Origin of the sequence: Paenibacillus gyeongsangnamensis, from assembly GCF_027533625.1 — a bacterium.
GTDB lineage: Bacteria > Bacillota > Bacilli > Paenibacillales > NBRC-103111 > Paenibacillus_G > Paenibacillus_G gyeongsangnamensis.
Genome location: NZ_JAQAGZ010000017.1, coordinates 57,672 through 173,014, shown reverse-complemented (window position 1 = coordinate 173,014; position 115,343 = coordinate 57,672). Strand labels below are relative to the sequence as shown.

The window sequence follows — 115,343 nt, the reverse complement described above, 5'->3', positions numbered from 1 at the left end:
TGAAACGTTTGAACATTGGGGTAGTCGGCTTGGGCGAGGTAGCGCAAATTATTCATTTGCCCATCCTGGAGATGCTCTCTGGGCAGTATAAAATAGCGGCCCTATGCGATATCTCTCCGCAGCTGCTGGAAGCCATCGGAGAGCGTTATGGCGTAAATCAGCGGTATACGGATGCGCACCAGCTTGCCGCCCAGCAGGATCTGGATGCCGTCTTTGTGCTCAACAGCGACGAATACCATGCAGAATGTGCCATAGCTGCGCTGAAAAACAAGAAGCATGTGCTTATTGAAAAGCCGATGGCGTTAAACCAAGCCGATGCGGACGCCATCATCGAAGCCAGGGATGAAGCCAAGGTTCAAGTCATGGTAGGCTATATGCGCCGCTTCGCCCCGGCTTATGTCCGGGCCGTAGAAGAGGTTAAGAACCTGGAGAAAATCCGGTATGCCCGCGTTCGCGATATTATCGGTCAGAATCGTCTCATTATCGAACAATCCAGCAACGTTCTCCGTTTCAACGATATTCCTGAAGAAGCGATCCGAGATCGGTTGAAGCGGGCAAAAAATATGGTGTCGGAAGCCATCGGAGAAGCGCCGCCCGAGCTTGTCTCCGCTTACCGCTTGTTGTGCGGTCTCAGCAGTCATGATATTTCCGCCATGCGTGAAATCATCGGGGTTCCGAACCGCATCAAAGCGGCTGCGGAGTGGAACGGCGGGCGTTATATCAGCGCTATTCTCGAGTACGATGATTTTTATACCACCTTCGAGACGGGCGTAGACAATCAAAGGCGGTTTGATGCTCATATCGAAGTCTATTCTCCCGCCAAATCCATCAAGGTTCAATACGATACGCCCTATATCCGCCACCTGCCGACCCATCTGATCGTATCCGAAACCAAAGGCGATGCTTACCTGGAATCCGTGATCCGGCCGACCTTCAAAGATCCTTATACCCATGAAATCGAATATTTTTATGATGTGGTGACGAACGGTCTTAAGCCCAAAACGACGCCGGAGGATTTCAAAGAGGATCTCTCCATCTTTCAAGAGATTATTGATGTATTGAGATAAGCCGTAAGAATGAGGCTAAAAGGGAGGTATGGACATGAGAAAACCGCTATCGCTTCTTGTCGCTTCGCTAATGCTGCTCACATTCTCGGGCTGCACATCTCCACCCGCTTCAAGCCCTTCCAAGGATTCTACTGCGGGTACGGAGGCATCCACTAAGAAAGCGGAAGTCGGAACAACCGAAATTACGATGATTACGCTGTCGGAGTGGGATAAACGAGGTCTGGCGGATGTCATAGCCGGCTTTGAAAAGCAAAATCCCGGCATTAAAGTAAAGCTGGAGATGTATCCCTTCCGGCAGCTGTTCGAAACCATTGAAGTCAAGCTCGGCTCCAAATCGAAAGAGTATGATATTGTTACCGTCGACGGGCCTCTCGTTTCCAATTATTCTGCCAAAGGCTATCTGGACGCTCTTGAGCCTTATCTTCAAGGAGAGGATTGGAAGAACAAATGGATCGAATCTTCCATCAAAGCCGGGACCTATAACGGGAAACAGCTGATGGCGGCACCGATGAATACCTCGTCGCAGGTGCTGTATTACAATAAAGATATTTTTGAGAAAAAGGGAATCACGCCTCCATCTTTCGATATCAACCAAAGATGGACATGGGAGCAGGTGGTCGATAAGGCCAAGCAGCTGACGTACGATAGCGACGGGCAGCATGTGTTCGGATTCAGCTTCGAGCAAATCGGCCGCGCTTATCAGGTCCTGGCCCTCGCGGAAAGCTTGGGGGCCAAATCGTTAAGCGACAACGGCATAACGGCAACGGGCTTTATTAATTCGGATAAATCCTTGCATGCGGCCAAGTTTTATTATGATTTGTACAATACCTGGAAGGTGAGCCCGAAAATTACCGCCGAAGAGTCGGGGGATTACTTCGCAAGCGGCAAGGTGGCCATGTTCGTCGGGGGAACCTGGAATACGGGGAAATTTAATGCGGCCAAGCTAAACTACGGCATCGCGCCTCATCCTTATTTCCAAGGACAGAAGGTAGCGACGCCGACGGGAAGCTGGCATGTCGGAATCAGCAAATTTTCCACGAAGAAAGAAGCGGCCGCTAAATTCATCCGTTACTTAACCCTCGGGGAGGGATCCAAAATCTGGTTTAACGGAAATCATGACCTTCCTGCCAACAACGATATTTTGAAAATGATTAGTGAAGACAAGAGCTACGACGCATTTCCAAACAACATTTACCGTATAGCCGCTTACGAGGCGCAAAACACGGCCGTTCCGAGACCGGTGACGCCCGGCTATCTGGAATTTGAAACCCTGTATAACAAAGCTTACGACGATATCAAGAACGGCACCGATCCGAAAAAAGCGCTGGATGACGTAGCGGCCCAGATGGATCGCCAGTTGAAAAAATACGAAAGATTAGTGAAGTAACGCCGAAAGGGGAGGGCTATCATTAGAGCCAGATATGTGCCCTATCTGTTCTTGTTCCCCGCTATCGCGCTATTGGTCATCTTTAAGGTTTATCCCATTTTGCTCGGACTTAAGAACAGCCTCTATGCACCGGGCTTTATTGCCGGCCTGGATTCCTTCGTGGGCCTCAGCAATTACGCCGCTTTATTCTCGGATAAGGTGTTTTGGAATTCCGTCTATGTCACCGTTTTCTTTAATCTTTTCATCAATCCGATTCAAATTATACTTGCGTTTATGCTTGCATTATTGCTGAACTCCAAGCTGAAAGGGATCCGCTCATTTCGCAGCATTTGCTTTATTCCGATTGCCGTTTCTTTACCTATTGCGTGTATCTTATGGAATATTATGATGAACCCGGAGCAGGGGGTTATCAATTCCATCTTAATCGCATTGGGATTTCCCCAGCAGCCCTTTCTTACAAGCAAGGATCAGGCGATCTGGGTTATTATCCTCATTGCCACCTGGAAAGGCGTAGGCTATTGGGCTGTTTTTTTGCTGGCCGGTTTACAGGAAGTGCCGGCATCCTTATACGAGGCGGCGAGTATCGACGGGGCCGGGAAATGGGACCGGTTTAAACACGTCACCTTCCCTATGATGAAACGCCCGCTCACTTTCGTTACGGTTGCGGACACCGTCGCCAATTTTTTACTGTTTGCGCCCATGTACATTTTAACCAAGGGGGGACCGGAGAACAGTACGAATGTATTGATGGAAGAAAGCTTTAACAACGCGTTTGTCTATTCGGATCCGGGGCGCGCTTCCGCGATCGTCATTTTACTGCTGATCCTTATCTTGATCATTATAGGGGTCCAGTTCCGATTGCTTCGATCCAAGGTATAGGGGGAATAAGAGGTATGGGAAGAGCATCGCGCCGGGTGAATGCGGCTGTTTATTTCTTACAGATCGTTGTGGCCTTTCTTATCTTGTTCCCTCTGTTATTTGCGATCGTTTCTTCGATCAGGCCGCTGAACGACATCTTTAAATACGTATCGCCGGTGACCTGGAGGACTTTTTTGCCAACAGGCGTTACAATGGAAGCATATGAGCACCTCTTTACTGAGCGTAATTTCGGTACCGTTCTGTTCAACACGTTTTATGTAGCCCTGATGACTGTTGTGTTCGGTGTGTGGATCGGCTCGATGGCCGCCTTTGCTTTTGCCAAGTTTCATTTCCCGGGAAAGCATGTGCTGTTCGGTCTGGTATTGATCACCTTCATGATTCCGTTCGAGGTGATTGCCATTCCTTTGTACGGGCTTGTGAATCAACTTGGATGGATCGATACTTATTATGGGATTGTGGTTCCTGCCGTAGCCAATGGGCTGGTCATTTTCCTGTTCAGGCAATTTTTTCTCGATCTGCCCGATGCTTTGATCGAATCGGCACGAATGGACGGAGCATCCTGGGTAAAAATTTATACGTCCATCATTATGCCGTTAAGCAAGCCCGTTACGGTAAGTGCCGCCCTCATGCTGTTCATCTCCCAATGGGAATCGTTCATGTGGCCGCTGATTGCGACCCGGTCGAAGCAGTACAAAGTCATTCAAGTCGCCATGAGCGATTTCTCGACTGAGCACGCCACGATATGGAATGAATTGTTTGCGGCTTCGGTCATTGCCTTTATCATTCCGATTCTTCTGCTGCTTCCGCTGCAGCGGTTCTTCATCCAAGGCGTTACGAATACAGGCGTTAAGGAATAACATTACATGAAAAGGGAGCGATCCGTATGCCATTTCCAAAATGTCCGCAGGAACAGCTGATCCGTCGTTTGAACCCGCCTGAAGGAAAAGTAAGAATTGTATTGGACACGGATACCTATAACGAAATTGACGACCAATTCGCCGTAGTCTATGCGCTTCAGTCCAAGGCGAAAATCCAGGTTGAGGGCTTCTATGCCGCCCCCTTCTTCAATTCGCTCTCGTCGAGTCCTAAGGATGGAATGGAGAAGAGCTACCTGGAGCTGGAAAAAATATTGTCCATTATGGGAAGAAACGACGATATTCCAATTTATAAAGGCTCGGAATCGTATTTGATTGATGCGCACACTCCAGTGGAAAGCGAAGCGGCGAGGAATCTGGTGGAGAGAGCGATGGCTTCCGGTGAAGACGACCCTTTGTATGTAGTGGCCATAGGCGCAATCACCAATGTGGCTTCGGCTCTTCTCATGGAGCCGCGCATCGTAGATAAGATCGTTGTGCTGTGGTTAGGAGGGCATGCGCTGCATTGGCCGAATACGAAGGAATTTAACCTTGCCCAGGATTTGCATGCTTCCCGAATCATACTTGATAGCGGAGTCCCGCTCATCTTGGTTCCCTGCATGGGCGTGTCCTCCCATTTGCAGACAACGTTGTCGGAGATTCGGGATTATGTGAAGGAAAAGGGGGGGATCGGCGAGTATTTGTACACGACCTTTAAGGATTGCCACAACGATCACTTCGGTTACTCCCGCGTGATCTGGGATATTTCGACGATCGCTTTTTTGAACAACGCCGCCTGGTTGCCCAGTTCTCTCGTTCACAGCCCCATCTTGTCCGAGGACTTCCGCTGGAGCTTTGACTCATCCCGGCATTTCATTCGATACGTCAACCATATTCATAGAGACGAGATATTTAAAGATTTATTCGGGAAGCTCTCCTAGCTCGGCAAAAAATAGACGGATTGTATGCTGAATCTTCTCGTGTCTAAAACGGACCGAGAAGATTTTTTTTATTTGGCAGAAAACAGCAAATGCCGGAGTTCACTTCAGCCATAATAGATTTGCATCTTGCCCAGAACAAAGACATCGATTATACGATAAGTAACTTTAACCTAGAGAAAAGGCTGTCACGCAAAATCTTATTCATTCCCCTGATCTCAAATTTGTTACCGGTACATGGGAATATTCGAAGTAATCAAAGGAGGTTCTGCAGCCGTTGCCCATGGGTGACTGTGCTGCTACTCCAACCTTGATTTCTGCTGGAGCTTCCATACGGAAATACCTCACCAGAGTCCACGATTTTCCATCTAATGAATAAAAGAAGGCGAAACAATTCCCGAATCTGGAAGCTCTCAGGTAAGGCTTCTTCTCGCTTACTTTCTCTGAATTGCAGTCATCCGAAGTACCCCTAGTCACTACACTTACCATAGTCGGAATTTTATTTGGAAATTCAAAGCATAGCTTTGCCCAGTTTTCTTCATCAACCAAGAACATGATACAAGCGGAATCGAAATCTTCGATCATGTCCGCTTCGACTCGAGTCGATACTGTAAAATCGCCGTTGAGCATGGTGTAAAGGTAAGGGGCCGAGTTTCTCGAACTTCCTCCCTTTGGATCGCAGAAGATATCCGCTAAAGGAGGAGCGATTATCGTTAGCTTGCCGTCATCGTCAAATCCCCAAGATTCAGGTTCATTATTCCAGTGAAAGTCTGGAGCTAATTGTTGACCCTGCCGGCATTTTTCAAAAAGATTCATATTAGACCTCCTCACTCCTGCTAAGATTCCGGATCGTCTCAACCGAATGCTTGAACGTGAGCGCTTTGTCTTGATCATGAAACAGCGGGGCACCTGCATACAGCTGAATCCCCCATGATGGTACATCCGATGCCGCAGTATCCGTCAGACTCTCTGAGTAATCCAATGCATCCAGAATCAGCTGAACCTTGCGATGGGCTGGAACAAATTCAGACGACTGTGCGAGCCACTCCCGTCCCCAGCCCGGGCTGCGTCCGCTTTTCGAACAATAAATAAGCGGGGTAAACACATCAATAGCTTCTGATAACCATTGATAATTCTGGGCGAATATTCGGGTCAACGCGCCATTGAATTCATCGGGTGTCCATGGACACATATAGGCGCCGACTATGCAATCAGGCAGGCGAGCTTTGATCAGTCTCGAATAATGAAGCGCTAAATCGGCAATTTTACGACACTTATAATTCTTCCATTCCTCCGAATAGCTTGCTAATATTTCTTCCGGAGCTGTGGCGTCAACAGCTGCAGTATTGCAGAAATCGGCGATACAGTCCCGGCAAAAGCAGCTTTCCTGCAGATCAGGCTGAGAAGTTTCGAACCAGCCTGCATAGGTCAAGTAATCGAGCCATATACCTCTTGGTTTAAATTGCTTCATACCAGCTAGCAGTTGCTCTTCAATTTCGGCCAAAAAGTCCTTTTGTGATAAACATACTCCCTGTACCAACCGGCCGTATCGAATCGGTTTACCGTATACCCCGATAGGAATGAGCTTGGGATACTTTTGGAAATCGGCGCGAAAAGTTTTGAATTCCACACAGGCTTCTAATTTCTGCTCCGCGCAGGCTGCGAAATTTGCTTCATTAAACCCGTGAAACCATCTGGCGTTGACGCCATAATCTTTAATGTTGGCGGGCAACTCTCCGCTTCCGTATGGACCGAACAATAAGGGTATCGACATCACCATTCTCCTCATTGTTAATATTCATCAGGGGGGGCTTGACTATCTAGTCTAAAATGGCAGCTCCACACCAAATTCAGCTGCCGCATCGGATAGGATAGCCATATGATTTTCGTCTACAGGAATACCTGAGATTCCCCAGTCCACCTCGCGCTCAAATTCCAGAACTCCGGGTAAACTCGCCTTCTCATACCCTGGCATAGGTTGCATTTCTCTTGTTAACTTCATGTAAGTATCCATTTCATTTTTCAAGTCACCAATGGCTATGAAGCGGCCGGGATCCAGCGCAATGATCAAAGAACCCTGATTCGCACCTTGATACCGGCGTTTGGCTCTCTCTTCGTTTACCGGAACACCCGCCAGAAAGCCACCTAATGCTTGACACATAAAACCGAGGCCCATGCTGCGAAAAACAAGACCAGGAGCCAATTTGAACAGCTCCAAAACATGTGGAGAGGATTCATACAAGTCATGCATAGCGCCAAAGTCAAGCACCATTGGAACCTTTTCTCCACCGGGTACGGCAAATGACATCGGAGAACCTCCTGCTGCCCGCATGATGGAATCCTCAGGACGAAGAGATAACTGATGTCCGGATGTAACATAACCAATGAGGCCATTCTCGGCCAATATACGAGAGTAGATACCCGCTGCGCCGATATGCCCGTGATTGCGGGTAACAGCGGCTGCTATACCGATGTTACGGCATCGGTCAATAATTTCCTCCGCTCCTCGGTAAGCGGCGAAATATCCGAGTCCCCCATCTCCGTCTATAACAATCGTCGCAGAGGATTCATTTGCCGTGCTCATTTGCGGATCCGGATTAATCAATCCGTTACGCATAATGCGGGCATACGCGGCTATCTGTATGGAGCCATGACTATATACACCCCGGAGGTCATTCTTGACTAAAAGCTCAGCTAGAAATTTCGCCTTTTCTTCAGGCATGCCGGCTTCTTGTGCAAGAGTGCTAACAAAGCTTTTCATCTTGCCCTTGTCGACTTTTACAAATTCCCTGCGATCTGTATTCATTGACTCCATTCCTCCATTAATCCAGAATTACTTTCTTAGCGGGGGTAAGTTTAATCCATCAATTGTCCGCCATTGACTTCAATAATTTCACCGGTTATATAATCTGCATACGGAGAGGCCAAAAATAATGCGGCACCTATGGTTTCTTCAGGTGTACCTTCACGGCCCATCGGGATGGAAGACAATGTTTTCGTCCTGATGTCGAGAGGCGTGAACCGATCATGAAAAGGAGTTGTAATGACGCCAGGCGCTATAGCATTAACTGTGATGTTGTACTCGATTAAGTCCTTAGCCAATCCGCGGGTCATTGTGCTGACTCCACCCTTTGAAGAAGCATATGCAATGGACCCAAAACCGCCGCCATTTCTTGCTGCAACGGAAGTTACATTAATAATCCGGCCTTTTTCTGCGCGTTTTAATAAAGGTAATGCGGCTTTCGTGACCAGATAAACGGATTTCAAGTTTACGTTCATTACACGATCCCACAATTCCTCGTCCAAGTCCTCTAACCGTGCTCTTTTAATCAATGCGCCTGCATTATTCATCAAGATATCCAATCTTCCGAAGGATTCCTCAATCTGACGCACCATGCTCTCCACTTGGAGACGGTCTGCTACGTCGCCTTTTAATAGCAAGCATTTTTTGTTACAGTCTTTAATTTCCTCTTCCAGCTTTTGGGCCTCGTCCACACTGGAATTGCAGTGAATGATGACATCGGCTCCATGATTGGCAAATGCCAGCGCAGCAGCCCTGCCAATTCCAGTGCTGCTGCCTGTCACCCAAACGACCTTGTTTTCAAAAGAATACAATTGAACAATCCCCTCTCTAGCAAAATAATGAGTTGGATGAATTACTTCTTTATTCTAGAATGGTTCTTTCTGCCCGGTTAATTTATAGTGGGCGATTTCCAGTTTATTGACAATCGGCAGATGGTATGGACACAGCTTCTCGAGTTCCTTACAATCATTAAAATGTTCAGGATTCACATTCAGCTCAGCATATCGCTCCATAGCTACGTTTTGCGTCCCAAACCAGTGCCGCAACCGGTCTCTTAAAGCAAATTCAGCCGCATCGCGAACCTTGCCGTCTCGCAGTTGACGGTCATACATGCCTTCCAACTGAAAAATCTTTTCGATCGGAAGATCATGAGGTGCCGGTTCACATTTGCTGCAAAGCCTGCATACGTAATTACCTAATTCAGGAGCCGTACGGAATAAATCTTCCTTCTCCTCTTCCGTCATCGGGGTAAAATCTTCAGCCAGCTTCAGATCCATTTCCAGCATTTCCATTGTATTGAATCCGGCCACGACCGTCGACACAGGTAAACTGAAAGCGTAGCGGAAAGCCTGCTCCGGCGAACGGTACAACAATCCGTCTGCTACCGGCTTCATGCCGATAATACCGATTCCTTTTTCCTGACAAAGCGGTATTAACTCTGATTCGCTGGTTGGAAAATTAAAACGGTCGAAATAATTAAACGTATGCATGACCGCATCCATCGGATAACGATGGATCGACTCGATGAGCGTATCGGCCCATCCGTGCATCGACATGCCGATATAACGGATTTTCCCCGCCTCTTTTGCCTCTTCGAAGGCCCGGACCGCTCCTTCCTCTGAAAAAATTTCGTTGACTTCCTCAAAAGATTTCACACCATGAAAAAGCATCAGGTCCACATGGTCGGTGTTCAAATTTCGAAGGGATTCGTCAATGAGTTCGGACGCCGTTTTACGATCTCTAGCCGGACATTTGCTGACAAGAAACATGGAGTTCCTGCGGTCCTTTACGACTTGTCCGATTTTCTTTTCCGATTCGCCTTTACCGTAGCTGTAAGCCGTCTCCACGTAATTGCCGCCCGCGTCGAGATACCGGTCTATAATAGCCTTCCCTTCAGATTTACTAATTTCCAATAAGTGAAAGCCGCCTAGACCAAGCATACTGATTTTTTCACCGGTTTTACCTAAAGTACGCATCTGCATCGATTCATTTCCTCCTCTGATTAATCTAACTTCATTATAGAAATAAAATGTAATTCACGTAAGAACTTACAATAATCTAACCTAGTATTGTTCAGGTAAGGAAGCCTTACTTCAACAAGATGATATCGATATTCGTCTATCGAAAAAGTATAAATTTTTTCAAACAGGTCACTTTCATGGCTTATGGAGGCTTGGCAGGTTCCTTATAATTAAAATAAAAAAGAAAGGAAAGGCTGAGCTCATGAAAAAAAACAATGTAATCGAAACTATAACGGGTTATATGTTTATTGCCCCATTAGCCATAGGATTATTAGTACTTACGCTGATTCCTATCATCTTATCGTTGATCATAAGTTTTACGAGCTGGAGCTTGGTTCAAGGGGTAAAAGGGATTAAATTTATCGGAATGAAAAATTTTGTCGTTCTTTTCCATGATCCCGTATTTCTTAAATCATTGAGCAATAACTTCATCTTTATTCTTGTTGTACCGACCACCATGGCTATAGCGTTACTTCTTGCCATTATTATTAACAAAAACGTATATTGGAAAGATTTGTTCAAGGTTGTTTATTTTATGCCTTATATCTCAAGCATCGTGGCAGTGGCTATCGTTTGCCAGGTGCTCTTTCATCCGGAATACGGTCCGATCAACGAGACGCTTAAGACACTCGGCATGGCCAATCCTCCGAAATGGCTTGCCGATCCCCAGTTTTCATTGCTTACTGTCATGGGAATTACGGTTTGGACAGGCTTGGGGTATAATCTGATCATTTATTTGGCAGGCTTGCAAAATATTCCGAAGGATTTGTATGAAGCTGCAGATATCGACGGAGCAGCGGCAATTACCAAATTCTTTAAAGTAACACTTCCTCTGTTATCGCCGACGACATTTTTTCTTCTGGTTACCGGTATTATAGGTTCGTTTAAGGTGTTTGATATCATTGTCGTGTTGACCAACGGAGGACCTTCCGATTCCTCTTCGATGATGGTGTTTTATTTGTACCAGCAGGCTTTTATCAATTTGAAGACAGGCTATGCTTCGGCGATATCGGTCATATTGCTCTTATGCGTATTGGTCATCACGTTGATTCAATTTTTCGCCCAGAAAAAATGGGTCAATTACTAGGAGGTTCGCCCAATGAATCTTAGCATACGAAAAGCAAGTGTCACAGCTCTCATGCTGATCGTGGGATTGCTGTTTCTGTTCCCGTTCTTCTGGATGATTTCCGCTTCTCTTAAACAGGAGATTGATGTATTCAATTTTCCGATCGAATGGATTCCCAAGCATTGGAATGCCATTCAAAACTATACCCAAGTATGGGAGAAAACTCCGTTTCCGCAGTATTATGCCAACTCGATCATTGTTGCAGTAATGACGACCCTTATGTCCGTTCTCTTTTCCTGCATGGCGGCTTACGGTTTTACCAAAGTTAAGTTTAAAGGAAGAGACGTTATATTTATTATTTTGCTGGTCGTGTATATGATCCCGCATCAAGCGATTCTTGTGCCGCAATTTATTATTTTTCGTTGGCTAGGCTTGTATGATACCCATCTCGGCTTAATATTTTTGAACTGCTTCAGCGTATTGGGCACCTTTCTGCTCCGGCAGTTTTTCTTAAGCGTCAACGATGAATTTATCGAGTCCGCCCGAATGGACGGAGCCGGCCATGCCCGTATTTTTTTATCAATCATCCTGCCTTTGGTAAAGCCGGCCGTTGCGACTTACGCGATATTAAGATTCATCTGGACCTGGAACGATTACCAAAACCCGCTGATTTTTATCAAAAGCCAAAAGTTATTTACTTTGCAGTTGGGCATACAATCGTTCGGCAATGAAAACGGACAGTTTTATTCTTTGGTTATGGCCGGAGCCGTATCGGCGATTTTTCCGCTGCTGATCGTCTTCGTGCTTGGACAAAAGCATGTCATTGAAGGTATTTCCGCAGGCGGTGTGAAAGGCTAAACCGCATTCAGGTAAAAATATTTGCTAACAGGTTAAAATTTTTACTTATGCCATTATAGTTAGTTCACTATAATGAAATACATCCGAGACATATTCAATACATTTAAAGGGGGATTTTTTTCCATGAAGAAGACAAGTGCTTTGCTGCTTTCAAGCGCAATGATGGTTTCTTTATTGGCCGGCTGCGGGGGCCAGCCCGCGGAAGAGCAAACGAATAAGGGCGCCGCTAACGCCGGTCAGGTCAACTTAAAGCTGTACACCTGGTTATCGGAAGATACGGCTCACTGGAGTAAAATTTTGCCGGAGTTCTACAAAGAATATCCGAACATTAAAGTCGATGTGAACATTCTTGCGACGAAAGACGACGCACACGAAGCAATGAAAAAGCTCGACTTGGCTGCCGCTTCGGGACAGGAAATGGACGTTGTCATGCTGAATAATTCAACTGGCTACTCGCAACGCGTCAACGCGGGAATGCTGGCTCCGCTCGACGATTACCTGAAAGCGGATGGAGTCACTTACGACAGCGAGTATAAAGCGACTACCCAAATTAACGGCAAATATTATGCGCTTCCAGGAAGATTATTGACCTGGTTCGTCTTACTGAATAAGCAGAAGCTGGATGAAGCGGGACTGCCGGTGCCAAAAGAATGGACTTGGGACGAGTTTATGGACTACTCCAAAAAGCTGACCAAGGGCGAAGGTCCGTCCAAACTGTACGGAACGTACTTCCACGCGCCTAACTGGATGCAGTACATCACCCTGGCTAACGTGAACAATCCGGAAAACAACCAGATCGTCTCTTCGGACGGTAAAGTTAACATCAACACCGACCGCATCCGAAAATCACTGCAAATCGCGAATCAAGTGGAAAACGTGGACAAATCGGCCCATTCCTATGCGGATGTCATTTCCCAGAAGCTTACGTACCGCAACGAATATTTCGGCGGCAAAGCGGCCATGATTCCAACCGGTAACTGGATGATTACGGAAACGGCTGGTACTGCAGCAATTCCAGCGAAATTTGTTACCGCATTTGCTCCGTATCCTAAATATTCGAAGGACGATCCGAACGGCCAAACGCTTGCAACCATTGACTATGTCGGTGTAGCTGCAAGTTCAAAACATCCGAAAGAAGCTTACCAGTTCACTCGCTGGTTTTCGACAAAAGGGATCCTGGCTGCGGAAAATATGATTTCATCCTGGAATAAAGCGGATTTGAACAAAATGATCGACGGTCTTTTAAAAACAGGCACGAATCCGGAAATGGTCGACAGAACGTCGTTGGAGTATGTAATGAACTCGGCCAAGGCGGTTAAAATCGTCGCTCCTCCAGCTTACATCGTCGATGCAGAAAGCCGTTATACATCGGAAGTCGAGAAATACTTGCTCGGAAAACAGGATTTGGAAACGACGATTACGAATGCAGAGAAAGCCGTAACCGACGTAGTTAAAACAAATAAATAATCTATAAATGTATAAATAGGTTATAATGGTTCTATCCAGCTCAAACAAACTGTGGAGAGCGGAATGCTCTCTACAGTTCCTACGTTAAAGGCGAAGAAGTGATAGAATTGAGACAAAAATTTAGAAAACTTGTTAATCTGTCTTTGCGGCGGAAGATTATGTTCTCCATTATTATTTGTCTGATCGCTCCGCCGGTCATAGCCATTCAAGTATCCAATTATTTCACAAGAGATGTCTTGCGCGAACAAGCGGCCAAAAATGCGCGTGAATCGTTGGATGTCGCGAATTTATTTGTCACGCATCTGTTTAATACCATGATCTACATGACCAATAATATTCAATTCGATAACGAAACCACCACAGTCATGAAGAAGCTGGGACAACAACCGTTAGATCCGGCGCAATTAGTGCTGGATGGCAAATATATGACGAATAAACTGGAGACGCTCGTTTTCTCGACGGATCATGTGTATATGTCTGTCCTGTTGCCCAACAACGCGTATTTTACCAACTATTCCGGTTCAGAATTCGATCCTTTGAAATTCCGTTCTGAGCCTTGGTTTCCAAAGCTGGACCGATTGACGGATTACGATATTCTTTGGGTCGGCTCGCACCCGAACTATATTCAATCCAGAAGTAAAGCAAGTCCGTATATGATAACGATAGCAAGAGTATTGAAATCGGGAAATTCCCAGCCTTATGCGTATCTTATTTTAAGTGTGGAAGCGCAGATGATCAACGATTTCTTCAACAAGTATGCCCCTACGCAAAAGATGGCGCTTACGGATTCCGCGGGAAAGATACTCGCAGGCACGGACAACGATCAGATCGGAACAACATTCGCTTATGCAGACACGATAACGGATCCGTTGAAACCGAAATTTTTGATGGTAGACCATCAAGAGTATATTTTATTAAATGAATCCATTCTTTTTTCCGGATGGCATCTGGTTAGTTTAATATCTTATGAAAATGCTATCGGAAAGATTCAAAATATTCGAACGAATGATTATTTGGCGCAGTTTGTCTTTTTACTTATTTTTATTGTTTTTCTATTTTGGATTATTAACAGAATTACGAAACCGCTGATCGTATTGGCTAAAGTGGCTTCCAATGTCAACTTGGGGACGTTGAGTGTCAGAGCGGATATACATGGTTCGGATGAAATAGGACGGTTGGGCCGGGTATTTAATCAAATGCTGGACCGAATCGAATCGATGATTGATCAAATTACGGAGGAACAGACACGTAAACGCAAGCTGGAGCTGGAGCTGCTGCAAGCGCAAATCAATCCGCATTTTTTCTTTAATCTTTTAAATTCCATTCGTATGAAGATCAGAATGAGGGGGGATATTGAAAGCGCAGATATCATTTCTTCTTTGTCTAAATTGCTTCGTATGACGATCAATCGAAATAACGAATTTGTACCGGTGCATTTGGAAGCGGATACGGTCAGACATTATGTCAAGCTAATGAATGTAAGGCACAATCAGAAAATACAGTTTGAGGAATCTATTGCTTCTAACGTCCTTTTGGAGGAGATTCCCCGGCTAACGATCCAGCCATTTATCGAAAATGCCTTTATCCACGGATTAAATCAAAAATACGGTCATATCGTCTTATCCATCTGGAAAGATGAAAACTATTTGTTCATCTCCGTGAAGGATGACGGGGTCGGCATCGGGGTTCAAAGAATGACCGATCTCCAAAAATCGTTAAAACGTGAGGAGAACAGCAGAATCAACGGCATCGGATTGAAAAATGTGTATGACCGGTTAACGATGGTTTACGGCACTTCCTTTAAAATGGATATTCATAGCGATGTACACAAGGGCACAGAGATTAGAATCAAACTTCCGCTTACAGGAAAAGGGGAGGTTTACCATGTATAAGGTAATGCTGGCAGACGACGACTATCCTGTGATTGAGTTTTTAAACCAAGAGCTGCCATGGGATGAGCTGAACCTGAAGCTGATCGGCTACGCGGAGGACGGTTTGTCTGCACTGGCTAAAGCGCAGCAGGACATGCCCGATATATTGATCACAGATATCGGCATGCCCGGTATGGACGGGATTGAGCTTGCGCAGCATTTGAAGCAGCTCCACCCGGGAATGCGTACGGTTATTTTGTCCTGCCATGATGAATTTCACTACACTCGCCAAGCTGTTCAGCTGCAGGTGCAGGATTATGTGCTGAAGGAATCTATGGAAATTGAAGAGATCGTCCAGATCTTGAAAAAGCTTGTGGTTCAACTGGACGAGGAGCGGATCGAGGCCAAGAAAAACCAAGGGTTTATGCAATCGGTTAAGCAGAATCAGGATGTTTTGAAAGAGAAGCTGATCAGCAAGCTGTTACATGCTCCTATCTTTAATGAGGAGGAGTGGTACGACAAGTTTGAAAAATTCGGTGTGAGCTTTTCAGGTAAGCCGTACCTCCCGGTCAATTGCTACATCAATCAGTATGACAAACAAATGAAGCGGTTCCAATCTGAAGAAGTGCTTGCTTATGCGGTAAGCAACGTCGTTGAGGAAATTCTGGATCAGTCTTGTGAGGCCGTTTATTTCCGTTTAGACACGAAAGAGCTGTTGCTGTTGTTTGCCGGCCCGGGAATCAAGCGGAACAGCGCTGCGGAATTCGATATGCAGCCTTTAAGAGAAATTCAATCCGCCATTCATAAATATGTTAGAATCAATGTTTCTTATGTGATAGGTGAACATTACAGCAGCAGCATCAAAAGCTTAAAAAAGGAAATTAATACCCTGCTGGAGCTGTCCGATCAACGTTTTTATTTGCCCGATGGTGTGATTACCCGTGTAAATCAGGTGTCGGTTCCATTTGCCCAAGAACATATTTTTCAATATTACGCTGAGGTCTCTGATGCTTTGGGAAAATTGCTAATGGATGAAACGACGGAGCAGATCGATGAAACGATATCAGGATGGTTTCGATTTTTTGTGGAGCGCAGGTTTCATCCGGAAGAGCTGAAAAGCTTCATTCTCAGATTAGTGATGGATCAGTATGTGAAATTCAGGTCATCGGCGCAATATTTTGAGTATACCTTATCTCAGGAGCGGCTGCATCAAGCTATTTTATCTGTTGAATCCGTTTTTGAGCTGGAGGTATGGCTGAACCAATTTTGGAAATCGCTTATTGAATCTATATCGATGATGTCCAAACGCTCGCGGCGTATGGAAATTATTAAGGCGCAAAAATATGTGCTTACCCATCTCGATCAGAAGATCACACTGGAAGATGTTTCGGACAAGCTGCATTTGAACCCGGCTTATTTCAGCCGATTATATAAAAAAGAAACGCAGGAAAGCTTTATCGGGTACGTGACCCGAATGAAGGTGGAGAAGGCAAAGGAATGGCTGGAAACGACGAACAAAACCGTGGAAGAAATTGCTTATCATCTGGGGTATGACAACAAGAGCTACTTTAATAAGTGTTTCAAGTCCATTTATAATATGTCGCCCTCCCAGCTGCAGAAGCATTTTGGTTCCAAATCATTTTTATAGGATGGAGGTGTTGAGTGTGAGGGGAGTTTACGGGTGAGATAAAGACCCCATTAAAGCGCTTACTTCTTATATATGTTTTATACTGCAATTGACAGGAATGTATTTATCATCATATGGAGAGGAGATTTATGAAATTGAATGCAAAGAAGAAAGTGAAAATCGGTCTTATCGGTTTGGGTGCGATTGGAGCGGGGACGTATGTGCCTATCTTAAAAAATAATGAACAAGTCGAGGTTGTAGGTGTTTGCGATACGGTTAAGGAGAAGGCGGACCAGTATGCAGCCGAATTAAAAACAAAAGCTTACTATAATTACTTGGATCTGTTCGATCGATCCGGACTGGAAGCCGTTATTATTGGCGTTCCTCACTATGATCATACGCCAATTTCAATTGAAGCGTTTAAGCGCGGGCTGCACGTGCTTTGTGAAAAGCCTATCGCGGTGCATGTGAATGATGCGAAGAAAATGATTGCTGCCTACGAGGAAGCCAAAACGAAGCAACCTGATTTAATATTCGGTCTCATGTTCCAGGAAAGAACCTTGCCGTTCCATAAGAAAATTAAAGATATTCTGGACGGAGGAGAGCTTGGCAAGCTCATCCGTACAACCTGGATCAATACCAAATGGTTCCGTTCCCAATTGTATTATGACAGCGGAGACTGGCGTGCAACGTGGGCCGGCGAAGGCGGCGGCATCTTGACCAACCAATGCCCGCACAATTTGGACTTGTATCAGTGGCTGTTCGGACTGCCAAGCTCGGTTCACGGGTTTGCGCATATCGGCAAATACCACCATATCGAGGTAGAAGACGAGGTAACGGCCTATTTTGAGCATGAAAACGGTATGGTTGGACACTTTATCGTGACAACAGCGGAAACGCCGGGAACGAACCGTTTCGAAATCGTAGGCGAATACGGCAAGCTCGTGTATGAGAACGAACAGCTTTTGTTCTATAGAAACCGCAGCTCGATGCTGAAGTTTATTCAAGAATCCGAGACGAAATTCGGTAAGCTGGAAAGCTGGTACACAGAAATTCCTGTACAGCTCAACATTCCGCATAATCATCCGTATGTTTTCGAGAAATTTATTAGCGCGATCCATTCCGGCGAGCAGGAGCTTGTTGCTAGAGGTCCGGAAGGCATTAACGGCGTGACACTGGCCAATGCAATTATGCTGTCCTCCTTTACTAAACAAACGGTAGAACTGCCTCTTGACGCCGACGCCTATGAGGTTAAACTAAATGAATTAATTCAAAGCTCGAAATATGTTAAAGCAAAATCCGACGTCCAGGTAACCGAAGATATGTCGTCTTCTTTTTCCAAAGCTTAAAACAGTCTTGCGCTATCATTTCATATACAAAAGGAGAAAAGGATATGAAACTTTCATTTACGACCCTTGGCTGCCCGGATTGGACATTGGATCAAATTATTGAGAGAGCGGTACAATACGGCTTTGACGCCATTGATTTCCGCGGACTAACCGGTGAAATGAACATTTACAAGCTTCCGGAGTTTTCGGAACACCTTGAGCAGACCCGCAAGCAAATTTCCGATGCAGGTTTGCAAGTGTCCTGCTTTTCAAGCTCGGTGCATGTATTCTCTCAAGAAAACTATGAGAAAAACTTGCAGGAAGTAACGGAATACTCGAAGCTTTGCGAATTTTTCGGCACCCGCTTTATCCGCGTGTTCGGCGGCCGCATCGGTGATACGAAGCGGGAGAACGCGATCCAAACCGTAGTCGATCATATCAGCGAGATGGCGAAGGTCGCTAAGGTTCACGGCGTCAAGCTTTTAATTGAAACGCATGACGACTGGACCGCTTGCAATGATGTTAAAGCCGTTATGGAACAGGTGGATCAGGAGGCAGTAGCGGTGCTGTGGGATGTGCATCATCCGTACAGAACGCTAGGGGAAAAGCCTGAGGACACTTGGGCTGCAATCGGTCAGTGGGTTGAATATACACATGTGAAAGATTCGCGGCTTAAGGGAGAAAGTGCGGATGACTTTCAATATTGCTTGACGGGAGAAGGAAATATACCGCTCCAAGCGATTTACGAGCTGCTGCTGAAAAACGGATACGAAGGGTTCTATACTCTGGAATGGGAGAAAAAATGGCATCCGGAGATTGAAGTTGCCGAAATCGCATTCCCTCAATATGTCCAGTATATGAGAAATTTGGGTTCTGGTGCAAACTATTAATCAATTCAATCGTGAAAGGACAGACGAATGATTGTATTAACATCTAACAGTTAATAAGATAAGTTCTGCTCGTAATGTTTCCATTTGAACAAATTCAATGCCGGTTCCCATGTCAGCGAAGAAGAGTGGGCTAGGATGCTGGAAGCCTTGGATATTGTCCGTACTGTTATGTTTTTGCTGACCAACGAGCCCTATGTGCAAATCGACAATATCAACGGTGACTCCGTGAGGCAGACAGCCGATGTCGCCGAAATCCTAATTAGCAACGAGGCATTAACGAATGGGGCGTCTAACTAATTCTTTTGCCACAACTTCATTTTAATCATGTTATCATGGATTTAAGATCTTTACACCAAAACCCGAAAAACTCTGTTGTATCAACAAGTCCAGTCTAATCTTTATTTTCATCAAACACCTCTTTGACTATGTCCGCTTACGTCGAGGTGAGTAACGTACCCTCTTTTCAGTTCTTTTGTAATCCCGGGGCTTGTATTATGATAAATGGGTATCCATTCTCGTAGCGCAAAAGGAGGAGCCAAGGTGGAGTATAAGCATTTAGGCAAGACCGGGTTAAGAGTCAGCGAGCTTTGTTTGGGGGCGATGACTTTCGGCCGGGAAACCGGCGAACGCGAGAGCCAATTGATTATGGACCAATTTATCGAGGCGGGCGGTAACTTTATCGATACGGCGGATGTTTATACGGGCGGGGCCTCCGAAGAAATTGTCGGCCGCTGGGTAAAGGAGAAAAACCGCGACGATGTTGTAATCGCAACCAAAGTTCGTTTTGCCATGGGAAGCGGTCCCAATGACGTAGGCCTCAGCCGCAAGCATATTCTTTCCGGCGTGGAAGCCAGTCTTCGCCGTTTGGGCACAGATTACATCGACTTGTTCCAAGTACATGCCTGGGACCCGAGAACGCCTCTCGAGGAAACGCTGAGCACACTTAACGAACTGGTGAAGCGGGGCTGGGTGCGTTATCTGGGCGCTAGCAACTTCCAAGGCTGGCAGCTGCAAAAGGCAGTCGATATGTCTAAGCATCAGGGCTGGGAGCCATTTGTCAGTATTCAACCGCAGTATAACTTGCTGTGCCGGGCCACCGAATACGAAGTGATTCCGGTCTGTTTACAAGAAGGCTTAGGCGTCATTCCGTGGAGCCCTTTAAGAGGTGGCTGGTTAAGCGGCAAGTTCTATAGAGGAATGTCGCAGCCTCCGACGGATTCTCGGATCGCGGCAGCGGAGGAAAAGGGCTGGAGCGAATCCTGGACGAATTATAATAACGAGCATACTTGGAATGTCATCGATACGTTAACGGAAGTAGCGGAGGAAGCGGGTAAAACGCCGGCGCAAACGGCCATCAACTGGCTCCTGCAGCGTCCTGGAGTCACTTCACCGATCATCGGGGTCCGAACGTCGGAGCAACTGGCTGCCAACCTGGGGGCGTCAGGCTGGTCCTTAACGGAGGATCAGGTTCAACGCTTGAACCGATCCAGTCTCATGCCCGTCAGCTATCCTTACGATGACCGGGCGGCGCAACAGCGGCGAGCGGGAAGGGATTATTGAATGGCTAAAGAAGCCTGCGAAAACTAATGCGTGATTGTTCCAACAAATTCCTTTACTTTTTTTGGGGTTTATTGGTTAGTACACTTGACAACGAATTTATTTCCGATAATTTCGGTTTTGGTGCAACTATTAAAATGGATCAAAGATAGTAGCCATATTGTTGTTTGACTATGCTGTTAAACCAAACATTTTATTGATTAATTGTACCGTAGAAAGGACAGGCGAATGGATGCATTCGACCTGGCCTTTCTTTATCATTTGCATGACTTGATTCCGGCAATTGTTTTCTCTGCATTATTAAAAGACTTGAATCCCATCATTGGTTTATATACGTTAAAAAAGATTAAATTGCAATCGAATTATATCGACTACATTCTTTAAAATTTGAATATCTCTTTGATTCTTCATTAATAAAATATCTCCTTTAACCATCGCTGCAATTGCTTCGGCACTTTTTCTTATATCGACATTTGAATTTAATTGGTTTTGTTCAATCATTTCTACAAGCGAGTCAATTACCCCACATTTAACATGCATCTCTTAGATGTTTGTATTCCTAGGATTAAAACTACATGTTTCTCTTTGAGTGCATATAGCCCATTTTACTAGAGATCCATAACATGTACCCACTAAATTTTCTACTGGGTGCATATTTTTTGTTGCATACAATTGAATGTGAATAGTGATAATCATAAAAATCAGGATTGTATCAGAGACGATAAAGATCGTTAACATCCTTATAAAATATGTTGGATATATGTTAAAATGGTTTATAAATGATAGGTGTAAGCACAATGAATGAAAGGTAGGGATATAGCGCTCGTTTTTTATTTGCTCAAAATGCTGAGAGGAAGTACAATATTAGTCGGATTGTTAAAGTAATCGATTACTGGCTACATTGACAGACGGGAAGCAGCTGCACAAAATTTTCACAATTTGACAATTGTTTGAGTCAATAAATTTAATTACTTTCGAGGGCTCCCTCAGTCCGTATGATCGATGTTCCTCAGGGGCATAAACCAATCGCCAATTCGGACGGGGAGCCGCTTCAAAATTTATCACGTGTTGGGATAGGAGTGGAGAAATGAGCCAATTGACAATCGCTCAGTCGGGGCAAACGGAAAAAAAGACGCAGCGACCCTTCGTTCTTGCCGCCATTATAGTTTCGATGTTTATGGCCGCCATTGAGATGACCATTATTTCGACCGCCATGCCCAGCGTGGTCGGGGACCTCGGCGGATTCTCGTTGTACAGTTGGGTTTTCTCGGCTTTTTCGTTGATGCAGGCTGTCACGACCCCGATTTATGGGAAATTGTCCGATTTATTCGGCCGCAAGCCTGTTTTCATTACCGGTATCATCATTTTTCTGCTTGGTTCGATCTTGTGCGGACTCGCGAAGTCCATGGTCGCGCTCGTGATTTTCCGATTGATTCAAGGATTAGGGGCCGGCGCCGTACAGCCTATCGGAATTACCATCGTGGGGGATTTGTACACTTTGCAGGAACGTGCCAAAATTCAAGGCTTTTTCTCCAGCGTATTTGGCATCTCTTCCGTCCTCGGCCCGTTGGTCGGCGGTTTGATCGTGCAATACACGCACTGGTCGTGGATATTCTGGATGAACATTCCGCTCGGGATTTTGTCCATTATCGGAGTGATCCTCTTTTTGCACGAAGGCATTGAAAAACAAAAACGTTCGATCGATTACGCGGGTTCCGGCCTGTTTTTCGTATCCATCACTTCTCTGATGATCGTATTGATTCAAGGCGGCGTCAAGTGGAGCTGGACATCGCTTCAAATTGGCTCGTTATTGCTGGTTTTTGCACTTGGGGCCATTTTGTTTTTCTTATGGGAACGGAAGGCTTCCGAACCGATGATGCCTTTGGATATTTGGAAAAACCGGTTTATCGCTACCGCCAATGCGGCGACATTTACGTCCGGTGCGCTGGTGATCGGCTTAACCAGCTTTCTACCGACTTATATTCAAGGTGTAATGGGTCACTCCGCAATCGTTGCGGGCTTCACCTTGACCGTAATGACGGTAGGTTGGCCGCTGGCGGCGCTGGCGGGGAGCCAGTTGATCATGAAAATCGGCGTGCGGCCAACAGCAGTCATGGGCGGAATCGCCGCTTTCACAGGCTCGCTGTTCTTCCTTACCTTGGACCCGGCTAAAGGAGCGATATGGGCCGGCACGGGCTCGTTTATTATTGGCATCGGAATGGGCTTGACCAGCATTACCTTCATGACGTCGATTCAAAACAGCGTAGACTGGCAAAAGCGAGGCGTTGCCACTGCATCCAATATGTTTATGCGTCTGCTTGGGAGCTCCGTAGGAGCCGCATTGCTCGGAGGAATACTTAATATGAGATTCAACGGTTTCCTTTCTAGTGAAAATAATTCGCTGGGGGGGGCCGTTTCCATGAATTCCATCGATCAATTGCTGAATTCCTCAGGGCTGCAGCAGATGCCGGAAAAGGAGATGCAAATCGTACAATCCGGCTTGACGATAGCGCTGCACAGCGTGTATTGGGGCGTGTTTGTACTGGCCGCTCTCACCATGATCGGAACGTTATTTCTTCCTAAAGCGGAAAAACAGGACATGCGCTAAACGTTAACATCCAATAAAAGGACGAACAGCAGGATATACGAATTTACAGACTGTTCCATTAGCCGCATCGTTGCTACAATCTCTATTGTAGGTTCCAAAGAAGGAAAAGACATTCACAGTATGAGCGAAATCATTGTATGGAGGGAAACGCATGCCACATGAAGATAAACTCGGACAAATAGTGATTCTGAACGGCAATCCGCGGGCCGGGAAGTCCAGCATTGCCACCGCGATCCAGAATACGTTTGAGGGTGTATGGATGAACGAGGGGGGCAGTCAGTTCAAGAAAATGACCCCCGAACGTGTCCCAATCTTGAGGAATTCAACCACCACGATGTATTGCACACCGTTCCAGTCGATCTGACTGGATATAAAAAGGCCGCCATATGAAACACGTTCTTACGCAAAAACCTGACTTTCGTCGACTTTTTATAGGGAACTCCGTCTTGCTTCTTGGATCGAACCTCAATGCAGCCCATAGGTGCACTACTCGGCAGACTCCTCGGATCAGCAATTAACCTGCGGGCCACCTTGCTCATCAGCAGCGGCGTGATGTTCCTTGGCATCACGATCGCGATTCTTTCGCCGTTACGCTCACAAGGGCCATCGCCCAATTTGCAGCTAACGAGAACGTTAGTTGAAATCGCTGAAAATACGAAAGAAGGCGAAAGCACTGGGAACCTTAGTACTTATAAAATTAGTTTTATCAGTTCTTATCATAGTTGGATTAGCAGAGATTTCGAAGAGAATAAGTCCACAAATCGGTGGTATTATTTCTGGATTACCACTCGGCACAGGATTATCTATTTATTTCATCTCCTTTGAACAGGGGGTAGATTTTACTATTAAAGGAGTTCCATGGGGTATTGCTGGATTATCAGCTTCTATCTTATTTTGTGTAATTTATTTACTTGTATCAAGAATGAAAGAATCAACTAATCGAATTTTATTAATTGCAAAATCGTCATTTATTAGTATAGCTTCATTTTTTATTTTTGGATATTTTATATTTTTAATGAAGTTTAATCTTTTCCAAGCGATATTAATATTTACAACAGTATTCTTCATTAATCTATTCATAATAAACAAGTTGATTAGAACTCCTGAAAAAACGAATAAACCTACAAGTACATTGCTTCAAATTCTTAGCAGAGGAGTTACTGTAGGAATAATTCTATTAATAATTACTGGAGTTGCTTCAATAGTAGGGAGTAAGTGGGCAGGGATATTAAGTTCTTTCCCCTCGACGCTTTTTCCATTAATTTTGGTTCTACATTATGAGGAAGGTAGTAAGCTATTTCCATACGTTATTTTCGGATTTTCCTATAGTATAAGTACTTTACTTGTGTTTTACTTGTGTTACATATATTTCGTTCCGTTGTACGGTCTTAATATTGGTTTCTTAATAATTTACGGTATATGTGTTATTTACTTATATTTTTTCAGAAAGATTCAAGTAACTCTTAGGTTAACTCGAAGAAGCCAATAATATCAGCTTACACAGCATTCTCGTATCAGGAAATACTCGGTTATGGTGCAAAGCTCTAATACATGATAACATGATTGAAAATGAATTCATGGGATGGAGCAATTACGTTGGAAACGGAATTAGATTTGTTTAAATGGAAGCAGTACGAATCAGAGGTTATCTTGCTAACAGTAAGATGGTATTTGAAATATAGCCTAAGTTATCATGATCTAGTGGAGATGATGGAAGAACGAGAACTACATATGGCTCATACAACCATCACCGATCCCTAAAGAAAGTCATTAAACCAATGCTGGGATTCAAGTCTTTCGGTACTGCAGAGGAAACAATTGCCGGGATTGAAGTCATGCATATGATAAAGAAAGGGCAGGTCGAATGCAATCATTCGGCTGTCCTTTCTGCAGTTGAATTAATCAATAAAATGTTTGGTTTGATAGCATAGTCAAACAATAATATGGTGACTATCTTTGATCAGTTTTAATCGTTGCACCAAAACCATGAAAAGATTACTGACTCCTGATTTCTATGAAGGATTTCATATGAATAAAAGATGCTTTTTTGTGATACGATTATGTAGCAATTTAAATCCTTTCAGAAAAGAGAGCCAAACGCGATGATCAAAATAATCAGGGAGCAAGTAGAAGCCGAGCTTCAGGCCTTCGTCGGGACTGACGTCTATATCCACAGCGAAGCGACCTCATTTGTCTTCGTTCGCAATTTTAAGGTCAAGGTTACCCATGCATTAATAGCGGGGGAAGGCCCCTTTCGTGCCGCACTCCGATTCGATGGGCATGGCTGGCTGCGAATGGAGGCGCTCACGTATTATGAGGTAGATGGGAACGGTCGTCTATTGCTGGCCGGATATGATGACAGAGGTCGGATGAATGTTGCTCTCCACTTGGGAAAGGAGCCGTTTCCAGAATGAACAATATCGATAAAGCCCCACTGAAAAAGCTCCTCGCGGTGTTTGCCCATCCTGACGACGAATCGTTTATTTGTGGAGGTACTCTGGCCAAATACTCCAGCGAGGGGGTCGACATTACGCTGGTAAGCGCCACGCGGGGTGAAATGGGACGACGCATGGGTAATCCACCCTATCTCAACCGGGAATCGATAGCGGCTGCCCGCGAGATGGAACTACGGCAAGCCTGCGAGAGCCTGGGCATCCGGCAGCTCCTATTTTTGGATATCCGGGACAAGACAGTTGAGTTTACCGATGAGGATAGCCTGACAGCACGGATTGCGGCTCTCATCCACGAAGTGGATCCCGATGTCGTGCTTACGTTTCACGAAAAGCTGGGTGGACACCCGGATCATTGCGCAATTGGAAAAGCGACGACGGCTGCTTTTCAAAGAACAGCACATCAGGGCGCTTTATATTTCATTACGTTCGGCGACGCGATGGAACGTCCGGAGAGGTACGGTTATTCCCGCAAGGATGTCATCAAAATCGACGTGCATGCTCATCTGGAAGCAAAGCTCGCCGCGTTTCGGGCCCACCGCTGCCAGACTGAAATCGACGAATGGGTATGGCTGCCCGACCAAGAGGCGCTGGCGAGATTCGGCAGATATGAATACTTTTTGAAGTGGGATAGGGAGGCTCCGGTGCTGGTTCTCGATGATTTGTTTTAGCGTCTCCCTCGGATCATAAGGATGTCTCGGATAAAGCAGCACAAGCAAAGGTATGGAGTACCGTACTATCCATTGGCGGATTATGCAGGCCTGCACGAACATCCCGGTAGTACCGTTCCAAAGGCCGCTTGCGGGACAAACTCGCGGCACCGACAATTCTCATCGCCAAGTCCACGATTTTGATGGCGTTGTTGGTAGCAACATACTTGGCCAAGCCGAGCTCCGGTTTCAACGCGGGTCGGTCTTCCTTCTCCCGATCCCAGCGATCCGCCACCGCATAAAGGAGCGAGCGTGCGGTTCGCAATTCGATTTCCAGCTCTCCGATCGAAGGTGTTGATCATCGTCCCGTCACTCACGACGGAACGGCACAAAGTGGCAAAAATATCCTCCGGCCATTTCCGGGTTGTCCGGAGATGAAGGATCTGACCAACATGCCAGCCAACGGCCAATGCGGTCGATCCGTACCCATAAGCAAGCCGCTCCTGCAGCATGACAAGGTCGTAAAGTGAGATTCCATTCCCCTCCTTTCCTTATTATTATATCAGTTAGCGTTTAGCTGAGTTAAACAGGAAAAACAGCTAGGGGAATCTGAATCTTCAGCTGTTTTTTTGTGAAGCTGACTTTTTATGGTTTATCATATTACCGTGGATGATGAATTTCCTTTACAAAATATGGCTCAAAACAGAAATCAGTGCTTGACAGATTAATGCTGGACTGAAAATAGAAAAACATCTGCAATTCCAGTAATGTTGAAAGTCCGACCAATCAACAAAGGAATTGACAGATGCAGACTAAGTATATCAATGAAATGCTAAACTTACCAGAGCTAAGGATTCACCAAATTCTGTCCATCAATGCCGATGAACTTCATATAGAAGCCTTACCGCTTAGCGATAGGCAATGCTGCCCATGCTGTGAGTCCGATCAGGATGTCATCCGCAAGGGAAGCAATGAACCGCGAACCGTCCGGCATCTTTCCGTCTTTGAGAAGAAAACCTATCTGCACGTGCCGTCCATTCGGATGTATTGTACACGTTGCGAAGCTGGGTTTGTTTGGACGTACGAATTTGTCGGACCCAAAGAGCGTTACAGCCGGCTCTTCCGTTCCCATACGGTTGAACAGGCACTAGGTTCAACAGCAGCGCACAGCGCCCGCATGCAGCAAGCGCCGACCAGCACCGTACAGCGTATGCATAACGAAGCGATTCCTGTTGAGTGCGAGCGGATCTATGAGCAAGTTTGGGAAGAAGCGAAAGAAGCGGCAGAATTGGTATTGGGTGTCGATGACTTTGCGATCAAAAAAGGCCATACGTATAACACCGGCATTCACAACCTCAAAGGCGAGACGATGCTGGACCTGCTGCCGGGTCGAAAACTGGAGGAACTGCGGACATATGCCCAGCAGCATCCAGACTTCCTTCTGCTCAATCCCAAGGCGGTGGTCATGGATTTGGCCCAAGCTTACCATACCTGGATCAGCGAATGTTTTCCGAATGCAATTCGCATCGCCGATCGTTTTCATGTTCACGGCTATGTAATTGAAAGCGTGCAGGAGGTTCGAAAAAGCATCCAGCATACGCTGTCACCACGGGCTAAGGCGTATCTGAAAGCTAACCATCGGTTGCTGAATCCGCCAGCGGAATCGCTTGGTGAAGAAAGCAGAAAACGGCTAGAAACGTTGTTGAATTACTCTCCGCTTCTTCGCAGCGTATGGGAATGGAAAGAAGCGTTCACGACTTGGTACGACTGCTCCCTTAACTTTGCCGTTGCTAAACTGGGATTTGAGCGTTGGTGCGAGCAAGGTGATCGAATCGACCACGCCGCCGTCCGAAACACCCTCAAGACGATGCGCAATTGGAAAGCAGAAATCGTGAACTACCATCAATGCCGCTGGACTAACGCGACCGTAGAAGGTCGCCACAATCGCATTAAAGCCTTTCAGCGCCGTCATTACTTTACGCGAAATCGTAGTCACTATAAAGCGGGCATTCTCATCGAATGCAACCGCCATCGGTTGTTAGGCTGATAGTCAAGCACTGATTTTGAGGTTGAGCCCAAAATATTGGTGTTAAATTGGCGTAAAATTGGTGATCGGGATGGGTAAGAAACAGCGAGAACGGCAGCGCATTGCAAGCATACCAGATTCGGAAGAACGGGTTTTTATAGCTACAGGTAAATTGATTGAGGAAGGCTTTGACTATGCCAGGCTGGATACGTTATTTCTGGTGCATCCGATTTCATGGAAAGGTAGCTTGCAGCAATAAGCTGGGAGATTACTTCGGTTCACACGCCAACAAACGACATTGGGATTTAAAATTATGTTGATATCCAAGTTCCACTTCTCATGAGTATGTATAGGAAAAGAATAAAAGGTAAACGTGCCATGGAATATAGCGGTATGGAATTGTAAATGTATGTTATACTAAATAAACTGATATTGAAGAGGTTGTATGTTATGAAATGGTCTGAAATTTTAGCCATTCCCCATTCGATTTGTTTTGGGGAAGCAATGTCCTCCATTCCAGTAAACAAGAAATTGAAGTTATCAAGGAATAGGTATTCGAAGATCATGATGGGACTTAAATTATAGAATGGTCTTCCGTTTGTTTCATATTCGTATACTTACCAGGAGAACAATAGAAGCGAAGTACAAATCATTTATGAAGTGATGATTAGAGTAAAGCAAAAGGCAAGGGCGGAACAGGCAGGGGAACAGACAAAAAGGGCTGGAACCGATGGCAAGCTAGTGCCAACAGAGCAAAAAACGCACCCAAACCTTATAAAAGCAAAGGCACTAAAAATCAGGATGGCGCAGCACCTTGCAGTAATCATAAAGGCGACAAATCCGACATGTAGGGCAGCCTGTAACCTCTTTTACGAGGCAAGGTATAATTTAGGTATTTTTATAAATGCTCTTTGAATTAAAAATAGAACAGGATGGGATCAATTGGGTAAAAATGAAGTGAAAGTTGAGTTGCCTTCAAATTATGAACAATTAAAAATATCTGCGAATAGAACGTCCAATTGGAGAGAACGTTTAGATGCCGTGGAAGAGTTAGGTCAGTGGAAAAACAAACAAACCATCGATGTATTAACGCATAGAATGAATAACGATGCCGTATATCAAGTTCAAGAGGCTGCTTTCCAGAAGCTCAAAGAATTTGGCGAAGATATTCAACTACCGCCAAGGAAAATAGGCGACTTGATTAAAGGAGTAACTAAAATCTTGGTAAGAATTAAGAAAAGCATGCCGGAAGGCCATTCTTTTGAAGAGTTTAAAGAGAAATTAAAAAAGATGAGACTCGATGTATATGATACCTACGAAGGTGAGAAGGGCGCTGACTTTGATAAGTGGCTTGAAAACGCGTGGGCTTCGTTATCGACAAGGTAGGCTGGAATCGATAAAATTGATATAGGGGTGGTAATCTGAGAAAGCAAAAGCCAATATCATTTGACGAACTATTGAAGGAATTAAAAGGCCAGAAAACGATTCAAGAAGATCCGAATCATATTTCATTAAGCGAGTTGTTTAATGAATCATTCATGAGTAAGCATTCCAGCTTTAAGAGTTTTGGAGAGTTTATAGAGAAAGGCAACTTTCAAGTAAAGATTCAAGAAGATATCAATAACATTCCTGACGAACTTTTTGATCGGCATGTTGTAAGGGAGACGGATTTTGCAAATTGGAAATCCATGCTGGATACAGCGACTATGGAATATGCCGGTAAATAATGAGTTATGGATACTTGATTCGGGCGTGACCTTAGCTTGTTATAGGGGCATTAACAAGAACCCGAGCGATTGCAAGTAGCTATCGTTCGGGTTTTTTATGCTTCTTTTTGATGTATAAAGGGAATGATCTGGTCAAACTTATTGGCAGCTTCTTTAGATTAAGGTGAACGCTGCTATCATTCCACGGGGGATATTCCCCTTCAGAGGCAGCACTTTTCTAATTTGGATTTTTCAAAAAAAGCCATTCTTATTTTATTCCTGTAAACATGAAGCTTTCTACAATCTTCCGTTGAAATAAGATAAATATAACAATCAGGGGAAGAACCACGAGCAGCGTCGCTGCTGTAAGTTCGGGCCAATGAGCACCAGATTCAGCAGTTTGAGCAAATAGCGCCAGCCCGACGGTGACCGGCCGGTTCTGGGGCGTATTAGTTACGATTAAAGGCCAAACGAACTCATTCCAATGGCCGATGACGGATATGATGCCAAAAGCGGCGAGCGCCGAGCGAGATAACGGAATGAAAACATGGCCCAATAACTCCCAGGTATTCGCGCCATCCATGACGGCGGATTCCTCCAGTTCCTTTGGAATGGCTTTAAAGGCTTGACGGATATAGAAGATTCCAAAGGAGGAAGCGAAGGACGGAAGTACGATGGCCCACTTGCTGTTCATTAATCCCAAATCATGAATGGTCTGATAGTTAGGAAAAATAAAGATTCCACCCGGCAAGAAGAGTTGAACCATGCAAAGGATAAAAAGGAGGTTCTTTCCCGGGATCTGTCTTCTGGCAAAAACAAAGGCTGCCAAAATTACGGTGCTATACTGAGCGACCAGAACGACAGATACAATCCACAGGCTGTTACCGAATAACATCGGAAACCGTTCCGATTGCCAGACTTCGTTGAAATTAAGGAAGGTCGGTTGGCTCGGTAACCATTTGGAACTTGTCAGAAGCTCTGTTGTGGATTTCAACGCAGAGACAACGATCCAAATAAAAGGGATAAACCAGAATCCTCCAAAACCGATTAAGATACCATGACGTACTAATCTTAATGCTGAGGTATACACTTTACCACTCCTGCCGATTAAGCTAATTTGTAGAAAGGGGGGACATATGAGATGTCCCCCGCGAAATCCTTATTTAACAAAAGGCTGCAGCGCTTTGTCGATTTTGGACTGGGCATCGGTGAGCCCTTGATCCATAGGGATTTTTCCAAGAAAAATACCCTGTTGCGCGTCTCCCATGATTTTGAGCACTTCGCCGTTATTGTGTGTGGTTAACTCGGTCTGAGCATACTTTAATTGATCTCTGGCTACCAGCGCTTGCGGGTATTTCTTTGCATATTCCTGGAACACCGGGACTTCGTAAGCCGATTGCCGGGTGGCCACATAACCGGAATCAATACTCCATTTCGCCGCTCTTTCCGGTGTTGTCATCCAACGCATGAACTCCCAAGTCGCTTTTTCTTTCGCTTCGTTTTTTGTGTTCAGCATATACATGCTTCCGCCGCCTGTCGGTGTGGCATATTGATTCCCGGCCGGTAAAAAGGCCGTGCCAAATTCAAATTTGGCATTCTCCCTGACAAAGCCCAGCCCGCCTGTGGAGTAAAACATCATTGCCGCCTTTCCAGATACAAAATCGGACGTAAAGGTTCCTCCATTGACGATCGTATCAGGCATAACCTTGTCTTCTTTGCCAAGCTTTATGAAGAAATTCAAAGCCTTTTTGGTTGAGTCGTTATTGTAGTCGACTTTGTTGCCGGCATCGTTAAATATCCGTTTCGGCTCATTAAATCCTTGCATTATGAATCCCTGGATGATCCAGGTATCGTCGGCTCCAACTAAAACTCCCCACTGACTTACCTGCCCTGAAGCATCCCGCTTTGTCAGCTTTTTTGCATCTTCCTCTAGTTCGTTCCAGTTTGCCGGAGGTTTGTTCGGGTCAAGACCAGCCGCTTTGAATGCATCTTTATTGTAATATAAGACTGGGGTGCTGCGCTGAAAAGGAACACTCCAGTAATTTCCCTCAATCTTAGGCATATAGGCAGGGAAAAAATCCTTAACATAAGCCTCTCCGTCCGAATCCTTATTGATAAAAGCATCAAGAGGTACTATGGCATCCGCGTCTTTCAGCCCTAAAACTTCGGTAGCCCCCATAACCGCCACGTCAGGCATATTCCCGCCATTCGCCGCTGCCAATACCTTGGTCTTGGTTTGCCCATAGTCCCCCGAATATACGGCCTGCACATGAATGTTCGGGTGCGATTGATTAAATTCATTCACATACGACTCCATGATCTTGGCCAAAGGACCGGCAACGGCAACCGGATAGTAGAAGGTAAGCTCCGTCACGCCGGAAGCTGCGGTTTTCCCCTGTGAGGCTGTCGGAGCGTTTGCCCCGCAGCCCGCCAATAATGATAAACTGATTGCAGCTGCGGTCAACGTAGTATAAGAAGTTCTCATTCCCAATTCCTCCTAATAATCCATTAGTTATAGTGTACTTTTCGATCAAAAACAAAGAAATTGAACAGCATGATCGTCAATAAAATTATGGCCAGAATAACGGTTAGCGTGCTCGCGAGTCCGATATTCCAATTTTGGAACGCTATCTGATAGATATAGAATAACGGCATGATAGTAGCATTATATGGTCCACCGTTCGTTAATATATAAATCGTATCCATGGTTAGAAATGAATCAACCAGCGCTATAATACTTGTGAATAGTGTCGTAGGAGCTAAGAGAGGAACGGTAATGCTCCAAAGCGATCTCCAACGAGAAGCACCATCCAATTCGGCTGCCTCCATCACATCCTTGGGGAGCTGCTGAAGACCAGCCAAGTAAAATAACATAAAATACCCTATGTGTTTCCATATCGTAATAGCAATCAAGGCCGGCATCACCCATTGTGGATCTCCAAGCGGGTTCCAGCCCGAGCTCTTAAACAACTGCATGAGTTGATGCAATAAACCAAAATCCGGGTTCAAGATAAATAACCAGATATTCGCTATCGCCACTGTCGGCAGGATATTCGGATAAAAAAACAGGATGCGGTACAACGTCGATAAGCGAGATGCCCGATGGATCAGGATGGCTATGAAGAAACCAAGAATAATGCTGGTAGGCACTGTCCCGACAGTGAATATCAGGTTGTTTTTGATGGATTTCCAAAAAATTTCATCGCCCGCCAAATGGGTATAGTTATCAAACCCGATAAATACCGGGTGCTTATCCCCCACCGTTTTGGATTGAAAAAAGCTTGTCCAGACAGAACGCAGAAAAGGAAAGTAAGAAAAGGCGATTAAAAATACCAAGGCAGGAACTAAGAAAAGATAAGACTCTACCGTTTTTCTCATGAGGAATAGGCTTTCCTTTGCGGCAATAAAATGCTGCAATTACGGTCTGATGGCTCTCCATGCGCATTCATCGGGGCATGATAACCCGGCAGTTTTTTGAATAATTCGTGGGCATGCTGCAGGATTTCCGGATCTTCTACGTGATTGACCCTGGTTTGGATTTGGCCCGAGTCGATTTCAACGATTCGGAAGGATGGGTCGCATAAGCAGGCTGCCGTTTGAATAAAAGACCAGCCTTCTTTATGTACAATGGAGTGGGTATGATTATGTCCATTAAAATACAGTCCAATCCCGTTTCTTTTGCCAAGTATCGAGGGGATGTCCAGTAACGGGTCAATGTGCATTTTATTTTCTCTAGACATATGGGTTGTATCATAAACCGGATGGTGGGCAAAAATCAGGATCGGTTTGTCCGGATTCCGCTGAATTTGGGACTCTAACCATTCCAGCTGCTGGGCGTCTAGGTCCCCACTCCAATCCTGCGGCTGCAGCTCTCTGGTGCTGTCGAGGAAAACCAGGAGCGCCTCCTCTGTTTCTAGGGCTTCATACGGCGGATGGTCCATTACCGATGAGATTTGGGCTTTAGACATGGCATATGCATCATGGTTTCCCAAAACATGGCGAAAGGACACAGGACTCGTACGAATACAATGGTATACTTCTTCAAATTCCTGCATTAGGCCATTATGGGTTAAATCTCCCAGTGAAATATGAAGATCAGCTTCTAAATCCAGGAAGCTTTTTAAAAAGTTAAAATAAAAGCCTTCCCGCAGCTCAAATAATTCCCTGTTCGCCTGTTCTATTAGCGGGTAATGCAAATCTCCCATCAATGCTAAACGTAACATGATTTCATCCCCTTATCTTCATGTTTATAAAGCAACCCTTTGTTGCTTCCTACCTCTGAAAAAGACCCAATGTTTAAAGCCAATTTCTTTCAGCCGCTGCCGAACCTGTTCTCGCTCGTATCCGACATGCTGCGGGTCATGGGAATCGGAGCCAAAAGTAACGTTAATCCCATAATGGCATGCTCTCTCTAATATGTCGTCCGATGGGAACCAAGCTTGACATTCCTTGCGTTTGCCGGAAGTGTTAATTTCAACAGCTGCACCCGAGTCAGCAATCACCTTGAGAGTAAGGTCGAGCATATCGGTTTGAATGTCTGAAACAGCGGGATTGCATCCCTTCATTCCATCCATATGACCGAGTATGTCGAACATTCCGCTATGAACCGATTGTTGGATAAGCTGATAGTATTGTTCCTTTTCCGTTAAGAGATCGCATTCTGCTGCGTTATTCCATCGCTTTTTGTCAAAGATATGGAATCTGTTTACGTAATGAACGGAACCGATGATGTAATCAAAGGGAACTTGACTGTAAAACTTCCGATAATGCTCGAAATGCTCGGGGAAGAAATCGGACTCCATTCCTAGGAGTACTTCTATTCGATCCTGATATTTTTCCTTTAAAAGCAAAACTTCCGATATGTAGCTTGGAAATTCACTTTTTGCCATCGCCGATCCGGCAAACGCCTGATCCTCTTCTTCAGCAAAAAAAGGAGAGTGATCAGAGATACCAATAACATCAAGCTCAGTTTTTATTGCAGAATGGATATAGTCTTCGATTTTCCCGATAGCATGTCCGCACCGTTGATGGTGTGTATGCAGATCAAATTTCATTTTTCCCCTCCATTCTAAAGTCCTCATCCAAAAACCCAAAAAATTGAATGTAATATTTCATATATTTTATATTTTATTGCTTATTTGAATATTAACAACCAATTGTAATAAAGAAATCATCTGCAAGTAAATATTTATTTAAATTTCCTCAGAACTCTCTAAAGGAAATTGAACTTTTATGGTCATTTCCGTTATAATAAGCAGTAAAATGACCAATTTCGTTTAAAGGAATGAATTTGTATGAAAAACAAGAGAAATAGACAGCAAGATATCATAACGATTTTAGAGAATATTCATTTTGCAACCGTTGATGAATTATGTGTTCGATTAAATGCTTCCATCTCTACCATTCGCCGTGACCTAGATGAACTTCATAAGACTAGTGTAGTAAGGCGTGTGAATGGAGGTTCATTCTACCTGGAGAAGAAACATACGATTATGAAAGAAAATCCAGAAGAAGAAATTCCTTTTTTTGATGAAAAGCAACGAATCGCTACGGCAGCGATTTCTTTAATTCATGAGGGAGATACCATATTTATGGATGGAGGAACTACCAACCTTCAAATTGCCAACAAACTTGTTGAATTTTCTAATATTACAATAGTAACTAACAGTATTGATATCGCTTATAAATTTAGAAATAGAAAGGATTTATCTATGTATATTTGCGGCGGGACTATGGGCGAGGCGAGACCGGGTACGAGTATTGTTGGTCCGCTTGCAGAAAAAATGATCTCATTATTTAGAGCAAATATATGTTTTTTAGGAACATTAGGTATCCATGCAAAAAAGGGTATTACCGATCCCGATCTATCCTCAGCCCGAATGAAGAACATTATGATCGAAAATTCCTCAAAGGTTGTTCTGGTGACTGACCATAGTAAATTTGGGAAATTGAATACGGCTTTTGTTTGCCCTGTAGATCATTTTGATCAAATCATTACGGATAAATTGGCTCCTAAAGAGGATATTGATTATCTTTTTTCCCTTGGTATAAATGTAGAATTAGTATAATATGTATCAGGACTACAAACCAAAAAACCTCCAACCACTTAGCATATGGTACTGGAGGTTTCTATCGTTCTCTATGTACGGCATCCCTCTATCCCCGGGTGACTACTACCTTCTGCTGTTGCCGCGCATGGGGATCGGCGTCGTCTGCCATGATTCTAACAGCTTGGAGCTGCTTTTTCGCATAGGTGCATTTTTGTTTTTATCTGATTTTCAGGTTTTTTTGAACATACTCATATAGAACTTTTAAAGCCAGTAATAGTTTTCTTTAATTAATAACTCAACTTTCGGTGCCTAGGTTGTGAAGTTTAGCGGGTGGAAATCCCGCTTGGAAAGGCTAAAGCCAAGCCACCAATAGCGAGTCTTGGACGGCTGCAAGTAATTTCTGACGTTAAGCGTAGACAGCCAGATAGTAGGCCTGAAAGTGATTGAGCCTCGAAAAGAGTAAACCGGAGAGGTCGACGTTGTCGAAAGTACGGAAGACCATACTCATTCATGCGTCAAAGGCTAGCAGGAATGAGCTCTCCCGGGGTCGTAGAGACAGGCATGCTATACAATGACGACACCGCAACTTGGGAGACCCCGTTCGTTCTCCTTCATGGGAGTATGACAAACAACCGTAAGCATCAAACAGAGCCCACCTGTTCAAAATAAGCAAAGCCTGCCACAATGAATCCATCACGCGAACGAGAGGATGGATTCCGATGGAAGAGACGTTACAGGAAGTATGGGCAACCATATTGCAGCCTATCAGGCAAGTGGGCAAACGAGAAGGCCTGGTGTGCGGAACAGAATCTGTAATCAGGTGTAAATGAGATCACGTATAAGAATGGTGAGAAATACGCTTGCGGTGGTGAAGCAAGTAATGGCAAAACGAGGATAACGCGCCAACCAGCTTTTCAATCCTGAGGCCACTCCCGCATTGGAGTGATTACAGCAGGAGGTGGCAAGAGACTTAAGTAGGGCTTGCTGAATGTTCAAAAAATCTAGTAACGGCAAGGTTTTAACCCGGTTTTCGTCGAATTCATATGCAAGGAAATTATGAACGGAGTACAAAAACCCTTGCACTTGGAGTGGATGAAACGTGTACCAACCGGTATCCCATTTGAATCAGCAGTTGCTCTTGCCCGGAGATTTTTTCCTCCCGTTTGGCACTGGATCTTCCCGGTATTCGCATATTTGAAAATGCTCAAGCCGTTCAAGCTTCGCTTCAAAATTGCTTGGATAAAAAAAGGGCCTCCCTGCTCAAAAACGTATTCAGAATATTCAGCAAAATCAATGAGTTTCGAGCAGATTACGAAGAGGTAAAGAGGTGGGCAACACCCTTACATCATATCGCCGACCTCTTGCATCCTGACGTGGACAAAAGCAGTGAATCAGACCGCTTTCATATGAACCACTTTCTAGCATGGCTTGATTCCACCTATACCAACCCGCAAGATGAACCAATGGTCAAGAACCTTAAAAGTTACACCATTGGCTTTTGGGATGGCTTATTTACCTGTTATGATTACCCGTACCTCCCTCGTACAAGCAATGACCACGAGCTGTAATTCCGCCATACCAAGACCCGTCATCGCCGGATGACGGGTCTTCGCAGTTGGATCGAATACATTTTACGTAGTGGAGAATACGTTGTGTTTGTGGATGACGCACTACGTCAAAAAGATATTGAACATAGGTTACAAAGCGTATCCTATGAAGATTTTCGGTCTGAACAGAAGCAATGGGAAGAGCGTTTAGCAGGTACGACCAAACGCCCGAAGGTTCAGATTGAAACCCAATGATGTACCTTACAGATGTTGTGAAACGATTTATGCGTTATTTGGTCAGTCGTAGTTTAGAAAGAATGCTGCGGCTCAAGTCGATCGCTTTGCATCAATTTCTCCCACTTCGCCTCAGCACCGCAAGCAACTGTTTATTGATCGCCGTGAGCGCCGAGTGAAAGACGCGTTCATCTGCAGAATGCGGCCGTGCAGCAGCTTCGCCTTGGCATCCTTCACATCCTGCGCCATAAGGCAGGAAACGAAAACGGCCACCGTCCGAATGCGCGCCGACAAGTCCTGAACGCCATCGAACCGGTCCGCCCACGACGGCGCTTCCTCCTTTTTCACGTCAAGCGTCTTCACCGAATCTGTAAATTGCGCCAGATCTTGCCCCAGCGCATCCAATAAATCCGAAAACTGCGGAGAACTGCTGCCTCCGGCGAAAATCGATTCCATATCTCACAGAGGCTTCAGAGGCTTCATATGTTGGTGAGATGAAAAAGCGCTTCCCAAATGTAGGGTAGCTCTCTTATTCCATTAAAGTCAATATGAAATCGATCAAGCTATGGTTTAAAGGGCAACTTTATCATCGCAAGAATAATTTCGAAATCTTGTGTAAAAAATACATATATGAACAAGCTGATAACGGATTTCAAGGACATTGATCAATTAAAAAATATATCCAAACAATCGAATGACTTTAAAACAATTCAAATTTCTTTAGCCGGTCGACAAGTAAGCATCTCATACTTCAAAACGTTGATCGATGAGAAATTGCTGCAATCCCATGTAATTCTTCAGGCGCAAAACCGCGCATTGCTCTTCGAACTCCGCCAGCTTGAGGATATAAAAACCTGGATTCCGATTGATGACGTAGAGATAACTGATCAGATTGAAGATATTCAAGCGAAACTATTGAAAGGATATGCAATTGTTGAGCTTGATGAACACGATCGGAAATGCGCGCTTGTAAATGTAGCGAGTAAAGAAGGATTGCGAAAAAATAACAATACCGAAAACGAGTTCAGCGTTATCGGATCCAAAATAGGGTTTGTCGAGGACATTGATACGAACATAAGCTTATTAAGAGCGCAAATCAACATCCCAAACTTAATTGTAAAAGAAATAACGATAGGATCAACATCCAAAACCAGAGTCGCCATCATTTATATCGACGGGGTGACCAATGAGGAGCACGTTCAAACCGCAGAGCAAAGGCTGAAGCAAATCGACTTCGATGTTATCTGGGGTACATCTGTTTTGGATCAATCCATCTCTGACAACTCGTTGACGCCGTTTCCGTTATTTTTGACTACGGAACGCAGAGACCGGGTTGTGTATGCCCTTATCAACGGGCAAGTTGCGTTCATAAGCGACGGGTCGCCTTATTTTGTTACGGGACCCACAACATTGTTTGACTTTTTCCTTTCCCCGGAAGATTATTATTTGCCTTGGATCTTGGGTTCATTTTTTAGGCTGATTCGAATTTTCGGGGTTATTTTCTCGTTATTTGCAACGTCAATGTATATCGCCTTAACCACATTCCATTATGAGGTCATCCCGAGGAATTTGATGGAACCGCTTATTTCTTCCAGACGAAATGTCCCGTTCCCCCCTATTATTGAAGTGCTTTTCTTGGAAATTACAATCGAATTACTTCGGGAAGCGGGCGCCAGATTGCCGACAAAGATCGGTCAAACATTAGGTATCGTAGGAGGGATTGTAATTGGAGAAGCTGTGGTCCGAGCCGGTTTGACAAGCAATATTCTGGTCATCATCGTCGCTTTTTCGGCGTTGGCCTCGTTTGCGACGCCGATTTATATAATGTCGAGTGCGATACGGTTTTTGCGTTTCCCCTTGATCGTTATTTCAGCCTTATGGGGAGGTCTGGGATTGTTTATCGGGGTTGGTTTTCTGCTCGTCCATCTTAGCCGTCTGACCTCTTTGGGCACTCCGTATTTGGTGCCGATATATCCTTTGCGGGTCAAGGAACTTAAAGACAGCTTTATTCGTCCATCGTTTCAATTTCTTAATCATAGGCTGCGGTACTTAAGGCCAAAGTCTTTAATCAGGTACAAACCTGAGCAGTTTAGACGGAAGTACCATTTTGACGATGAATGATGGTGAATGAGGAAGTTATGGGTTTGCGAAAAACTTTTCCGATTATCGTTCTATGTACATTTATTGCCGCGTGCGGCGATCAAAAGATTGTGAATGATATTAAGCTTGTCGAAACCGTCGGTTACGATGCCGTCGAGAATGGAGTACAAAGCGCTGCCTTTATTGCCGATTACGAAGAAAAAGGAGGCAAAGCGATAGAATTATTCGTGACGGAGTCCAAATCCGTTTACGACAGCTTGCCAAGGCTAAACACGAAACTTAATTTACCGATTGAATATGGACAGCTGAGAATGGCGTTGTTTGGAGAAACGTTCGCGCGCAAAGGTATCGAAAAAGCAATCGACAGTATGATCCGCAATCCCCAAATATCACCCAGAATGCAACTTGGCGTTGCGGATAGAGACGCCTTGGAAATATTGAAAGTAGCCGAAAGCAAACGCAATCCGTATTTTTTAGCCGATATGATTGAGCAGAATATTTGGAGAGGAAATTTGCCCCACACAAATCTTCATGAAACGTTTTTTAATTTTTACGGCGAAGGAAGGGATATTTTCTTACCCTATTTCACAGTAGAACGCGGAGAAATAAAAATCGACGGTTTAGCTTTGTTTAAGGGTGATCATTTCACAACCAAAATCGGTTCAAAGGACGCATTCATACTGAAGATGCTGCTGGGAAACTCAAAGAACGGGAGCGTCATGATTCCTATGAGGAAAACGAATCAAAAGCATGACGACTTCTTCTTAATGAACAGTATCGGTTCTAAGTCAAGATTAAAAGTGATTAACTTAGGGCCTCCGGCATCCTTTTCGATCCGTGTGAACTTGGACGCGCAAGTGAAAGATGTTCCTTTTTGGATTGATCTTAGATCAGAGGATCAGCTTGCATGGCTTGAGAAAATAATGGGGGCTTATTTTGAAAAGGAAATTCAAAAATTTGTATCGTTATGCAAAAAAAATAAAGTGGACCCGGTGGGCTTCGGCGATTTAATCAGAAGCAGATCATCTAAATGGAATGCACAAGATTTTGAAGAACAATATGAGGCATTAAAAATGACAGTAAGCGTTAAAGTTATCATTGTCCAGACCGGCGTCGGTGAGTGACGGCAGCAAGGTAAAGTATGGGGGGCGGCGTGTAAGTGAGCAATCAAATCAACGAAAAATATATGGTATCTCACTACTTCGTAATTTTTCTTCTGTATGTCAGTATGATTGGAGTTGGAGTGACGACTTTCCAAAAAAAATTATCTGAGCATGCGGGGTACAACGCATGGATATCCGTTCTGTTAACGGGTATTAGCATTCACATCATCTTATGGATGATATATAAAATATTATCCTCTAATGGTGACGGTCAAGATGTAACCACAATCAATATTACGATATTCGGGAAAATATTGGGCAACTTTTTAAACTCTGCTGTTGTTCTATATTTTGTTTTCGGGGCGTTAATTAAATTTATCGTGTATAATGAAGTGATTCAAGTTTGGTTATTTCCGGGTATGAACTTTTTGCCTGTTAGCATTGTTATGGCTCTGATTATATATTATGCTGTGTCCGGCGGATTCCGGTCCGTTACCGGAACCTGCGTATGGGCTGCGTTTTTTTCAATCACTTCCTTCATCCCGCAAATATTGCTTGTTTTTCCTTATTTGCATCCGTTAAACTTGCTGCCTCTACTGAACCATTCGGCAACCGATATTTTACTCTCTTCAAAAACCATGGTGTTTGAATATTTGGGGTTCGAGACGCTTCTTTTATTTTATCCTTTTATAAAAACACAGGCAAAGTCGCAAAAATGGGCTCAAATTCTAATGATATGTGTTACATTGATCTATTTGATTATCTTGATCTTCTCATTTATGTTTTTCAGTGAAGGTCAGCTGCAACATTCCATATGGCCGACATTGGATATGGTCAATATGTATGAAGTACCGCTGTTCCAGAGACTTGCATCATTTTTCATTTCATTGTGGTTTATAAAAGTTATAGCCGGTATTACCGTATACTTATGGGTGGCTTGCCGCGGAATAAAAACCGCTTTTCGCATAAGACCGCGAAACAGTTTGATTGTTGTTCTAATTGCACTTGTAGCATTGAATTATTTCATTACAGGCCACAGAAGGATTGAATGGATTACCGGATTATATTCAAACATCGGATTTTATTTTATTTACTCTTATATCCCGTTTATTTTTGTTTCCGTGCTTGTTAGAAAAAAGTTAATGTGTTATATCCACGGAGGAAAGCCGGCGTAAATTTTACACCGGCTAAGTTATTCCGCATTCGGAGTACGTCGTCAGCTAAACCTAGGTATCTAGTAATCGTTCAGCAAGCCCTAAGTATACCGCTCCATTCTGATAACCGTTTTGGAACATGCCGGATACCTGCCGCACGTCTTAATCTTCATTCATCATACTTTGGCTTCCATCTGACTACTAGGTGGGGCCTATTTGACGTTCACAAACAACCGATCACAAGGAAGAATGTCAAATGACGAACAGGGAGTCGGATCACTACGTATTACCAACGAAACCGAGTAATGTCGGCGGAGGGAAGGCAGTGACATATCATCGATCTTGTTAAGGACACATTTTCTACGTGTGGTAAAACACATTATTAACGACGTCACCTATCCGGTTTACATGAACAATATACCCGGGGGCAGAAATGCTATCCGGGTATCTTTGTCAGTGTGCGCGACGATGAGACAGTATCAAAGAAAGGGGTGTGAATATCGGGCCTTGAATAGGAACCGATCAAATGTAATTATTTCAGAATGGCCGCCGTACTTTGGATTTATATTAGGAAAATCCTGAAATAGAACCTGCCTATAGGACAATAGGATCAAGATTTTCTCAGGATATTTCTTTCTCTCCTTGCCGGGCGAAAGATACCGCATATAATTGTGTTGCGTGGTGGAGTGGGGGAAAAGCAGCGTGAAGCTTTGATATGAGGAGCGGGTATTTATTGAAACAGGAAAATAAAGAATCAATTAACCTTATAGAAAATTCCTATGGTTTATATCAAACCGGCATTGACAGAATAAATGACATATAATAAGATTATTTCAAGAAAGCGGTATCAAGAAATAAATGTAATGGATTACATTTTATTCATCCATATCGGGAGGGCTTAACATATGCCAAAGGTGACGATGGATGATGTTGCAAGGAAAGCTAGCGTGTCCATAGCAACCGTGTCGCGCGTATATACGGATCCTGATAAGGTTTCTCCAAAAAATCGAGAGAAAGTATTTCGTGCGATTGAAGAACTAAATTATCAACCCAATGCTCTAGCACGTAACCTTAGAAGGCTTCAAACCAATACGATTTTAATAATCATTCCTAATATCGTTAATACATTTTTTACGTTTATTTTAAAATCTATACAGGATGTAGCTTTTGAGAATAATTATCAGGTTTTATTAGGCGATACAGACCGGTCTCTTGAACGAGAAGAGCAGTATTTATATCTTCTTCAGCAAAAACTGGTTGATGGAGTAATCCTTTTGTTTCCGCGTCTAAATCCCTCTTTAATCGAAGAAATCGTCGACAATCATCCTGTTGTTATCGTAGGACAACCTTTGTTTGATTCAAAAATACCTACTGTTACAAATGATACTTGTTTAAGTACCCAAATTGCTACAGAGCATCTTATTAAATTGGGGCACAGCAAAATTGCATATTTTTCTGGTCCATTAAATTTTTTATTAAGTCACGATCGGCTAAAAGGCTTTCGACTCGCTATGGTGAAACATGGACTAAAAATTGACGAATCGTTCATTTTTGAAGGAGATTTTTATTTTCAATCTGGTTATGAGTTAGCGGCAAAAATGCTGTCTTTACCCGATTTGCCTACGGCCTTGGTAGCGGGAAGTGATGAAATGGCCATTGGCGCAATAAAGGCTGCAAGAGCTTTGGGAAAAGTCGTACCTAGAGATTTAGCTGTTATCGGGTTTGATGATATCAAAATGGCTTCTATTTGTGAACCGTCCTTATCTACCATGGCACAGCCTGCAGACGAGCTTGGGAGAATATCAACTGAAATGCTGCTTGCCTTAATTAAAGGAGAAACTATAAAAGAACGTTTTGTTCTTCTATATGATAAATTGGTCATAAGGGAATCTTGCGGGTTTAAGAAAGTATAAACTGAAAGTCTCAAGAAGTTTACATGGATTCACGTCGAGCTTCCCATTTCGTTTCTTATTTGTAATCGATTACATTTCATGAAGGTTTGGAACTGTTCTTAAAATTTATTTATTAATGATTTTGTAATCGATTACTGTAATCGATTACAAAATCTTAACATTTAAGGAGGTGATGGCAGTCTAAGTCGAGTCGTTATAAAACATTGCATTGTTCTACTAGCCAAAATCATAGGAGGGTTGTAAAAATGAAAAAAGCCATCGCATTGTTGAGTGTCGCATCCATGATATCACTTGCAGCTTGCAGCAGCTCACAAACACCAGCTAAACAGGACAATTCAGCAGGTACTAAGACAGCAGACACGGGGAAAAGCGGAGATAAAAAGACTTTGGAATTCTGGTACATCGACCCGGGTGACAAAGAAAAGGTTTACCTGGAAGCTGTAGAACGGTTCAAGAAAAAGCATCCGGATGTTGAAGTAAAGACGGTGCAAACGCCAAACGATACCTATAAGCAAAAATTTGCCGTAGCGATGTCCGGAGGCACTCCGCCAGACGTATTCCATTCCTGGGGCGGAGGATGGCTTAAGGAGTTTGTCAATCAAGGCAATGTGCTCGAAATTACAGGGAAATTCGACTCCAATGCCTTTAGCAAACAGGCTCTGGATAATTCAACTTTTAGCGACAAAGTATACGGGCTGCCCCTCGGTTTGTCATTGGCGGAATTCTGGTACAACAAAGATTTATTCGCCAAATACGGCTTAAAGGTTCCAACGACCTGGGACGAATTACTGAACGTGGTCGATGCGTTAAAGAAAAATAAAGTGATTCCGATTGCGCTTGCGAATCAACCGAAGTGGCCCGGAGCCTATTATTTAATGTATATGGCAGACCGTTTGGAAGGCCCGGATCTTTTTAACAGCGCCTTCCAACGGAAGGGTAAGGGCTTTGACGACACAGGTTATGTCAAAGCCGGGCAATACATTCAAGACCTTGCCAAGAGAGACGCGTTTAACAAAGGCTTCAATGGGATTCCTTATGACGCGGGTGCCGGGCGGCAACTCCTCTATACAGATCAAGCTGCAATGATGCTGATGTCCAACTCCATCGTTAATAACGTCCGAACCGAAGCGCCGAATTTTGAGAAAAAACTGGATTACTTCCCATTCCCAACCATGCCTGAAGGTAAAGGTGATCCATCTGACCTTCAAGGTACAACGGCCCCTGTCTGGTCTGTATCCAAGAAATCGAAAAATCCGGACTTAGCCATCGAGTTGGTGAAAGAATTGACGAGCGTGGAAACGGCACAGGCTTATTCGGATCGGACCGGTTCAGTCGTTGCGGTAAAGGGAGTCAATTACAAAGACGAATACGCAAAACGATTAGCTGAACAGACGGATAAAGCAAAAGCTATTTTTTGGCCTTATGATCAAACCTTGCCGGCAGACCTAGCCGAACTTCACAAGGATACGACGCAAGCGTTATTCGGTCAATCGATTACACCGGAAGAAGCAGCCAAACAGATGGAAGCTAAGGCTAAGCAAGTATTGAAATAGAAAGCAGGGCGGGGAGGAAACTCCCTCCCCTTTTCTCATAAACTTTTGAAAGGATGTGGGAACCTTGCAAAATATTGAACTTTCTTCCCCTGTTCAGTCAGCTGTTCGTGAAAAGACGAAATATAGGAAGCATTTGGACAAACGAATAACCATTTGCTTATTTATAGCCCCTGCGTTGTTAATCTATTTGATTTACATTTTGTATCCGATATTTGGAACACTTCAGTACAGCTTGTTTAATTGGAAAGGCGGACCCGAGAAAACATTTGTCGGTCTGGATAATTATGCGAAGCTTTTATCAGATGCCGTTTTTTGGCAAGCTCTAATGAATAACGTAAAGGTCGTATTAACCTCGGTATTTCTTCAAATTCCTTTGGGATTGATTATGGCATTGATGTTATTTGCACCCATACGGGGCAAGCGTTTTTTTCAAACGATTTACTTTATGCCATTCTTGATGTCAACCGTAGCGATTGGATTGCTCTGGGTTTTTATGTTTGATCCGCTAAATGGTGCGGTCAATCGTTTAATAAGTTTATTTGGTTTCGAGTATGTAGCTTGGCTCAGTGATGAGAAGACGGCAATGAGTGCGATCATACTGGTTATTGTTTGGCAGTATGCGCCCTTTTACATGATTTTATTCAAAGCAGCGATTGTTGGAATTCCAGAGGACCTCTATGAAGCGGCGAGCATTGATGGAGCGAACGCTTTGAAGAGATTTTCGCACATCACCTTTCCGCTCCTGATTCCAACGATCGTTACTTCATCTACTCTTGCGGTTGTCGGTTCATTAAAAGCTTTCGACATCTTCTATATTATGACGGGCGGCGGTCCGAACAATAAAACGGAGCTGCTCGGAACCTATATGTATAAACAGGCATTCATTCATTTCAACATGGGATACGGCAGTACGATTGCTTTTATGATGTTTATGTTAGCTTTTATAGCGGCTGGGGTCATCCAAGTGTTCGAAGCCGGCCGTAAAAAGAAGGGGGCGGTGTGATGCTTTCAACAGTGAAGGTGATTCCCCTGTATGCAGTAGCCATTGTGCTGTTGGTTTTTACAGGTTATCCATTTTTATATATGTTGGCCACCTCCTTCAAAACGCAGGAAAAGTTTTTTATGGACCCGTTTTCCCTATTCACATCGATTCAATTCAGCAACTATGCTTTGGCTTTTGAAAAGGGACTGGCGAATTATTTCTTGAACAGCCTCATCGTTACGGGGGTTTCTGTCGCACTTACCGTGCTGATTGCATCCATGGCCAGCTACCCGCTCAGTCGTTTAAAGTTTCGCTTTAGCAAAGTGCTGTTTCTTTTGTTTATTTCCGGGATGATGCTTCCCATTCACTCTACCTTAATCCCCATTTTCATACTTACCAAAAATATGGGTTTAGGGGATTCACTACCTGCTTTGATCGGTCCGTATGTAGCTTTTAGTTTACCTATCTCTATATTTATCTTAACTCAGTTTATGTCTGAGCTTCCCCGGGAAGTCGAGGAGGCCGCTGAAATTGATGGCTGCAGCCATCGTCGTATTTTTTGGAATATTATCCTGCCCATGATTGTACCTGCTTTAGCTACCATCTTAATCTATAATTTTATTCATATTTGGACGGAATTCGTATTCGCTCTCGTTCTGATCACAAGTCCGGAGCATATGACACTCCCGCTGGGGATGCAAAAATTTTATGGAGAATTAACGGTTAACGTGCCTGCACTGATGGCAGCATTGACATTAGCCAGCTTGCCGATTCTCTTAGTTTATTTCCTGGCACAGGAAAAAATCGTTACGGGATTAACTGGCGGAGCAGTGAAATAGATGATTCTAATTGCAGGAGAGGAAGAGATCCAGTTGAAGAAAATGGGAATTGGATTGCAAATGTACACGCTTCGTGAGGAAACGGACAAGGATTTTCGAAGTGTACTGCGAAAGGTATCCGAGTTAGGATACGAAGGCGTGGAATTTGCTGGTTATGGTGATGTGCCTGCGGAAGAAATGAGGGATTTGCTGCAGGAGTTAAATTTGAAAGCGATCGGAAGTCATGTAAGGTATCACCTTCTTCAGGAAAACCTAGAGAAGGAAATAGCCTATTTAAAGACCATTGGCGGCCATTATATTATATGCCCAAATATTCCTCCGGAAGATAGGAAAGACTGGCAGCGCCATTTTGAATTTTTCCAAAGCGTTGGAAAAGAAGCGCAAAAGCACGGCCTGCAATTCGCTTATCATAACCACGCTTTCGAATTTGAAAATAAAGTGGAAGACCAATTAGTTTTTGACGCGATCTATCATTTTTTGTCTGATTCTTTGGCAAAGGTGGAAATGGATATTGGGTGGGTGCAATTTACCGGGCAAGATCCGCTGGCTTACATAGCCAAATATGCGGGTCGCCTTCCACTCCTTCATTTGAAAGACTTCCGGTATGCATCAGACGGGAGCATCGATACCCTTGAACTGGGAAAAGGGGTCATCCGATTGCCCGAAGTGCTTCAAGCCGCATCGAATGCCGGCGTGGAGTGGCTGATTGTGGAGCAGGATCAATGTCAAAACCCGCCTCTGGAGAGTGTATCTACTAGTATGAAATGGCTTCAGGACAATTATTTAATACACACGTAATGATGCTTACCTAAGAGATCCCGTGGCACAATGATTATTGTGATACGGGAATTCTCCTTTAGTTATCACCATTTTCATATATGAAAGGAGAGAGAAAATAGAAAAGCTCTTATTTTCAACGGGTATTATTATAACTGGTATATTTTTGGGAAGAGGGCTTAGATGGTTATGGGATCGCGATAAAATACCTGCATCGGTGCCACTGGATGATATTCTAAAGCAGATCATCAAAATCGTTATTATTTGTCTAAACCCGATTATCGTTATCGGAGCATTTTGGCTCGCTCAATTGGAAAATATCAAACTCATTGTATTGCCCTTTTTAGGAATATTCACTCTGGTCTTAGGCGGGTTATTGGCCCTAGGTGTTTCGAATTGGAGGAATTTGTTTATTATTCGGTAGGCTTCCCCATAGCCAGAATATACGGACTTAATGATTTGAAAGAGAAGAAAGCCATGGATCCGTTGAATTCGTTAATGAAAATAGTACGATCCGTTTATCCTTGTATCTTTGTCTTCCGTTTTGATCGGATGTGCGTTACATTTCTCCCCTTGGGAAAGACCACACTTTTATGGAATGATAAACACAGTCATAGTACCTCTTTCAACTCTATTATTGGTCATACCTATTGGCTTTAAAATGAGGATTAGTGCAATACAGGGATACATAAGAGAATGTCTTTCCATCTCTGTGGTGAAGTTCATAATCGTTCCTTCCTGTATGATCTCATTTGGTTATTTTTTAGGGCTAGGGGATATTGATCATCAGATGGCCCTTAAAGTCATTTTAATTTTGTCTGCGATGCCCCCGGCCTTCACATCTTTGATGCCACCACAGTTATATAGATTGGATAATGACCTGGCGATTTCCAGTTGGGTTCTAAATACAGGTTTGTTAGTCTTCGTGCTCCGAGTGTTGTATTATATAGTTCAAATCATGTAAAAAAGCTAGGAAGATAAACCGGGGAATCAATGATGAAGATTGATTTGCTAAGGGAGTATCCATAGCGTTGATAAGCATCTTACCCAGCAACGAACCGCTCCCCAAACTGGCGTTCAGCCTCGTAAGAATACCTAAAGAAAGTCCCATCCAAAAACCACCGAAGATACTGCCGATCCCAAAATTGTGGATACCATAAGGAATTACTAAATCTTGCAGAAATCCAACGACTAATGAAAGAACGATGATACTAATGACGGATTTGTAAAACAAAGGACGAAAATAAAGGTAGGCCAGAATGAAGAGAGGTAAGTTAAATTTAGGCAATGAGACACCATCCGGTTGTACATTTGGTGTTAAACTGGTGTTAAATAAGAGTCACGCTATGGCTTCGATGGACTTGATCTATCGGAACATGAACGAAACCGGAGGAGGAACGTCAGTGGACGATAACGATAAGCGGTTGGTGGATTCCGTTCTTAAACGTTTCTTCACCTTGGACGGGAAACTGAAGCATCTGCCGGCTCAGTTGAAGAAGAAGCATTGTATTGGAACACCTCATTGCGGATCTGGAGAAGGGGAGGACCTATTCAGAGAAAGAATTGAATGACTGGATTAAAGGCTATCATGATGATTTCGCTACGATTCGCAGGGAATTGGTCATGCATCAATTCATGTTTAGAGAAAAGGAGACATATGAACTAAATCCCCCTGAACTATGGACGCGATGGGAGGCATTATCCTGACAAACCTATACAACCTATTTTTCCTTCATGTCACATGATACAATAGTTCAAAAGGAAAAATTGATGCTCTACAAAGAACAATATAGATAATAAAGGAAGTCGAATACAGGATGTATAAAATCGGATTAGTCGGTCTAAAAGCTTCTATAGAACAGATTTTAGACTTGTCAGATGAATATAAACATGAGTTGGAATTCATCTTATTTCCCTATGTACAAACCGAAGAGGTAGAGAACATTGTAATAGAGCATCATCCTCACGTACATGCTTGGCTTTTTTCCGGTCCGCTTCCTTACGAAATTGCGAAGAAAACGCTAGGTACAGATAAAATAATGGTCCATGTTCCTGCTACGGAATCAGGTTTTTATAAATCTTTTTTAGAGATGATTTATGAACAAGGAAAAATTATTGAGCATCTAAGCATGGATACCATGTCCTCGAACAATATTGGCGAAGAAGCTTTGTCACAGTTAAATATAAAAATTCCAACGATCTATACTAAAGTGTTTGAATTAGATGTTGATTCGAATGAATTGCTGCATTTTCACTTAGATTTATGGAATAAGGGAAAGACGGAAGGCGCTTTGTCTTGTTTTCCTTCCGTGTGTGAAGCTTTAAGGGAAAACGGAATTCCAGCCTACCGGATGTCAATGAGTAAGATGGAAATACGACAAACGCTTCGGATTCTTTCTGAAAAAGTAAAGACATCCTACTTTAAAGACACACAAATCGGTGTTGAAATCATTGAAGTTGAATTTTTTAACAGAGTGGCGGAGGAAATGAAAACTCCTTATCATTTGCAGTACTTAGAGCTTCGGTTAAAAGAAATGTTGATACAAATGGGCGAAAAAATAAATGGTTCTGTTTCAGAAAAAGGAAACGGCAGATACATGATTTTTAGTTCTCGCGGTGCCATTGAACGAGAAATTATTTCGCTTGAAGCTACCGTTCAGAAGCTGGCTTTTGAAGCAGACACTACCGTTGCCGTTGGAATTGGCTTTGGCGATACGGCCTATTCGGCGGAAATCAATGCTTTTCGTGCTATTCAACATTCAAAGGAAATGAAGAAGCGCGAAATTGTAATTGTTCAAGATGACGGCAAGATTGTCGAATCACCAGGCAAACAAAACGAACTGCAATATGCCAGCCGTACCCAAAATGACATCCTTATTGAAAAGTTAAAAAAAGGGAATATCAGTGTAAAAACGTATAAAAAAATATCGGCCATTATACAAAAAATGGGTTGGCGTGATTTTACAACAAAGGACTTAGCGACACATCTTGAGATGACAGAGCGCAATGTACGGCGTATTGTTACGGATATGTGTGAAGTTGATTTGGCACAATGCGTTGGCAAAGAGGCCTATGCCACTCGTGGAAGGCCAAGTAATATTTATCGATTGTTGTAAGCACCCATGATTTTGGGTGCTTATTTTTGTAGAGAAACCCATGAAATAGAGAAAGCTGCTTTGGTCTCCGGTGGGTTATCCCCTTCCGGCCGCTGTTGTTATCGGAAAATTGTCAATTGATTATTATGCGGCGGTCATTTTCCGATAACAAAGGCGGACGCTGCCGCTCCTACAGGGGATACCCCACCTACACCTTTAGCATATGTAAAAAAGATATTGAAATTAAACTCACGAAACACTATACTTCATTTAAGGAAAAAAATCCTTAAACAATCCTAAAATACGGGTTTTTAAGAAATCTGAATAAAAAGGAGCTGAAATAGTGTCTCAAATGGCAACGATTCATGATTTAATCGAGGATGTTAAAGACGAAGTGATTGGGTGGCGAAGATATTTACATAAGTACCCGGAGCTGTCTTTTCAGGAGGAAAAAACGGCACAATTTGTTTATGAAACGCTGCAAACGTTTGGCGGTTTGGAAATTTCACGGCCGACAAAAACAAGTGTTATGGCTCGTTTGATTGGCCGGCAACCCGGGAAAGTTATTGCACTGCGGGCAGATATGGATGCGCTCCCAATTGATGAAGAGAATGATTTCGACTTTGTCTCGCAGAATTCGGGCGTGATGCATGCTTGCGGACATGACGGGCATACGGCGATGCTGCTTGGTGCGGCAAAGATTCTTGCACAGTTACAGGATCAAATTATAGGGGAGGTGCGCTTTTTATTTCAGCATGCTGAGGAACTACCGCCCGGTGGCGCCGGGGAGATGGTGAAGGCCGGTGTGCTTGAAGGAGTAGATTTGATTATCGGCACCCATCTCATGTCGACGCTTCCTTTAGGGAAAATTGGTTTGGGTTACGGTCCGATCATGGCTGGAGCGGATACATTTAAAATTACAGTAGTGGGTAAAGGAGGGCACGCCTCACAGCCTGAGCTCACCATTGATCCCATTGCAATCGGAACCCAGGTTGTATCCAATCTCCAGCACATTGTTTCGAGGTATCGGGATGCTCAGGCAGCTCTTGTGATTTCAGTGACCCAGTTCCATGCGGGGAGTGCGATTAATGTTATTCCAAGTAAAGTGAACATTGGAGGATCCGTTCGAAGCTTTAATCCGGAGCTTAGGGATAAGATTCCAGCTTTTATCGAACGCATAGTAAAAGGGATTACAGAAGCGCACGGAGCTGCTTATGAATTCGATTATCAGTTCGGTTATGCTCCGGTCATTAATGATGAAGAAGTAACACGCTGGATGGATGAAACGGTCTGTGAAGTCTTTGGCGAAGATAGCCGAGAGATGATCAAGCCAGTGATGGGAAGCGAGGACTTCTCTGCTTATCAGCAAGCAGTTCCAGGAACTTATATTAGTATAGGAGCTCGTAATGAAAATAAAGGGATTATTTATCCTCACCATCATCCAAAATTTACTTTCGATGAACAGGCTTTGCAATATGGGGTGAAGCTATTTGTACACGGGACTTTTAAACTGTTAAATCTAACATGCTAGGGGGAAAAGTATGAAATCCATATATTGGCTCGGAATGATTCCGTTTCTTGGCTTTATTGTGGGCACTTTCTTTACGAATAAAGTGACGCCCTATGTTCTGGGAATGCCGTTTTTTCACTTTTGGATTGTATTCTGGTCTTTTCTAACCACGGGTATTTTGGGAATTATATATAAACTAGATCCTGCTAATCAGAAGGGGGATTCAAGATGAATATTGCCGTGTTTTTCATCCTGTTTTTTTTCATCATTTCTGTTTTGATCGGGATCCGGGCTAAAAAAGGGAAAGAAATGAACTTGGAACAATGGTCCGTCGGAGGACGCGGAATGGGAACCCTGTTGATTTTCCTCTTGTCCGCAGGAGAAATGTATACGACCTTTACCTTTTTGGGTGCAAGCGGTTCGGCTTATGGGGATGGAGGTTCCATCTTTAGTATCGTAACCTACGGCTGTCTGGCTACCGTAATCTCCTACTGGACCTTCCCTGCGATTTGGAGATACGCCAAGAAGCACAAATTAGTTTCCCAATCGGATTTTTTTGTAAAAAAATATCAAAGCCCTTATCTTGGCGTGCTTGTTGCGGTTATAGGCGTTATAGCTTGTACTTGCTACTTAGTCCTGCAATTGAAGGGGTTAGGTTATATCGTTTCTGCCACATCGTATGGAGCCATTCCTTCTACAGCCGCCATTTGGGTTGGAGCTATTGGCGTGACCATTTTTGTGATGATTTCCGGCATTCACGGTTCTGCCCGGACATCCGTTTTGAAGGATATTCTGATTCTTGGCATTGTCGTATTTTTAGGAGTTTATTTCCCGATTCATTATTATGGCGGTTTTCAATCGATGTTTGAGGCTGTTGAACATGCAAAACCGAACTTTACCGTTCTTCCGGAACAAGGAATGAGCGTATCATGGTACATATCGACCGTTATTTTAAGCTCGATTGGATTTTATATGTGGCCTCACGGATTTTCTCCTATTTTTGCTGCCTCCAGCGAAAAAGCTTTACGAAAAAATGCAATCTTAATGCCAATATACCAATTGATATTGTTGTTTGCCTTTTTTGTAGGATTTGCAGCGATCTTACAGGCACCGGGGTTAAAAGGCAGCGAAGCGGATCTTATTTTGCTGCAGCTTTCTAAACAGTCTTTTGACCCGTGGTTTGTAGGTTTAATTGGCGGAACCGGCGTGTTAGCGGCTCTAGTGCCAAGTTCAATGCTGCTGATGTCCATATCCACCTTGCTTGCTAAAAATATATATCGCGTGTTCACGCCGTCTACAACGGACCAACAGATTGCCAAACTGGTAAAATACTTGGTGCCACTTATTTCTCTCACAGGGATTTACTTGACGTTTAAAGGTGGGAATACCCTTTTTAGTCTCGCTTTAATCGCTTATAATTTTATCACCCAGCTCGCTCCCGCCTTTTTCGCCAGCTTGATGAGAAGGAATTTTGCAACCAAACATGGAGTATTTGCCGGGATAATAACTGGGGGAGCGCTAGTCTCTTTTATGGACCTGGGGAACATCAATATCGGTCAACTGTTTCCTTATCTTCCCCAAGCAATGAAAGACTTGAATGAAGGAATTATCGCCCTATTCGTTAATATTGCAGTCTTAGTGATTGTCAGTTTGATAACCAAAAATATGGCTTATGCTAAGCAGGGCACCGATGTTTTGGAGACTACGGCAGGGCATTAGGTTCAAATGCAAAAAGAATATAACAGCTAACTCTTCAAACCAAGGGCTCGATCTTAGTGGAAGCGATTTCAATGAGTTGGCTGATGAGCCCGGCTGAGAGCGGATCTTCATCGTCGCATCGCTCGAGAAACGATATTATCCTTAGCCGCGCGCCGGTTTCAAGATTTTCTCGTTTCGTATAAGATTGCGCTTGACAATCGGCATAGCCGTTCGTTATGATTTATGAAAAGCTTCGACCAAGGACATGAAAGATTATCGATGCCACTCAGAGAGAGGGGACCCGGCTGAAAGCCCCTTCGGATATCCTAAGCCTTTTACCCCCTTGCAGCTGCGATATGGAAATCATCCAACGGGTGAGAGTATACGTCGCCGGGAATTCCCGTTACAGAAACCGATATGAGGATCCTGCCCCGTAAGGCGGATCGAATTAGGGTGGAACCACGTGCGCACTCGTCCCTTCAGGACCGAGTGCTTTTTTGTTTGTTCCAGTGAAGAAGGTTAAAAGCGACGACCAAGGACATGAAAGCTTATCCGATGCCGAACAGAGAGAGGGGACCCGGCTGAAAGCCCCTTCGGACATCCTAAGCGTTTTACCCCCTTGCAGCTGCGATATGGAAATCATCCAACGGGTGAGAGTATAGGTCGCCGGGAATTCCCGTTACAGAAACCGATATGAGGATCCTGCCGTACGGCGGATCGAATTAGGGTGGAACCACGAGCGCACTCGTCCCTTCAGGACCGAGTGTTTTTTTGTTTTTTCTAGTGAAGAAGGTTAAAAGCTTCGACCAAGGACATGAAAGCTTATCCGATGCCGAACAGAGAGAGGGGACCCGGCTGAAAGCCCCTTTTCGCATCAACCTTGGTAAACGCGCTGGTCCTTGTAAGACAAGGACGGCGTAGGCGTTTATCCTAGTGTAGATTCAAATACCAATAAAATGGAGGAATGAACATGTCGATCAAAGTAACTTTTCCGGATGGGGCTGTACGGGAGTAAGCCACAGGGACTACGGTTGAGCAAGTGGCGGAGTCCATCCGTCCGGGATTCAGCAAGAATGCGGTTGCCGGGAAGCTGAACGGTCAATTGGCGGACCTCAGCCGGTCGATCGAAGAGGACTGCCTCGTCGAAATCGTCGCCGCAGACAGCCGGGACGGCTTGCAGGTGCTAAGGCACAGCACGGCGCATCTCATGGCTCAAGCCATCAAGCGAATCTATGGGCAGGGTTCAGTAAAGCTCGGAATCGGTCCCGTCATCGAGGATGGCTTCTATTATGACATCGACATCGAGAAGCCTATCTCGACTGACGATCTTGCTGCGATTGAGCGGGTCATGGAAAGCATTGTGCAGGAGAACCTGCCCATTACCCGGCGTGTCGTAAGCCGCGAAGAAGCGATAAGAACATTCGAGAAACTCTGGGAGTCGCTGAAGCTGGAGCTGATACATGAGTTGCCCGAGACTTCGGTGATTACTCTGTATGAGCAAGGCGAGTTTGTGGATCTGTGCCGTGGGCCCCATCTGCCGTCTACCGGCCGGATCAAATCATTCAAGCTTCTAAACGCAGCAGGCGCCTACTGGCGAGGGAGCTCGGACAACAAAATGCTGCAGCGCATTTACGGGACCGCCTTCCCTAAGAAGGAACAGCTGAAGGAACATTTGTTCCTGCTCGAGGAAGCGAAGAAGCGCGATCATAGGAAGCTGGGGAAAGAGCTCGGCTTGTTCATGTTCTCTAAGGAGGCCCCCGGCATGCCGTTCTATCTGCCGAAGGGCATGACGCTCCGTACGGAGCTAGAGAATTTCTCGAGGGTGCTGCAGAGGAGACATGATTACCAGGAGGTAAGGACGCCGTTTATGATGAATCAACGGCTCTGGGAGCAATCAAGGCACTGGGATCATTATCACGAGAATATGTATTTCACGGAGGTCGATGAAGACAGGTTCGCGCTGAAGCCGATGAACTGTCCGGGGCACATGCTGATCTTCAAAAACACCCTTCATTCGTACCGCGAGCTTCCGCTGCGGATCGCCGAATTCGGGCAAGTCCACCGGCACGAGTACTCCGGCGCCTTGAACGGCATGATGCGCGTACGGACGTTCTGTCAGGACGATGCCCATCTCTTCGTAAGACCGGATCAGATCGAGGATGAAATCGCCCGCGTTATAGCGCTGATCGATGAAATGTACCGGATATTCGGATTCGACTACAAGATTGAGCTGTCCACTCGTCCAGAGAGCTCTATGGGCTCCGAAGTGTTATGGAACGAAGCGGAAGACGCGCTTCAGAATGTGCTGGACCGGCGGGGCATCCGCTACGTTGTTAATGAAGGAGACGGAGCCTTCTACGGCCCGAAGATCGACTTTCACATTCTCGATGCGCTGAAACGCAGCTGGCAATGCGCCACGATCCAGCTAGATTTCCAAATGCCCGAGAAGTTCGATCTGTCATATATTGGCGAAGATAACCAGAAGCACCGTCCGGTCGTCATTCACCGCGCCGTTTACGGTTCGATCGATCGGTTCATCGGAATTCTTACGGAGCATTATGCCGGAGCCTTCCCATGCTGGCTTGCGCCGGTGCAGGTCAAAATATTGCCGGTGTCGGATCCGTACGTTCCTTATGCGGTTCAAGTGAAGCGTGCGCTGGAGGCGGCGGGCCTTCGCGCGGAAGTTGATCAGCGCGGCGAGAAGCTTGGCTATAAAATTCGTGAAGCCCAGCTTGAAAAAGTGGCTTACATGCTTGTGTTAGGCGAGAATGAGCAAAGCTCGGGCACGGTCGCGGTCCGCAAGCGAGGGGAAGGAGATATCGGCTCGCTCGGCTTAGAGGAGCTGATTGAACGTTTGGTCGAAGAGACGATCAGTAAATCGAATTAAATGCGGGGATCGTTCTTCGAAGCAGGCTGCCCATACATGGAGCAGCCTGCTCTTCTTTGAGGATGCTTTTCACATCCCTTCTTCCATGGTATGGTATAACAAAACAACCATGCATTGGGGATGGGTACGATGCGGATCGCAATACCAAACGCAGTCTCCATGAAAACGAAGCTTCTGCTGCTGATCTTATTTTTTCTCTGTTTCCCGCTTCTTATCTTCGGAATGATGTGGTATGTCCGATCGACCGAGGCGATCGAGAAAAATGCAATCGGTTACAGCGAGCAATTGGTGCAGCAGATCAACTCCCAGCTGGACTGGTATTTTGCCGATGTGGAACGGATTACTTATCCGCTTCTGCTCAATCCGCAAATTCAGTCTTTTATGAAATTGGACCCGTCGGATCAATTTGAACGATTTTTGATCAGCAGCAAAATTTCGGAGGAGCTGTTCCCGAGCATCATTTTCGGCCGGCCGGATATATACGGGCTATCGATCGTATCGAAGTCGGGAATTGCTACGGCCAGCTATAACACTTTTGCCGCTAAAGACAGCTACGAGCAGTACAAGGATGAGCTCATGGATGACCGGAACTATAAAATCATGGGCCTCAGCTACAAGGATTCGACGCCGGTATTAACCATTTCCCGTAAATTTATGGATACGCTTTCTTACCGCTCGGCCGGATTGCTTATCGTGCATCTGCGCTTGAATGAAATCATACATATTTTGGACAAGGTCAAGCTGGGACGAACCGGATACGTCTGGGTGATGGATGGGGGTGGCAGCATCATCTACCACCCGGATAAGGAGAAGTGGGGGCAAGCTGCAGACGAACGAGGGGCCCGGTTGAAATTCGGCGGAAGCAGCGGTTATTCCGTCGACCGGGTAGATGGGGAGAAGCGGCTGGTCATCTTCCACCGTTCGAAGCAAACGGGATGGACGCTCGTATCCGAGGTGCCGCTTCACGAGCTGAATGAGGATATGATCAGCCTGAGGAACATGACCGTATGGATCGGTCTTCTGCTCGTCGGCTTGGCCTTATTATTGGTAGCCGGCTATTCGCTGCGGGCCACGCGTTCCTTGTCCCATCTTCAGCGGCTGATGCGCAAAGCGGAGGAAGGGGACTTGGCGGTTCGGGCGCCGGAGAATCGGAGGGATGAAATCGGACAGCTGAATCACAGTTTTAATAAGATGGTGAAACGAATATATTATTTGATCGAAGAGGTGCACTCCTCCCGGCTGAAAGAAAAGGAAATGGAAATTCGGCAGCGCGAATCCGCTTTACAGGCTATGCAATCTCAAATTAACCCTCACTTTCTATACAATACGCTGGAAATCATTAATTCTTATGCCCTTGTCGAGGGGGTGAGGCCGATCAGCCGGATGACCGCCGCATTATCCGATATATTCCGTTACAGCACGGGACATCCGAGGCAGACGGTTACGCTAGGCGAAGAGATTCGCCATACCGGCACTTATCTGGATATTCAAAGAGAACGGTTTAAGGCACTGGAAACGGAGATCAAGCTGGACGGGAGCTTGCTGGAGCAAGTACCTATTCTGCGCTTGACCGTTCAGCCGATCGTGGAGAATGCGTTTAAGCACGGATATCAGGCTCACAAATTGAAGCCGACGTATATCGGTATTTCAGGTGAGCTGCACGAATGGGGATTCGCAATGCGGATAGAAGACCGGGGCAGGGGAATGGAGCCGGAGCGGAGAGCCGCTTACAATGAAGCCTTCCTAGCGGAAAATTCGCTTAGCGGCTCTTCTTTCGAAGCAATCGGCTTATGGAACGTTCATCAGCGACTCCGGCTTGTATTCGGTCCGCCTTACGGACTCTACATCGTCAAATCGGATGCCGGCGGAACGATCGTTGAACTCAGGCTAAGGTATGAAGGCGAAGGTCCGGCAAGTTCCATTTCACTATAAAAAGGCGGGGATTCCATGTACAATGTCATGATCGTAGACGACGAAATCATGATCAAGAAAGGCTTGTCCAAGCTGATTGGCGATAGCCCTTACGGTTTCCGGATCAGCGGTGAAGCGGAGGATGGAGACGAGGCGCTGGCCTTATGGGAGAAGGAGCCTGCAGATTTGATCATTACGGACATCAGCATGCCGGTAATGGACGGATTGGAATTCATCCGGGAAGTGCGCAAGAACGGTGGATATCGTGATTTTATCCGGCTACGACGAATTTGCTTATGCCCAGCAAGGACTGCGGTATGGCGTTGCCGATTACTTGTTAAAGCCGGTTAGAGAAGAGCAGGTGTACGAAATACTGACGAAGACGGCTTGCAAATTGGAGGCGGCGCGCAAAGCCAAGGAGCAGCGGGGATTCTGGCTTCAAGAATGCAAGAAGGCCGCTGAACAAATCGCCGAACACGTCTGGCTGCTGAACGAGGAGGAAGCGATACGCGCTTGGATTGAATTCATGCGACGTTTGGAGATAGCGAAGCCCGGAGCCGGAACGATTCGAAATGCAGCTGACGACCTGATTGCCCTGCTGCAGGGCGAGCTGCAATTGCGGGGCGATGAGGAAAGTGCGGAGATGGATCCCGTTCCCTCGGCTGCAGAAGACGATCTACTCGAGCTAGTCAAGAACGGTCTTATCGACATCATGAATCGCATCCGACAGTCCCGCAATTGGGGCCTATATCATCCTGTTCGGAAGGCGCTTGCTTTTATTCATGATCGTCTTAGTGACCCGGAGCTGTCGATGCAGCAAGCCGCCGCAGAGACCGGGATGTCTATCTCGTATTTCAGCCGAAGTTTCAAGGAGGAGATGGGGATTTCATTTACCGAGTATGTTATCCGCCGGAGGATGGAGCATGCCAAGGAGCTGCTGCTGGAGGCGGGCAGCAAAACCTATGAGATCGCCTGGGCCGTCGGCTATATGGATTACCCGCATTTTGCGAAATCATTCAAGAAATGGTATGGATTAAGCCCGACGGAATATAAGAAGCGGATGACCGGGTTCTAGCGACAAAGATGGAAGACGTCCGGCAGGCGTCTTCTTTTATTATGCCGCAAAACCCGCGCGAAGGAAGTAAAATAAACACAACTTTGAGCATCGGAAGACATGTTCTGATTCCGTGAGAACGTTTACAATGGTTCCAAGACAAGTCACTTCAGGAAAGGAGCTGCGCTATGGAGGGAAGCGGAAATCAACCCGCGGTTCAGGCCGCTGCGGCGATCGGAAGCAGACCGCGAATAGGCAAATATTTGTGGAAGCATTGGCAAATTTATTCCATGGTGCTTCCCGGACTCTTGTTTTTTGTGCTGTTCAAATATGTCCCGATGGCCGGGATTGCGATTGCATTTCAAGATTATAACGTATTTAGCGGCGTGCTCGGCAGCAAATTCGTAGGGCTCAAGCATTTTCACAACTTGTTTACGTACCCCGAATTCCTAAGAGTGCTGAAAAATACGCTGCTGATCAGTATTTACCAGCTAGTGTTCGGCTTTCCGGCTCCCGTCTTCATCGCGATACTGCTGAACGAGGTGCGCCGGATGGCGTTCAAGCGTACGATTCAAACGATTTTGTATTTGCCGCATTTTTTGTCTTGGGTCATTGTAGGGGGATTGGTCATTAATTTCCTGTCCCCCAGCTCCGGGATGGTGAACGATGTACTGCGCTCGCTCGGGCGACAACCTGTATTTTTTATGCAGGAGCCGGATTATTTCCGATCGATTGTCGTGATCTCGGGTATTTGGAAAGAAGTAGGCTGGAACACGATCATTTATTTGGCGGCGCTTGCCGGAATTCATCCGGAATTATATGAGGCGGCGGAGGTCGACGGGGCAAGCAAGCTGCGGCAGGCGTTCCATATCACCCTTCCTTCCCTGCTGCCTACCATTATGGTTCTGCTGCTGCTTCGAGTCGGTCACATTCTGGATCTCGGCTTCGAGCAAATTTATATGCTGCTCAATCCGCTCGTAACCGTCACCGGTGAAATTATCGATACTTACATTTATCGCGTCGGTCTCCTCGGGGGACAGTACAGCTACACGACAGCCATCGGATTATTCAAATCGGTTGTCGGCATTATCCTGGTCGTCGGCGCCAATCATTTGAGCAAAAAAACGACTGGCAGCTCGATTTATTAGTCCGCAGGGAAAGGAGGGGCCCATCCCATGATTGGAGAAAGCGCTTCGCGCAAATGGTTTTTAGGCTTCAATTACGCGTTTCTGACATTGATCGGGCTGGCAATGCTTCTGCCGTTTCTTCATATATTCGCCGGTTCATTAAGCAGCGGGACGGCCATTTCGCAAGGAAAAGTGACGGTTTGGCCTTCCGATCCGACCTTCATCAACTATCAGGCGGTATTAAAGAATGCGGCGATCTGGAAATCGTTCGGAGTTACGATCTTCCTGACGGTTTTCGGTACGGCCTTCAATTTATTGTTCACCGCCCTGATGGCTTACGGCCTATCCCGGAATGAGCTGAAGGGGAGGACTTTCATCCTGCTGCTCGTCGTATTCACGATGATTTTTCAGGTACCGCTTATTCCGGGGTATCTGTTAGTCAAGTCGCTGGGGATGCTCAATACGCTCTGGGCGCTTATTGTTCCCGGCGCGATCAGCGCATTTAACCTGATCATTATGGTTTCTTTTTTTCGCGAAATCCCGGACGGACTGGTGGAAGCGGCCAAGATCGACGGAGCGGGCGATTACCGTATATGGTGGAGCGTCGTCCTTCCCTTGTCGCTGCCTTCCTTAAGCACGATCGGCCTATTCTATGCCGTGGGACATTGGAACGGATATTTCAATGCCATTATGTTTATCCGCAATCCCGGCTTGTTCCCCCTGCAGGTGAAGCTTAGGCAGCTCATCGTGGACAGCGATACCGAGTCTCTGATGCAGAGCGTGAACGTTACGCTCCAATCGATGGAGGGGATTAAGATGGCTACGATTATGGTGGCCACCTTGCCTATATTGTTTGTTTACCCGATGGTTCAAAAGCATTTTATTAAAGGGGCCATGCTGGGATCGGTGAAAGGCTAATTTCCAAGCGAAGGAGAAGGGGATATGTCAAAAAAATGGTCTATGTTTGCGTTGTCTCTCACTTTATTATCCGGTTCATTGACGGCTTGTTCATCGGGGAGCGATAGCGCGAAGGCGCCGTCCGGGGGGAACGGGGACAATAAACCCGCAAAGCTGAAGATCGGCATCGGTACCGAAGGGCTGCAGTACATCGAGGGCTCGCCGAATATCAATGATGACAAATATACCAAGAAGCTTCGCGAGCTCTCGAAGACCGACGTAACGCTTGATTTGATCCCGCACCGGGAATTCGATCAGAAGCTGACGCTGCTGTTTGCGGGCGGAGAGCTGCCCGATCTTCTGCAGACGCACGGGATCAACAAACCGGAAGTAGCGCCGGCCGTCGACACCGGCATCCTTATCCCGCTTAACGACCTCATTGACAAATACGGTCCCAATCTGAAGAAGAACATTTCGAAGGAAGCCTGGGACTTCGCTTCCGTCAGCAAAGACGGCAAGATCTACGGGATCCCGACCACGAATCCGACACCGAACGGCAATGTCATGATGGTAAGAAAGGATTGGCTGGATAAGCTCGGCCTCAAGCCTCCGAAAACGGTGGACGAATACATCGATATGCTGCGCGCATTCAGGGACAAGGACCCGAACGGCAACGGCAAGGCCGATGAAATCCCTTACTCCGGACGGGAAAAGCTTGCGTTCACGGAAGCCTTCTTCGGTGCTTATGACGTGCTGCCGGCCGACTGGAAGTTCGAGAACGGCCAGCTCGTGCCGAACATGATCCGGCCGCAGATGAAAACAGCGCTCGGCGTTTATAAAAAGCTGTACGAAGAAAAGCTGCTGGACAACGAGGTATTCGTACAGCAGGCCAAAGACTGGGATGCCAAGATTAAAGCGAAAGGCATCGTCGGCTTGTGGACGCATGCGGCGCGAATGGCGGATAAATGGTCTGCCGAGGTGAAGACGGGAACACCCAGCGCCCAGCTGGAGGTGATTCCGGCGCCGACCGGCCCGGACGGCAAAGGAGGCTTCGGTATCGGATCCCAAGTCGGAGGCAACGTATGGGTGATTCCTAAGACGACTAAAAATCCGCAAGCGGCCATTCAATTTCTCGACTGGTTCTACTCGGACGAAGCGCAGAAGTTTCTGACTTACGGGCTGGAGGGTGAAGACTATACGGTAGATAACGGGAAGATCAATTATAAGTTTCCGCAAAAACAGGATGAGATTTACAAAGAAGAGATGCATCAAAATTGGCTGAGACTCGTGGGCCCCTCTTATTTGACGAATAACGAATTTATGAAGGCCCGTCCGTCCGGAGATCTGGTATTAAAGGCGATTGACCTCGCAAACAAGGAAGGGCGCAAGAACGACGGCATGGGAATGCCCGCGCTGCCGACCCTGCAGTCCCGTCCGGAGCTGGGCAAGGACGGCTTGTGGTTGGAGCTTGCAGCCAAAATTGTGACCGGCAAAGAATCGGTAGACGCCTTCGACAAATTCGTAGAGGACTGGAAGAAGCGGGGCGGCGACCAAGTGATTAAAGAAGCTACGGAATGGTATAAGAGCACGCACAAATAATGAATTCGTGAGGAAGGCATGAAGCCGATCGTGAGGCTATGCCTTCTTTGCGCGAAGCCGGGGAGAGATGAAGAATGGAAGCTTTGAAAGGAACGCATGACCTGCCGCAGCTTCCGGCTTGGGGTCCTTATACGAAGAAGTACATGGGTCTGTCGCATATTGCCGATTCGTACCGGGGAATCCGCTTCGACCTTAGCGTGTTTCCCGGATTTTACCGCAGGAAAGTGGACGTCCCGAACGTGATGTGGGAATCCGGCTATCATCCGCGGGAAGCGGCGCCTGATTTGAGCTACTTCATGCACCGTCACGAAATGGAGTGGAAAGACCGCGTTTATGCCGATGTCGCTTTTGCCGCACTTTCCGATCATACCCGTTTGGTCCGGGCGGAGCTGGTGAATCGTACGGAGCAGGAACAAAATCTGGTGCTCCATTTGATGGGATCCCTTCATTTTCCTGAGTTGCGTTCACACGGTCCCGTCCTGCAATGCGACAAAGTTGTTCTGCCCTCCAAAGCCGTCTGGGCCGATGCGCTGGATTATAGCGAGCTGCAATTTGCTGCGCCTCGTCCATCCGATAACCTGGTGTATGACGGCTGGTACAGAGGGGAGATCAGGGGGCATGGCTTCGTTGGAGGTTCGGGTCTCGGAAAAGGCTTCGGCTTGGATAAGGGGGACCAAGTAGCCTATGACATCGAAACGCCGGGACCGTACGAGCATGCCGTTCTCCTTATTCGCTATAGAATGGAAGCCGGCGCAACGCTGCGCCTGTCCGTGAGAGGCGATATCGAGGCATTGCTGGAGCTGAAGGGCTCCGGAGAGCTCATGACGGAGCGAATCGATCTGGGGCCGTTACATGCGAGGCGGCTTGTCCTGCGCTTGATTTCCAACGGAGGGGCGGAACTGATGCTGGACGGCCTTGTGGTTACTGAGCACCAGTCGGCGGGCGAGGTCCGGTTTGAAAGGGAGAATCGGAATCAGCACCCTACTTTGCTGCCGGGACCTGTCCGCAGCAGCTTGATTTTGAAGTATGAGGGATTGAACCAATTCTACGGCATATTGTGGAACTATCCGGATTATGAAGTCCGGGAATTCCACTGTGACGAATTAGACCGCTTCATGCGCCACACCGTATATCATCATGTCAATTCCGTGTTGAAAGGCGAGGGCGAAGGCCACTTTACGAATGTGTTTCTGCGGCCGATCCGGCTTCAGCCTGGCAGCAGCAAACGGATATACGCCATAGTCGTCTCCGGATCTTTGCAGGAGGTCGAAGAAGCTCTAAGCAGCGGAATGCCGGAGGAAGCGGAATGCGAGGAAGTGTTTGAAGAAGCCAGAGCCCGGGTACCTCGGCTAGAGAGTACCCCGGCTGGAGATGCCTTTCGTTTCAGTCAGCAGCTTATGGCTGCGACTCTGTTAACGAACGTCGTCTATCCGGTTTATACGAGACGTTCGTATATCCGGCACAATACGCCGGGCCGCTGGTGGGATAGCCTCTACACGTGGGATTCCGGCTTTATCGGTCTTGGGCTGGCCGAGCTTAACATCCGGCGGGCCGTTGAATGCCTGAACGCGTACCTGACCGAGTCCGGCGATCCTCACGCCGCTTTTATCCATCACGGGAGCATGGTGCCCGTACAGCTTTATTTGTTCTTGGAGCTGTGGAATAAGACCCGATCCAGCGAAATGCTGCATTCGTTCTACCCTAAGCTAAGGCAGTATTATCAATTCTACGCCGGTAAAACCGGCAGCTCCACAACAAGCGCCTTGCCGTCGCATTTGCTGAAAACATGGGATTATTTCTATAATTCCGGGGGATGGGATGATTATCCGCCGCAGGTAGCAGTGCATCGTGAAGGCTTGACCGGCCGTACCGCTCCCGTATCCAATACGAGCCATGCCATCCGGATAGCCAAAATTTTAAAAATGGCCGCGGCTGCCATCGGAAACCATTCGGAGGATATTCTGGAATATGATGAAGATATCGACCGGTTCCGTGAAGCGATCCAGCAGAATGCCTGGGATGAGGCGGAAGGTTACTTCGGTTATGTGCTGCATGACGAGGAAGGAAAACCGGTGTCGCTCCTGCGTCATCCCGGCGGCCAAAATTACAATATGGGCCTGGATGGAGCGTATCCTTTAATCGCGGGCATTTGTTCGGCCGAGCAGGAAAAGCGTCTCCTTACTCATCTATCCGACAGCTCCCGTCTATGGAGTCCGATCGGATTAAGCACGGTCGATCAATCCGCAGCCTATTATCGTCTTGACGGTTACTGGAACGGCGCAGTCTGGATGCCGCATCAATGGTTTTATTGGAAGGCGCTTCTGGGGCTAGGGCATGGAGAGCTTGCCCGCCGGATTGCCCTTACGGCTCTAGCCCTCTGGGAGAAGGAAGTCCGCGAATCGTATCATTGCTTCGAGCATTTTATTATCGAATCGGGCAGGGGAGCGGGGTGGCATCACTTCGGCGGATTATCCTCCCCGGTGCTTTGCTGGTTTCATGCTTATTATACGCCAGGCACATTCACGGCAGGCTTCGATGTATGGATTCATCACTTTGAGTTTCACGAAGGGAAAACGGAAATGACCGCCAGCCTGAGCCATAACGGCGAGTCCGGGCGGAAGCACCTGGTGCTTGCCTGTATGAACGGCAATGGCGCATATTCGGTAACCTGGAACGGGGTTACCGCTGAGTTCAAGCTCATGGATCATGGACTTCTGGAAATCCGGCTGCCAACCGGTTGCACGGGAGAGCTGGTCATTCGACAAACGGCCGTCGGGCATGGGGTGGAATAGCGATAGCAGCCGCCTTTGAGATCAACAGCGGTTGGAACCCCATAGCCCACCCTCCAAAGCGCAATGAATAAACACGCTAAAGGACCGTCCGGTGATTTTTTCGGACGGTTTCTCACATATTAGTGGCCTCTTGAGCCCCAAGGCTTAAATACCGATATGACGGTCATGCCGGCCAGCGACATGATTTGAAGCGCAATCCCGGTCCACAGTGCTGCCGTATTCACTTGAAAGACCGGATTGTGAAGCGCTTCGAGTCCCTCGGCGGAGATCATGGTAAGTCCTCTGAAGCTCCAAACGTAGAAGCCGATTACTCCGATCCCGATAGACAATAAGGTCAAACCCTCCTTGACCATGATCCAATAATAGCGAAAGAGCCCCCAGCGGGTTAGAACCGAGAGAAGAATGCCGGTCAGCACGGTTCCGATCATGGAAGCCCGTATTCCCGTGCGGGCTATTAAATTCATGATAAGATAGCAGGCCTGCAGCACTTCCCGGCTCGTCGCGGACAGCGCTGCGATACTGACGATGACAATGACGACCGATTCGCCGAGCAGAATGCCGTCAAACAATAGATGGAAGGAAAGCAGCCATTTTTTTTGTTTCGAGCTTAACGATTTCAATGCTCCAGCTCCTCTCGCATCGTTGTATCGATGACGGATCATAAACCATTGTAACCTAAAATTGTCTTAAAATGATGCTCAAAATGGTCACAATCCGGTCACAAGCTTATGCTGACGGAACATATGGCAGGAATAAAGTGAATTTTGAATAAAAACAAATGAGGATATGAGATGGAATATCCAGACTATCCCATCTATAATAGCAACAGCTATATTCATGACGACTATAGGGGGAGTATATCATGATTCGAAAATCGCTATTCGCTATTCTCGCGCTATCCTTCGTAAGCGCTTGCAGCAGCTCGGGAATTCCAAGCGGCACACCCGGGGGTGCGGGGGAAACGAAGAAAGCTCCGGTAGAATTGACGGTTTATTATCAGTATGCCGCGGATTGGAACGAAAGCGATTTCAACAAAGTATTTGCTGAGCCGATTAAGAAAAAGTATCCCCATATTACTTTAAAGTATCTGGTTGGAGGCAAAGGACAGAACATCCCGGAATTGATTACTGCCGGACAAAAAATTGATATATTGTTCACGTCCATCGGTCAGACGTCCTCCCAGCTGCTCGACAACGGTCTGCAATACGACATTACGCCGTTAATCAAGAAAAACAATTATGATCTCTCCAAGCTTGACGCGACTATGGTCGACGCAGCAAAGAAGCTGGCTAAGAATAACGGCATTTATGGCCTGCCTGTGTTTGTGCCGCCGACATCGATTTATTATAACAAAGATCTTTTTGACAAATTCGGCGTACCTTATCCGAAGGACGGCATGACTTGGGACGAGCTGTACGAATTAAGTAAGAAGTTAACCCGAACGGACGCAGGGGTGCAGTATTGGGGGTTAGGCTCTTCGCATGGACATTTGGTGCTGATGAATCAATTATCGCTGCCGATTGTGGACAGCGCTACGAATAAAACTACCTTCAACACGGACGACAAGTGGAAGACATGGATCGATAATCTGATGCGATTTTATCGGATTCAGAACGGTCCTCTGCCGGACAAATTGTCCGAACCGCATGAAAGGAACCGGTTCTTTAAGGACCGTACGGTCGCCATGTTCCTGTCGGTAACGGCGCTTCATTCGCAGACGGAGATTGGGGACATGAACTGGGATCTAGCTTCCTTCCCGGTATTCTCAGGCAATAAGGTCGGACCTCAGGCGTATCCGACGTATTTCTACGTTACCTCCATGAGCGATCTTAAGGACGATGCTTTCGACGTGATCTCTTACCTAACATCGGAAGAATTCCAGACGGCGCGCGCCAAGGAAGGAACTCTATTGCCGACGCTAAGTAACCATAAGGTTCGGGAGCAATTCGGCCAAGATAACCCGATGTATAAGGGGAAGAACGTGAAGGCGCTTCAGCCTGACCAATATGCCGCTCCCGGTTCGGTTAATCCGTATAATAAGATGGCCGCCGACGATTTAGGCTCGGGGATGAAAGATATGCTGCTAAAAGGCAAGGATATGAATACGATGCTGCGGGATGTCACCGAAGGCTCAAACAAAAAAATCGAGCAGGCGGAATCAGCAAAAAAATAGATGCGTCGTGCGATGGCAAATCGTCGCTCATCTTCGTTAACCCTTTGCTGCCCAGACAGAGAATGATCTGGGCAGCTTTTGTATTTATTGCGTCACCTCGTTCCTTCCACCGCAAGCATATACATGGTCAAGGATTGAGCCTCGCTAAAAATCCATTCCCGGTATTCTTGTTCGGCGCTGATTACATCGGACTCTTCCATATACCCGTCCCGGACCATTTGGGCCCCCCGGCTCGACGCCGTATCGGCCCAGAGGGCGATGCGCGATTCGAAATCGGGATCGCTTCGCTTCGTTATTTCATGCTGGGGCGTTACAACAATCTCATGAAGCCCGGCGTCCTGGAATAAACCGGGAAGACAATCGGCTATATCATTACGAATACCGGCATCGGCTCGCCACTTCAGATAAGCCTTGTAGAAGTGAAGCATGCTAGCCGGCGGCTCCGGCTGCCAAGATATTTTGAGATGATTATAATCCGAGATCAAGATGCGCCCGCCGATTTTTGCGGCATGCTTCATCCGATGCAAGGCTTCCACCGGATCCGATAACCAGATAAATACTCGAGCAGCGGTGACCATATCGAACGATTCTTTGAAATCAAGTTTATAGATTTCACCGGTTTCAAAGGTTAATCCGGGCACAGTTCCATGCATTTGACGGGCTTTGTCAATCAGCTTCGGGTTGCTGTCGATCCCGACGACTCTCCCCCCAGGACCGACCGCTTCGGCGATTCCCCGTGTAATGGCTCCTGTTCCGCACCCTACGTCAAGAACGCGTATCCCTTTGTGAACGAGCTCGGACAGTCTGCGATGCGATGCGCTTAATGTACGTGCATCTAAAACGTTCGTCAGCTTTCCAGACAATTCGGCTCGGCTGCTTGCCGTATCCATAGTCATCCATATCCCTCCGCATTCGAGTGGTTTCACGTTATCGAACATCATAAACCTATTGTATGGCTCGAACTTCCATTGGTCTAATATATAAAATAAATGAAATTCATAGAAAATAACTATAAGTGGGTGGATAGAGTTGCTAGCAAAAGTATGGATTAATTAACACGTATTTCCTCATTCCAAACGTAAACAATGTATGCGAACTAAATATTATAATATTGGCCTAAATATTGTAATATTGAACGTGGTATAGTTTAAAAATAAGTTGAATGAGGAGAACATAAGACATCAATCGAGGATTCATATAAGACAGGCTTCCCGGACAAGAGTCTAATGAAGGAGGAAACGATCAGTTCTTCCTTATAGAGTCTGGGTGTAATGAGATTGTGCTGTGTCAACGGCACGCAATCGGTTTAGTGACTGGGCCATAGCTTCAGTCGGAATACGATGAACACTGTCTCAGCGGCATGAACGGAGCCGACTTTAGGGCAGTGTTTATTTTTTGTGCGTGGTTTTCTTGGCCGGTAATGGTAATATAAAGATTGGGCAAACTTGGATATTGGAAGCCGATGGGCCGTATAACCATCCATAGAACAGAAGGGATGAGAAGCAATGAAGGACGAAATCATTCAACGATTTACATCCTATGTCAAGGTAGACACCCAGTCCGACGACAGCAGCGAAACCTGTCCCTCGACACCCGGACAGCTGACGCTGGCCCGGATGCTTGTTCAAGAGCTGGAGGCGATCGGCATGGAGGACGTCACGATCGACAAGCATGGATACGTCATGGCGACGCTGCCTTCCAAGACGGAAAAAGCGGTGCCGACCATCGGATTTTTGGCTCATATGGATACGGCCACCGATTATACCGGCGCACACGTCAATCCGCAAATCACGGAGTCCTATGACGGCAAGGACATCGTCCTTAATAAAGACCTGCAGGTCGTTTTGTCGCCGCAGCATTTTCCCGAACTCGCCCGCTACATAGGACATACGCTCATAACGACGGACGGAACGACGCTGCTCGGAGCGGACAATAAGGCTGGGATCGCGGAAATTATGACGGCGATGGCTTATTTGATCCATCATCCGGAAATCAAACACGGGCGGGTCCGGGTCGCTTTTACGCCGGATGAGGAGATCGGGAGAGGTCCCCACAGGTTCGATGTAGCCGCCTTCGACGCTCGCTATGCCTATACCGTGGACGGAGGTCCCTTGGGAGAGCTCGAATACGAGAGCTTCAATGCCGCCCAGGCGAAAATCACGATTAAAGGAAAGAACGTGCACCCCGGAACGGCGAAGGGCAAAATGGTGAACTCCGCCAAAATCGGCATGGCCTTGCACGGGAAGCTTCCTTCAGAAGCGGCGCCTGAGCTTACCGAAGGCTATGAAGGCTTCTACCATTTGATCTCCTTTCACGGAACCGTCGAAGAGACCAAGCTGCATTATCTCATCCGGGACTTCGACAGGAATGCGTTCGAGGCCAAGAAAGCCGCGCTCGTGCAAATCGTGAACGAGTTCAAACGAACGTATGGCGACGAAACATTGATTTTGGATATGAACGATCAATATTACAATATGAGAGAGAAAATCGAACCGGTGAAGCAAATCGTCGATTTAGCCCATCAGGCCATGACCCGGTTGGGGATTGAACCGGTGATTAAGCCGATCCGGGGCGGAACGGACGGTTCGCAGCTCTCTTATATGGGACTGCCTACACCGAATATTTTTACAGGCGGAGAAAACTATCACGGCAAATACGAGTATATCTCGGTCGATTCTATGGTCCAAGCCGTTTTCGTCGTAATTGAAATCATTAAGCTGTTCGAGCAAACCGCAGAAGGTGAACAACCCCTTCGGAGCAAGCCGTAACAACCGGATCTTGTACAAGAGGATGAGGAGGGGAAAGCATTGCAATATTTCAATTTAACGGGACAAACGGCAGTGGTTACGGGAGCGGGGAGAGGGCTGGGCCAAGCGATGGCCGTCGGTTTGGCGGAGGCGGGCGCCGATGTAGCGCTGCTTCAGCGCTCAAGCGCCGGCCTGGAAACAAGGGAGCGGATTCAGGCGCTCGGGAGGCGGTGCGAGATCGTTCCGTGCGACCTCTCGGATATGCAGCAGGTCAAGGGAGCGCTGAATCAAGTGGACGCCCTCTTCGGTAAAATCGACATACTCGTCAACAACGGGGGCATTCAGCGAAGAGCACCCGCGGTGGATTTCAGCGAACAGGATTGGGACGATGTCCTGGACGTGAATTTGAAATCCGTATTTCTGCTCTGCCAGGAAGCAGGGCGGAGGATGATCCGCGGCGGCCGGGGCAAAATCATAAACATCGCTTCGCTGCTATCGTTTCAGGGAGGCATTACCGTACCGGCGTATGCCGCAGCCAAGGGAGGCGTCATGCAGCTGACGAAGGCGCTCTCCAACGAATGGGCCGGTCTCGGCATCAATGTCAACGCCATCGCGCCGGGCTACATGGACACCGACATGAACACGGCGTTGAAACATAACGAAACGCGCAGCCGCCAAATTATGGAACGCATTCCTGCCGAAAGATGGGGCAGGGCGGAAGATATGGTGGGCGCCGTGATCTATTTGGCTTCCCCAGCATCGGATTATGTTCATGGCCATGTGTTGGCTGTCGACGGCGGCTGGCTTGGCAGGTAGCCTTTGTTTATAAAGATGGCGGTCCTTGTTTCCATGCAGGCCGTCTTCAAATAATTCTTTAAACGACCAAGGAGCTGCCTTAGCAGCCCTTTGGCCGATTCTTTTTTTATTGAGATGAAACCGGCTTCCGATAGTCATTAAGCATAAGGACAGGGCATGGGCAGCCTATTTTCGGAAAGATAGATTACGACAGGGCGGCTCCGGCGCAACCCTAATTATAGCTGACGACCATAGCGAACCGTTAGTCCATGGCTCCCGGCCCAAGCGAGGTTTTGCGCCCTCTGGACCGTGAACGCCGTTGCAGAATCCGACATCCTGATCGGGGTCAAGATCCTGCGTTTGAAAAACCGCTAGATGAGGCAATGACGCTCTTGCATTCATGGAATTCCCTCCTTCTAGGGTTCGGCCGCGATGCCATTGGTCCGGTCTGTACCCAGGACTATTCAGCAGCGGCGAATAAAAAGGGAATAACCTGCTGATCCTATTGTAAGCAGATTCGGTACCGCTTACTATATTTATTTAAACTATTCTGGAGAGATGCAGAGGTTATGACGAATGGCGAAGATACTTTCCCTCAATTCAACGACTTCGCGAAATTGGCCCATCATATATTGTCTCTGGAGATGAGAGTACCTAATTCGGAGGTAGAGCGCATCATTAAGGATATGGAAGGGTTCGGGTTCAGATTTAAGAACTCTTGGGCGTCTGTCGAGCTGCTAGAACATACCGTGATTGATTTCTGGAAAAAAGAGTGCAGCCGGTTTTTCCCCGATAAAAAACGTCATGGGATCAATTTCTTGTTAGCGGATAACAAGAAGTTGGTCCCATTACTTTTTTGTAAAATGCTATTTTTTGGTCGACAACCAATCGGCGACCGCACTGATTTCATTGTCTGCAAGTCTGCCTTTAAAGGTAGGCATAGCCCCTCTTCCGTTGCCGACAATGGTCGCGATCTGATCCTTTGAATATTTGGCCCCGACCTTCTGCAGGTTGGGCCCGACGCCGCCCTCCAAGCTTGCCCCGTGACAGCTGATACAGTTTGCTTTAAAAGTGGCTTGCGCGTCCACCGTGGTTCCTCCAGCAGCGGCTCCGGGACTGGGGGCTGGTGCAGGAGCTGGGGCAGGTGCCGGCGCCGGCGCTGTTTTACCGCAAGCGGACATCGAGAGGGCAACCAGCAGCGAAAGACTTACGAGTGATTTCCTCATAGTGTGCCTCCTTACTTCATTTTCGTTATAAATCAATAAGCCTTGCTCGAATCTTCCGGTAAGATTCGATAATAACGTGCCCTTTTATTTGGTTTTCATACGGGCGCTTGGTAAGAAAGATGGAATGCTTTGCATAAAATGGCCGTTCGCGGTTGAATCTAAACACAAACCCTGCATTTTCCAATAAGAAGGCATGAACAAACCAACTACTTGAAGGAGGAATGATCATGGCAGAGCAGCACAATGAACAAGCGCCCAATGGTTCCCGGCGGCGTTTTTTGAAGTATTCGGGAACGGCAATCGGGGGAGCGGTTGTCGGCGGGGTAATTGGTAGCGCGCTGACGGGCGGATTAAACAAAAAGCCTGCGGCGCCGCCGCAGGCGAACCAGCCGGCACCGGCCAATTTCAATCAGGCGCCGATGTTCTTCACGCAAGCCCAGCTTCAGATTACGGAGGCGGCGGTGGAACGCATTTTCCCAAAGGACGATTTAGGTCCTGGGGCGGCGGATCTGGGCGTTGCTTTCTAGATTGACCATCAGATGGCAAGTCCGTGGGGATACAATTCCCGTGAATACCGGATGGGTCCCTTCATGAAAGGGGAGGCGACCCAGGGCGATTATCAGAGCATGGAGCGGCACGAGGTGTTCACCATGGGATTGCAGGCGATAGAAGAGGCCAGCAAGAGCAAATATTCCAAATCGTTCGTCGATTTGGCCAATAACGAGAAGGATGCGATCCTCACCTCGCTTGAAAAAGGAGAAATTGCGGTCGTCACCGGAGTGACAGGGAAAACGTTCGTTAATTTGCTGCGCAATTTAACGATGGAAGGAGCTTATTCCGACCCACTATACGGCGGGAATAAAAATATGATGGGGTGGAAAATGCGCAAATACCCCGGCAACCAAATGAGCTATGCGAACATCATGGATAAAGATCAATTCGTCGTCATGGAGCCGCGCAGCCTGCACGATCATTTTGCAACGCACTAGAATAACGGAAACGAGGAATATCTTATGGCTACTAAAGTGCCGAAAGTTCCGGTAGTGATCGTCGGAATGGGCTGGGTCGGAGGCATCATCGCCGCCGAATTAACGAAGCAGGGCACCAAAGTCGTAGGCTTGGAGCGGGGAAAGCCCAGAAGCACCCAGGATTACTACATGGTGCACGATGAGCTGCGTTATGCTCTGCGATATGATCTGATGCAGAACTTGTCCAGGGAAACCGTTACTTTCCGTAACAATGAGAAAATAACAGCCGTCCCCATGCGGGAGTACGGTTCTTTCCTGCTCAGCGAAGGGCTCGGAGGCGCAGGCGTCCACTGGAACGGACAAACCTTCCGGTTCCTGCCTTACGACTTCGAGATCTATAGTAAGACGGTGGAGAGGTACGGAAAGAAAAAAATACCGGACGGCATGACGCTGCAGGATTGGGGGATTACGTACGACCAGCTGGAGCCGTATTTCGACAAATTCGAGAAGCTGGCCGGCATCTCGGGGGATCAGGAACAAAATCCGCTGGTCGGCAAGCGCTCCAGTCCTTTCCCTACCAAGCCTATGGTTAAAACGCCGGTGATCAAGCTATTCGAGGACGCAACGAAAAAGCTGGGATATCATCCATATATGATGCCCTCCGCTAATTTATCGGAGCAGTACACGAATCCGGACGGCATCACGAGAGCGGCCTGTCAATATTGCGGCTTCTGCGAACGGTTCGGCTGCGAGTACGGGGCTAAAGCGGATCCCGTCGTTACGATTCTGCCGATCGCCCAGAAATCGGGTAATTTCGAGCTGCGCAGCTATTCCAATGTGATCCAAATCTTGCACGACGGGAAGAAAGCGAGCGGTGTCGTCTACGTGAATACGGTAACCGGCTAGCAATTCGAGCAGCCGGCCGACATCGTCATCCTGGCGAGCTACGTATTCAACAACAATCGTCTGCTGCTAACCTCCAAGCTGGGCAAACCGTACGATCCCGCTTCGGGAACCGGCGTTATCGGCAAGAATTACGCTTACCAGACGAACGGGGGAACGGCAACCGGGTTTTACGACGACAAGGAATTCAATTTGTATGCCGGTGCCGGTTCGCTCGGGATGGAAATTCCCGATTTCAACGGAGATAACTTCGACCACGGCAATCTCAACTTTATCCATGGCGCCGGTATCCATATCTCCCAAACCGGGCAGCGGCCGATTGCGACGAATTCCGTACCCAAGGGGACGCCGGCTTGGGGGAAAGAGTTCAAGCAGAAATCGGTCAAATACGCAAACAGCGTTCTGGCGGTCTCCCCTCAAGGAAGCTGTATGCCATGGAAGCATCATTATCTGGATCTGGACCCTACCTACAAGGATATATACGGCTTGCCGCTGATCCGGGTCACCTTCGACTTCGAGGACCAAGACCGCGAAATGATCAAGTTCGTTGCCGGCAAAGCGGCCGAGATTATGAAGGAAATGAACCGACCTCGATGGACTCGGCCGATCAGCTCGGACCTTACAACATCGTCCCTTATCAATCCACGCACAATACAGGAGGGGTCATCATGGGGGCCGATCCCGCTGCCTCGGCGGTCAATTCGTATTTGCAAATGTGGGATGCGGAGAATGTGTTTGTCGTCGGAGCCTCGGCATTTCCCCACAACAGCGGCTACAACCCGACGGGGACCGTGGGCGCACTGGCTTACCGTGCTGCGGAAGGGATCAGCAAATATTCGAAGCAGGGCGGCATGCTCGTGTGAGCTGCGAAATACAGACGATGTCACGAGAGGAGGGGATGGGGTGGAGCAGGAGGATTGGATTTTTCACTTGACGGAGGTACGGAAGAGGCTCTTGATCGTAGGAGGATGGTTTGTCGTCACGCTCGGCCTGGGAATGTACGTGTCCCCGCAAATCCTGCGTTACATTAAATCGCGGCCTATGGAAGGCGGCATCGAATGGAATGTGTTTTCCTTCACGGACGGCCTGCTGATTTACATGAAATGCGCGATTCTGTTTGCCGTCCTGTTCACGATGCCCTTGCTGCTCTACCATCTGTGGGCGTTCGTAAGGCCGGGATTAACCGATTCGGAAGCGCGAAGCACCTTGCCCTATATTCCCGCAGCCTTCGCCCTGTTCCTGTTCGGAGTCGCTTTCAGCTACCTTGTCGTCTTCCCGATGATGCTTCGGTTCATGAAGAGCATCAATCATACGATTGGCGCTGTAGAAACGTACGGTATCGACCGTTACTTTTCGTTTCTCTTCGATATCGTCTTTCCGATGGCCGTTGCCTTCGAGCTGCCGGTAGTTCTGCTCTTTTTGACCCGAATCGGGCTTCTTACCCCGGACAGGCTAAGAAGGGCGAGGAAATATGCTTACGTTGGCTTAACGATTGTAGGCTCTTGCATTTCGCCGCCGGATTTCGTTTCCCATCTGTCCGTAACGATCCCGCTGATCCTGCTGTTTGAAATAAGCGTCTTCTTCTCCGGCAGGCAGTGGCGAATGATGAGGGAAAATTCAACCCCAAGTTGACAAACCATAGAAAAGAGGAAAGCCCAGATGTTTAACAATATTGGCGTTTCCGGTTTAATATTGATTCTGGCGATTGGCGCTGATCCTGTTCGGTCCCGCGAAGCTGCCGCAGCTTGGACGGGCATTCGGGGATACGCTTCGCGAATTCCGCAACTCCACCCGCAGCATCGTTGACGAGCCGGAGCAGGAGAAGGGTTCGGGGAACGATATGAGAAAATGATTGCAAATGGGATTTCATTGACGGAAGGACCGCGCAACACTCGGTCTTTTTTTGCCGTTGCGGCGATGCCGGGGCCCTGATGATATCGTTCCTCTAGTTGCAGATAAGAAAGCGGTTGCAGTACATGATGCACGCTAGGTATTATTGTAAATAGGGTTTGGATAAAAATACCATATAGGTGGTGGAAAACACGATTTTCCAGTCATTTAGGTGAAGGAGGATCAGATCTCATATTTCTATCCGATGAAAAGCTGGTCGATATCATAAGCGAATATGGAATAAGCCAACCGGACATTACCCTAATACGGCATAATGAAAACAGAACTTATAAAGTAACGGATCGAGTCAACCTAAATTCGTATTTGTTCCGCATCCACCAGCCGGTTACGAAGAATTTGGAAGGCATGCAGCATCGTCGCGACGGGTTAGGCTGCGAGCTTCAGCTGCTGAAAGATATCGTAGAGAGCGGCGTTCTGACTGCGCAGACTCCGGTTCCAAACTGCAACGGAACGATGATTTCCGAGATCCGTCACGAAGACGATACGATATACTGCTCCATGCTCCGATGGATCGACGGACGGGACTTAACGAAGGAAGACTTAACGCAGGATGGTTTTGTTCATGAGTTGGGCCGTGAGACAGCCAAACTGCACCGATTTCTCCGAACCTATAACCGGGTCGAGACTCAATTTCGGCCGAAGTATGGGGAGGAACGGATTCATACGATGAGAAAGCAAATTTTTAGCGGGGTGGAGAAGGGCTTATTCGATCTTGACGATTACAGCATAGTCGATGCATTGTTTCAACTCATCGGCGCCCGTCTTCAAGCGATGGCCGACAGGCCGGAAGCTTGGGGGATCATTCACGGTGATCTGAATAAGAGTAACATTCTGTTAACCCCGGCTGGTTGTGTGTTTATCGATTACAGCCTCTTCGGCTCCGGTTATTATTTGTATGATGTTGCGATGGGCGCTTTAAACTCCATACCTGAGAACAGAAATCGATTCTTCGAGGGTTATTTTGAAGAAGAGGCCGTATCGGAGGAGTGTCTCATGATTGTGGAAGGCTTCATGCTGATGTCGATACTGGGATATTTTGCGTTTCATATGGAAAACGAATCCATCCATCCGTGGATCAAAGAACGTATGCCGATTTTTTGCGAGAAGCACGCCAGACCTTTTCTGAGCGGAGAACGTATCATTTATCATTTTTAATAGGGCTGGGAACATTGTTAAAGGGAGCGAATTCGCATAGTTGAAGCGAGCACGTTCCCCCGAACCAGAGCGGGAAAGGCAGGTAGCTCCACTCCGTGATTGCATTTTAATGAAGCTGTGCACGCAACGGGATGAGGGGAATAAACATGGGTATCTTGCAGGCAACATTGCCGACTTGCAAGAAATCGATCCAATACAGAGCTTAGGGAGAAGTTCCCGGCTCTGTTTTTTTGGACAACAAAAGAAATAATATTTCATAAAAGTGTTTACAAAATGAAACATTACTCGTTATAATAAGGTTGTAGCTCGAACGAAATTGAACGGCAAAGGATGGTTTCCATGTTGAAAGGCGGCTTGATCAGCATCGAAGCGGCCATGGGCAGTTTAAAGCCGATGGAGCGCAAGGCGGCGCAGTATATATTGGAGCATCCCGAAGAAGTTGTGAAGTTGTCCGTGCAGAAGCTGGCGGAGCTGGCGGACGTGAGTGAAGCTACGATCATTCGTCTATCCCGGTCGCTGCACTGCAAAGGCTTTCAAGAATTAAAGCTGAGGCTCGCCGGCGATTTGTCGCAATCGTCGCTGCCGGCGGAATCATATCAGGAAATCCGGACGGACGGCTCGACGCAGCAGCTCATCGAATCCGTCTCCCATAACAATATCGTTTCGATCCAGGATACTTTAACGGTGCTCTCGGCGGAAAGCGTGGAAAAAGCCATTGCCGTGCTTAGCGGCGCAAGAAAAATCGGCGCGTTCGGCATCGGCGCATCGGCGGTTATCGCAGAGGATTTCAAGCAGAAGCTGACGCGGATTAACCGTTGGTGCGAGATCGGTACCGGCTTCGATATGCAGGCGACCATCGCCGCCAATTTGCTGCCCGGGGACGCCGTCTTCGGAATATCTTATTCGGGTCAAACTGAAGACATGATCCGCTCGCTTGCCATTGCCAAGGATAGTGGAGCAGATGTGATCTCGCTCACCCGTTTCGGGGCGAATCCCGTATCGGAGCTGGCGGACATCCGGCTATATACTAGCACCTTGGAGAAGAGCATCCGAAGCGGTGCGATGGCGTCCCGGATCGCGCAGCTGAATGTGATCGACATTCTTTATGTCGGCATTGCAGGCGCCCATTACGAGGAAAGCGTTCAGTCTCTGGAGAAGACACGTCAGGCGGTAAAGGTGGGGAAACGCGGTGGATAACGTAGACCGGCTGGTACAAGGCTGGGTGAAGGATCGGCTGCTTCCGGGCGCTGTCCTCGACATTTCAATTTGTAACCGCTTTAGGTTTCAGAAAGCATACGGTTCTTATTTGGATAACCAAGGGGCTGAGCATCCGATTCGGCTGGATACCTTATTCGATATCGCCTCCCTAACGAAGGTAACGGCCACGCTTCCCGCCGCTCTGCTCCTTGCCTCGCAAGGCAAGCTGTCAATCGACGCGAAGGTCCAACACTATTTGCCGGAGTTCCGGCATCCGGCGGTTACGCTGCGCCATCTGCTGATGCATGCTTCGGGTCTGTCTCCGAACTTGCCTTTTCAGCCTCGCAGCGTTCCGAGACCGGGGCTGATAGCTGAAATCTTCGCTAAGGAGCTAGACTACTCTCCGGGAACCGATATGCAATACAGCGATCTGGGCATGATTCTTCTCGGTCTCGTGATTGAGCGGACGTCCGGCGAATCGCTGGACCGGTTCATACGGCGGACACTGTTTGAGCCGCTCAGAATGAATAGTACCACCTTCAGACCGGAAGCGGAGCTTCAGAGCCGCATTGCCGCAACGGAACGGGTGGACGGAGCATTCGTCATTGGAGAAGTGCATGACGAGAAATGCCACCATCTCGGCGGTGTCTGCGGCAGCGCGGGATTATTCTCGACCGCGGGCGATTTGCAGCGTTATGCCGGCTGGTGGCTTCAACCGGAGCGCAGAGACATCCTGTCTCCGGATGTGATGCGGGAAGCCGTGACCGATCCGATCCGAGGACGCGGTCTGGGCTGGGAGGTATGGCACGATGCCAGCCGGGTACCGAGCTGCGGGCAGAGCTGGCCGACAGGGAGCTTCGGCCACACCGGATTTACCGGAACGAGCCTCTGGATCGCGCCGAAGCAGGGGCTCAGCGTCGTGTTTCTCACGAATGTCGTTCATTTCGGACGGAATCACCGGCTTAGAGAGCTTCGGCCGATCCTGCATGAAGCGGTTTGGTCCTCATGTATTTCATGAGGTTAAATATAAATGAGGTCAATTAAAAGGGAGGATTTTCTAAATGAAACGTGCACTCAGCGGGATATTGGTCACGATGGTAGCAGCTTCTTCGATGCTGGCCGCTTGCAGCAGCAGCACAGGCAATACCGGTAATAGCGGCAATTCAGGTACGTCCCCGGGTGCCGGTACGGCGCCTGCGGCAAGCGCGCAGCCGAAAGTGAAGCTCACCATGGGCAGCTGGCGTACGGAGGATACGGATGCCTACACGAAGATTATCGCCGAATTCACGAAGAAGAATCCGAACATCGAGATCGAATTCAAGCCGACCAAGAATACGGAATATAACACGTCGCTCAACACGGCTTTGCAAAGCGGCAGCGGACCGGACATTATCCAACTTCGTCCTTATGCTGCGGGCGCCGCGCTGGCCGACGCCGGCTACTTGGAGCCGCTGGACGGCTTGAAGGGCATGGACGTGTTCGCGAAGGATACGCTGCTGGCCGCCACGGGTTCGAACGGCAAGGTCTACGGCGTACCGACCGTATTCAGCTCGACGCAAGTTTTTTACAACAAGAAGATTTTCCAAAAGTATAACTTGCAGGAGCCGAAGACTTGGGATGAATTTCTGAAAATCGCGGATACGCTTAAGAAAAACAAAGTAACGCCGTTCGCCTTCGGATCCAAGGAGGGTTGGCTGCTGTCCTTGACCCACGGGATGCTCGGCCCTTCCGTCTACGGCGGGACCGACTTCATCAAAAAGCTTCTTTCCGGCGAAGCGAACTTCAAGAGCCCGGAATTTATCAGCTCCATTAAAATGCTGAAGGATTTGACGCCTTATTTCCCTGATAATTACGTAGGGATCGGAATGGACGACATGAGGAACATGTTCGTAACCGAGCAAGCCGCGATGATGGTGATGGGCGACTGGGAATATGCCGTCATGAAGAAGACGAATCCGGACCTGCAGATGGATGTGTTCCCGGTGCCTCCGATGAAGGAAGGGGGCAAACCTTCGGTGACGACATGGGTCGACGGCTCGTTTGCAGTAAATGCCAAGTCGGCGCACAAGGCGGAAGCGCTCAAGTTTATGGAGTTCATGACAACAAAGGAGTTTGGCGCCTTGGTAGTTGATCAGCTGCAGAAGCCGAGCGCCATTCCGGGCATACCTGCGACAGACCCGCTTGTAGCCAAGCTTTCCAAAAACGCCGACACTATTGCCACGCCTTACGCCGCTGTTGTCTACTTTAGCGCAGGCAACCCGACTACCAAAGTCACTTTGGAGAATTCGATTCAAGGCATGTATTTGAACAAGCTTACGCCGGAGCAGGTCGCGGACGAAGTGCAGAAGAGCGCGGACACTTGGTTTAAACCGAAGAAGTAAGATAGGGACCAAGTCCCGCGGAACAACCATAAGGAGAGGTGCGGGGGCATGAAGAACTTAGCCAAATCGTCCGGGTGGAGGAAGGGAGCGGTGCATCTGTTCCCGGTTCCTGCCCTCGCGGTTTATATCTTGTTTGTGATTTATCCGATCGCGGCGGCGTTCGGCTACAGCTTTTACGATTGGAAGGGTCTCGTACGGGGCGAATTCGTGGGGCTCGGCAATTTCGTCAGCCTGTTTACGAAGGAACCGTTCAATCATTTGTTCTGGAATGCGTTCGGCCATAATCTGTATTACTTTGCCGTAGAGATGGCCGTACAGAATACGCTCGCGTTCGTGCTTGCCTATCTCGTTTACAGCAAGCTGAAAGGTGCGGGCTTTCTAAAAATGGCGTATTTCCTGCCCAGGCTGCTGTCGGTTATTGTCGTAGGCTTCTTGTGGAAGCTGATGCTGAACCCGAACAACGGCGTGGTGAATGTGCTGCTGAAGAAGATCGGACTCGTGTCTTGGGCGAAGCCGTGGCTTGGAGATCCGGCAACGGCACTCACTTCGATTACGCTGGCTAACAGCTGGTTTGGCGTCGGCTTCTCGATGTTGATCTTCCTCGCGGGCCTTCAGTCGATTTCCAGTGAAATCATTGAAGCGGCGAAGCTGGATGGGGTTACGGGGATGCGATTGATCCGCTCCATGATTTTGCCGATGATGAGCCAGTCCCTGATCATCGTTACGGTGTTTACTTTCATTCATGCGTTCGAGGCGTTCGAGCTCATTTACGCAATGGAGGGCTCGCAGGGCGAGCCTTACAACGCGACGGATACGCTAGCGGTCTTCTTTTACCGGATTGCGTTCGGGGGCTCGTCCGGAGGAGATTCGGTCGCGCTCGGTCTCGGTTCGGCACTGGCCGTCGTCTTGTTCCTGATCATCGCATCCATATCGGCCTTGTTCCTATATTTCACAAGAAACCAGCAAGCCAATCAATAGGAGGGGAGGCAGACCATGAAAACAGGCAAAATCGTCCGGGGCCTCCAATATGCGGCCGCGTACGCGGGAGCGCTGATCAGCTTGTATCCGATCTTTCTGATGCTGACCTCCTCCTTGAAGACGAACATCCAGATTTTGAAAAGCCCGCTGTCGCTGCCGGTTTCGATGTCTACCGCCGCGTATGCGAAGCTGCTCAGTCAAATCCCTTTCGGAATGTACTTCTGGAACAGCGTGCTTGTCAGCGTCGTTTCCGTTGGGCTGATTCTGCTGTTCGCCGCGCTAGCTTCCTTCTACATCGCCAGATATCCGTTCCGGTGGAACAGCACGCTGTTCTTCTTTTTCCTGCTGGGGATGATGATTCCGATCAAGCTCGGCATTGTACCGCTGTTTCTCTTAATGAAGCAGCTCGCGCTGCTGAACAGTCTATGGTCCCTGATCAGCGTATATACTGCGATCGGGTTGCCGCTTGCCGTTCTCATCTTGACCGGGTTTTTCCGGACGCTGCCCAAGGAGCTGGAGGAGGCGGCACGCATCGACGGATCCTCGGACCTCGGCGTCTTGTGGCATGTGCTGCTGCCGCTCATCCGTCCCGCTCTCGGGACAGTCATGATCATGAATTTCATTACAGCGTGGAACGACTTTTTCTTCCCGCTCATTTTTATTCAGGACGATCTGAAGAAGACGATTCCGGTAGGGATGCTGTCGCTCTTCGGGCAGTACTCCACGGATCTGAGCATGCTGTTCGCCGGATTGACGCTCTCCTCGCTGCCGATGATCGTCATCTTCTTACTCGCCTCGAAGCAGTTCATGGACGGTATGACGGCAGGGGCGGTGAAGTAGAATGCAGCACGGAAAGAGGCATGATCAAGGCATAAGAGTAATCGGTATCGACGGAGGCGGCACGAAAACAGTCTGCGTTCTGGGCGACGGGGAAGGACGTCTGATTGCCGGAAGCCGCGGAGAATCGAGCAGCTTGACCTCGCGCCCCTGGGAAGAAGTGACGCGGGTGCTGCTTAGTCTGATTCGGGATGTCCTCGCACAGTCGGGAACGGAGCCGTCCGAGTTAAGCGGCGTGTTCCTGGGACTTGCCGGAAGCGATAGGCCGGAAGACAGGGAACAGATTAAGAGTTGGCTTGAGCAGGAGCTTCCGGAGAGCGTCTCGATCACGGTTCACAATGACGCGGTTACGGCACTCATTGCCGGTACCTGGGGAGAGAAAGGAATCGCGCTGATTTCCGGTACCGGCTCCATCGCTTACGGGTTCGACCCGGCTACGGGACAGTTCGTCAGGGTCGGGGGCTGGGGATATTTACTCGGTGACGAGGGAAGCGGCTATGATCTCGGACGGAAGGCGCTCGCGGCCGTAATGAAGGCATATGACGGCCGGGGTCGGCCTACAGCGCTCACGAAGCTGGTGCTGGATCACTTGTCCCTTCACGATCCGGCGCAGCTGATCCGTTCGGTCTACGGTCAAACAAATGTCCGGACGGCGATAGCCGAGGGATCCAAGCTTGTCATGCAAGCGGCGTCGGAGGGAGACGCGGTAGCGGTCGAACTGGTGGAGGATGCGATTAGGGAGCTGGAAGCGCTGGTCCGGCGCGCGGCGGAAGCGATGGGAATCCCACTGCTGGTTGAACCGGCCGAAGGCGGAGAAACGGGCGAGCGGGCGGTCCCGCTTGTTCTTAGCGGCGGACTATTCTCCGATCCCGTGTTCGAGCGGACCTTCCGGGAAACCCCGCTGCTGCGCTCGGGGGCGTTCGATATCCGGCTGCTTATGCATCCTCCGGTGGTCGGAGCTTACATGCTGGCCTTGCGTCAGCAGGGCTGTGAATTGACGGAAGGGATAAAGGAGCAAATCGGGGCGTTCGACGTTCAAAGCCTCTGGAATGGAAGCAGCATGGAATAAATAAAAAATTATGAACGGCTGAGCCGTTCAGGAAGAGAAACCCGGATATGCAGAAAAAATGTTAAAGGTTAGGTGGGGTATCCCCTGTAGGAGCGATAGCGTCCGCCTTTGTTATCGGAAAATGACCTCTGCAAACACGAATAAATTGAAAATTTTCCGATAGCAACAGCGGCCTGAAAGTGATACCCCACCGGGTACCAATGCAGATTTCTCTATCTCATGGGTTTCTCGTCAATCTGGAACGGCTTACCGTTGATACTAGAGAAGGAGGAAAGGATACGTGACACAGGAAGCGAAGCGTCATCCGATTTCGGAGCAGAGAAATGAAAAGTCACAGCACCTTGACCGCCTGAGCGTTCGCGAGATCGTCACCTTGATGAATGAGGAAGATCAAAAGGTCGCGCTCTCGGTACAAGAGGCTTTGCCGCAAATCGCCGATGCGGCCGAAGCGGTCGCCGAGGCGATGAGCAGCGGGGGGCGATTGTTCTATATCGGAGCCGGAACGAGCGGACGGCTCGGCATCCTCGACGCCTCGGAATGTCCGCCTACGTTCGGCGTCGAGCAGGGGCTGGTGAACGGCATCATTGCGGGAGGGGAGCGGGCGATTCGCTATGCGATCGAGAATGCGGAGGACGACGAGGCGGCCGGCGCCGCGGCCGTGTCAGCGGCCGTCCGTCCGGGCGATGCGGTCGTCGGCTTGACCGCAAGCGGCACGACGCCGTACGTCATCGGAGCGATGCGCGAGGCGAACCGGCTCGGTGTGCCGACGATCGGCATCAGCTGCAACCGCCAAACTCCGTTAAGCGCGGAGGTGAGGTTCCCGATCGAGGTTCCCGTAGGGCCGGAAATCATTACCGGATCTACCCGGCTCAAGGCAGGAACCGCGCAGAAGATGGTGCTCAACATGATCTCCACTACCGCGATGATCAAGCTGGGCAAAGTGTACGGCAATCTGATGGTCAATGTCCAGGCAACGAACAAGAAGCTGAGGGACCGTACGGTTCGGATCATTCAAGAGGCGACTGGCGTCGATGAAGATACGGCGAGGCGCACCGGCGAAGCTGCAGAAGGGGATGCGAGAGCCGCCATTCTGATGCTGAAGTTCGGCGTGAGCCCGGAAGAGGCGCTGGAGGCGCTGAACCAAGCCGGCGGGCACTTTGGCAAAGCGTTAAAGCTGCTGGAGGGCAAATGATAGGGGAGACGGGTCGCCCGTAAATGGTCTACTTGCCGGAAGTCCGGCAGGCTTTTTTTCAAGGAAGGAGGATAGGCGTATGTTAGATTCGAACGTGACTGACAAACTGCGCTCCATCGTCGGAAGCGAGCATTATAAAGACGACTCGGAAGCGCTGGTGACGCATTCCTATGATGCTACGCCGATGCTTCAAAGCCTCCCGGACGGGGTGATCTATCCTTCGTCGAAGGACGAGGTGTCGGCCATTCTGCAATTGGCCAACGAGCATAAGATCCCGATTGTCGGGCGGGGTGCGGGAAGCAACTTGTGCGGCGGAACGGTCCCAGTGCATGGCGGCATCGTCATGGTCATGAACCGCATGAACAAGCTGATCGAGATCGATACGGACAATTTAACCGCGACCTTTCAGCCGGGGTTGAATACCAAGGAGTTTCATGCGGCGGTGGAGCGGAAAGGTCTCTTTTACCCCCCGGATCCGAGCAGCATGGTGATTTCGACCCTTGGCGGCAATATTATGGAATGCGCGGGCGGGCTTCGCGGCCTGAAGTACGGAACGACGAAGGATTACGTGATCGGCCTGGAGGCGGTGCTTCCTTCGGGAGCCGTGATCCGTACGGGTGGCAAGCTGTACAAGGATGTTGCCGGATATGACCTGACCAAGCTGCTGGTCGGCTCCGAGGGGACGCTCGCGATCATTACAGAGGCAACCGTCAAGCTGCTTCCCGCTCCGAGATACAAGAAAACGATGCTTGCGATGTATAAGGACATTTACGCTGCCGCCAGTACGGTCTCCCGCATTGTAGGAAGCCGCATCATTCCCGCCACGCTGGAGTTTATCGATAATCCGACGCTCCGGGTCGTGGAGGAATTCAACCGCATCGGCCTGCCGCTGGAGATGGAGGCAGTTCTTCTTATTGAACAGGATGGCATGGACGAGGAATCGGTCGATCGGGATATCGAGAGCATCATGAGGATTTGCCGGGAAGAGAAGGCCGAGGAGGTGAAGGTGGCCCGGTCCGCAGAGGAAGCCGATAAGCTGATGAAAGCAAGGCGAAGTGCCTTATCGACGCTGGCCCGCATCTCACCGACGACCATTCTGGAGGATGCGACGGTTCCCCGTTCCCGGATCGCCGAGATGGTGCTCGAGATTAACCGAATCGCCCGGAAATACAACGTGCAGATCTGTACGTTCGGCCACGCCGGGGACGGCAACCTGCATCCTACCTGCACAACCGATGCCAGAAACCCGGATGAAATCCACCGGGTGGAGCAAGCCTTCGAAGAAATATTCGAGGCCGCTATCGGCTTGGGCGGAACCATTACCGGAGAGCATGGCGTCGGAATCGTGAAGGCGCCTTATTTGGAATGGAAGGTGGGTGCGCCCGGCATCGAATTGATGAAAGGCATCAAGATGGCCTTTGACCCAAACGGCATAATGAACCCGGGCAAAATCTTCGCCAAAGCTTCCCGTAAAAGGCTGGTGATCCAAAGATGAGCCATCCGCCAACGTCCATCAAGCCGAAGCTTGCCGCGGCCGGTGGGAGTCCCCTGGCCGAACGTATGAAGCTCGCGCTGGACTATGACGAGCTGACGAGCTGCATGCGGTGCGGTTTTTGCCAGCCGTCCTGCCCTACCTTCAAGGAAACGGGGCTGGAAGCGGCGTCTCCCCGGGGCCGGATCGCCCTGATGAAAGCCGTCGTGGACGATTTGATGGTTCCGGATGAATCGTTCCATAAGCAGATGGATTTGTGCCTGGGCTGCCGCGCCTGCGAGCCGGTATGCCCAGCCGACGTGAAGTACGGTCATCTGCTGGAAGCTGCGCGGGGAGCGATGGAGGAGCAGCGTGAGCATCGCTGGTGGGTGAAGCTCGCCAGACATGTAACCTTTAAACAACTGTTTCCTCATCCCAAGCGGATGCGACTTGTTGGAGCCGGACTTCGTTTCTATCAGAAATCGGGTCTCCGCCGGCTTGCGCTGAGGAGCGGAGCTCTCAAGCTGCTTCCACGGGAGCTTCGGCAAATGGAAGAGATTCTCCCCGAGGCTTCCTCTTCAGGCGTAGCCGAACGGCTCGGCTCCTTTATTCCAGCCCAAGGCAAGCCTATAGCCAAGGTAGGGATGTTCCGCGGCTGTGTCATGGATGTGCTGTTCACGGATACGAATGTGAACACGGTAAAGCTGCTGTCGGAGGCCGGCTTTGACGTCGTCATTCCCGAGACCCAGACTTGCTGCGGCGCGCTGCATGCCCACGCCGGGGAACTGGAGCAGGCGAAGGAGCTGGCACGCAGCAACATCGCTGCTTTTCGGGAGGCGGATGTGGACTTCGTGGTGTCCAATGCCGGCGGATGTGGGGCGCTGCTGGTGGAATATGGCCATCTTCTGCGGGATGATCCGGAAATGGGGGAGGCAGCCGCTAGGTTTTCTTTGAAGGTGAAGGACATCAGCGAGCTTCTCGTGGTGCAAGGCCGGCTTGATTCGTTCAAACATCTCTCGGCAGAGGATCAACCCTCCGTTACCGTTACTTATCAGGACTCCTGTCATTTGCGCAATGTCATGAAGGCCGGCAATGCCCCGCGGGACTTGTTGGCACGCATGGACCGTATCCGTCTCGTGGAGATGGAAGGGGCGGACCGCTGCTGCGGCTCGGCAGGCATTTATAACCTGGTGCAGCCGGATATGTCTATGGACATTCTGGATCATAAGATGGAGCATGTAAAGGAAACGGATGCGCGTTATGTGCTGACCAGCAATCCGGGTTGTCTGCTTCAGATGAAGCTTGGAATCGAACGGGAAGGGCTCTCGGATCGAATGCAGGCTCTGCATGTCGCTGATTTTTTGTATGAGCGGTTGTCGAAAGGCTTCTCCAAGCGTTAGCGCGTCGCGGCCCTATGCATAAATGCTTAAGTTAATCTTGACAAAATAGGCGACAGAGGTGCTACTATAAGGGGGGACCAAATCATACTAGTGGAGGTTATAAATGGATAATCGGTTTCAGGTGATTTACTCTGAGGGCAAGTTAGATGTTTTTCGTATTCTTCTGGATACGGAAACCGGAGTGCAATATCTGCAAACGATCCAGGCGGGGAGCGGAAGTACCAGTCTTACGGTTTTAGTTGACGAAGAAGGGAAGCCGCTTCTACATCCACAATAAATCCCCTGATAAGGAACGTTGGACCGAGCTCAGCTCGGTTTTTATTTTGGTTCTTATCTAAAAGATTATTTTGATTATCCAGTTTGCTCAGGAACCCCTATCAACACGAACGAATGTTTGGTATAATGAAATCAAACATACGTTCTGGAGTGGTTTCTATGGCAAAACAAGAATCGATGAACCTTATCGAATTTCATAAAAAGTTTCAAACTGAAGAAGCTTGCCATGAGCACCTGTATAAAATGAAGTGGCCTCAAGGGTATTATTGTACGAAGTGTAAGCACGATAAGGCTTATGAAATCAAGACTCGCAAGTTACCTCTGTACGAGTGCATGAATTGCGAGCACCAGACAACTGTGATCACCGGAACGATTTTCGAAAAGACAAGAACGGATTTAGTGAAATGGTTCTGGGCCATATTCTTGATCTCTCAAGACAAGCGGGGCGTCTCTGCCACTTACTTATCCGAAGAGCTCGGCATTGCCTATCAGACAGCCTGGACGATTCAGCACAAAGTCCGTAAAGCCATGGGAGAACGTGACACTACCTATACGCTAGCTGGCATTGTTGAGCTTGACGAAGGTTTTTTCGGAGCGCCCACGGAAGGCGGGAAACGTGGACGCGGGACTGAGCAAACCCCCGTCTTAGTCGGACTTTCGCTGGACAAAAAGGGCTGCCCGAAATACCTGAAAATGCAGGTCATTCCTGATGTCAAAGGCAGTACGCTCGTTGACTTTGCAACAAAGTACATCGAAGCTGGCTCAACCATAGCAAGCGATAAGTATAGCTCTTATAAAGTCTTGGCCAAGGAAGGCTTCCAGCATGAAGCCCACAAGTACGATCTGAAAGAAAATCCAGATCATCTGAGATGGCTTCACACGATTATTTCAAATGCAAAAGCTTTTATTGGCGGAACTTATCACGGATTAGATTCAAAACATTTACAGGCGTATCTCGATGAATTTTGCTATCGGTTTAACCGACGTGAGGTCAAGAGTGAATTATTCAACCGGCTAGTTCATTGTTGTCTTTCGGCAACGACGATCACCTATCCTGAGCTAGTTGGATAATCAAAAAGATTATTATTGCCAAATAGGGCATGTGACATAATGAACGAGAACAATTGTTCGCGAAAACCTGCAGCAGTGGAGGACTGACTCTCCATCTCGGGATCTGAGCGATATAGTTGAGATTTCAAAATCGGAACTGGTATGATGTAAAAGAAGAATGGAAATGGATGCCCGGTTTGACGAGGCTGTTACAGCAGAAAACATTTGAATGGTTGGAGGAGCGAACGTGACCCAGATTACCGATGAGTTTATGATGCAAATGATGGCCACCACCAAGGGTTACAGCGTTGTGATTTTAAAATCCGGGCCGAATCGTAACATGGATGGGGTCGAGCGCATCATTTGGGAGCACGGCAGAAGGAATTTCGTTCTCCGTGAGGAAGGCGTGTTATCGATTGTTTGCCCCGTCATCGACGGAAGCGAGATCGCCGGAATCGGAATTTTTAACGCGGATTTGGATGAGGTACGACGGATTATGGATGAAGATCCGGGGGTGAAAGCCGGCGTATTCGTTTATGACATTCATGCTTCCAGAAGCTTTCCTGGGGACAGCCTGCCGAAATAATTAAGCCTTTCATTGGACACCGCTTGCAGAAAGCGGTGTTCTTTGCGTACCTATTCCCAACTAATGCGTCCGGCGCAAATGTCTTATTGACGTGACGAAGATCGAGAGCGTCAGAACAACTGACCGCCGGCATCATGTTACATTCGTCTCAACAGGGATTAACCCTGATTGAGACCCCGTACAAAAGCGCTCACGTTGCCTAAGCAGCAAGCCCCTTGAGGGTTGTTTACCTCGCATCCACAGCGACCTTCCTGAACATGAGCTTTGATTTGGTCAGCAGGTTGTCGGTCATTCCCTATCGTTTGAAGAAGGCGCTCCCTCGTCCAATCAAAGCAGTAACACACAGGTACATCCATGCTTGGGTTCTTTTGGTACACAGGCACCTTCAGGTCGCTCGCGGCGAATGTTTGCGAATGGTTACCACTAAAGTAGACGATAGAACAAGCAGGGTTCGAACAAAATACGTAAGAGTTTTCGGGTTCCATTGTTTCTAATGCCGAAGCTTTAAGCAGGGACTTGAGCGTTATGAGCTGTACGTTCTTGCTCTTCTCACCGCAAGAAGGGCACTCCGTTTTTGCGACTCCAGTATTGTAGGAAGGTGCACAGCAATCCATTTCTAAGCCAATCCTTATGCAGTTTTGATTGAACAAACAGGTGAGAATACTGCTTTTTACAAGCCTTTAGCACTATTGAACGCTTCATCATTTCTTGATTATCTGTTTGTGCCGCTCTAAGATGAAGAACCAGAATAAGTTGCCGATGTAGTGCGTCCAGGCTCCGTTAAAATGTTGCTTTCAATGTAGCGTAATGCATTTCTCCGGCATTAACTCAAGGTTCGGTTCAAGAAGGCCTTCGTCCGCTCATGGCGGGGGTTCGCAAAAAGCTCCCCGGGCGGGCCGGATTCGACGATCTGTCCATTATCCATGAACAGGACCCGGTTCGCCACTACTCTGGCGAAGCCCATCTCATGGGTCACCACGATCATCGTCATATGCTCTTCAAGACCTGGTCCGAGACGGGAAATATTCGAAGCCGAAGGAGATCAAGATGATCCTATCGAAGATGGGGATGGTCTTCCAGCCATCCAGCTTGGTTAAGCCCGACTTGGCTAACGTAACCACCACTTGCGCATTTTTGAGATAGGGCTTGGTGAATAGCACCTTGCCTTTGCGTTCGTCCGTAATCGTATAACCGTTCCATATCAGATCAATGCGTCCGCTGCTGAGCTCGGATTCTTTCGTTGCCCAGTCGATGGGCTGGAATTGTGCCGTCATACCCATTTTTTCAGCGGCTGCCTTGGCATAATCGATATCAAAACCTACAATTTCATTCTTTTCGTCCCGAAACCCCATTGGAGCAAACTTGTCGTCGATGCCGATGATCCGCAGGAGGGGGAGCATATTCTTCAAGGCATTCTGCCGGGGAAATATATCGCTTACGGCGGGCTGGCTTTGGGGGATATCATTATTATTGAGCCTGAAGAAGATCATCATCTGACTTCAAGCGTGGAAGACCCGATCGTAGTGCTGTGGTGCCATGCGGGCCAGAACCGAAATGAAATACAGCGGATCTGAACGGCTGGTTGGCCGAACATCAAGCGGCCGCTATGTTTTAAGCGGTCTCAGATTGACGAGAAACCCCGATAAGTAGAAAAATGCAAAGGTGTGAGGCGGGGTATCCCCTGTAGGAGCGATAGCGCCCGCCTTTGTTATCGGAAAATGACCGCTGCACAAGCGAATAAATTGAAAATTTTCCGATAACAACAGCGGCTGGAAGGGGATACCCCGCCGGGGTGCCACGGCAAATTCTCTATTTCATGGGTTTCTCTACAACCTGGCCGCCATACTTTGGCGGTCTTTTTAGATTCGTTACGCACAACATGAAGATACCCACTTTCATATGGATTGATTTATAATAAGCATTAGGTTTTCCAATATTTATACTGAAGGGATGATGAATGATGAGCCTAGAGGGAAAAGTAGCCGTTGTGACCGGTGGGGCCCGCGGGATTGGAGCTTCCGCCTCCAAGCTGCTTGCAAGCCGTGGTGCAAAAGTAATCGTCAATTATTTCAGCAATGAGGAAGCCGCGGAGCAGGTAGTGAAAGATATCCGATCCGCCGGCGGTGAAGCCGCGGCCATCCAGGGGGATGTGAGGGATCCCGAACAAGTCTCCGCTTTGATTTCGCGTACCAAGGAAGCGTTCGGTTGCCGAATCGATATTATGGTGAGCAATGCGAATATGCGTTTTGCCATGAAGTCTTTTCAAGCAATGACCTGGGAAGAATTCTCGCAAAAGCTGAACGACGAGCTGAAAGCGGCCTTCGAAATCACGAAAGCTGTCATTCCGGCGATGATCGAACAACAATACGGACGGTTAATTTATATTTCCAGCGGCCTCGGCAAATCGCCCTCCGGCAACTTCATTGCCCACGGTACGGCCAAAAGCGGACTGGACTCCTTCGTAAAGTATATTGCACAGGAGATGGGACCCTACGGCATTACGGCCAATGTCGTCGCCCCCGGATTGGTGGAAACGGAGGCTACCGTTCATATGAGCGAACAGGCGAAGCAAGGGATTATCGGATTCACGCCGCTCCGCCGTATTGCGCAGCCGGAGGACGTAGCGCGTGTGATCTCCTTCCTTGCGAGCGATGACAGCGAATTTGTAACGGGCTCGTACACCCCGGTTAACGGCGGGATGTCCATGGAATAAATTTCTGATGATGTGTTTAAATTCGCCTGAAGGTATGGGATGCCCATTGGCCCCGCACCCGAGGGCGTTTTTTGTATAGAGATTCAGCCATCCATCCAACATTAAATGGCAAGCCCCAGGTAATAATGAAAAAGGAATGCGCCCGGCCATACCATTGCTCCTTCGGAGCGTCGGCTGTTTGGGCCAAGTAAAACTAGGCCGCCCGGCAGGTGTTCGAGTCGAAGCAGAGGCAGTTATTCGCAGCGCCGTCTCCGTTCAAAAAAATGTTGTCAACAACGTTCATGACGAAAAGGCACTTTGATTTGATTGATCATATAAGCGTCATTGCTTTACGATATAAACATGAATCAGCTGAATGGGGGTAATATATATGGATACGCTTGCTGCGCAAAAAACAGCCTCTTCCGATGGAGTGCGCGTTAAGGTTCAACGTTTCGGCCGCTTTCTGAGCGGCATGGTCATGCCTAACATTGGGGCCTTTATCGCCTGGGGACTCATCACCGCTTTATTTATTCCGACCGGCTGGATCCCGAATGAATATTTGGCGAAGCTCGTCGGACCGATGATTACGTATTTGCTGCCTTTATTAATCGGATATACGGGCGGCACGATGGTCCACGGTACGCGTGGCGGCGTCGTAGCTGCGGTAACGACGATGGGCGTTATCGTCGGTACGGATATTCCGATGTTCATGGGCGCGATGCTGGTCGGCCCCTTCGCCGCCTGGGTGCTGAAGCAGTTCGACAAGTCTATCGAAGGCAAGATTAAGTCCGGCTTCGAGATGCTCGTCAACAACTTCTCATCCGGCATCATTGGCGGGATTCTGGCCGTACTCGCTTATACTGTCGTCGGACCGGCCGTCCAGGTGGTCAGCAAAGCCCTCGCAACCGGAGTTCAAGCACTTGTGAATGCAGGCTTGCTGCCGCTTGCGAATATTTTGATCGAACCGGGTAAGATCCTGTTCCTCAACAACGCCATCAATCATGGCGTGCTTAGTCCCATCGCCTTGGATCAAGCGTCCAAGACGGGCAAATCGATTCTATTCATGCTCGAATCGAATCCGGGTCCGGGGCTTGGAATTCTGCTGGCTTACTGGCTGGTCGGCCGCGGCTCGGCGAAGCTGTCGGCTCCGGGCGCCGCGATCATTCACTTCTTCGGCGGGATTCATGAAATTTACTTCCCGTACGTTCTTATGAATCCGCGCTTGATTCTGGCCGTTATTGCCGGCGGCGTGACCGGTACGTTCACCTTTTCCGTGTTTGGGGCGGGTCTCGTAGCTCCTCCTTCGCCTGGCAGTATCTTTGCCTATATCGCCATGGCTCCTAAAGGCGGATTGCTCACCATCTTTACGGGAGTGATCACCTCGGCGGTCGTATCTTTCCTTGTAGCCGCGGTTCTGCTCAAAACGAGTAAGCAGTCTGAGCAGGATGAGGATCTCGAGCAAGCTACGGCGAAAATGAAGCAAATGAAACAAGCGCCGACAGCGACAGCGGCGGCAGCAGCAACGGCTGCGACGGCGACGGAAACCGTCTCAAACGCAAAGCCGGCCTCTGAAATCCATAAAATCGTCTTCTCCTGCGACGCCGGAATGGGTTCCAGCGCGATGGGGGCTTCGATTCTTAGGAAGAAAATGAAAGATGCGGGCGTTGATGTAACGGTAATCAACACCGCGATCAGCGAAATTCCTAGCGACGCCGATGTCGTCGTCACACACAAATCTTTGACGGACCGGGCCCGAGCCCAAGCGCCGCGTGCCGAGCATATTTCGATCGATAACTTTATGAAAAGCCCGGAATATGACCAGCTTGTTAGAAGATTAAGTTAACCCACTTGTATGACGCTGGCAGCTTGCCGGCGTTATCTCCATTTTGATAACAAGGAGCATTACCATGAGCCTGTCGCACAGGCATCGTCAAATCGTGGAGCTGCTGATGAATCGGAAGGACGACGTGACCGCAGGCGAAATTGCCGCCGAGCTCAATGTCAGCACGAGAACCGTTCACCGGGAGCTGTCGGAGCTGGAGTCGATCTTGGCCGCTTCCGGTTTAACGCTGCTGAAAAAAGCGGGTAAAGGCATTCAGATTCAAGGTACCCCGGAGGAGCTCGAGGCATTCAAGATCAAGCTGCATGGTCTGACCGGCGTGGACTATTCTGCGGAAGAGCGGAAGCTATATATTCTTTGTACGCTTCTTGAGAACGAGGAGCCGGTGAAGCTCTTCACGCTATCACATGAGCTCCGTGTTACCATCCCGACGGTAACGCATGACTTGGATGAGCTTGAGGATTGGAATCGCGGGTCCGAGCTCATCCTCGTACGCAGAAGGGGGTACGGGGTCGGCCTGAGCGGAACCGAAGCCAACAAGCGGAAGCTGCTTTCCAGGCTGGCGAGAACCTATCTGGACGATTCCGATTTGTTCGGCAAAGTCTCATTACCCCATTCTCCCGTGACGGCAAAACTGCTTGACATGATTGGCAAAGTTTATTTCACGAAGGTAGAGGACGCTCTCTGGCATGCGGAGGAGAAGGGGCTGAACGAGCTCTCGGAGAAGGAATACACGCATCTGCTTATCGATATTTCCATTGCAATAGCCCGATTTCGGCAAGGCAGGCCGATCGAGCTTCGGGCGGACAATAGCTCCCTGAGGAAGAGCATCCGGCTGACCGATTTGGTCGATCATTTGTCCGAAGCGATTCCCATGGAGTGGACGACGGCAGAAATCGCCCACCTCGCCGAGCTGCTTGAGCCGAAGGAAGCGGGAGCTCATCCGAACCAGCTGCTGCCTCTGGAGGAGTTACGGTATTTGGAAGTGGTATGGAGGCTGATTCGCAACATGGAGGGGCGGATCGGCATCCCCTTCGGTCAGGACCGTTCACTGAGAGACGGGCTGCTTAGCCATCTCGAATCTGCCCTTGGGAGACTTCGGGCGGGTGTCAATATCCGCAATCCGCTGCTCTTGCAGATCAAAAGAGATTATGAGATTTTATTCGAGGCCATTCGATCGGCCATCGATGAAACGATTACGGACATCGCCGTTCCGGACGAAGAAATCGGCTTCCTGGTTATGCACTTCGGGGCTTCAATGGAGCGGCAGCGGCGGTTCAGCCGCAACGTCCGGGCCATTCTGGTGTGCACCAGCGGCATCGGAACCTCGAAAATGCTGGCGGTCCGGCTGACGAAGGAGCTTCCGCAAATCGATATTATCGGGCATGCCTCCTGGTTCGAGGCGGCCCGCATTCCGGAGTCGGAGTATGATTTGATCATCTCCACCGTCGATCTGCCTTTGGATGAGGACCAATATATGAAGCTCAGCCCGCTGCTGACCGAAGAAGAAGCCGAGCGGCTCCGCTTATTCATCCAGAACGTGACGCTGCAAAAAGAGAAGGAACCCGTCGGCAAAGAAGAATCGCTCCCCGAGGAGCAAGCGGCGTCGTTCAAGGTGCACCGCATTCAGCGGTACGTCAACGAAATCGTCCGGATTATCGATCATTTCGCCGTTCATCGGCTGGAACAATCGTTCGGCAGTCTGGAAGAAGCACTTCAGGCCATTTGCCGCTATGCCCGGCAAAAGGAAGCCATCGATGAAGTGGAGCCGATTGTCAGGCTTCTTCTCGAGAGGGAGCGTCAGAGCAGTCAGGTGATTCCGGACACCGGGCTAGCGCTATTTCATATTCGCAGCGAGAAGGTGAGGCTGCCTTTCCTAACCCTATTCCGGTTAACGGAAGATTTGCCCTTGGACCAGAAGGAGCCTTCGGACGTCAGGCAAGTGCTTCTGATGCTGGGCCCGCAGGAGCTGCCCAAGGAAAGTCTGGCAGTGCTCAGTGAGATCAGTTCCTTCCTGCTGATTCCTGAAATGATCGAGCTGCTTCAAACCGGCAGTCCGGACGAGATCAAACAGTTCTTGTCCAAGGAGCTTGCCGCGTTTTTAGAAAATAAATAATATTACGGGATATGAGGAGAGAACCTGCTATGTCTACTATTTTATCCGTAAATAAAATCAAACTGAACGCGAAGCCGAAAGATAAAGCCGAAGCGATCCGAATGGCGGGACAATTGCTGGTCGATGCCGGCCATGCCTCCGCCGCATATATCGACAAGATGCTCGAGCGGGAGGAGACGCTGTCCACCTACATGGGGAACGGGCTGGCGATTCCGCACGGCACACAAGATTCCAAATCGTTGATTCAATCGACGGGCATGTCTATCGTTCAGATACCGGACGGGGTCGATTTCGGCGACGGAGAGAAGGCTACGCTCGTGATTGGAATAGCCGCACCGGGTGACGAGCATTTGGAGATCCTGACCAATGTAGCGATGATTTGCTCCGAAGAGGAGAACGTCGAACGAATCATGAAAGCATCGACCCCGGAAGAGATGCTGAATCTGTTCGAAAGCGGGATGGAAGCATGAGGGCGGTTCATTTTGGCGCAGGGAACATCGGCAGAGGCTTTATCGGATTGATCTTGTCGCAAGCGGGCTATGAGGTCGTGTTCTCTGACGTAAACGATACGCTGGTAGAGCAGCTGCAAGAGAAGAAAGCCTATACGGTTAGTTTGGCGGGTGAGGCTGGGGAGAAGTTCCATGTAACGAACGTTACGGCGATTAATGGCAAACAACAGGACTCCGTTGCCGAAGCCGTCGCTCAGGCGGATTTGGTTACTACAGCAGTAGGAGTCAATATTTTGAAGCATATCGCCGGTGGAATCGCTAAAGGTCTTGAATTGCGGCTGGAACGCGGTGCCGCTCCGCTGCACGTGATAGCATGCGAAAATGCCATCGGCGGCAGTACGCAGCTTAAAGAGCATGTATACGGCCATTTAAACCCCGAGCTCCAGGAGAAAATCGGCCGGAGCGTCGCCTTCCCGGACGCCGCCGTCGACCGGATCGTGCCGATTCAGCATAACGCGGATCCGCTCGAAGTAACGGTGGAGCCTTTTTATGAATGGGTTGTGGATGAATCGCAAATGATTGAAGGATTTCACCGGATTCCCGGCGTGCATTATGTCGACCGGCTGGAGCCTTACATCGAGCGCAAGCTGTTCACGGTCAATACCGGGCATTGTGCGGCAGCCTATTGGGGATACCTCCAGGGCTGCGCTACGATTCAAGAAGCGATGGCGAATCCGGACATCGCCGGCAAGGTACGGCGTGTCATGGAGGAAACCGGCGCTTTGCTGGTCCGAAAGTACGGATTCGATCCCGACGAACATGAGCGCTACATCCATAAAATTATAACCCGTTTCACGAATCCTTATTTATCGGATGAAGTGACCCGTGTCGGAAGATCGCCTATTCGCAAGCTGTCGCCCAATGACCGGCTTGTCCGTCCGGCCCTGCAATCGTATGAGCTGGGCCTCGGTTACGAACATTTAGCCATGGCGATGGCTGCTGGTTTCCGGTTTGACGATGCCGCGGACCCGGAAGCCGCGGAAATCCAGAGCGACCTCGCCAGCCTGGGCGTATCGGCGACGATTGTGAAATACACTTCGATTCCGGCGGATCATCCGCTGCATGCGGCCATTCTGAACGAGTATGAACAGCTCAAGAAAGCCGCGCGATCTTAATAAGGGGGTTTTCCTATGGCGAAGATGATGACACAGAGATTGACCGGTATAGCCGCTTCCCCCGGCATTGCCATTGCAAAGGCATTCCAATTAAATCATATTCAGTATACCCCTGCGTCAGAGAAAGTGGCTGACGCCCATCAGGAGGCGACCCGGTTCCGTCAGGCGGTAGAGGAAGCAAGGCAAGAGCTGGAGAGGATCAAGACGATGACGGAGGAGCGGATGGGCGCGGATAAAGCGGAGATCTTCGAAGCGCATTTGCTCCTGCTGGAGGATCCGGATCTGATCGATGCGGTGATCGAGAATATCGAAAACGACGAAGTCAATGCGGAGTATGCGCTCGACCAAGTATCGGGCGGCTTCATCGAGGTGTTAAGTTCGATGGACAATGAACTGCTGAGGGAACGCGCGGCGGATGTGCGCGACGTTGCCGGCCGGATCATGAGCCTGCTAAGGGGCGTATCTTACGCAGCAATTTCGGCGATTCATGAGCCGTGCGTGCTCGTTGCGGAGGATTTGACCCCTTCGGATACGGCGCAGCTCAATCCCGATGCGGTGCTTGGCTTCGTGACCGTCGTCGGAAGCCGCACGTCGCATTCGGCCATTATGGCTCGCTCCCTGGAGCTGCCCGCTATTGTCGGAGCGGGGGAGGCTGCGGCGAAGATCGAGACGGGAACGATGATTATCATGGATGCCCTTGAGGGAACCGTCATCATCGATCCGACGGAAGAGGAGCTTGAGACGTATCAAGCTCGGAAAGAGGCATATGATCTCCGGAAGAAAGAGCTTCGCAAGCTGCTGGACCAGCCGACCGTTTCCGCAGACGGTCATCGCGTGGAGCTGGCCGCCAATATCGGCAGCGTGGAAGATTTGCAAAAGGTGTTCGCGAACGGAGCCGAGGGCATCGGTTTGTTCCGGACGGAATTCCTGTATATGGAGCGGAACTCGCTTCCGAGCGAGGAAGAGCAGTTCCAAGTGTATAAACACGTACTGGAACGAATGAACGGCAAGCCCGTTGTGATACGCACGCTCGATATCGGCGGTGATAAAGAGCTGTCTTATATGAAGCTTGCGGCCGAGAGCAATCCGTTCCTCGGATTGCGGGCCGTCCGCTTGTGTCTCAGCAAGCAGGATTTATTCCGCACGCAGCTTAGAGCGCTCCTTAGGGCCAGCAGCTACGGCCAGCTCAAGATTATGTTTCCTATGATTGCGGTCGGCTCAGAGCTGAGGGAGGCCAAGCGGCTGCTCCGGGAGGAGCAAGAGAAGCTGGCTCAGGAAGGAATATCTGTATCCGCAGCCATTGAGGTCGGAATCATGATCGAGGTTCCCGCCGCGGCCCTCGCGGCCGATCTGCTTGCCAAGGAAGTCGATTTCTTCAGCATCGGCACGAACGATCTGATTCAATATACGATGGCTGCTGATCGTATGAACGAGAATGTGTCTTATTTGTACCAGCCATGTCATCCGTCCGTTCTGCGCTTGATCCGCATGGTCATTGAAGCGGCGAATCGAGAGGGCAAATGGGTGGGCATGTGCGGTGAAATGGCCGGCGACGAAACGGCGATTCCGATCCTGCTCGGCATGGGACTACACGAGTTCAGCATGAGCGCGAGCTCCATCCTGCCGGCGCGCGCCTTGATCAAACAGCTGTCCCGCGGTGAGTGGGTGGGGTATATCGGCGAGCTGCTGTCGATGGATAGCCATGAACATATTCAACAATTCGTTAAACAGAAGATAAGGGGCGATCTGTCATGATATCTCAAACCTATACGGTACTGAATCCATCCGGCTTTCACGCGCGTCCGACCAAGGTGTTCGTTCAGGCGGCCAGCGCTTTTCCTTGCAAGGTCAACGTAATCAAAGGCGGCAAGAAAGTGAACGGGAAAAGCTCGCTCAGCATGTTGACGCTTGGTATTCAGAAGAATGAAGAAGTGACGCTCGAGGTCGATGGAGAGCAGGAGGAGCAAGCTCTGAAGGAGCTGGGCGAAGTGCTGACCCGCATATTTGAGGAATAGACCGTTAGATTCATCGGGCCAAGACCTGAAGGCCGCGTTTATCGCGGCCTTTTTGCTATTTACGGAAAAATGATTCGAATTTGCATCCCAGATCAGCCTTGTGGTGATTTCTTAGAACCGGATTAATAGAACTATTTATGTGGTAAAATTGAGCATTTTGTAGTGCATCTCACTGAAAAAAGAAAAAACACATGCTAGAATTGATGTGAAATTGACTGTATTCGACAAATTCCATAATTTGATGAAACGTGAGAGGATCTTATTTATGAACAAGAACGATATCTTGAAGGAAATTAACAGTATCAGGGACCATCATCGGGACCTTGAAAAATCTATAGATTTGTTATACAAAATCCAGCTGAACCGGGGACCGTTAATTGAAGTGATGACGATCATTAAGCATGAGCGGCCTTGTCTTTACGGTTATATCAAAAACCGATTAAACTCAAAACGGGGATTTAGTTTATTATTCGACCTCTCCGTGAATTACGAACTGGCGAAGCAGAGATTAAGCGTGTGATATCCGAGTTGTTATTTGTGCCTATGATCATAGGTCTACAAGGGCGATGAACTTGAACTTTTGCTGATGATCAGGTAGTATTTGGATTATACATAGCAGTCGAATCATGTCGGAATGATTGCCGATAATGCCTCTAGGAGGGAAAGCCATCCATGGAAACCCCTGACAACTCACTAAAGGAAATTACGAACAGGCAACGATTGACCTATTTTGTTGTGATCCCCGTCTTATTCACAACCGCCTTACTGGGAGTCGGCACGGCCATCATTCAGCAAGGCAAGGGAAAAAGCTTCTCCGATTCGATCATCGCCGTCGGGACGAAAGCGGCGGGCGCGGCGAAGGGGATCACATCGCTTATGCATAGCAAATCACCCGCTCCCGCTGCAACGGCTCCATCAGCTAACGCTCAGCAACCGGCTGCATCAACGAATCCGGCACCGTCCGCAGCGGCTACATCTGCTGGCACGCCGACTGCAGGTAAGCCGACTGCAGGTAAGCCGACTGCAGGCACCCCGTCCGCAGCGACTTCGTCAGCAGCCATGCCCGATCCGTCATCCGTCTCCGGGTCGACAACGGATGATGCGGGAGCAAAGTTCAAGATGAGGACAGACGAGGTTGCCGCCGAGTTCTCGAAGATGAAGCCCGCTCAAGCCAGTCAGATTATAAGCAATATGTCTTCTAAAGAAGCGGTATTCGCCATGCTGGGCATGAATACGCAGCAGCGTTCCGATATTCTTGCGAATATGGATCCGAAGCAGGCTGCGGACCTGTCCAATCTCCTTGCCAAATTTCCGCCGAGCAAGAGTTATGACCCTGCGGCCGAGCAGCAGCTGCAGAATTTGCCCGAGGTGCAGAAGCAGATGGACGACCTCGTGAAGACGTACAGCCAACTGCCTGCGAACAGTGCCGCTTTATTAATCACTGAGCTGATGAAAACGAATTCTGCCCAGGCGGTCAATGTGATGGCGCAAATGGACAATGTGACGAGAGCACAAATTTTATCGGCAATGAGCAATACGAAAACAAACCCGGACGGACTGAAATATGCCACCGCGATTACGGAAAGACTGCTTAGTTTAAAGTAAAAGCTTTTAACTATTCGTCTTGATGTCTATACGTACGGCCTATTCGCATGAATGCGGGTAGGCCGTTGTTCGTTTTATAGGACGATTTGGTATCGGCGCAAGCGCAACGATTAATTTCTTGCCGGTCACATCCAGGTATCTCCGTCTGTATATCACAAGCGCAAGCGCCGAGCCGACGATCAATGAAATGGAAGTTTACATTAAATAAGTAATCAGATTTCTTGGGGAGCTTTAAAGTAGGCTGCCGGTTCAGTTGATCCGGCGGCGTATTTCGTTGTACCCGTGGCACGGGCAGCAGTGGCATTCTTCGAAGCGATCTAGTACACTGGGATGTAAGGAGTCGATGTACATTGAACAATAGGACGTTTACCTTAAGTGAGGCGAATGCTCTCCTGCCTCAACTGAAAGAGGATTTGTCACAGCTTCAAGGTCTGGTGAAACAATTCGAGGATCTCTATCTGGAGCTGCAGAAGAAAAAGGCCAATACCGAACCTGCTTTCTTCTATGAGGAAGACGATATGGATCCTTATTTCGAGCTGGAAGGGCAGCTTGATTTTTTGAAGCTCGAGGCTGATCTGCTTATTGGTAATTTTGCTCGTAAAGGCGTACTGCTGAAGATGATCAACCCGGGTTTGATTGACTTTCCTGCCGTACTAAACGGGGAGGATGTCCTGATTTGCTGGAAGGAAGGGGAAGAAGCAATTACCCACTACCATGGCTGGCATGACGGGTTCAATGGACGAAAACCGATTCCGGATGCATAAGTCCAATGTAGAATCGCACAGCCATCTGCACGGGTTTCAGATACGGAAAGAACAGCAGTTCCATTCGCATCTTTCGAAGGGGCTGTTTTTGTCAGTTGATAAGAATTTATAAGTTTTCGAAGGCTTATAGCTTCGCATCAACCTTGATAAACGCGCTGGTCCTTGTAAGACAAGGACGGCGTAGCCGTTTATCCTGGTTTACCTAACTAGGACGGGGGAAGAAGTTATCCCGTTCAAGGGGCAGGGATCTTGACAGCAAAATTTAGGATATGGTATATACAAATAAGTATTAGCACTCTTGCGGGTGGAGTGCCAACAAGCGCGCCATCATATAATCTATCAGATCCCCTTACTTTGAAAGGAGACCGGTTCATGGTCAAGAAAGAGTTTAAAGCCGAATCGAAACGATTACTGGAGATGATGATTAACTCTATTTATACTCAGAGAGAAATCTTTTTGAGAGAGCTGATCTCCAATGCAAGCGATGCGATCGACAAGATTTATTATAAAGCATTAAGCGACGATCAACTGGTTTTTAACAAGGATGACTACTATATCAAGCTGGCTGCGGATAAGGCAAGCCGTACCTTGACGATCTTGGATACAGGGATTGGAATGACGAAAGAAGAGCTTGAGAATAACCTTGGCGTCATCGCCAAGAGCGGTTCCCTGGCCTTCAAGAAAGAAAATGAATCGAAGGACGGGCACAATATTATCGGCCAATTCGGGGTGGGCTTCTATTCCGCATTTATGGTGGCCGATACGGTAACGGTCATCAGCAAGGCGCTCGGTAGCGATGAAGCCTATAAATGGGAATCCCAAGGAGCTGACGGATATACGATCGAGCCTTGCAGCAAGGCATCCGTCGGTACGGAGATTATTCTCAAAATCAAAGAAAATACCGAAGAGGATCAATATGACGAGTTTCTTGAAGAGTACCGGTTAAAGGCGATCATCAAGAAATATTCGGATTTCATTCGCTACCCCATCAAGATGGAGGTCGCCGTCAGAAAGCCTAAAGCAGATAGCGAGAATGAATTCGAAGAAGTTCATGAGGAACAAACCGTCAATAGTATGGTCCCGATCTGGCGCAAGAATAAGAATGAGCTGACGCCGGAGGATTACGAGAACTTTTACTTTGAGAAACGCTATGGCTTCGACAAGCCGATCAAGCATGTTCATATCAGCGCCGACGGGGCTGTCGTGTATAACGCTATCTTGTTCATCCCGGAGAAAACGCCGTTCGATTATTACACAAAAGAGTATGAAAAAGGGCTGGAGCTCTATTCCAATGGCGTTCTGATTATGGATAAATGCTCCGATTTAGTGCCGGACTATTTCAGCTTCGTCAAAGGTATGGTGGACTCCGAGGATTTATCGCTGAACATCTCGAGAGAGCTGCTGCAGCATGACCGGCAGTTGAAGCTGATCGCCAAGAACATCAAGAACAAGATCAAGAGCCAGCTTCAGAGCTTGCTGAAGGATGAAAGAGAGCAGTATGAGAAGTTCTATCAATCCTTTGGCCGTCAATTGAAATTTGGCGTCTATAGCGACTATGGCATGAATAAAGAAGATCTGCAGGACCTTCTGATGTTCTATTCTTCCACGGAGAAGAAGCTGGTTACCTTGGACGAATATGTTTCGAGAATGCCGGAGGATCAGAAATATATTTATTATGCTTCAGGTGAGAGCATCGCAAGAATCGAGAAGCTTCCGCAAGCCGAAATGGTGGCGGACAAGGGCTACGAAATGCTGTACTTCACCGACGAGATCGATGAATTCGCGGTCAAGATGATGATGAAATATAAAGACAAGGAATTTAAATCGGTGTCTAGCGGCGATCTGGGGATCGAACAGGATCAGGAAGAGAATTCTTCGGCTGCCGAAGAAACCGACAATAAAGATCTCTTCGATTACATGGCGGGCTTACTGACAGACAAAGTAACCAAGGTCAAAGCTTCCAAAAGACTGAAGTCCCACCCGGTATGTCTGTCCGCAGAGGGCGAGCTCTCCATTGAGATGGAAAAAATTCTGAAGTCCATGCCAAACAATCAAGATGTTAAAGCAGATAAAGTATTGGAAATTAATGTTCATCATCAGGTGTTCCATTCGCTCAAGGATGCATACGCCCATGACAAGGAGAAAGTGAACCTGTATACGAACCTGTTATATCAACAGGCGCTTCTGATCGAAGGATTGCCGCTTCAAGATCCGGTACAATTTACTAACGATATTTGTAAAATCATGGTTTAAATCGGGCTTCCGGCTTTGTAGCAAAGTCGTTGAAAGAAGGTTAAAGCCTATTCACCAAAACGGGGACTGCCGAAACTACGGTAGTCCTTTTTTGCGACTTCGCTTATTACCTGGATGCATGAAAATGTTGATAAAAATGAATTATACACATCATTCTTCCGGGTGTATTCTAAATTCATCAGTAAAATAAGGAAGGATCTGAAAACCGATGGCCTTGCAATCATCCGATTATCTTGAACGCGGCACCAAGGAATATCGTCAAGGCAGCTTGGCGCTGTTCGCTGCAGGACTCGCCACCTTTGCCGTGCTTTATTGCGTACAACCTTTATTTCCGGTTTATTCTCTCGAATGGAGATTGTCTCCTGCGACCGTCAGTCTAACCTTATCGGTCAGTACGATACTGCTTGCCGTTTCTCTACCGGTTGCCGGCTTTATCTCCGACCGGATCGGCCGTAAAACGGTCATGACAGCCGCGCTGCTGCTCTCTTCCTTTTGCTGCTTGGGTACGGCTTTTGCTCCTAATTTTGCAAGCCTGCTTCTTCTCCGAGCGATACAGGGCATTGTTCTGGCCGGACTGCCGGCCGTGGCCATGACCTACCTGGCGGAGGAAATCGAAGCCAAAAGCTTAGGGTTTGCGATGGGATTGTACATCAGCGGAAATACGGTAGGGGGACTCTTCGGCCGGGTGGTCGTCAGCTCGGCATCCGACCTTTTGTCGTGGAGGTGGGGTATCGGTCTGCTCGCGGTCATCAGCTTGGTTGCGAGTCTGTTCTTTTGGCGCCGTTTGCCTTCATCGCAGCATTTCAAGCCGAAGCGGCTGCAGCCGCGGGCCATCCTTCGGCAGTTCGCCGTCCAGTTTCAGGAGGCCGGAATGGTGTGTCTATTCGCGCTCGCAGCGATTCTTATGGGAGGCTTCGTCACCTTGTACAACTACTTAGGCTTCCGGCTGCTGGCAGCCCCTTTCCACTTGTCACAAACACTTGTGGGCTGGATCTTCGTGATTTACCTGGTTGGCACGTTCAGTTCATCGTGGATGGGACGGGTGAGCGATCGAATCGGCCGCGGATCGGTTCTATGGATGAATATCCTTTTGATGCTGCTCGGCATTTTGCCGACCCTGTCCTCGCACCTAGCGGTAGTCGTCCTCGGTGTCGGCATATTTACCTTCGGCTTCTTCGGGAGTCATTCGACCGCCAGCTCCTGGGTAGGGAGCCGGGCGTTGACCGGCAAAGCGCAAGCATCTTCTTTGTACCTGCTGTTTTATTACTTGGGCTCCAGCCTGGGAGGATCAATCGGAGGGATCTTCTGGGGACGATATGCCTGGGGCGGCGTAGTCGGCATGATTGCCTTACTGCTGCTTCTAGCCATGGTTGCCGCATTCCTGCTTACCGTCGTTGTGCCGAGGAAGGAAGCCCTTCCGGCTTAAAATCGTCCAGGACAAATTGCAAAAATCGCTTGGAGGAGGGAGAGAGATAGCGGTCCTTCGACCACGCCACACCGATGACCCGGCGACATTCAGGCGTGCTCACGCGCAGCTTGACTCCATGCTCGATGCCGCTGCCTTTGACGTTGGGGAGCAATGCTACCCCGAGCCCTGCAGCTACCAATCCTGCAACGGTCGGGACTTCTTCCCCTTCGAAGGCGATCCGGGGCGTAAAGCCGGCTTGGAGACAGAGCCGGTCGATGATATGGCGAAGGCCGTAGCCATGCTTAAAGGAAACCATCGGCTCGTCCGCAATTTCCGTTAAAGCAATGGAATCCCGGCCGGCAAGCGGATGCTGCTTCGGTACGAACACAAACAATTCTTCGCTCCACAGCTCCTTCCATTCCACTGAATTGACCGCCTCGCTAGGGGAGGACAACAAACAAAGGTCGAGCATGCCATGTACCAGCTGTTGAAGGAGTACCGTGGTGCTGCTCTGATTCAATTGAAACCTTACGCGCGGGTACTTGGAGCGGAAGGAGACGATTAGCTCGGGGATCATATGCGAACCCAGTGTATGGAGAAAGCCCAGCGTCACCTCACCGGCATCCTCGTCCAGCAAATCCCGGATCTCCAGCTTTCCATCCTCATATTCTTTCAATATCCTGTTGACCCGCTGTAAAAATAGCTGTCCGTAACGGTTCAGCGCAATGGAGCGGCCCTGCCGATCGAAGAGGGGGACGCCCAGCTCGCTCTCCAAACGGGAGATGGAACGGCTGAGTGCCGACTGGGAGACCGATAACGCCTGCGCGGCTTGCGTCATATGCTCCAATCGGGCGACGGTTTGAAAATATTCAAGCTGCTGCCACTCCAACGCCAGACACCTTCTCAGCTCATAGATTCATACTTCTTACGCCCAGTATAACATAGAGGCGGCTCTTGTAGGGAATAGGCAGCGGCAGAATGTATGCTGTTCAATAACGTATTGCTGCAACAATGAGTCAATCGCCGTCGTTTGGATCAGGTTCTTGTGCTATAGAAAACGGACAACGGCTCTGACGCTTGTAATAGCGATATCAGAGCCGTTGTATTTCATTTATTCATGTTAGCTGAAGAATGCTCTATGCTTGTTGGCCTTCTGTGAAGATTTGGAAGGTTACGCCAAACTTGTCCTGTACAATACCATATGCCGGGCTGAAATGGGTTTCTTGCAGCGGCATGTTCACTTGACCGCCTTGCTGGAGGGCATCATAAATTTGTTTGGACCGGTTCTTATCGTTGGTTGAGATGCAAATGGTCACTTGATTCCCGCTGTGATGGGGTTGGCCAGGGAACGTATCAGAGAACATAAGATCGGTTTCGCCGACTTTGAGCAATGCGTGAGCCACGCGTTCCTTCGCCTCTGCCGGTAAAGGAAACTCAGGGTTTTCCGGCATTTCTCCGAAAGATTGGATGAATAGAAGTTGGGCATCCAATGCTTCTTTGTAAAACTGAATGGCTTCGTTAGCGTTCCCATCCATCACTAAATACGGGATCAATCGTAATGACATTGTTCATCTTCTCCTTGGATTTGAATTTGTTCGCTTCTACTGTACTCTACATTTTCCCGACACATGTTCAGTTGGATACCAGGAAATAAATCTTATATACCAAAATATCCAATAATTTCATTATACATTAAAGAACATATGTTTGCAATACGGAAATACTATATCTCATTCATTGCACCAAATTAGTATTGGAGCAAAGCAATATGGAGGAGACTTTCCTGCCAATACGAAGAAGGCGTATCGGCAGGTTTCTTTTATTTGAAGTCTTGGAGCAGCTGCAGCGTATCGTTGTGCAAGGCAAATGCAAATCGTGCATCCTCCGATGAAGCGGGAAGCGCCAAAGCAGCCGGCATGGTTTCCAATACGGAAACGTCGGCCGCCGGAGTGAAATAGCCGCTCTTTCCTTGCTCGAGAAGCATTATATTTTGTTTCCAATTGTGCAGATGTTCGGCGATGGCGTGCATGCGCCTACCCCATAGCGTCCGGTCTTCTGTTGTCATCCTCCCGCTTGACGACCATTCCGACAAGGTTCGCAGCATACCTGTCAAATGTGCGTATCCCTGTTTCAAATGTATCAATTGCCCGTGATACTGCTGCAAGAGGGCACGGCTTTTTTGGACGAAAGGATGGTATTGCAAGCTCTTTTCCGCTTTACTGAACTGATCGATCGTTTGCTGCAGCTCATCGAACAAGCTCCGCGCATCGTTTTGAATCATAATCCCGGCAGCAGGAGCGCAGCCGTTGTTCAGCCATTGGGATACTCTCCTGAAGCGGTCGGTCAAACGATCAGTGTAGGTGTATAAATCTTCAATGGCTTGTTTCGTAAAGTTTGGTGGGAACACGAATATATGAATGACGATAGCGACCGCGCAGCCGATGACGGTATCCCGAATCCGGTCGCCCGTATAGCCAGGATCTCTCCCTTGAAAATAAAGCACCAGCAAAATGCTGAGCGCGACCTGATTGATGACGACCTTATCGAAACCTATCCCATGGATCAATGCAGCTGAAACCAGGATCAACAATCCCAAGCTCCAAGCATTCATTCCAACGTAGGGAGCTATATACACAGTGAATAACACGCCGGCAATCGTCCCCAGGATCCGTTGAATGCCAAATAAAAGGGATTTGTCTACCGTCACCTGCAAGCAAAGAATGACTGAAAGCGGGGCCAGATAAGGATGGGTGGAGCCCGCAAGCTTGGCGGCTTCCCATGATATGGCGGAGGCTGCAGCCATTTTCCAAACGATAGCAGTCCGATATAGGAAATGATGGATTCTTTTTAACATGTCAGCAGCTGAATTCCTTCCGAATTTGTGGAAAAGCGATAATTGTATTGTAGCCAACTTTCGAGAAGGAAATAACCGATCGGCCGGACATGGGTTTCGAGCGCTGAATCGGAAAGACGACTTATGTAACCAATTTGCTGGGCGTGTGCATATGCTAGGATAAAACCTAAGGAGTGCTGCCCGATCATGGCCCAAATCAAGAAAGTAACATTTGTGAGCGGTTTTGTACCAAATCATACGCATGGTTCCGTTGATTACACGTCGGTTGAAAACGGACACGTTCATCAATGCCTGGATGTGACCTTCCCACCCATTCGTACTCAAGACGGCGGACATATTCATTACACGGAAGGATACGTCGTTTTTGAAGATGGCCACACACATCATTACAAAGCGTACTCCGGTCCGGCCATACCTGTAGGTAACGGAATGCACGTACATTACTACGATTTTTATACTTCGGTAGAAGAGGGTCATAAACATCATGTTACCGGAGTAGATATGGCGGCGCCGGGTTCTAAATAGGGTGCCGATGAATAGAAGGAGCTGCCGCGGCGGCTCCAGGCTGTAGAGAAACCAATGAAATAGAGAAATTTGCCTTGGTACCCGGTGGGGTATCCCCTTCCGGCCGCTGTTGTTACCCGTAAAACTTTCAATTAATCCGTTAAACAGCGGTAATTTTCCGATGACAAAGGCGGACGCTATCGCTCCTACAGGGCATACCCCACCTACACCTTTGGCATTTTTCAGTTTATCAGGGTTTCTCGTCAATCTGGAGCTGCCGCGGCGGCTCTTTCTTATTTTTGAATCTCAAAAAAGAGATAAGGAACACTATTGCCGGACGGTCCCTTCTTGGATCGGAAGATGGTATAATCAGGAGGAAATTCGTCTATCAAAGGAGCAAGTTCGTTGGAATCCAAGTGTGTTGCATTCTATCAATTCGGCAAGCCGCAGGATGTATTGAGAGTGGAGGGCAAAATGCACAGTCCGCTCAAGCAGGGAGAAGTTCGTGTTCGCATGACCGCTGCTCCCATCAATCCATCCGACCTCATCCCGATTACCGGGGCTTATGCACATCGCATTTCTTTACCGGCTATTCCCGGTTATGAAGGGGTTGGTATAGTAGAAGAAGTCGGTCCGAAGGTATCAAAGGACTTGATCGGCAAGCGCGTGCTGCCCTTGCGGGGAGAAGGCACCTGGCAGCAATATGTCAGTACCCAAGCGCAATGGACGATACCGATTCCAGGGACGATGGACGATTATACAGCCGCACAATTATATATCAATCCGGTTACGGCATGGATCCTCTGTACGGAGGTGTTAAGCTTGAAGCCGGATGACATTTTATTGGTCAATGCCTGTGGCTCTTCGATCGGCCGGATTGCGGCCCAATTATCCAAGCTGCTCGGTTTTCGGATGATCGCCGTCACGAGGAATCATACCTACACGGATGAGCTTCTGAACCTCGGCGCTTCTCAAGTGATCAATACGGCAGAGGAGCGATTGCATTCCGCCGTTATGGAGCTAACGAACGGGGCAGGGGCGACGGCTGCGATCGATTCCATCGGAGGCTCGTCCGGCACCGAGCTAGCCTCATGCGTAAAGTCCGGCGGGTTGTTCATCACCATCGGTCTATTATCGGGCATTCCCGTCAACTGGGCGCATATCGCGCAAACGACTAAAGTCCATGCGAACTTATTTTACTTGCGTCATTGGAACGAACGGGTTTCCATACGAACATGGCAGCAAACGTTCGGCCATTTAATCGGCTTAATCAGCGAGAAACGGTTAAGCCTTATGCCGCCGCAGTGTGAATATCCATTAACGTCCGTTCAAGAGGCTGTACGTACGGCCCAATCCGGCAGCGGAAACCGCGGGAAAGTTTTTTTAACCATGTCCGGAGCCAGGCAGCGCTAGAGCTTGCTATGGCCGATTAATTGGTACGGACCTGAGCGTCAAACATCCCATTCCACCGATTTTCGGCGGTATGGGACGTTTGTGCTGATACGACGTTAGCGGTTAGAGTAACATGTTCCTAATTACGATACCGGCCCAGAAGCGTAATCGTTTTATCCATCGTCTCACTCAGATGGCGGTAATAGGTGGCCCGGCTGACATGAAGCCTGGAGGCAGCGGCATCCGGGCTTAAGGAAGGGTGGGCGTGCAACAAATGGAGCAGGTTTTGATTCCTGCGGCTGAGCGGGGAAGGGGGCTGGGCGGAACGCAGCAGCCCGCTTAGCATGCTCTGGACTTCGCTGCCGCTCCTGTTTAACCAACGCGCTACCGCAGTCCTTCCGAGTGCATCCGGATCGTCAAGGACGAGCAAAGCCGCTTTCAAATCCTCCGGTTGAAGCATTGCATCCGAAGGAACGGGACGATGCTCAACTGCCGAAGCATCCAGGAAGGAAACGACCCACGCCCCAAAATCCCTCGTACGCAAATCAAGCTCCAGCACGGTATCTCCATGGGCCGGGTGGTCTGAAGGAAGATGGCGCAGCCATCTGGTTTGAAAACCGAGAGACTGGAATTTCGCCTTCAGGTTGTCGCTGTTCGTTGTTAGCGTAAGGCGGGTCCCCATACTGACAATCCGGGAAAACCCGTCAGTAAACATGAGCTCAAACAATTGTTTGGGCGTGTAGTTCAAATCGTCGGCAGCGACGCCGCCAAGAAAATGATAGTAGGTCTCCGCTTCTTCATGACGCAGAAGGGAAATACGGCCGGCTTCATCAGGAAAGCAAGCTTCGAGTACGCTGGGAATATAGGCTTGCAAAAAGCTAAATGTATCTTGATAAAGCAGAAGACCCGCATGGAACATAATCGGAATGTCTTCGTTCGAGCGAAATACTCGAATGCTCTCGGGGAAGCGTTCCGCCAGCTCGTCGAGCAATTGATGCGCCTTCTCTTCCGATTCCAATGAAATGGCTTGCTGCGCTCTTTCCTCCACTAACAGTTTATGCAAATAGGGCAGATCCACTTTGCGATACATATCAAAAGAGGCCGGAACGTTGTTTCCATAAAAGCCGTTTGGCAGAGCATCCTTACAAATCGAAAGCAGCGCCGCGGCGATCCCGTTTTTTTCATGGGGCTTGACGGTTCTGAACAATGTGCACGAATCCTCTACGATGCGCCGGCGTAAGGTTTGAAAACGCTCGGGTTCACGGCTTTGAAAATCACTCAGCAAATGCTCCCTGGCGACGTCGTGAAGCGCAAAGCCTTCCATCGTCGGCCGGATGAACGAGAGCTGGCTTAACTGGTGAAGTTGAGTGATCTTTAAAGGCGCGGAGAGGAGACGATTTAACGTGTCCTGGTTAGCCTGCGGTAAAATGGTCAGCAGATCCAGAATTTCATGAAAATCGGGGGAGACCACCTCCCGCAGCAGTTGGGCGCTTACGACTCGGGATACCGGCCAGGCGCCGCTTTTTTCGGATCGTTCCGTCCGGTTTACATTCTCTGCAGCCAAAGCCATCGCAAGCGGATGGCCATGAGTATCCTGAATGAGCGTCTCGATTGCTTCGGTATCCTCCAATCCTAGATTTGAATAATAGTTCCACATCTCCATCCGCGACAAAGGCTCCAAGTGCATGATTCTCAGCCGGCTGCGCCATGCGATGTCGTTCTGCCATTCCAAAGATAAAGGCTGTCTGCCCGCCAGTACGATGAATGCTTCGGTGGCAGGCAGTTCGGGGAGGAACACTTCCCGAAGCCATCCCTCGATGGAGTTAAGGGCTTCGTAATTATCGATGCAAAGAACGGTTCGCCGACTGGCGATCATCTCCATTATTTCTGTCATGGGGTCTTTGAAGGCGGATTCCGAAACGGTATGCTTCATTAGAAGGGAATGAACGACATCAAGAAACCCGCTGGGAGAATCCTTGCAGACACGGCTATCCAGCCAAAGACACTGTGCTCCTGCATCTTGCGCCATATCCAGAAATTTAAGCAGCAGAGCGGACTTTCCGATTCCTCCCATACCGGAGACGAATACCGCCTCAGTAGGAGCATTGGGCTTGCTGAGCCACTTGTTTACATATGCGATTTCCGCCTGCCGGCCGACGAAGAGACGGCTTCTCTCTATGAGCAAGGCTTCTTTTAAATTCCCCACAACGTCCCCCACCTTAATCCTAAATTACGTCCATATTATTCGACATCTATGATTTGAATTCCTCTCTCGGGGTGAGACAGCAGCGACTGAAATGAGAAATTATTGAGACGCAAATTGAGATAATTGGAGCGGTCTTATGCTTTATAATGAGATCAATGGATCGGAATGACGCGGAAATAAGGATTCCTTTTTGTAAATAACGTGGTCGCTATGAATTCGGATCTGTACATGGGCACTTGGACCCGAGGGAGCGAGTAGTGCAACCGACCACCTTTCACTTCCATAGGGGGTTGTTCCTCCTACTTCCAAAGGAGACGATTGTGTGGACAAAAAAACGTTAAGCATTGAAGAAATTGTTCTCCAGTTAGGAATCAGTCCGCATAAGTTAGAACATTGGAAAAAAGAAACGGCCAGTCAGCAATTTAAATCAGATAAGGATGAGAGCTAAGAATGCTGCCGCCCAAGTTCAACGGCTCATGCTTTGATTGTGGGTATCAATGAAAGGGGAGTCTGCCTAATCGGCAGTTTTGCTTTTGCAACTTATTACCAAAATATGATCAGAGCGGATTTAAAAAGCGTTTATTATAGCAAATCCAGACAATAAAAAAAGTCAAGCTTAACGAATTTCTTCGTTTAGCTTGACTTTTCCAATTTCCACTCATTCCATTAAAATGCATAAACAGACAAGAGAACGATCACGCCGACGATCCAGCAATAATAGGCAAAAGGTCTCATCGCCTTAAACTCGTGCTTTTTAAACCACTTCATTAGGATCCATACGGCGATCAAAGCAAATATCCCCGAAAAGATACCACCCAGGATGGACATTCCGAGCAGCCCATGCATGCCGGTTTTTAGCTTGGGAACCTCCAAAATA

The 115,343-nt window shown here is 48.1% G+C and carries 104 protein-coding genes, 8 pseudogenes and 1 riboswitch (2 of these 113 cut by a window edge); of the genes and pseudogenes, 88 read left to right on the top strand and 24 right to left on the bottom strand.

Annotated features, from left to right (window positions below):
- The 5 genes in view from O9H85_RS24375 to O9H85_RS24355 are tightly spaced (at most 36 nt apart) and all read left to right on the top strand, a layout consistent with a single transcriptional unit that may run on beyond the window.
- Positions 1-1,067 carry the 3' portion of a Gfo/Idh/MocA family protein gene (locus O9H85_RS24375; protein WP_269884005.1) on the top strand. 1 nt of this gene lie to the left of the window's left edge, so 1,067 of the gene's 1,068 nt are visible here — the last part of the coding sequence; only part of the start codon is in view: it crosses the left edge, with 2 bases visible at positions 1-2; the stop codon is at positions 1,065-1,067.
- Between the two features lie 34 nt (positions 1,068-1,101).
- Positions 1,102-2,454, top strand: a complete 1,353-nt coding sequence (locus O9H85_RS24370) for an ABC transporter substrate-binding protein (RefSeq protein WP_269884004.1) — start codon at positions 1,102-1,104, stop codon at positions 2,452-2,454.
- 36 nt (positions 2,455-2,490) lie between these two features.
- Positions 2,491-3,333, top strand: a complete 843-nt coding sequence (locus tag O9H85_RS24365; RefSeq protein WP_269884003.1) for a carbohydrate ABC transporter permease — start codon at positions 2,491-2,493, stop codon at positions 3,331-3,333.
- Between the two features lie 14 nt (positions 3,334-3,347).
- Entirely contained in the window at positions 3,348-4,190 is an 843-nt protein-coding gene (locus O9H85_RS24360) for a carbohydrate ABC transporter permease (protein WP_269884002.1), read from the top strand.
- Between the two features lie 26 nt (positions 4,191-4,216).
- The gene (locus O9H85_RS24355) at positions 4,217-5,128 is read left to right on the top strand and encodes a nucleoside hydrolase (RefSeq protein WP_269884001.1); all 912 of its coding nucleotides are present in this window, start codon (positions 4,217-4,219) and stop codon (positions 5,126-5,128) included.
- Positions 5,129-5,329: 201 nt separating this feature from the next.
- Here O9H85_RS24355 and O9H85_RS24350 read toward each other — a convergent pair whose 3' ends face one another.
- Genes O9H85_RS24350 through O9H85_RS24330 form a run of 5 tightly spaced genes read right to left on the bottom strand, consistent with a single transcriptional unit; the run spans position 5,330 to position 9,910 of the window.
- On the bottom strand, positions 5,330-5,941 hold the full coding sequence (locus O9H85_RS24350; RefSeq protein ID WP_269884000.1) for a DUF1349 domain-containing protein: 612 nt from the start codon (positions 5,939-5,941) through the stop codon (positions 5,330-5,332).
- A 1-nt stretch (position 5,942) separates the two neighbouring features.
- On the bottom strand, positions 5,943-6,899 hold the full coding sequence (locus O9H85_RS24345; RefSeq protein ID WP_269883999.1) for a hypothetical protein: 957 nt from the start codon (positions 6,897-6,899) through the stop codon (positions 5,943-5,945).
- Positions 6,900-6,950: 51 nt separating this feature from the next.
- Positions 6,951-7,931 carry an Ldh family oxidoreductase gene (locus tag O9H85_RS24340; protein WP_269883998.1) on the bottom strand — a complete coding sequence of 327 codons (981 nt, stop codon included), beginning with the start codon at positions 7,929-7,931 and terminating at the stop codon, positions 6,951-6,953.
- 50 nt (positions 7,932-7,981) lie between these two features.
- Positions 7,982-8,740, bottom strand: a complete 759-nt coding sequence (locus O9H85_RS24335) for an SDR family NAD(P)-dependent oxidoreductase (RefSeq protein WP_269883997.1) — start codon at positions 8,738-8,740, stop codon at positions 7,982-7,984.
- 54 nt (positions 8,741-8,794) lie between these two features.
- Positions 8,795-9,910 (bottom strand): aldo/keto reductase, encoded by a 1,116-nt coding sequence (locus tag O9H85_RS24330; RefSeq protein WP_269883996.1) that lies wholly within the window; start codon positions 9,908-9,910, stop codon positions 8,795-8,797.
- Between the two features lie 241 nt (positions 9,911-10,151).
- Here O9H85_RS24330 and O9H85_RS24325 point away from each other — a divergent pair, with 241 nt between their 5' ends.
- The 16 genes and pseudogenes from O9H85_RS24325 to O9H85_RS24255 all read left to right on the top strand — a co-directional run bounded on the left by O9H85_RS24325 (position 10,152) and on the right by O9H85_RS24255 (position 26,342).
- Positions 10,152-11,036, top strand: coding sequence for a carbohydrate ABC transporter permease (locus tag O9H85_RS24325; RefSeq protein ID WP_269883995.1), 885 nt, complete (start codon positions 10,152-10,154; stop codon positions 11,034-11,036).
- Between the two features lie 12 nt (positions 11,037-11,048).
- Positions 11,049-11,873: a carbohydrate ABC transporter permease gene (locus O9H85_RS24320; protein ID WP_269883994.1), complete on the top strand. Its 825-nt coding sequence runs from the start codon at positions 11,049-11,051 to the stop codon at positions 11,871-11,873.
- Positions 11,874-11,996: 123 nt separating this feature from the next.
- A complete protein-coding gene (locus O9H85_RS24315; protein ID WP_269883993.1) occupies positions 11,997-13,340 on the top strand; it encodes an ABC transporter substrate-binding protein in 1,344 nt (447 codons plus the stop codon).
- A gap of 158 nt (positions 13,341-13,498) precedes the next feature.
- Positions 13,499-15,232 (top strand): sensor histidine kinase, encoded by a 1,734-nt coding sequence (locus tag O9H85_RS24310; protein ID WP_269883992.1) that lies wholly within the window; start codon positions 13,499-13,501, stop codon positions 15,230-15,232.
- Entirely contained in the window at positions 15,225-16,859 is a 1,635-nt protein-coding gene (locus O9H85_RS24305) for a response regulator transcription factor (protein ID WP_269883991.1), read from the top strand. Before O9H85_RS24310 ends, O9H85_RS24305 begins: the two co-directional genes overlap by 8 nt.
- Before the next feature lie 128 nt (positions 16,860-16,987).
- Positions 16,988-18,187, top strand: a complete 1,200-nt coding sequence (locus O9H85_RS24300; RefSeq protein ID WP_269883990.1) for a Gfo/Idh/MocA family protein — start codon at positions 16,988-16,990, stop codon at positions 18,185-18,187.
- 44 nt (positions 18,188-18,231) lie between these two features.
- Entirely contained in the window at positions 18,232-19,056 is an 825-nt protein-coding gene (locus tag O9H85_RS24295; protein WP_269883989.1) for a sugar phosphate isomerase/epimerase family protein, read from the top strand.
- Positions 19,057-19,191: 135 nt separating this feature from the next.
- A complete protein-coding gene (locus O9H85_RS24290) occupies positions 19,192-19,353 on the top strand; it encodes a hypothetical protein (protein ID WP_269883988.1) in 162 nt (53 codons plus the stop codon).
- A 243-nt stretch (positions 19,354-19,596) separates the two neighbouring features.
- Positions 19,597-20,616, top strand: a complete 1,020-nt coding sequence (locus O9H85_RS24285) for an aldo/keto reductase (RefSeq protein ID WP_269883987.1) — start codon at positions 19,597-19,599, stop codon at positions 20,614-20,616.
- 1,084 nt (positions 20,617-21,700) lie between these two features.
- Positions 21,701-23,221 (top strand): MDR family MFS transporter, encoded by a 1,521-nt coding sequence (locus O9H85_RS24280; RefSeq protein WP_269883986.1) that lies wholly within the window; start codon positions 21,701-21,703, stop codon positions 23,219-23,221.
- Positions 23,222-23,372: 151 nt separating this feature from the next.
- Positions 23,373-23,585, top strand: a complete 213-nt coding sequence (locus O9H85_RS24275) for a phosphotransferase-like protein (protein ID WP_269883985.1) — start codon at positions 23,373-23,375, stop codon at positions 23,583-23,585.
- Positions 23,586-23,858: 273 nt separating this feature from the next.
- Positions 23,859-24,710: a hypothetical protein gene (locus O9H85_RS24270; RefSeq protein WP_269883984.1), complete on the top strand. Its 852-nt coding sequence runs from the start codon at positions 23,859-23,861 to the stop codon at positions 24,708-24,710.
- Between the two features lie 80 nt (positions 24,711-24,790).
- Positions 24,791-24,970, top strand: a pseudogene (locus tag O9H85_RS37895) (hypothetical protein); the annotation flags it as partial.
- Positions 24,970-25,152: pseudogene (locus O9H85_RS37890) on the top strand (DDE-type integrase/transposase/recombinase); the annotation flags it as partial. The pseudogenes O9H85_RS37895 and O9H85_RS37890, both read left to right, overlap by 1 nt.
- A gap of 171 nt (positions 25,153-25,323) precedes the next feature.
- On the top strand, positions 25,324-25,635 hold the full coding sequence (locus O9H85_RS24260; protein ID WP_269883983.1) for a DUF1806 family protein: 312 nt from the start codon (positions 25,324-25,326) through the stop codon (positions 25,633-25,635).
- Complete coding sequence (locus tag O9H85_RS24255; protein WP_269883982.1) at positions 25,632-26,342, top strand: PIG-L family deacetylase; 711 nt, start codon at positions 25,632-25,634, stop codon at positions 26,340-26,342. The genes O9H85_RS24260 and O9H85_RS24255 overlap by 4 nt, the downstream gene beginning before the upstream one ends.
- Before the next feature lie 13 nt (positions 26,343-26,355).
- Here the strand turns inward: O9H85_RS24255 and O9H85_RS37885 are convergent, their stop codons facing one another.
- Positions 26,356-26,646: an acyl-CoA dehydrogenase family protein gene (locus O9H85_RS37885; RefSeq protein WP_409348192.1), complete on the bottom strand. Its 291-nt coding sequence runs from the start codon at positions 26,644-26,646 to the stop codon at positions 26,356-26,358.
- Positions 26,647-27,126: 480 nt separating this feature from the next.
- On the opposite strand from O9H85_RS37885, the gene O9H85_RS24245 reads away from it, so the two are divergent.
- From O9H85_RS24245 to O9H85_RS24225, 5 genes and pseudogenes are all read left to right on the top strand, one after another.
- Positions 27,127-28,368, top strand: a complete 1,242-nt coding sequence (locus O9H85_RS24245) for an ISL3 family transposase (protein WP_269883981.1) — start codon at positions 27,127-27,129, stop codon at positions 28,366-28,368.
- A gap of 70 nt (positions 28,369-28,438) precedes the next feature.
- Positions 28,439-28,606 (top strand): hypothetical protein, encoded by a 168-nt coding sequence (locus O9H85_RS24240; RefSeq protein ID WP_269883980.1) that lies wholly within the window; start codon positions 28,439-28,441, stop codon positions 28,604-28,606.
- Between the two features lie 412 nt (positions 28,607-29,018).
- Positions 29,019-29,198 (top strand): annotated as a pseudogene (locus O9H85_RS24235) (DUF3934 family protein); the annotation flags it as partial.
- Between the two features lie 91 nt (positions 29,199-29,289).
- The gene (locus O9H85_RS24230) at positions 29,290-29,733 is read left to right on the top strand and encodes a HEAT repeat domain-containing protein (RefSeq protein ID WP_269883979.1); all 444 of its coding nucleotides are present in this window, start codon (positions 29,290-29,292) and stop codon (positions 29,731-29,733) included.
- Between the two features lie 53 nt (positions 29,734-29,786).
- Positions 29,787-30,074 carry a hypothetical protein gene (locus tag O9H85_RS24225; protein ID WP_269884028.1) on the top strand — a complete coding sequence of 96 codons (288 nt, stop codon included), beginning with the start codon at positions 29,787-29,789 and terminating at the stop codon, positions 30,072-30,074.
- 247 nt (positions 30,075-30,321) lie between these two features.
- Here the strand turns inward: O9H85_RS24225 and O9H85_RS24220 are convergent, their stop codons facing one another.
- The 5 genes from O9H85_RS24220 to O9H85_RS24200 all read right to left on the bottom strand — a co-directional run bounded on the left by O9H85_RS24220 (position 30,322) and on the right by O9H85_RS24200 (position 35,107).
- Positions 30,322-31,143 (bottom strand): carbohydrate ABC transporter permease, encoded by an 822-nt coding sequence (locus O9H85_RS24220; RefSeq protein WP_269883978.1) that lies wholly within the window; start codon positions 31,141-31,143, stop codon positions 30,322-30,324.
- A 69-nt stretch (positions 31,144-31,212) separates the two neighbouring features.
- Positions 31,213-32,538, bottom strand: coding sequence for an ABC transporter substrate-binding protein (locus O9H85_RS24215; protein ID WP_269883977.1), 1,326 nt, complete (start codon positions 32,536-32,538; stop codon positions 31,213-31,215).
- Positions 32,539-32,561: 23 nt separating this feature from the next.
- Positions 32,562-33,431 (bottom strand): carbohydrate ABC transporter permease, encoded by an 870-nt coding sequence (locus O9H85_RS24210; protein ID WP_269883976.1) that lies wholly within the window; start codon positions 33,429-33,431, stop codon positions 32,562-32,564.
- Positions 33,428-34,276 carry a metallophosphoesterase family protein gene (locus O9H85_RS24205; RefSeq protein ID WP_269883975.1) on the bottom strand — a complete coding sequence of 283 codons (849 nt, stop codon included), beginning with the start codon at positions 34,274-34,276 and terminating at the stop codon, positions 33,428-33,430. Before O9H85_RS24205 ends, O9H85_RS24210 begins: the two co-directional genes overlap by 4 nt.
- Positions 34,277-34,300: 24 nt before the next feature.
- A complete protein-coding gene (locus O9H85_RS24200; RefSeq protein ID WP_269883974.1) occupies positions 34,301-35,107 on the bottom strand; it encodes a histidinol-phosphatase in 807 nt (268 codons plus the stop codon).
- 240 nt (positions 35,108-35,347) lie between these two features.
- Between O9H85_RS24200 and O9H85_RS24195 the strand changes: the two genes are divergently transcribed.
- The 3 genes from O9H85_RS24195 to O9H85_RS24185 all read left to right on the top strand — a co-directional run bounded on the left by O9H85_RS24195 (position 35,348) and on the right by O9H85_RS24185 (position 37,905).
- Positions 35,348-36,121 (top strand): DeoR/GlpR family DNA-binding transcription regulator, encoded by a 774-nt coding sequence (locus O9H85_RS24195; RefSeq protein ID WP_269883973.1) that lies wholly within the window; start codon positions 35,348-35,350, stop codon positions 36,119-36,121.
- A 1,145-nt stretch (positions 36,122-37,266) separates the two neighbouring features.
- Positions 37,267-37,671: a hypothetical protein gene (locus O9H85_RS24190; protein ID WP_269883972.1), complete on the top strand. Its 405-nt coding sequence runs from the start codon at positions 37,267-37,269 to the stop codon at positions 37,669-37,671.
- A gap of 84 nt (positions 37,672-37,755) precedes the next feature.
- Entirely contained in the window at positions 37,756-37,905 is a 150-nt protein-coding gene (locus O9H85_RS24185; protein WP_269883971.1) for a hypothetical protein, read from the top strand.
- 111 nt (positions 37,906-38,016) lie between these two features.
- On the opposite strand, the gene O9H85_RS24180 is transcribed toward O9H85_RS24185, so the two are convergent.
- Positions 38,017-38,340, bottom strand: a complete 324-nt coding sequence (locus O9H85_RS24180; protein WP_269883970.1) for a hypothetical protein — start codon at positions 38,338-38,340, stop codon at positions 38,017-38,019.
- A gap of 174 nt (positions 38,341-38,514) precedes the next feature.
- Here O9H85_RS24180 and O9H85_RS24175 point away from each other — a divergent pair, with 174 nt between their 5' ends.
- The 8 genes from O9H85_RS24175 (at position 38,515) to O9H85_RS24140 (ending at position 48,326) form a co-directional block, all read left to right on the top strand.
- Positions 38,515-40,005: a spore germination protein gene (locus O9H85_RS24175; RefSeq protein WP_269883969.1), complete on the top strand. Its 1,491-nt coding sequence runs from the start codon at positions 38,515-38,517 to the stop codon at positions 40,003-40,005.
- 17 nt (positions 40,006-40,022) lie between these two features.
- Positions 40,023-41,108, top strand: a complete 1,086-nt coding sequence (locus O9H85_RS24170; protein ID WP_269883968.1) for a Ger(x)C family spore germination protein — start codon at positions 40,023-40,025, stop codon at positions 41,106-41,108.
- Between the two features lie 35 nt (positions 41,109-41,143).
- Positions 41,144-42,262 (top strand): GerAB/ArcD/ProY family transporter, encoded by a 1,119-nt coding sequence (locus O9H85_RS24165; protein WP_269883967.1) that lies wholly within the window; start codon positions 41,144-41,146, stop codon positions 42,260-42,262.
- 884 nt (positions 42,263-43,146) lie between these two features.
- Positions 43,147-44,154, top strand: coding sequence for a LacI family DNA-binding transcriptional regulator (locus O9H85_RS24160; RefSeq protein ID WP_269883966.1), 1,008 nt, complete (start codon positions 43,147-43,149; stop codon positions 44,152-44,154).
- Positions 44,155-44,399: 245 nt separating this feature from the next.
- Positions 44,400-45,707, top strand: coding sequence for an extracellular solute-binding protein (locus tag O9H85_RS24155; RefSeq protein ID WP_269883965.1), 1,308 nt, complete (start codon positions 44,400-44,402; stop codon positions 45,705-45,707).
- 64 nt (positions 45,708-45,771) lie between these two features.
- A complete protein-coding gene (locus O9H85_RS24150) occupies positions 45,772-46,710 on the top strand; it encodes a carbohydrate ABC transporter permease (protein WP_269883964.1) in 939 nt (312 codons plus the stop codon).
- A complete protein-coding gene (locus O9H85_RS24145) occupies positions 46,710-47,528 on the top strand; it encodes a carbohydrate ABC transporter permease (RefSeq protein WP_269883963.1) in 819 nt (272 codons plus the stop codon). The genes O9H85_RS24150 and O9H85_RS24145 overlap by 1 nt, the downstream gene beginning before the upstream one ends.
- A gap of 33 nt (positions 47,529-47,561) precedes the next feature.
- Positions 47,562-48,326, top strand: a complete 765-nt coding sequence (locus tag O9H85_RS24140) for a sugar phosphate isomerase/epimerase family protein (protein ID WP_269884027.1) — start codon at positions 47,562-47,564, stop codon at positions 48,324-48,326.
- Between the two features lie 895 nt (positions 48,327-49,221).
- Here the strand turns inward: O9H85_RS24140 and O9H85_RS24135 are convergent.
- The gene (locus O9H85_RS24135; RefSeq protein WP_269883962.1) at positions 49,222-49,593 is read right to left on the bottom strand and encodes a YitT family protein; all 372 of its coding nucleotides are present in this window, start codon (positions 49,591-49,593) and stop codon (positions 49,222-49,224) included.
- Between the two features lie 115 nt (positions 49,594-49,708).
- On the opposite strand from O9H85_RS24135, the gene O9H85_RS24130 reads away from it, so the two are divergent.
- The 14 genes and pseudogenes from O9H85_RS24130 to O9H85_RS24065 all read left to right on the top strand — a co-directional run bounded on the left by O9H85_RS24130 (position 49,709) and on the right by O9H85_RS24065 (position 66,875).
- Positions 49,709-49,876 carry a hypothetical protein gene (locus O9H85_RS24130; RefSeq protein ID WP_269884030.1) on the top strand — a complete coding sequence of 56 codons (168 nt, stop codon included), beginning with the start codon at positions 49,709-49,711 and terminating at the stop codon, positions 49,874-49,876.
- The gene (locus O9H85_RS24125; RefSeq protein ID WP_269883961.1) at positions 49,815-50,012 is read left to right on the top strand and encodes a DUF2087 domain-containing protein; all 198 of its coding nucleotides are present in this window, start codon (positions 49,815-49,817) and stop codon (positions 50,010-50,012) included. The genes O9H85_RS24130 and O9H85_RS24125 overlap by 62 nt, the downstream gene beginning before the upstream one ends.
- Positions 50,013-50,122: 110 nt before the next feature.
- The gene (locus O9H85_RS24120; protein WP_269883960.1) at positions 50,123-51,421 is read left to right on the top strand and encodes a hypothetical protein; all 1,299 of its coding nucleotides are present in this window, start codon (positions 50,123-50,125) and stop codon (positions 51,419-51,421) included.
- Between the two features lie 331 nt (positions 51,422-51,752).
- Complete coding sequence (locus O9H85_RS24115) at positions 51,753-52,931, top strand: M20 family metallopeptidase (RefSeq protein ID WP_269884026.1); 1,179 nt, start codon at positions 51,753-51,755, stop codon at positions 52,929-52,931.
- Positions 52,932-52,941: 10 nt separating this feature from the next.
- Entirely contained in the window at positions 52,942-53,142 is a 201-nt protein-coding gene (locus tag O9H85_RS24110) for a DUF3311 domain-containing protein (RefSeq protein WP_269883959.1), read from the top strand.
- A complete protein-coding gene (locus tag O9H85_RS24105; RefSeq protein WP_269883958.1) occupies positions 53,139-54,629 on the top strand; it encodes a sodium:solute symporter family protein in 1,491 nt (496 codons plus the stop codon). Before O9H85_RS24110 ends, O9H85_RS24105 begins: the two co-directional genes overlap by 4 nt.
- 949 nt (positions 54,630-55,578) lie before the next feature.
- Positions 55,579-57,495, top strand: a pseudogene (gene thrS, locus O9H85_RS24100) (threonine--tRNA ligase).
- A gap of 129 nt (positions 57,496-57,624) precedes the next feature.
- Positions 57,625-59,427 (top strand): sensor histidine kinase, encoded by a 1,803-nt coding sequence (locus tag O9H85_RS24095; RefSeq protein WP_269883957.1) that lies wholly within the window; start codon positions 57,625-57,627, stop codon positions 59,425-59,427.
- A gap of 15 nt (positions 59,428-59,442) precedes the next feature.
- Entirely contained in the window at positions 59,443-59,757 is a 315-nt protein-coding gene (locus O9H85_RS24090) for a response regulator (protein WP_269883956.1), read from the top strand.
- Entirely contained in the window at positions 59,663-60,481 is an 819-nt protein-coding gene (locus O9H85_RS24085; protein ID WP_269883955.1) for a helix-turn-helix domain-containing protein, read from the top strand. Before O9H85_RS24090 ends, O9H85_RS24085 begins: the two co-directional genes overlap by 95 nt.
- 167 nt (positions 60,482-60,648) lie before the next feature.
- Positions 60,649-61,608 carry an ABC transporter permease gene (locus O9H85_RS24080; RefSeq protein ID WP_333474255.1) on the top strand — a complete coding sequence of 320 codons (960 nt, stop codon included), beginning with the start codon at positions 60,649-60,651 and terminating at the stop codon, positions 61,606-61,608.
- A 27-nt stretch (positions 61,609-61,635) separates the two neighbouring features.
- Positions 61,636-62,505 (top strand): carbohydrate ABC transporter permease, encoded by an 870-nt coding sequence (locus O9H85_RS24075; RefSeq protein ID WP_269883954.1) that lies wholly within the window; start codon positions 61,636-61,638, stop codon positions 62,503-62,505.
- A 24-nt stretch (positions 62,506-62,529) separates the two neighbouring features.
- On the top strand, positions 62,530-64,083 hold the full coding sequence (locus O9H85_RS24070; RefSeq protein WP_269883953.1) for an extracellular solute-binding protein: 1,554 nt from the start codon (positions 62,530-62,532) through the stop codon (positions 64,081-64,083).
- Between the two features lie 74 nt (positions 64,084-64,157).
- Positions 64,158-66,875, top strand: coding sequence for an MGH1-like glycoside hydrolase domain-containing protein (locus O9H85_RS24065; protein WP_269883952.1), 2,718 nt, complete (start codon positions 64,158-64,160; stop codon positions 66,873-66,875).
- 119 nt (positions 66,876-66,994) lie between these two features.
- On the opposite strand, the gene O9H85_RS24060 is transcribed toward O9H85_RS24065, so the two are convergent.
- Positions 66,995-67,537 (bottom strand): hypothetical protein, encoded by a 543-nt coding sequence (locus O9H85_RS24060; protein ID WP_269883951.1) that lies wholly within the window; start codon positions 67,535-67,537, stop codon positions 66,995-66,997.
- 200 nt (positions 67,538-67,737) lie between these two features.
- On the opposite strand from O9H85_RS24060, the gene O9H85_RS24055 reads away from it, so the two are divergent.
- Entirely contained in the window at positions 67,738-69,048 is a 1,311-nt protein-coding gene (locus tag O9H85_RS24055; protein ID WP_269883950.1) for an ABC transporter substrate-binding protein, read from the top strand.
- 92 nt (positions 69,049-69,140) lie between these two features.
- Here O9H85_RS24055 and O9H85_RS24050 read toward each other — a convergent pair whose 3' ends face one another.
- Entirely contained in the window at positions 69,141-69,944 is an 804-nt protein-coding gene (locus tag O9H85_RS24050; protein WP_269883949.1) for a methyltransferase domain-containing protein, read from the bottom strand.
- Positions 69,945-70,553: 609 nt separating this feature from the next.
- Here O9H85_RS24050 and pepT point away from each other — a divergent pair.
- Together pepT and kduD are read left to right on the top strand one after the other, a co-directional pair.
- Positions 70,554-71,816 carry a peptidase T gene (pepT, locus tag O9H85_RS24045; RefSeq protein ID WP_269883948.1) on the top strand — a complete coding sequence of 421 codons (1,263 nt, stop codon included), beginning with the start codon at positions 70,554-70,556 and terminating at the stop codon, positions 71,814-71,816.
- Positions 71,817-71,855: 39 nt separating this feature from the next.
- Positions 71,856-72,611 carry a 2-dehydro-3-deoxy-D-gluconate 5-dehydrogenase KduD gene (gene kduD / locus O9H85_RS24040; RefSeq protein WP_269883947.1) on the top strand — a complete coding sequence of 252 codons (756 nt, stop codon included), beginning with the start codon at positions 71,856-71,858 and terminating at the stop codon, positions 72,609-72,611.
- Positions 72,612-73,456: 845 nt separating this feature from the next.
- On the opposite strand, the gene O9H85_RS24035 is transcribed toward kduD, so the two are convergent.
- A complete protein-coding gene (locus O9H85_RS24035) occupies positions 73,457-73,816 on the bottom strand; it encodes a c-type cytochrome (protein WP_269883946.1) in 360 nt (119 codons plus the stop codon).
- A 227-nt stretch (positions 73,817-74,043) separates the two neighbouring features.
- On the opposite strand from O9H85_RS24035, the gene O9H85_RS37540 reads away from it, so the two are divergent.
- The 18 genes and pseudogenes from O9H85_RS37540 (at position 74,044) to O9H85_RS23950 (ending at position 91,190) form a co-directional block, all read left to right on the top strand.
- On the top strand, positions 74,044-74,343 hold the full coding sequence (locus O9H85_RS37540; RefSeq protein WP_333474254.1) for a twin-arginine translocation signal domain-containing protein: 300 nt from the start codon (positions 74,044-74,046) through the stop codon (positions 74,341-74,343).
- Positions 74,344-74,355: 12 nt separating this feature from the next.
- Entirely contained in the window at positions 74,356-74,805 is a 450-nt protein-coding gene (locus tag O9H85_RS37535; protein WP_333474253.1) for a gluconate 2-dehydrogenase subunit 3 family protein, read from the top strand.
- A gap of 24 nt (positions 74,806-74,829) precedes the next feature.
- Positions 74,830-76,550: pseudogene (locus O9H85_RS24025) on the top strand (GMC family oxidoreductase).
- A 40-nt stretch (positions 76,551-76,590) separates the two neighbouring features.
- The gene (gene tatC, locus O9H85_RS24020; protein WP_269883945.1) at positions 76,591-77,319 is read left to right on the top strand and encodes a twin-arginine translocase subunit TatC; all 729 of its coding nucleotides are present in this window, start codon (positions 76,591-76,593) and stop codon (positions 77,317-77,319) included.
- Between the two features lie 27 nt (positions 77,320-77,346).
- Positions 77,347-77,539, top strand: a pseudogene (gene tatA / locus O9H85_RS24015) (twin-arginine translocase TatA/TatE family subunit).
- 230 nt (positions 77,540-77,769) lie between these two features.
- Positions 77,770-78,753 carry a phosphotransferase enzyme family protein gene (locus O9H85_RS24010; protein WP_269884024.1) on the top strand — a complete coding sequence of 328 codons (984 nt, stop codon included), beginning with the start codon at positions 77,770-77,772 and terminating at the stop codon, positions 78,751-78,753.
- A gap of 339 nt (positions 78,754-79,092) precedes the next feature.
- Entirely contained in the window at positions 79,093-79,950 is an 858-nt protein-coding gene (locus O9H85_RS24005; RefSeq protein WP_457920781.1) for a MurR/RpiR family transcriptional regulator, read from the top strand.
- Positions 79,943-80,968 (top strand): serine hydrolase domain-containing protein, encoded by a 1,026-nt coding sequence (locus tag O9H85_RS24000; protein WP_269883943.1) that lies wholly within the window; start codon positions 79,943-79,945, stop codon positions 80,966-80,968. The genes O9H85_RS24005 and O9H85_RS24000 overlap by 8 nt, the downstream gene beginning before the upstream one ends.
- Positions 80,969-81,011: 43 nt before the next feature.
- The gene (locus tag O9H85_RS23995; RefSeq protein ID WP_269883942.1) at positions 81,012-82,331 is read left to right on the top strand and encodes an ABC transporter substrate-binding protein; all 1,320 of its coding nucleotides are present in this window, start codon (positions 81,012-81,014) and stop codon (positions 82,329-82,331) included.
- A 48-nt stretch (positions 82,332-82,379) separates the two neighbouring features.
- A complete protein-coding gene (locus O9H85_RS23990; protein ID WP_269883941.1) occupies positions 82,380-83,309 on the top strand; it encodes a carbohydrate ABC transporter permease in 930 nt (309 codons plus the stop codon).
- Between the two features lie 15 nt (positions 83,310-83,324).
- Complete coding sequence (locus O9H85_RS23985; protein WP_269883940.1) at positions 83,325-84,149, top strand: carbohydrate ABC transporter permease; 825 nt, start codon at positions 83,325-83,327, stop codon at positions 84,147-84,149.
- 1 nt (position 84,150) lies between these two features.
- Positions 84,151-85,215, top strand: a complete 1,065-nt coding sequence (locus tag O9H85_RS23980; protein WP_269883939.1) for an N-acetylglucosamine kinase — start codon at positions 84,151-84,153, stop codon at positions 85,213-85,215.
- A 280-nt stretch (positions 85,216-85,495) separates the two neighbouring features.
- Positions 85,496-86,407, top strand: coding sequence for an N-acetylmuramic acid 6-phosphate etherase (gene murQ / locus O9H85_RS23975; protein WP_269883938.1), 912 nt, complete (start codon positions 85,496-85,498; stop codon positions 86,405-86,407).
- Between the two features lie 79 nt (positions 86,408-86,486).
- Positions 86,487-87,902, top strand: coding sequence for an FAD-binding oxidoreductase (locus O9H85_RS23970; protein ID WP_269883937.1), 1,416 nt, complete (start codon positions 86,487-86,489; stop codon positions 87,900-87,902).
- Entirely contained in the window at positions 87,899-89,278 is a 1,380-nt protein-coding gene (locus O9H85_RS23965; protein ID WP_269883936.1) for a (Fe-S)-binding protein, read from the top strand. The genes O9H85_RS23970 and O9H85_RS23965 overlap by 4 nt, the downstream gene beginning before the upstream one ends.
- Before the next feature lie 103 nt (positions 89,279-89,381).
- Positions 89,382-89,555, top strand: a complete 174-nt coding sequence (locus O9H85_RS23960) for a DUF6440 family protein (RefSeq protein WP_269883935.1) — start codon at positions 89,382-89,384, stop codon at positions 89,553-89,555.
- A 158-nt stretch (positions 89,556-89,713) separates the two neighbouring features.
- Positions 89,714-90,625, top strand: a complete 912-nt coding sequence (locus O9H85_RS23955) for an IS1595 family transposase (protein WP_269883934.1) — start codon at positions 89,714-89,716, stop codon at positions 90,623-90,625.
- Positions 90,626-90,851: 226 nt separating this feature from the next.
- Complete coding sequence (locus O9H85_RS23950) at positions 90,852-91,190, top strand: YciI family protein (protein ID WP_269883933.1); 339 nt, start codon at positions 90,852-90,854, stop codon at positions 91,188-91,190.
- 158 nt (positions 91,191-91,348) lie between these two features.
- Here O9H85_RS23950 and O9H85_RS23945 read toward each other — a convergent pair whose 3' ends face one another.
- The 3 genes and pseudogenes from O9H85_RS23945 to O9H85_RS23930 form a co-directional block, all read right to left on the bottom strand.
- A complete protein-coding gene (locus O9H85_RS23945) occupies positions 91,349-91,804 on the bottom strand; it encodes a putative iron-sulfur cluster-binding metallochaperone (RefSeq protein ID WP_269883932.1) in 456 nt (151 codons plus the stop codon).
- A gap of 209 nt (positions 91,805-92,013) precedes the next feature.
- A pseudogene (locus tag O9H85_RS23940) lies at positions 92,014-92,190 on the bottom strand (polar amino acid ABC transporter ATP-binding protein); the annotation flags it as partial.
- An 85-nt stretch (positions 92,191-92,275) separates the two neighbouring features.
- A pseudogene (locus tag O9H85_RS23930) lies at positions 92,276-92,572 on the bottom strand (transporter substrate-binding domain-containing protein); the annotation flags it as partial.
- Here O9H85_RS23930 and O9H85_RS23925 point away from each other — a divergent pair.
- The 13 genes from O9H85_RS23925 (at position 92,453) to O9H85_RS23865 (ending at position 107,528) form a co-directional block, all read left to right on the top strand.
- Positions 92,453-92,764 carry a hypothetical protein gene (locus O9H85_RS23925; protein WP_269884029.1) on the top strand — a complete coding sequence of 104 codons (312 nt, stop codon included), beginning with the start codon at positions 92,453-92,455 and terminating at the stop codon, positions 92,762-92,764. The pseudogene O9H85_RS23930 and the gene O9H85_RS23925 overlap by 120 nt on opposite strands.
- A 383-nt stretch (positions 92,765-93,147) precedes the next feature.
- Complete coding sequence (locus tag O9H85_RS23920; RefSeq protein WP_333474252.1) at positions 93,148-93,903, top strand: SDR family NAD(P)-dependent oxidoreductase; 756 nt, start codon at positions 93,148-93,150, stop codon at positions 93,901-93,903.
- A 370-nt stretch (positions 93,904-94,273) separates the two neighbouring features.
- Positions 94,274-95,728 (top strand): PTS mannitol transporter subunit IICB, encoded by a 1,455-nt coding sequence (locus tag O9H85_RS23915; RefSeq protein ID WP_269883931.1) that lies wholly within the window; start codon positions 94,274-94,276, stop codon positions 95,726-95,728.
- 64 nt (positions 95,729-95,792) lie between these two features.
- Positions 95,793-97,841 (top strand): BglG family transcription antiterminator, encoded by a 2,049-nt coding sequence (locus O9H85_RS23910; RefSeq protein ID WP_269883930.1) that lies wholly within the window; start codon positions 95,793-95,795, stop codon positions 97,839-97,841.
- A 29-nt stretch (positions 97,842-97,870) separates the two neighbouring features.
- Positions 97,871-98,311: a PTS sugar transporter subunit IIA gene (locus O9H85_RS23905; RefSeq protein ID WP_269883929.1), complete on the top strand. Its 441-nt coding sequence runs from the start codon at positions 97,871-97,873 to the stop codon at positions 98,309-98,311.
- Positions 98,308-99,465: a mannitol-1-phosphate 5-dehydrogenase gene (locus O9H85_RS23900; protein ID WP_269883928.1), complete on the top strand. Its 1,158-nt coding sequence runs from the start codon at positions 98,308-98,310 to the stop codon at positions 99,463-99,465. Before O9H85_RS23905 ends, O9H85_RS23900 begins: the two co-directional genes overlap by 4 nt.
- Positions 99,466-99,492: 27 nt before the next feature.
- Complete coding sequence (gene ptsP, locus O9H85_RS23895) at positions 99,493-101,220, top strand: phosphoenolpyruvate--protein phosphotransferase (RefSeq protein ID WP_269884022.1); 1,728 nt, start codon at positions 99,493-99,495, stop codon at positions 101,218-101,220.
- Positions 101,217-101,480 carry an HPr family phosphocarrier protein gene (locus O9H85_RS23890; protein ID WP_269883927.1) on the top strand — a complete coding sequence of 88 codons (264 nt, stop codon included), beginning with the start codon at positions 101,217-101,219 and terminating at the stop codon, positions 101,478-101,480. Before ptsP ends, O9H85_RS23890 begins: the two co-directional genes overlap by 4 nt.
- Positions 101,481-101,745: 265 nt before the next feature.
- Entirely contained in the window at positions 101,746-102,000 is a 255-nt protein-coding gene (locus O9H85_RS23885) for a hypothetical protein (RefSeq protein ID WP_269883926.1), read from the top strand.
- Between the two features lie 152 nt (positions 102,001-102,152).
- The gene (locus O9H85_RS23880; RefSeq protein ID WP_269883925.1) at positions 102,153-103,085 is read left to right on the top strand and encodes a magnesium transporter MgtE N-terminal domain-containing protein; all 933 of its coding nucleotides are present in this window, start codon (positions 102,153-102,155) and stop codon (positions 103,083-103,085) included.
- A gap of 350 nt (positions 103,086-103,435) precedes the next feature.
- The gene (locus O9H85_RS23875) at positions 103,436-103,849 is read left to right on the top strand and encodes a DUF2203 domain-containing protein (protein ID WP_269883924.1); all 414 of its coding nucleotides are present in this window, start codon (positions 103,436-103,438) and stop codon (positions 103,847-103,849) included.
- Positions 103,850-104,221: 372 nt separating this feature from the next.
- On the top strand, positions 104,222-106,102 hold the full coding sequence (htpG, locus tag O9H85_RS23870; RefSeq protein WP_269883923.1) for a molecular chaperone HtpG: 1,881 nt from the start codon (positions 104,222-104,224) through the stop codon (positions 106,100-106,102).
- A gap of 208 nt (positions 106,103-106,310) precedes the next feature.
- Entirely contained in the window at positions 106,311-107,528 is a 1,218-nt protein-coding gene (locus tag O9H85_RS23865; RefSeq protein ID WP_269883922.1) for an MFS transporter, read from the top strand.
- On the opposite strand, the gene O9H85_RS23860 is transcribed toward O9H85_RS23865, so the two are convergent.
- The 3 genes from O9H85_RS23860 to O9H85_RS23850 form a co-directional block, all read right to left on the bottom strand.
- Complete coding sequence (locus O9H85_RS23860; RefSeq protein ID WP_269883921.1) at positions 107,488-108,399, bottom strand: LysR family transcriptional regulator; 912 nt, start codon at positions 108,397-108,399, stop codon at positions 107,488-107,490. The genes O9H85_RS23865 and O9H85_RS23860 overlap by 41 nt on opposite strands.
- A gap of 247 nt (positions 108,400-108,646) precedes the next feature.
- A complete protein-coding gene (locus O9H85_RS23855) occupies positions 108,647-109,075 on the bottom strand; it encodes a VOC family protein (protein ID WP_269883920.1) in 429 nt (142 codons plus the stop codon).
- 254 nt (positions 109,076-109,329) lie between these two features.
- Positions 109,330-110,364 (bottom strand): FUSC family protein, encoded by a 1,035-nt coding sequence (locus O9H85_RS23850; protein WP_269883919.1) that lies wholly within the window; start codon positions 110,362-110,364, stop codon positions 109,330-109,332.
- 186 nt (positions 110,365-110,550) lie between these two features.
- Here O9H85_RS23850 and O9H85_RS23845 point away from each other — a divergent pair, with 186 nt between their 5' ends.
- Entirely contained in the window at positions 110,551-110,889 is a 339-nt protein-coding gene (locus tag O9H85_RS23845; RefSeq protein WP_269883918.1) for a YmaF family protein, read from the top strand.
- Between the two features lie 384 nt (positions 110,890-111,273).
- A complete protein-coding gene (locus tag O9H85_RS23840; RefSeq protein WP_269883917.1) occupies positions 111,274-112,281 on the top strand; it encodes a zinc-dependent alcohol dehydrogenase family protein in 1,008 nt (335 codons plus the stop codon).
- A 118-nt stretch (positions 112,282-112,399) separates the two neighbouring features.
- On the opposite strand, the gene O9H85_RS23835 is transcribed toward O9H85_RS23840, so the two are convergent.
- Positions 112,400-114,466, bottom strand: a complete 2,067-nt coding sequence (locus O9H85_RS23835; protein WP_269883916.1) for an ATP-binding protein — start codon at positions 114,464-114,466, stop codon at positions 112,400-112,402.
- A 194-nt stretch (positions 114,467-114,660) separates the two neighbouring features.
- Positions 114,661-114,744: riboswitch (cyclic di-GMP riboswitch) on the top strand.
- A 44-nt stretch (positions 114,745-114,788) separates the two neighbouring features.
- Between O9H85_RS23835 and O9H85_RS23830 the strand changes: the two genes are divergently transcribed.
- A complete protein-coding gene (locus O9H85_RS23830) occupies positions 114,789-114,914 on the top strand; it encodes a hypothetical protein (protein ID WP_269883915.1) in 126 nt (41 codons plus the stop codon).
- 218 nt (positions 114,915-115,132) lie between these two features.
- Here the strand turns inward: O9H85_RS23830 and O9H85_RS23825 are convergent, their stop codons facing one another.
- Positions 115,133-115,343, bottom strand: the 3' portion of a protein-coding gene (locus tag O9H85_RS23825; protein WP_269883914.1) for an undecaprenyl-diphosphate phosphatase. It continues 611 nt past the right edge of the window; the window shows 211 of its 822 coding nt (coding positions 612-822); its start codon lies beyond the right edge, outside the window; the stop codon is at positions 115,133-115,135.

Bases quoted from the DNA above. Each gene is read 5' to 3' on its own strand.
- O9H85_RS24370 (WP_269884004.1), top strand. From the start codon at position 1,102: ATGAGAAAACCGCTATCGCTTCTTGTCGCTTCGCTAATGCTGCTCACA.
- O9H85_RS24360 (WP_269884002.1), top strand. From the start codon at position 3,348: ATGGGAAGAGCATCGCGCCGGGTGAATGCGGCTGTTTATTTCTTACAG.
- O9H85_RS24355 (WP_269884001.1), top strand. From the start codon at position 4,217: ATGCCATTTCCAAAATGTCCGCAGGAACAGCTGATCCGTCGTTTGAAC.
- O9H85_RS24350 (WP_269884000.1), bottom strand. From the start codon at position 5,941: ATGAATCTTTTTGAAAAATGCCGGCAGGGTCAACAATTAGCTCCAGAC.
- O9H85_RS24345 (WP_269883999.1), bottom strand. From the start codon at position 6,899: ATGTCGATACCCTTATTGTTCGGTCCATACGGAAGCGGAGAGTTGCCC.
- O9H85_RS24340 (WP_269883998.1), bottom strand. From the start codon at position 7,931: ATGAATACAGATCGCAGGGAATTTGTAAAAGTCGACAAGGGCAAGATG.
- O9H85_RS24330 (WP_269883996.1), bottom strand. From the start codon at position 9,910: ATGCAGATGCGTACTTTAGGTAAAACCGGTGAAAAAATCAGTATGCTT.
- O9H85_RS24325 (WP_269883995.1), top strand. From the start codon at position 10,152: ATGAAAAAAAACAATGTAATCGAAACTATAACGGGTTATATGTTTATT.
- O9H85_RS24320 (WP_269883994.1), top strand. From the start codon at position 11,049: ATGAATCTTAGCATACGAAAAGCAAGTGTCACAGCTCTCATGCTGATC.
- O9H85_RS24315 (WP_269883993.1), top strand. From the start codon at position 11,997: ATGAAGAAGACAAGTGCTTTGCTGCTTTCAAGCGCAATGATGGTTTCT.
- O9H85_RS24310 (WP_269883992.1), top strand. From the start codon at position 13,499: ATGTTCTCCATTATTATTTGTCTGATCGCTCCGCCGGTCATAGCCATT.
- O9H85_RS24305 (WP_269883991.1), top strand. From the start codon at position 15,225: ATGTATAAGGTAATGCTGGCAGACGACGACTATCCTGTGATTGAGTTT.
- O9H85_RS24300 (WP_269883990.1), top strand. From the start codon at position 16,988: ATGAAATTGAATGCAAAGAAGAAAGTGAAAATCGGTCTTATCGGTTTG.
- O9H85_RS24295 (WP_269883989.1), top strand. From the start codon at position 18,232: ATGAAACTTTCATTTACGACCCTTGGCTGCCCGGATTGGACATTGGAT.
- O9H85_RS24290 (WP_269883988.1), top strand. From the start codon at position 19,192: ATGCTGGAAGCCTTGGATATTGTCCGTACTGTTATGTTTTTGCTGACC.
- O9H85_RS24280 (WP_269883986.1), top strand. From the start codon at position 21,701: ATGAGCCAATTGACAATCGCTCAGTCGGGGCAAACGGAAAAAAAGACG.
- O9H85_RS24275 (WP_269883985.1), top strand. From the start codon at position 23,373: ATGCCACATGAAGATAAACTCGGACAAATAGTGATTCTGAACGGCAAT.
- O9H85_RS24260 (WP_269883983.1), top strand. From the start codon at position 25,324: ATGATCAAAATAATCAGGGAGCAAGTAGAAGCCGAGCTTCAGGCCTTC.
- O9H85_RS24255 (WP_269883982.1), top strand. From the start codon at position 25,632: ATGAACAATATCGATAAAGCCCCACTGAAAAAGCTCCTCGCGGTGTTT.
- O9H85_RS24245 (WP_269883981.1), top strand. From the start codon at position 27,127: ATGCAGACTAAGTATATCAATGAAATGCTAAACTTACCAGAGCTAAGG.
- O9H85_RS24240 (WP_269883980.1), top strand. From the start codon at position 28,439: ATGGGTAAGAAACAGCGAGAACGGCAGCGCATTGCAAGCATACCAGAT.
- O9H85_RS24215 (WP_269883977.1), bottom strand. From the start codon at position 32,538: ATGAGAACTTCTTATACTACGTTGACCGCAGCTGCAATCAGTTTATCA.
- O9H85_RS24210 (WP_269883976.1), bottom strand. From the start codon at position 33,431: ATGAGAAAAACGGTAGAGTCTTATCTTTTCTTAGTTCCTGCCTTGGTA.
- O9H85_RS24205 (WP_269883975.1), bottom strand. From the start codon at position 34,276: ATGTTACGTTTAGCATTGATGGGAGATTTGCATTACCCGCTAATAGAA.
- O9H85_RS24200 (WP_269883974.1), bottom strand. From the start codon at position 35,107: ATGAAATTTGATCTGCATACACACCATCAACGGTGCGGACATGCTATC.
- O9H85_RS24195 (WP_269883973.1), top strand. From the start codon at position 35,348: ATGAAAAACAAGAGAAATAGACAGCAAGATATCATAACGATTTTAGAG.
- O9H85_RS24180 (WP_269883970.1), bottom strand. From the start codon at position 38,340: ATGGAATCGATTTTCGCCGGAGGCAGCAGTTCTCCGCAGTTTTCGGAT.
- O9H85_RS24175 (WP_269883969.1), top strand. From the start codon at position 38,515: ATGAACAAGCTGATAACGGATTTCAAGGACATTGATCAATTAAAAAAT.
- O9H85_RS24170 (WP_269883968.1), top strand. From the start codon at position 40,023: ATGGGTTTGCGAAAAACTTTTCCGATTATCGTTCTATGTACATTTATT.
- O9H85_RS24160 (WP_269883966.1), top strand. From the start codon at position 43,147: ATGCCAAAGGTGACGATGGATGATGTTGCAAGGAAAGCTAGCGTGTCC.
- O9H85_RS24155 (WP_269883965.1), top strand. From the start codon at position 44,400: ATGAAAAAAGCCATCGCATTGTTGAGTGTCGCATCCATGATATCACTT.
- O9H85_RS24145 (WP_269883963.1), top strand. From the start codon at position 46,710: ATGCTTTCAACAGTGAAGGTGATTCCCCTGTATGCAGTAGCCATTGTG.
- O9H85_RS24120 (WP_269883960.1), top strand. From the start codon at position 50,123: ATGTATAAAATCGGATTAGTCGGTCTAAAAGCTTCTATAGAACAGATT.
- O9H85_RS24115 (WP_269884026.1), top strand. From the start codon at position 51,753: ATGGCAACGATTCATGATTTAATCGAGGATGTTAAAGACGAAGTGATT.
- O9H85_RS24110 (WP_269883959.1), top strand. From the start codon at position 52,942: ATGAAATCCATATATTGGCTCGGAATGATTCCGTTTCTTGGCTTTATT.
- O9H85_RS24105 (WP_269883958.1), top strand. From the start codon at position 53,139: ATGAATATTGCCGTGTTTTTCATCCTGTTTTTTTTCATCATTTCTGTT.
- O9H85_RS24095 (WP_269883957.1), top strand. From the start codon at position 57,625: ATGCGGATCGCAATACCAAACGCAGTCTCCATGAAAACGAAGCTTCTG.
- O9H85_RS24090 (WP_269883956.1), top strand. From the start codon at position 59,443: ATGTACAATGTCATGATCGTAGACGACGAAATCATGATCAAGAAAGGC.
- O9H85_RS24080 (WP_333474255.1), top strand. From the start codon at position 60,649: ATGGAGGGAAGCGGAAATCAACCCGCGGTTCAGGCCGCTGCGGCGATC.
- O9H85_RS24075 (WP_269883954.1), top strand. From the start codon at position 61,636: ATGATTGGAGAAAGCGCTTCGCGCAAATGGTTTTTAGGCTTCAATTAC.
- O9H85_RS24070 (WP_269883953.1), top strand. From the start codon at position 62,530: ATGTCAAAAAAATGGTCTATGTTTGCGTTGTCTCTCACTTTATTATCC.
- O9H85_RS24065 (WP_269883952.1), top strand. From the start codon at position 64,158: ATGGAAGCTTTGAAAGGAACGCATGACCTGCCGCAGCTTCCGGCTTGG.
- O9H85_RS24060 (WP_269883951.1), bottom strand. From the start codon at position 67,537: ATGATCCGTCATCGATACAACGATGCGAGAGGAGCTGGAGCATTGAAA.
- O9H85_RS24055 (WP_269883950.1), top strand. From the start codon at position 67,738: ATGATTCGAAAATCGCTATTCGCTATTCTCGCGCTATCCTTCGTAAGC.
- O9H85_RS24050 (WP_269883949.1), bottom strand. From the start codon at position 69,944: ATGACTATGGATACGGCAAGCAGCCGAGCCGAATTGTCTGGAAAGCTG.
- pepT (WP_269883948.1), top strand. From the start codon at position 70,554: ATGAAGGACGAAATCATTCAACGATTTACATCCTATGTCAAGGTAGAC.
- O9H85_RS24035 (WP_269883946.1), bottom strand. From the start codon at position 73,816: ATGAGGAAATCACTCGTAAGTCTTTCGCTGCTGGTTGCCCTCTCGATG.
- O9H85_RS37540 (WP_333474254.1), top strand. From the start codon at position 74,044: ATGGCAGAGCAGCACAATGAACAAGCGCCCAATGGTTCCCGGCGGCGT.
- O9H85_RS37535 (WP_333474253.1), top strand. From the start codon at position 74,356: ATGGCAAGTCCGTGGGGATACAATTCCCGTGAATACCGGATGGGTCCC.
- O9H85_RS24005 (WP_457920781.1), top strand. From the start codon at position 79,093: ATGTTGAAAGGCGGCTTGATCAGCATCGAAGCGGCCATGGGCAGTTTA.
- O9H85_RS23995 (WP_269883942.1), top strand. From the start codon at position 81,012: ATGAAACGTGCACTCAGCGGGATATTGGTCACGATGGTAGCAGCTTCT.
- O9H85_RS23990 (WP_269883941.1), top strand. From the start codon at position 82,380: ATGAAGAACTTAGCCAAATCGTCCGGGTGGAGGAAGGGAGCGGTGCAT.
- O9H85_RS23985 (WP_269883940.1), top strand. From the start codon at position 83,325: ATGAAAACAGGCAAAATCGTCCGGGGCCTCCAATATGCGGCCGCGTAC.
- O9H85_RS23980 (WP_269883939.1), top strand. From the start codon at position 84,151: ATGCAGCACGGAAAGAGGCATGATCAAGGCATAAGAGTAATCGGTATC.
- O9H85_RS23970 (WP_269883937.1), top strand. From the start codon at position 86,487: ATGTTAGATTCGAACGTGACTGACAAACTGCGCTCCATCGTCGGAAGC.
- O9H85_RS23965 (WP_269883936.1), top strand. From the start codon at position 87,899: ATGAGCCATCCGCCAACGTCCATCAAGCCGAAGCTTGCCGCGGCCGGT.
- O9H85_RS23960 (WP_269883935.1), top strand. From the start codon at position 89,382: ATGGATAATCGGTTTCAGGTGATTTACTCTGAGGGCAAGTTAGATGTT.
- O9H85_RS23955 (WP_269883934.1), top strand. From the start codon at position 89,714: ATGGCAAAACAAGAATCGATGAACCTTATCGAATTTCATAAAAAGTTT.
- O9H85_RS23945 (WP_269883932.1), bottom strand. From the start codon at position 91,804: ATGGATTGCTGTGCACCTTCCTACAATACTGGAGTCGCAAAAACGGAG.
- O9H85_RS23920 (WP_333474252.1), top strand. From the start codon at position 93,148: ATGATGAGCCTAGAGGGAAAAGTAGCCGTTGTGACCGGTGGGGCCCGC.
- O9H85_RS23915 (WP_269883931.1), top strand. From the start codon at position 94,274: ATGGATACGCTTGCTGCGCAAAAAACAGCCTCTTCCGATGGAGTGCGC.
- O9H85_RS23910 (WP_269883930.1), top strand. From the start codon at position 95,793: ATGAGCCTGTCGCACAGGCATCGTCAAATCGTGGAGCTGCTGATGAAT.
- O9H85_RS23905 (WP_269883929.1), top strand. From the start codon at position 97,871: ATGTCTACTATTTTATCCGTAAATAAAATCAAACTGAACGCGAAGCCG.
- O9H85_RS23900 (WP_269883928.1), top strand. From the start codon at position 98,308: ATGAGGGCGGTTCATTTTGGCGCAGGGAACATCGGCAGAGGCTTTATC.
- ptsP (WP_269884022.1), top strand. From the start codon at position 99,493: ATGACACAGAGATTGACCGGTATAGCCGCTTCCCCCGGCATTGCCATT.
- O9H85_RS23890 (WP_269883927.1), top strand. From the start codon at position 101,217: ATGATATCTCAAACCTATACGGTACTGAATCCATCCGGCTTTCACGCG.
- O9H85_RS23885 (WP_269883926.1), top strand. From the start codon at position 101,746: ATGAACAAGAACGATATCTTGAAGGAAATTAACAGTATCAGGGACCAT.
- O9H85_RS23880 (WP_269883925.1), top strand. From the start codon at position 102,153: ATGGAAACCCCTGACAACTCACTAAAGGAAATTACGAACAGGCAACGA.
- htpG (WP_269883923.1), top strand. From the start codon at position 104,222: ATGGTCAAGAAAGAGTTTAAAGCCGAATCGAAACGATTACTGGAGATG.
- O9H85_RS23865 (WP_269883922.1), top strand. From the start codon at position 106,311: ATGGCCTTGCAATCATCCGATTATCTTGAACGCGGCACCAAGGAATAT.
- O9H85_RS23855 (WP_269883920.1), bottom strand. From the start codon at position 109,075: ATGTCATTACGATTGATCCCGTATTTAGTGATGGATGGGAACGCTAAC.
- O9H85_RS23850 (WP_269883919.1), bottom strand. From the start codon at position 110,364: ATGTTAAAAAGAATCCATCATTTCCTATATCGGACTGCTATCGTTTGG.
- O9H85_RS23845 (WP_269883918.1), top strand. From the start codon at position 110,551: ATGGCCCAAATCAAGAAAGTAACATTTGTGAGCGGTTTTGTACCAAAT.